The sequence below is a fragment of the Streptomyces sp. NPDC005706 genome (assembly GCF_040631045.1).
Lineage (GTDB): Bacteria > Actinomycetota > Actinomycetes > Streptomycetales > Streptomycetaceae > Streptomyces.
The window spans coordinates 1-113,499 of sequence record NZ_JBEXYS010000023.1; the positions used below are offsets into that span (position 1 = coordinate 1).

Sequence of the window (113,499 nt, forward strand, 5' to 3'; positions counted from 1 at the left end):
CCGGCACGCCCTCGTGGTCGGCCACCCGCGCGGCGCACTCCAGCCCCCCGCCCCACCGGCGGGCCGCGGCGCCCCCCCCCCACGCCCGCATCTCCAGGGCGTCCCGCGCCAGGTCCTCGACCGAGGGCCCGGCGTCGGCCGCCGCGATGCCCATGGCCAGGTCGAGACCCGCGGAGCGCCGCCAGTCCTGGACGAGTGTGCGCCCGCCGTGACTGACCCGGACGAGCCGCGCCTGCTGGAGCCGTTTGACGGCTTCGCGGACGGCGTGCCGGTTCACACCGAACTCGGCCGCCAGCTCCCGTTCGGCCATGAGCGCCGAGCCGGGCGCCTGTTCCCCGTCGAGGATCCTGTCGCGCAGGACCGCGAAGAGCTGGTCGGAGACCGCTTCACGCCGGATGCTGTGCCGTGTCATGGCGAGCAGCGTGGACCGGCCGCGGCCACTGGTCAACTGGTTGGACCAGCTTTTCCGGCGCGCCGGGCGGTTGACCGAAACCCAACCGGGCCGGGTGATTTCGGCGGGCCGTGCGGGAAGAGCACGCCCTGGGTCGCGTCGCGGGCGTGACCGCGCGGACACGACCCGGGACCAGTCCCGTGCTGCCGACCGAACGGAGATCAGGCGATGGCCACCATGCCAGGCACAGCCCCGTCGCTCACCGCGGAGCCCAGCAGTCTGCGGTTACCGGGGATCGTCCTCGGCGTGGGGCTGGGAGGGTTCCTCGACGGCATCCTGCTGCACCAGCTCCTGCGGTGGCACCACATGCTCACCAGCACCAACCACGACCGCATCGGGGTGAAGTACTACGACCCGCACACGGTTTCGGGCCTGCAGATGAACACGCTGTGGGACGGCATCTTCCACGCGGTGTGCTGGGTCGCCGTGCTCGTGGGCCTGGCCGCGCTGTACTCGCGGATCACGCACAACCGGCGGGCGGTGTGGACCTCACGGGTCCTGTGGGGCTGGATCCTCTTCGGCTGGGGCCTGTTCAACCTGGTCGAGGGCGTCCTGGACCACCAGGTCCTGGGGATCCACCACGTCCACGGAGGGCCCCACCAGGCGTGGTGGGACGCCGGCTTCCTCGTGCTGGGCGGCCTTCTCATGCTCGCCGGCCACCTTGTCCAGCGTGGCGGAACGCCTCTCGACCCCGAGGCACCGCGCGGCGCCGGGCGAGCCGGAGACCACGCCTGATGGACGGCATGCACCACCACGACGGTGGCGGCGGCGCGTCCGCCGTGGTACCGGCCGCGCTGATCCTGACGGTCCTGCTCGCCGCCGCCGGCTGCTATCTGCTCGCCGCGCACCGCGCACGGCGCCGCAACCCCGCGCGGAGCTGGAACGGTTGGCGGTCGGCATCGTTCCTGGGCGGGCTGTGCCTGCTCGCTCTCGCCCTTCTTCCGCCCCTGTCGTCCGCCGCGCACTCCGACTTCCGCGGGCACATGGCCCAGCACATGCTCATCGGGATGTACGCGCCGACGGCACTGGTGCTGGCCGCGCCGGTGACCCTCCTGCTGCGAGCGCTGCCGGCCGCCCGGGCCCGCACGCTCTCGGCGCTGCTCCACAGCACCCCGGCCCGGATACTGGCGCATCCGGCGGTGGCGCTCGCCCTGAGCACCGGCAGCCTCGGCTTGCTCTACTTCACGCCGTTGTACAACGCCGCCATGGGCCACCCCCTGGGGCACTGGCTCATGCAGGCGCACTTCCTGGCGTCGGGCTGCCTGTTCGCCCACGTCATCGCCGGCCCCGACCCCGCGCCGTACCGCCCCGGAGTCCGGACCCGCCTGGTGTACCTGGGCGTCGCCATCGCCGCGCACGCCCTGATCGCCCAGGCCGTGTACGGCGGGTTCTTCGTCGACATCCGTGCCCCCGTCGAACAGGTACGGCAGGGCGCGGAGATCATGTACTACGGCGGGGACATCGCCGAACTCGTGCTGGCCGGAGCGCTCATGGCGACCTGGCGGCCCGAGCGCCGCGCCAGGACCGCCCCGCGGCCGGAACGTCCTGGAGCGGCCGCGACGGCAGGACACTGAATCCCGGCCGGGTTTGACCCTCGACCTGGTCGAGGGCTCAGGGTTCCGGGTGTGGAGAGCGAGATGCGCAGTATCGGGGAGATGGCCCGCGCCAGCGGCCTGGGCGTGAGCGCCCTGCGGTTCTACGACCGGGCGGGCGTGCTCGTCCCGGTCCGGGTGGACCCGGTGAGCGGGTACCGCTGGTACGGCGAGGAGCAGTTGGATGAGGCCCGCGTGCTGGCGCGCCTGCGCCGGGCCGGCATGCCGCTGGCGGACATCCGTCTGGTGCTGGCCGCCTGGTCCGGTGCCGACACCGGCCTGGTCCGCACGCTGCTGATGGCCCATCTGCGCCGGCTGGAGGCGGGACTGACCGATGCCCGCGGCGAGTTCTCCACACTCCGAGCCCTACTCGACCAGAGGGAGAACCACATGACCCCGCTCCACACCGCCCCCGTGCACCTGTCCGTTCCGGCACCGGCACTGGCGGCGGCCCTGGACGCGGTGCGCTTCGCGGTCGGCACCGACCCCGAACTGCCCGTGCTCGGCGGCATCCTGTTCGACATCGACGGCGACGGACTGCACACCGTGGCCACCGACCGCTACCGGATGGCCGTCGCCCGGACAGCGGTCACCGGGCACGGCGGCCCGCGCGTCCAGGCCGTCGTGCCCACCCCGCTCGCCGACGCCATGCGCGCGCTGCTGAGCGGCGAGGAGCCCGTCCGGCTGGAACTGGACGGCGACCGGGTGACCCTGGAGGCCGGCGACCGCCAGGTGGCCGGACACCGTCTCGACCACGAGTTCCCCGACTACCGCCGCCTGGTCCACCTGCCGGCGGGCAGCCGCGCCCAGGTCGACGCGCCCGCCCTCCGCAAGGCGGTCGAGACGGGCCCGGTCCACCAACAGGACGGCTCCGGAGCCGAGTTGAGCGTGCTCGAGTTGACGGACGACGGCACGGTGACCGTCCGCGAGGACGCCGAGGCCGGCCAGGACCGCATCGCCGTCAACCGCGAGTACCTCCTCCAGGCCCTGAACGCCGGGGCCCGCGATCGCCTCGTCCTGGAGTCCACGTCCCCGACGGCCCCCCTCGCGATCCGCCGCCCCGACGACGAGCACACCTTCTCGCTGCTGATGCCGGTGCGCCTGGAGGACTGACGCGAGGGCGGCAACGGCCCCGGAGGGGCGGGGACGAGACCGCCGTCGTCCCCCGGGGTACGGTGACCTCCGCTACGAGCGGGGAGGAAGCCGGTGCATCGGCCGCGAGAGCTGTCACGCCGACGGGGTCGGTGCGAGCGTCCACGCGCAGACGTTCGTCCGCGCGGGAAGGCCGTGATCCGTCGTGCCGGCTGACGGCCGCGGGAGGACCGCCGGTTGGGCGAAGGCGCTGGCCGCCGTCGTCCTGCTGGGCCTTCTCCCCCTGGTCATCCTGGCGATGATCTCCTTTCGCGGGTCCGGCGCGTTCCCCTGGTGAGGTCGGCGGGCGCGCGCAACGCACCCGCCGCCGGACGTGTCCGTGAGGCAGTGCCCGGGGCCCCGTTCCGGCACCGGGCTCAGGTCCGCAGCCACACCGCCGTGTCCCGCGGCAGCCGGCCCGCGCCGTCGAGCGGACCGCTGGCGAGCAGCAGCTCGTCGTGCGGCGGGAGTCCGGCCGGTCGCCCGGAGAGGTTGACGACGCAGACCAGTCCGTGCTCCCGGGCGAAGGCCAGGACGCCGCCACCGGCCGGCAGCCAGGTGAGGGGTCCGTCCCCGAAGCCGGGCACGGACCGGCGCAGGAGCAGGGCAGCTCGGTACAGCGCGAGCATCGAGTCCGGGTCGGCCGCCTGCCGGTCGACGGCGTAGCGGTCCCAGCCCTCGGGCTGCGGGAGCCAGGGTTCGGCGCCCGTACCGAAACCGCACCAGGGGGCTCCGGCCTCCCAGGGCAGCGGGATGCGGCAGCCGTCCCGTCCCGGGTCGGTGCCTCCCGAGCGGAAGTGCATCGGGTCCTGGATGCTCGTCCGCGGGACCTCGGCCTCGGGCAGCCCCAACTCCTCCCCCTGGTACACGTAGACGGAACCGGGCAGGGCCAGGGTCAGCAGGGCGGCGGCTCGGGCCCGCCGGGTGCCCAGCCCCAGGTCGGTCGGGGTGCCGAAGGCCTTCGCGGCGAAGTCGAAGGAGGTGTCGGCGCGCCCGTAGCGGGTGACGGTACGCGTGACGTCGTGGTTGCACAGCACCCAGGTGGCGGGGGCTCCGACGGGGGCGTGCTCGGCGAGGGTGTCGTCGATGGCGCTGCGCAGCCGGTCCGGTTCCCAGGGGCAGGCGAGGAAGTTGAAGTTGAAGGCGGTGTGGAGTTCGTCGGGGCGGAGATAGCGGGCGAAGCGCTCGGCGTCCGGCAGCCAGACCTCGCCGACGAACACCGCCCCGTACTCGTCGGCGATCGACCGCCAGGAACGGTAGACGTCGTGCAGCTCGTCCTGGTCGATGTACGGGTGCGGGTCCACGCCCTCCTCGAAGTCGGCGAGCGCGGGGTCCTTGACGAGCAGGGCCGCGGAGTCGATGCGCATGCCGGCGACGCCGCGTTCGAACCAGAACCGCAGGATGTCCTCGTGTTCCCGGCGGACCGCGGGGTGGGCCCAGTTGAGGTCGGGCTGCTCCGGGGTGAAGAGGTGCAGGTACCACTCACCGTCGGGCACCCGGGTCCAGGTGGGTCCGGAGAACTGTGATGGCCAGTCGTTGGGCGGCTGGTCGCCGCTCTCACCGCGCCCGGGACGGAAGTGGAACAGCTCCCGCTCGGGGCTGCCGGGTCCGGCCTCCAGCGCGGCGCGGAACCAGGGGTGCTGGTCGGAGACGTGGTTGGGGACGATGTCGACGATGACGCGGATGCCCAGTTCGGCGGCCTCCGCTATGAGTTTCTCGGCCTCGGCGAGGGTGCCGAACGCCGGGTCGATGGTGCGGTAGTCGCAGACGTCGTAGCCGCCGTCCACCAGCGGGGAGGCGTACCAGGGGGTGAACCAGACGGCGGCGACGCCCAGTTGTGCGAGGTGGGGCAGTCTCGCCCGGACTCCCGCGAGGTCCCCGGTGCCGTCGCCGTCGCCGTCGGCGAAGCTGCGCGGGTACACCTGGTAAATGACGGCGTCGCGCCACCAGTCGTCGGTGCGGGGCGAGTGAGGGGCTGCCAACTGACGTTCCTTTCGGGCAGGGTGGATCTCCGCCGCCGGCCCGGATGCTGCGGGGCGTCGGACGGGCCGGCGGCGAAGGCTGGAGGGGAAGGGACGGCCGGGGATGGGCGCGCGGTGCGGTCAGCCCTTGAGGCCGCCGGCGGTCAGGCCGCTCATGATGTTCCGCTGGAAGACCAGGAAGATCAGCAGTGTCGGCAGCGAGGCGATGGTCAGGGCGGCGATCAGGATGTTCACGGGGACCCCGGTGGAGAGCGAGTAGATCCCCACGTTGAGGGTCTGCTTCGACGGGTCGGGCAGGGTGAGCATCGGCCAGAGGAAGTCCTTCCAGACGCCGACGATCGCGAAGATCGACACCACGCCGAGGATCGGCCGCGAGACCGGCAGCACGATCGACCACAGGATCCGCGTCGGGGAGGCGCCGTCCATGGCGGCCGCGTCGAGGAGTTCCTTGGGGATGGAGTCGAAGAACCGCTTCAGCAGGAAGACGTTGAAGGCGTTGGTGACGGAGGGGAGCCAGATCGCCCACGGCGTGTTCAGCAGGTTCCGGTGCACGACCGGCACGTCGAGGACGGTCAGGTACTGGGGTACGACCAGCACGGTGGCCGGGATCATGAGCGTGGCCAGCATCATGCCGAGGATCGCCTTGCCGAGGACCGGGCGGAGCCTGGACAGCGAGTAGGCGGCGGCCACGTCCAGGACGAGCTGGCAGGCCAGTGCGCCGAACGCGTAGAACGTGGTGTTGAGCAGCAGCCGGGAGAGGTCCATGACGTCCCAGGCGCGGGTGTAGTTGCCCGGGGTGAAGGACCTCGGCACCAGGGTCGGCGGGGTCCGGATCACCTCCTGCGCGTCCTTCACGCCGCTGGAGGCCAGCCAGTACAGCGGCCCGAGGAACACCACGGCGAAGGCCGCGACGACCACGGCGAATACTGTCCAGTACAGGAACTTCCCGCGTGGTCTGGCGAGTTGGGCCGGTGAGATGAGTGTGCGTGTCGACATGCCGGTCTCCCCCGTCTACTCGTCGCCGGCGCGGCTGAGCCGCACGTACGCCGCCGAGAAGCCGGCGAGGAGTACGAGCAGGAGCAGGCCGAGCGCCGCCGCGGCACCGTAGTTGTTGAAGTTGAAGGCGTACTGGTAGATCAGGTAGACGACCGTGGTGGTCGACCCCTCGGGTCCGGCGCCGCCGGTGAGCAGGAACGGCTCGACGAAGACCTGCATCGTCGCGATGACCTGCATCAGCAGCATCAGCGACAGGATCAGCCGGGTCTGCGGGATCGTGACGTGCCAGATCTTGCGCAGCAGACCGGCGCCGTCGAGTTCGGCCGCCTCGTACAGCTCGCCGGGAATGCCCTGGAGCGCGGCGAGGTAGATCAGGGTCGCGCCGCCCATGTTCATCCAGGTCGAGGCGATGACGACGGACAGCATCGACAGGCCGGGGTCCTGCAGCCACTGCTGCTCGGGCAGGTGCAGAAAGCCCAGCAGCTCGTTCAGCAGGCCGTATCCGGGGTCGTAGAGGTACTTGAAGAGCAGCACGGAGGCGACCGGCGGGAGCATCACGGGCAGGTAGACGAGGAGCCGGAGGAAGCCCTGGCCGTGCCGGAACTCGTTGATGACGATCGCGGTGACGAAGGGCACCGCGAAACCGAGGAGCAGTGCCAGCGCCGTGAACAGCAGGGTGTTGCGCCAGGCCTGCCAGAAGGCGGGGTCGTGGTAGACGGTTTCGAGGTTGTCCAGGCCGACCCAGGTGGTCCCGCCGTGGCCGGTCTTCTGGAACGCGAGGCCGAACTCCCTGATCATCGGGTACCAGGAGAACACCGCGAAGCAGATCACCGCGCCGATCAGGAAGCCGTGGGCGGTGAGGTTGCGCCGCAGGCTCCGGGCGAACCGGCCGCGGGGTGGTGGCGGGCCCGCCGTGCGCGGAAGCGCCGGGCGGGCGGGGTCCGCCGTGCTCGGGGTCAGACTGGGGGCCGCCATCGTCGCTCCTTGGTGCTCGGCTGCCGGGTTGCTGGGGCGCACGGGCCGCGAGGCCGGAGGACCGCGGCGCGGACACGGTGTTCCCGGCGGGGCCGGCCCGTGGGCCCGCCTCCGCCGGGGACCGGTCACTGGTTGGCGAGAACCTGGTTCACCTGGGACTCGGCGGTGGAGAGCAGCTTGTCGACATCGGCGTCCTTGTTGGTGAGGATGCCGGACATCACGTTGTCGAGGACCTTGTAGATCTCCTGCGCCTTGGGCGGTTCGGCCTTGCCGGGCACCGGGTTGTCCATGAACGTCCTGAAGTTGGCGACCGGCATGGTGGCGTTCGCCAGCCGTGCGGCGTCGTCCTTCTTCTTCGACACCCCCAGCCAGAAGTTGGGCTGCGGGACGCCGACCGGGAGCTTGTCGGCCTTGGTGCGGGCCCACTCGAACTGGCCCTTGCCGACGGTGAGGTTCTTGAAGTTCAGCCAGGCGACCGCGGCCTTGATCTTGTCGCCCGAGATACCGCTCTTGATCATGTAGTTGTTGCCGCCGGCCAGGGTGTTCCTCTCGCCCGGGATCGGGCCCATGCCGAAGTTCTCGTACTCGGCGCCGAGTTGCTGGACCATGTACGCGATGTCGTCGGGGGCGGCGAGGAACATGCCGAGCTTGTCGCTCGCTATCTGCTTCTGCAGGTCACCCCACTTGAGCAGCTGGGTCTTGCCCATGCTGTCGTCGTCCCAGCGCATGGCCCGCAGGTTGCGCGCCACCTGCCGTCCGACGTCGTTGTTGAACGCGGCCTTCTTGCCGCTCGCGTCCACGATGTCACCGCCGAGGCTGTACACCTGGGCGGTGAAGTGCCAGCCGCCGGTGTTGGCCGCGCTGTAGTCGCCGTAGCCGGCGATGCCATTGCCGAGAGCGGCGATCTTCCTGGCCGCGGCGCGGACCTCGTCCCAGGTGCGCGGCGGTGAGTCGGGGTTCAGGCCGGCCCGCTTGAAGAGCTTGCGGTTGATGAGCAGGCCCATGGTGTAGTTGCTGGTGGGCAGGCCGTAGAGCTTGCCGTCCTGCTTGAGCGAGCCGAGGACGTTCGGGTCGATGTCCTTCAGCAGCGGGACCGTCCGGTCGTTGACGTAGGCCGTGATGTCGGCGGCGCCGTCGTTGTCGAGCACCTGCGGCAGGTCGGTGAAGTACGTGTAGAAGACGTCGGGCTGGGACTTGGCCTTCAGCATCGCGGTGAAGCGGGGCGGCTCCAGGCACTGGCCGGGGGTGGAGCGGCCCTCGATGGTGACGTTCGGGTACTTCTGGTTGAACTCCGCGACGTCCTGCTTCCACTCCCTGAGTTCGGCCGCCTTGGCCGCGGGGGGCATGCAGTCGATGGTGATCGTCACCTTGGCCTCGGGGTCCAGTGGGGCGGCCGGGTCGGAGGAGCCGCCTCCTTCGGAACCACCGGCGCCGTTGTTGCTCGCGCTGGTGCCGCAGGCGGCGAGCGCGGTCAGGGTGAGCGCGGAGACGAGGGCGACCGCGCCGGAGCGGCGGGTACGGCGGAACCGGGCACTTCTCATGGGTGGTCCCCTTCGGGCATGAACGGTGAGGTCGCCCCACCGTCGGTGCGACTCGGTGCGTTGTGGGGCGCCGCACACTCAACCACCATCAACAAGAGGCCGCAAGATGTCGCGCTAATTTCGTAATTGTTTGACAGACGCCGTATCTACGTCGCACGCCCGGAGTCGGCGCCGCAGCCCTAACTACCGCCTGCCGAAGGCAAAGCAGCCTGCGGCCCGCCTCGAAAGGAACCCGAGGCGGGCCGCGGCACCCTCGCCACGAGGGCAGGAATCACACGCAAGTCTGCTGCAAAGTGCCGCAAACAGCTTGCGGCGATCTCAGGGGTTGATGTTGATCTTGAAGGTGGACGTGGTGTTGCGCACGTCCACCGCGTTGCCGCTCATCCGCAGCCCGTTGAACGTCACCTCGCCCACGGCGGGGCCCTGCCCCGCCTCGGGCATCTCGTTGGCCCACAGGCCGAAGCCCGACTTGGCGTCGTAGGCGTCCCCGCTCCTGCGGGCGCCGGTGACGGAGACGTCGGTGAAGACGGTGTCCTTGATGGGGTACTGCGGCTGTCCGCCGGAGTAGTTGGTCTGGAACATCACCCCGCTGTAGGTGGGATCGACGATGTCGACGTGGTTGACCCGGATGCCCTGGAACACCTTCGACGCGGAGAAGACCCAGATGCCCGGGAAGGTCTGCGCACCCCAGAAGTGGCCGCCGGCCCGCTCGATCGTCACGTTCTCGAAGGTCGTCGGGTCGGTCCCGAAGCCGTTCATCGGGTAGCCGAAGTCCAGGGAGGAGATGGTCATTCCGGAGTACACCAGCGTGTCCGCGATGCGGATGTTGCGGAAGGTGTTGTTGTAGCCGCCGTAGACGGCCACGCCCGCGGCGCGCCAGGTCAGGGTGCTGGTCAGGTTCTCGAAGACGTTGTTCTTCTCGTCAGCGCCGCCCGCGTCGATCGCCGAGAACAGCGCGAAGCTGTCGTCGCCGGTGGCGCGCGCGTCGTTGTTGGTCACGAGGTTGTCGGTGGATCCGTTGGTCATGTTGATGCCGTCGGCGAACATGTCGCGGATCCGGGAGTTCCTGATGGTGATCCGGTCGGTGTCGGCCCCCCAGTACAGGCAGACCATGTGCTCGTTCCAGATGTCGTCGATGACGATGTCCGAGACACTGGAGAAGTCGAACACCTTGCCCGGGCCGTCTATGCGCGAGGTGTAGTTCCCGAAGTAGGCGAAGCCCTTGAAGAGCGAGCCCTTGGCCGTCGCGTCGGCCCGGAAGCCGATGTCGGTGTTCTCCTGCGCCGCCGGCGCGTGGAACGTCGTGTACCAGGGTCCGGCGCCGACGACCCGTACGGCCTTGCCGTACACCTGGAACTTGTTCGACGTCTCGTAGTCGCCGGGCGGCAGGTAGACGCCGACGAGCTTGCCGGTGGTGTCCATGCGCACCTTGTCCAGGGCGTCCTGCACAGCCTGGTGGGTGAATCCGCCGGGCACGGCGTACGCGGCGGGGTCGGGGTTGGCGACCGGCGCGACCTGCTCCAGGTTGACGAAGTCGATCGCGTACGTGGAGGTGTTCGCGGCGTCCTTCTGCAGCCGGACGGTGCTGCCCTTCGGCACGGTCTCGCCGAGGAGGATGTGCGCCTCGTCGTAGATGTGCCGCGGGGCCCCCGAGCCCGGGGAGTTGCCGGGCGCGGTCTCCGCCCCGTACAGCCAGGCGTACTTCGACGTCAGGGGCAGCGCCTTCTTGAACACGCCGTCGACGTAGACGTCGATCGTCGTGTCGATGCCGCTGCCGCCCGGTGCGTCGGGGACGGAGAAGCGGGTCACCAGGGTGTTGGTCGAGGCACGGGTGGTGAACTCGACGTACTCCCCCGTCGCGTCCAGGGTGACGGCCTTGCGGCCGGAGGCCTCGCCCGCGACGTCGCCCACGGTGCGGTTGGGCCCGACCACCTTGGCGCCGCCGCCGACGGTGCCGTCCTCCGCCTCGTACATGTCGTACGGCATGTTCGCGCCGCGGCCGACGAACAGCGGCCGGGTGGAGGTGTTGTTGCCGCGCTTGACCGGCACCTCGTTGACGTCGTCGGCGACGACGGTCTTCACGGTGTACGAGCCGTTGGCGGCGGTCCACGGGCCCAGCCGCACGTCCTGTGCGGAGCCCGCGGCCAAGGTGCCGTCGTAGGAACCGGTCAGGGTCTTGACCGTGTCGCCCTTGGAGCCGGTCAGGGTGACGGTGACGCCGTGGGCGCCCGCGGCGCTGGCCCGGGTGCCCTGGTTCTTCAGGGTCACCTTGAAGGTGACGTCGTCGCCCGCCGTCGGGCTGGACGGCGAGGTGGTCACCGAGGAGGCGACGAGGTCGGAGGTGTCGACGGGCTTGACCACCAGCGGGGCCGGGCTGGTGTAGGTGTTGTTGGACTCGTTCTGCTCGATGACCGCGTCACCGTCGTCGGCGACCGCGCCGAGCTGATAGGTCCCCGCGTCGCGCTGCCCGAGGGAGGCGGTGACGGTGGTCCTCTCACCGGCCGCGAGGGCACCGACCTGGGCGGTGGCGGCCTTGGTCCCGCCGAGGGTCACGGCGACCTTGCTCGCGGGGGCGGCGGCAGGTCCGCTGTTGCGCACGGTGGCCGAGACGGCGACGGTGTCCGACTCGACCGGCGCGGCGGGCGACACGGTCAGGCCGGTGACCTCCAGGTCGGGATTGGGCGCCGGGACCCCGATCACCTGGAACTCGGCGAGCTGGCCGCCGGTGGCACCCGAGTTGGCCGTGAACCGCAGCCGGACGTCGGCCACCCGGGCGGAGACCGGGACGGTGACCGCGTTGCCGTCGGCCGGATCGAAGGTGTAACTCCTCGCCGCGACCAGGGAGGTGAAGTCCGTGGCGCTCTGCTCCCGGCCCAGCACCTCGATCGTCTGCGTCCGCTTGGCCCAGACCGAGTCCGGGTTCAGCTTCAGGACGAGTCGGTCCACGTCGGCGTTGGCCCCCAGCTTGACGGTGAGCGTGTTCGGGTAACTGCCGGCGGCGCCCTCCCAATAGGTCGTCGTGCTGTTGTCGACGGCGTTCGCGGCGGCGTAGGGGTCCACCGCGGAGGAGGCGGTGACGGGCTTGCCGACGGCGAGGTCGGAACCGGTGCCGCCGCTGCCGTTGCGGGTCACGCTGTTGCTGGGTGCGGACCGGTTGCCGGCCGCGTCCCGGGCGCGTACGTAGTAGGTCACCGTGCGCGTCGCGGGCTGGGTGTCGGTGAAGGTGGTGACGTCACCGGCGACGCTGTCGCGCAGGGTGTTGTCGGCGTAGACGTCGTACCCGGTGACCTTGGTGTCGTCCGAGGAGGCGGTCCAGGTGAGCTCGATCTTCCCGTCCGCGGGCTCGGTGTACGCCAGGTTCGACGGGGCGGTCGGGGCCTGGGTGTCTCCCTTGTCGCCGGTGCGGGTGACGGTGTTGCTGTTGCCCGACTGGTTGCCGGCCGCGTCCCGGGCCCGCACATAGTAGGAGACGGTCTCGCCGGCCGGCCGGATGTCGGTGTAGGTGGTGACGTCACCGGCGACGCCGGCCAGCAGCGAGCCGCCCGCGTAGATGTCGTAGCCCGTCACGCCGACGTCGTCGGTGGCCGCGTTCCAGCTCAGCCGGACCTGTCCGGTCGTGGGCTCGGTGTACGCCAGTCCCGCCGGGGCGCTGGGGGCCTGGGTGTCCCCGGTCTCCGGGCCGTACACCTCCAGTTCGGCTATCTGGGCGCCGGGCTGGACGGAGTTCGCCGTGACGAGCACCCGGACGTAGCGGGTGGTGGTGGCGTCGAGGGCGACGGTCGCCGAGTTGCCCGTCGCCGGGTCGAAGGAGTAGGCCCGGGAGGCGGTCAGATCGGTGAAGTCGGTGCCGTTGGCGCTGCCCTGGATCTTCAGCGTCTGGCTGCGCTTCTCCCAGCTCCCGGGCAGCCGCAGCACCACGCGGTCGACGCGGACGGAGGAGCCGAGGTCGGCGCGCAGCCACTGCGGGAAGGCGTTGTCGGCGCTCTCCCAGTAGGTGGCCCGGTTGCCGTCGCCCGCGTTCTCGGCGATGTAGGTCTGGGTGTGGCTGCCGGCGGTGAAGGTCCGGCCGGCGGCCAGGTTCACCGACGACTCACCGGCGGCGTGCACCTCCAGCTCGGAGAGCTGGGCCGCCGGCCAGCCGGTGTTCTCCGTGACGTCGATCCGTACGAACCGGGTCCGGGCCGCCGGGAACGCGACCGTGACGGTGTTGCCGGAGCCCGGGCTGAAGGTGTACGAGGCGGAGGTCTTCAGCGTGCTGAAGCTCGTGCCGTCGGCGCTGCCCTGGACGGAGAGGGTCTCGGCCCGGCTCTCCCACCCGGCGGGCAGCTTGAGGACGACCTCGTCCACGTTCCCGGCCGTGCCCAGGTCGGTCTGCACCCACTGGGGGAAGTCCGAGCCGGCGCTCTGCCAGTAGGTGCCCTGGTCGCCGTCGGTGATGTTCCCGGCGGCGTACTCGCTGTGGGCGCTGCTCGCGGACGCCTTGTCCCCGAGCGCGATGTTCGGTCCTCCGGCGGCGTGGGCGGTCATCACCGGACCGACCAGTGCCAGGAGGCTGGTCACGATCACGGCACTCAGGCACCGCGATCCCCTTCTGCGGATTCTCATCAGTCCCTCGAAAGTCCCTCGAATCTCGGCCTCACGAATGAAGCGCATGGATGTCTCTTCTTTGCGTTGAACGCTCAGAGAGTTCCAGAGGACTGTTGGGTCGTCTACGCTGTCGACGCGAAAACTTGTGGATCAGGGCATACGAAAACACCGGCACCGGGACCGCGGGGGCGGTGTCCCGGTGCCGGCCGGAGTGGGAGGGGAGGGGATCAGCCCGCGGGCGGGGGCGCGGTGGAGCCGCGCAGCACCAGTTCGGGCTCGAAGAGCAGCTCACCGGGGTGCGAACGGGTGCCCTGGAGCTGGGCGCACAGCAGCTCGACGGCCGCCCGGCCCATCGCCTCGATGGGCTGACGGACCGTCGACAGCGGCGGCTCGGTGCAGTTCATGAACGCGGAGTCGTCGTACCCGACGACCGAGACGTCCCCGGGGACGGCGAGTCCGCGCCTGCGCACGGCCCTGATGGCGCCGAGCGCCAGCGGGTCGCTCGCGCACACGATGCCGGTCACCCCGCGCTCCAGGAGCCGGGCGGCCGCGGCTTGCCCGCCCTCCAGCGAGAACATCGACCGCGCGACGAACTCGTCCGGCAGTTCCTCGCCCGTGCGGCGGGCCACCAGCCGGGCGGCCTCCAGCTTGCGGCGCGAGGGGACGTGGTCGCTCGGGCCGAGCACCAGCCCGATCCGCTCGTGCCCCAGCGAGGCGAGGTGACGCCAGGCCTGCTCCACGGCGACGGCGTCGTCGCAGGCGACACAGGGAAAGTCGAGGCCCGCGATGGAGGCGTTGACGAGGACCACCGGGATGTCCCGCTCGGCGAGCTGCCGGTAGTGGTCGTGCGGGGCGTCGGCCTGCGCGAACAGACCGCCGGCGAAGACCACGCCGGACACCTGCTGCTGGAGCAGGAGGTCCACGTAGTCGGCCTCGGAGACGCCGCCCTTGGTCTGCGTGCAGAGCACCGGGGTCAGCCCCTGCTGGGCCAGCGCGGCGCCGATGACCTCGGCGAACGCGGGGAAGATCGGGTTCTGCAGCTCCGGCAGGACGAGTCCGACGAGCCGGGCCCGCTCGCCGCGCAACTGGGTGGGCCGCTCGTAGCCGAGGACGTCGAGAGCGGTGAGCACGGACTGGCGGGTCGACTCCGAGACACCGGGCTTGCCATTGAGGACACGACTGACCGTCGCCTCGCTGACCCCCACTTTCTTAGCCACCTGAGCAAGTCGTCGCGTCATGTACGCAAGCCTAGCGCAATTTCCGCAAATGAATTGCGGAGATGGCCGTCCGTTCCGGACGCGACGACGTGAGCCTGGGCTCCGCGGCGCCCGGCGCGCGTCATCGGGCGGGCGTGGCGAGGACGGTGCGGCAGTCGAGCCAGGCGTCGGCGCTCAGCAGCGGCCGGAGCCGGGTGAAAAGCGCGAGCAGATCGGCGCCCCACCGGTCACGGAAGGCGGGGTCGAGGCGGGCGAGGTCGAGTTCGTTCGCGGCCGACAGTTCGGCGAAGTCCCGGCGCGCCCGCGGCCCGGGCACGTGGAGCTCGCCGGTGAAGCGGTCGTGGAAGGGGGCCTCGGGCCGCCCGAGGGCCGGATAGGTGGCCGCGCGGTCACAGGCGGCGTAGAGGTGGACGATCGACTCGGCCTCGTCGCCGATCACCGCCGTGAGTTCCGCCCGGCGGGTCACCGGGAGCAGGGCGCCGGGAAAGCCGTCGGTGCCGTAGAACGCGTGGCAGAGTCCGGCCAGCCGGAGCGCCGGACGGGCCTGCCACAGCGCGAGCCGGTCCTGTACCCGGCACAGGTGCGCGAGGAGGGTGCCGCCGGGGTGCGCCATGGTCTCCGCGCCGCACTCACGGAGCAGGGCCAGGGCCCGGTCGGCGGCGCCGGCCGGGGTGCCGGTGTTCGGTTCCATTCCTTCTTCCGTCCCTTCACTTCAACGGGCCGAGCCCGGGTGGAACTTGGGGAGCCGGACGGTGATCTTCGTGCCGGCGCCGACGCCGGTCTCGATGACGAGGCCGTGGCCGTCGCCGTAGACCTGGCGCAGCCGCATGTCCACGTTGCTCAGGCCGATGCCCGCGGACGGGTCGCCCCGGCCGCGCAGCAGGTCGCGCAGGCGCTGCGGGTCCATGCCGACGCCGTCGTCCTCGATGACGACCCGGGCCTCGGTGCCCTCGTCCTCGGCGGTGATGGTGATCCGGCCGCGGTCGACGGACTCCTCGAGACCGTGTTTGAGCGCGTTCTCCACGAGCGGCTGCAGACAGAGGAACGGCAGGGTGACGGGCAGTACCTCGGGGGCGATCCGCAGAGTCACCTCCAGCCGTCTGCCGAAGCGGGCGCGGGCGAGTTCGAGGTACTGCTCGATCGAGCGCAGTTCCTCGGCGAGCGTGGTGAAGTCGCCGCCCCGGCGGAACGAGTAGCGCGTGAAGTCCGCGAACTCCAGCAGCAGTTCCCGGGCCCGCTCGGGATCGGTGCGGACGAACGAGGCGATGGAGGCGAGCGAGTTGTAGACGAAGTGCGGGGAGATCTGGGCGCGCAGGGCGCGGATCTCGGCCTCGATCACACTGGACCGCGCCCGGTCCAGGTCGACGAGTTCGAGTTGTACGGAGACCCAGCGGGCCACTTCCTCGGCGGCCCGCACGACGACTGCGGACTCCTGGCCGGCGAAGGCGGCCAGGGCGCCGGCGGCCCGGCCGTCGACCGTCAGCGGGACCATCACCCCCCAGCGGACGGGGCAGCCGGCGTCCGGGCAGGTCAGCGGGAACGTCCGGGTGCGCGCGGCGTGGGCGAGGTGGGCCGCTGCCGCGGCCCGATGGTGGTCGCCGGCACCGTCCCAGGCGAGCACGGACTCCTCGTCGGCGAGGGCGAGGGCGACCGTGCCGAGCAGCGGCCGCAGCCGGCGGGCCGCCTTGCGTGCGGTGTCCGGGGTGAGACCTGCGCGCAGGGGCGGTGCGGCGAGCGAGGCGGTGTGCAGGGTGTGGAAGGTGGCCCGCTCCACGGGGGTGCCGACGTCGGCCGGGTTCTCCTGCTGCCTGCGGGCCCCGGCATGGCCGAGGGCGGCGCCCAGGGCGAACAGCCCGAGAGCGGCCACGGCGAGGACGACGGTGCCGAGCGCGGTCACGGACGCCGCCCCCGGGTCCGCTGCGGACCGGAGCCCGGGGCGGTGGCCGGGCCGCTCGGGGGCTCGGGCAGATGGAGCCGGGCCATCGTGGCGGCCGCGTTCGCCGGGACGCGGTGCCGGGTGGCCAGGGAGATCAGCACCATGGCCGCGAATCCCACGGGGACCGACCAGACGGCCGGCCAGGCCAGCAGCGTGTGCAGCGGTCCGGATCTCGCTCCGCCGGCGATGGTCACGGTCACCGCGGTGAGCGCGGACCCGCCGCCGAGGAGCAGTCCGGCGACCGCGCCGGGCGGGGTGAGGCCGCGCCACCAGATGCCGAGGAGCAGCAGCGGGCAGAACGAGGAGGCGGACACGGCGAAGGCGAGGCCGACCGCGTCGGCCACGGGGAGGTCGGTGACGACGGCGCTTGCGGCGGTGGGCACCGCGACGGCGGGCAGGGTCGCGAGCCGGAAGTGCCGGATGCCGAGGGTCGGCAGCACGTCCTGGGCGAGCACCCCGGCGACGGACATGGTGAGTCCCGAGACGGTGGACAGGAAGGCCGCGCAGGCGCCGCCCGCGACCAGGGCGCCGAGCAGGTCGCCGCCGAGCCCGCCGATCAGCCGCTGCGGCAGGACGAGTACCGCCGCGTCGGTGTCGCCGGTCAGCAGCAGGTCGGGCGCGTAGAGCCGGCCGAGCACGCCGTAGAGCGGGATGAGCAGGTAGAAGGCGCCGAGCAGGCCGAGGACGACGACGGTGGTGCGGCGGGCGGCGCGGCCGTCGGGGTTGGTGTAGAAGCGGACGACGACGTGCGGCAGTCCCATGGTGCCGAGGAAGGTGGCGAGGATCAGCCCGTAGGTGGCGTACAGGCCGTGCTGTTCACGGCCGTCCGACAGGGGCTGCGCCCCGCCGGAGGGGGCCGTGCCGGGCCCGCCGTCGTCGGGCAGCGGCACGGGGGCGCCGGGCGGGAAGCTCAGGGCGGTGCCGGGGCCGACGTGGTGGGTGCCGGTGCCGAGGGTGAGCGGGCCGCCGTCGAGGGGGCGCCCGTCGACGGTTCCGGTGCCGGTGACACGCACCGGTTCGTGGACGGTGAGGGTCAGCGGCCGGTCGGTGGTGACCCGGGTGGAGCGCTGGAAGACGGGCCGCTCGTCCCAGGCGGGGGCCGGGACCCGGTCGGCCCGCCAGGCGATGAGCAGGAACACGGCGGGCACCAGCAGCGCGGTGAGTTTCAGCCAGTACTGGAAGGCCTGGACGAAGGTGATGCTGCGCATGCCGCCCGCGGCCACCGCCACGGTGACGACGGCGGCCACGACCAGGCCGCCGAACCAGCCGGGGGCGCCGGTGAGCAGCCGCAGGATGAGCCCGGCGCCGCGCAGTTGGGGCAGCAGGTAGAGCCAGCCGACGCCGACGACGAGCACGCTCGCGATCCGCCGCACGGCGCGGGACTCCAGGCGTGCCTCGGCGAAGTCCGGCAGGGTGTAGGCGCCGGAGCGGCGCAGCGGGGCGGCGACGAAGGCGAGCAGCACCAGGAAGCCGGCGGTGTAGCCGATGGGGAACCAGAGCATGTCTGCGCCCTGGGCGAGGACGAGCCCGGCGACGCCGAGGAAGGAGGCGGCGGACAGGTACTCGCCGCTGACGGCGAAGGCGTTGAGTCGCGGCGGGACGCTGCGCGAGGCGACGTAGAAGTCGGAGGTGGTGCGCGAGACGCGCAGGCCCAGCGCGCCGACGAGCACCGTGGCGAGGACCACGGCCGACACTCCGGCGATTCCGTACGTCTGGTTCAACGCCCGGTCACGTCACCCTCGTTGCGCTCGGCACGGCGGACGTACCAGGCTCCCGTGCACAGCAGGACCGGATACGGTGCCACGCCCAGCAGCAGCCAGACGGCGAGCGGGACGTCGTGCCCGGCGCCGCCGGCCGAGAGGACCCGCAGGACCACGGGGAGCAGCCCCAGCGAGAGGGCGAGCAGGACCGTCGCGGTGAGGGCGGCACGGAGCTGCCGGCGCATCAGGACGCGTACGGGGGCGTCGTCGTCCGGGGCGGCGGGGCGGCCGCCGGCCGGGAGCGTGGCGCGGGGCGGGGGAAGGCCGGCGCGGTCGGTGCGGGGCCGTCCGGTGACCACCTCTCTGCGAGGGACGGATCCGGCACCCATCACGCACTCCCCGACGCCGCGGTGATCACCTTGTTGCGGCGAGTGTACGCAGCGCCGGGGCGGTCAGGTAGGCACCGGACGAGGATCGCCGCGGGGCCGCCACGCCCGCTTCGCGGGCGCCCCGGGCACCGGCTGCCGTCACCGTCGTCCGCGTATCGCGCCCTGGGCCCGCGCGGCGAGCAGGTCCCGCAGTTCGCGGGCGTTGCGGCGGCTCACGGCGAGGATCCGGTCGCCGATCCGGACGGTCAGGTTGCCGCCGTCCAGGCGGAGTTCCTCGATGCGGCCGAGGGCCACCAGGCGGCTGCGGTGGATGCGGACGAACCCGCGTGAGCGCCACTGCTCCTCCAGGGTGGTGAGCGGGACGCGCACCAGGTGGCTGCCGTGCGGGGTGTGCAGGCGAGCGTAGTCGCCCTGTGCCTCGACGTAGGTGATGTCGGCGACGGGGACGAACCGGGTCACCCCGCCGAGTTCGACGGGGACCTGGTCGCCGGGGGCGCCGGCCGGGGCGGGGCGGGGGGCGCCCGCCGGGAGCCGGGGCGGCCGGGGTCCCTGCCCGGCCCGGGTCAGTTCGGCGACGCGTCGGACGGCTTCCGCGAAGCGCTCCTTGCGCAGCGGCTTGAGCAGGTAGTCGACGGCCTTGAGGTCGAACGCCCGGAGCGCGAAGTCCTCGTGGGCGGTGACGAAGACGATCAGCGGCGGGTCCGGTCGGCCGCCGAGCAGACCGGCCAGGTCCAGGCCGCTCAGACCGGGCATGTTGATGTCGAGGAAGACGACGTCGAAGGCGTCCGGGCCGTCGGGTCCGGCCGCCGCGGCCCGCTCCAGCAGGCGCACCGCCCCGGCGGCGTCGAGGGCGGATGCGACGCTGCCGATCCGCTCGTCCTCGCCCAGGAGGTACAGCAGTTCCTCGAGCGCGGGCTCCTCGTCGTCCACCGCGAGGGCGCGCAGCGGTTCCTGCCCTGTGCCGGCTCGTGGCCCGGGCCGCCCGGCCGCGCTCATGTCCCGCATCTCCTCGTCCCCTGCCCTGTCGTCCCGTGCCGTTTCGCGCACCCCGGCTCCCGTCGAGGGCATCCTGGCCCCCCGGGACCGTGGCCGTCGAGAAGCCTGCGGGGGCGTGTGCCGTTCAGTCCGGCAGCCGCATGCGCACCCTCTCCCCCGGCCCGACCCGGACCACCCGGTCCTGCAGGCGGAAGTCGATGGGCGGGCGGCCGGAGGCGGACGGCACGACGGCCTCCAGGAGGCCCGCGCGCAGGCGCAGGCTGACCCCCCAGTGGCCCTGGTAGCGCAGGGAGAAGCCGTAGGAGGAGAGTTCCGGCAGCGGTACCGGGTCGAGCCAGAGGGCGCCGTCGCGGGTCTCCAGACCGGTGAGGCAGCGCTGCACGAGGTCGAGGGTGCCGGCCATGGCGCCCAGGTGGATGCCCTCGCCGGTGGTGCCGCCCTGGACGTCGGCGATGTCGCCGCGCAGCGCCTCCTGCACGAACCCCCAGGCGTCGGCGCGGCGGGCGCGGGCCAGGATCCAGCCGTGCACGAGGCCGCTGAGGGTGGAGCCGTGGGAGGTGCGGTGCAGATAGTGGTCGACCGTCGCCGACCAGATGTCCTCGTCCAGGCGGTGTCCCAACCGCCGGAACAAGGACTGGAGTTCGGTGGGCGAGAACAGGTAGCCCAGCATCAGCACGTCGGCCTGCTTGGACGCCTTGTAGCGGTTGACGGTGTCGCCCTCCGCCTCCAGGATCCGGTCGAGGCGCCGGATGTCGCCGTACCGGTCCCGGTAGGCCTGCCAGTCCAGCTCGACGAGGTCGCCGTAGCCCTCGAACTGGCTGATCACGCCGTCGTGGTAGGGCACGTGGAGGGTGCGGGAGACCTCCTCCCAGCGGGCGAGTTCGTCCTGTTCCAGGCCGATGCTCTCGGCGAGTTCGAGGCGGCGCGGCTCGGGCAGATCGCGCAGCAGGCCCAGCGCGCGCAGCAGCACCCAGGCCGCGGTGACGTTGGTGTACGCGTTGTCGTCCAGGCCGGGTTCGGGGGCGTCGGGGTAGGCGTCGTGGTACTCGTCGGGGCCGACCACGCCCAGGATGCGGTGCCGGCCGAGGTGTTCGTCGTAGGTGGCCGAGTCGGCCCAGAAGCGGGCGATCTGCAGCAGCATCTCGGCGCCCTCGGTGTGCAGGAAGTCGGTGTCGCCGGTGGCCTCGCAGTACTGCCACACGTTGTACGCGACCGCCGAGCCGACGTGCCGCTGCAGCCGGGAGTGGTCCGGCAGCCAGCGCCCGGAGCGCGGGTTGAGGTGCAGTTCCTGGGTCTCCTCCCGGCCGTCGCTGCCGCTCTGCCACGGGTACAGGGCGCCGCGCCGGCCGGCCTCGTGGGCCGCGTGGACGGCCGCGTCCAGACGGCGGTGGCGGTAGTGGAGCAACGCCCGGGACACCTCGGGCAGGTGGAGGTTGAGGTACGGCAGCACGAACAGCTCGTCCCAGAAGACGTGCCCCCGGTACGCCTCACCGTGCAGTCCGCGGGCGGGGACGCCGACGTCGAGGTCGGCGGTGTGCGGGGAGAGGCACTGCAGCACATGGAAGAGGTGCAGCCGCAGGATGCTGCCCGGCTCGCCCGGGACGTCGAGTTCGGCGCGCCGCCACAACTGCTCCCAGGCCGTGGCGTGCGAGGCGAGCAGCTCGTCGAAGGGGGGCGCGGTCTCGGCCCGGTCGACGGCGGCCCACAGCGGGTCGCTGATGGCGGGGTCGTGGGAGGTGTGCAGGGCGACGCACTTGTCGACGGTGACCGTGCGGCCGGGCGCCAGGGCGAGACGCAGGCGCCGCGCGGCCCGCAGCGGCTCGTGCGCGTCGGTCGCCGGGGCGTCGGCGGTCAGCCGGCAGGCGAGCCCTACGGCGATGTCCGAGGTACGGGTGCGGCAGCGCAGCCACATCGCGCCGGACTCGGCGCTGCCCGCCTCGACCTGGGTGAGGTGGTGGCCGTCGAGCTCGCGGTAGCGGGCCACCCCGGAGTTGGTGACACCGCCGTCGAGCGCTGCCTCGACGTCGAGTTCGCCGGTCCAGTCCTCGGCGGTGATGTCCGTGCGCAGGGCGGCGAGGTGCGGGTCGGCCATGTGGACCAGGCGGAGCTGCCGCACGAGGAGCGTGCCGCCGCCGTCGAGCCGGTAGCGGGTGCGGCGCTCCAGCACGCCCGGGTCCAGGTGGAGGATCTGCCGGTGCTCGGCGACCGGGGTGGTGTCGGGGCCGAGCCAGTCGTGTCCGTCCGGGCGGACGCGCAGCGGCAGCCAGTCGGGGAGGTTGACCATGTCCTCGTTGTCCACCCGGCGGCCGGCGACGTCGGAGGTGAGCCGGTTGTAGATGCCGGCCGCGTAGGTGCCGGGGTAGTGGACGGCGTCCGCGGCGCACTCGGGCAGCGCGCCCCGGGTGGCGAAGTAGCCGTTGCCCAGGGTGCACAGGGACTCCCGCAGGCGTTCCTCCGCGGGGTCGTAGCCGTCGTACTCCCACAGCAGGCCCGGCACCTGGGCGGTTCCCCTTCCCCTGTCCCTCGTCGTGGCGGTCACCGTTCGGACAGCAGGCCGGTGAGGATCCGGTCCGGGGTGAGGGGGAGTTCGCGGAACCGGATGCCGGTGGCGTGGTGGACGGCGTTGCCGAGGGCGGCGGCGGTGCCGACGATGCCGATCTCGCCGATGCCCTTGCTGCCCATGGGGTTGAGGTGGGGGTCGTCCTCCTCGATCCAGTCGGCCTCGATACGGGGGACGTCGGCGTGGGCGGGCACGTGGTAGGAGGCGAGGTCGGCCTCGGTGAAGTCGCCGAACGGGGCGTCCATGGTGCTGCCCTCGGTCAGGGCCATGCCCAGGCCCATGGTCATGCCGCCGACGAACTGGGAGCGCGCGGTGCGGGCGTTCAGGATCCGCCCGGCGGCGAAGAGGCCGAGCATCCTGCGGGCCCGTACCTCGCCGGTGACGGTGTCGACGGCGACCTCGGCGAAGTGGGCGCCGAAGGCGTGCCGGGCGTACGGGGAGTCGGCGTCCGCCCGGCCCGCGGTGTCGGAGCGGGCGACGAGTCCGTCGGCGGGCAGCGGGCCCCGGTGCTCGGCGAGCCGGGTCGCCAGGGCGGCGCACGCCTCGTGCACGGCCCAGCCCCACGACGCGGTGCCGGAGGAGTCGCCGGCCAGCGACGCCGGGGGGAGGTCGCTGCGGCCCACCTCCGTGCGCACCCGGTCCAGGGGCGCGCCGAGCGCGTCGGCGGCGACCTGGGCGAGGACCGTACGGGCGCCGGTGCCGATATCGGCCGCGTTCACCCTGACGACGAAGGTGCCGTCGGGCAGGGCCTGGGCGGTGGCGGTGGACGGGCGGATCAGGACCGGGTAGGTCGCCGCGGCCACTCCGGTGCCGATGAGCAGTGGGCCCTCGGTCCGGGAGCGCGGGCGCGGGTCGCGCCGGTCCCAGCCGAAGCGGCGGGCGCCCTCGCGCAGGCACTCGGCGAGGTGCCGGCTGCTGAACGGCTTGCCGCTGCCGGGCTCCGCTTCCGGCTCGTTGCGGATCCGCAGCTCGACGGGGTCCACGCCGAGGGCGTCGGCGAGTTCGTCGACCGCCGACTCCAGGGCGTACATGCCGGGGGCCTCGCCGGGGGCGCGCATCCAGGACGGGCTGGGTACGTCCAGCGGCACCACGCGGTGGGAGCTGAGCAGGTTCGGGGCGGTGTACATGACGCGGGACGGCACCGCGGCCTGCTCCACGTACTCCCTGACGTGCGAGGTGTGCGTGGTGACCTCGTGCAGCACCGCGGTGAGGTGTCCCTCAGCGGTGGCGCCGAGGCGCAGCCGGTGCAGGGTGGGGGCGCGGTGGCCGACGACGGTGGGCATGTACCGGCGGGGGTAGGCCACCGTGACCGGCCGGCCCGTGTGCCGTGCGGCCATCGCGGCGAGGACGACGTCGGGCCGCGGGGTGCCCTTGGAGCCGAAGCCGCCGCCGACGTGCTCGGCCACCACGGTGACGTGCTCCTCGGGCAGGTTGAAGAGACCGGCGAGCACGGACTGGACGGTCGTGCTGCCCTGGCTGGAGGTGTGGACGGTCAGCCGGTCGCCGTCCCATTGCGCGGTGGTCGTGTGCGGTTCCATGGGGTGGTTGTGCAGGGGCGGCACCCGGTACTCGATGTCCAGGCGGACGTCGGCGGCGGCGAAGGCGCCGTACGGGTCGCCGTGTTCGAGGCGGCCTTTGGCCCCTTCGGGCTCGTAGGCGTCCGGGTGGTCGGGGCGGAGTACGACGTCGTGGTGCTCGGTGGCGTAGCCGACGCGGACGGCCCGGGCGGCGGCGCGGGCCGCCTCCAGGGTCTCGGCGACGGCCAGGGCGACGCACCAGCCCCGGTGCGGCACGTGCCGGTTCTGCAGGACCGCGAGGGTGGCGTCGTCCGTCTCGCCGAGGCGCGGAGCGTCGCCGGGGGTCAGCACGGCGAGGACGCCGGGCAGCACGAGGGCGGCCGAGGTGTCCACGCCGGTGACCCGGCCCCGGGCCACGGCGGCGGGCACGGGCCAGGCGTGGACGCGGCCGGGCACCGGGTACTCGGCGGCGTAACGGGCGTTCCCGGTGACCTTCTCCCGCCCTTCGCGCCGCCCGGCGGGCGCCCCGAGGGCGGTGCCGGTGCGCGGGGTGGGGTGGGGGTCCTGCTCCAGGGCGCCGGTACGGGGCTGCCGCTCCTCGCCGGCCTCGGCCGAGGCGGCGGAGGCGGTGCGGGTGAGGGGGTCGTCGTGCGGCAGACCCGTTCCGGAGAGCGCGTCGTCCCGGGCTGCTCCGGTGGCGGCCATCGGGTCGTGGTGCGGCAGCCCGGTCCCGGACAGCGGGTCGTCCCGGGCTGCTCCGGTGGCGGCCATCGGGTCGTCGTGCGGCAGCCCGGTCCCCGGCAGCGGGCCGCCGTGCTCCAGTGGGTCGTTCGCCATCGGGTTCTCCTGGGGTCGGCCGGGTCCGGAAGGGGTCAGGCCGTCGCGGGTGCGGGGGCGAGGCGGTTCAGGACGTCCAGGGCGAGGTTGCGGGCGAGGGGCACCTTGTAGGCGTTGTCGCGCAGCGGCTCGGCGCGCTCCAACTCCAGGGCCACGGCGCCCTCGAAGGCCTCGGGGGTCGCCGCCGCGCCCAGCAGGGCCGTCTCCGCGTGGTGGGCCCGCCAGGGCCGGTGGGCGAGGCCGCCGAAGGCGATCCCCACCTGGTCCACGACACCGTCGGCGACCCGCAGGACGACGGCCACGGAGGCCAGGGCGAAGGCGTAAGAGGCCCGGTCGCGGGCCTTGCGGTAGGCGGAGGGCACCCCGGCCCGGACGGCCGGGAGCAGCACGCCGGTGATCAGCTCGCCGGGGCGGATCTCGGTGTCCCGCTCCGGACGCACCCCGGGCAGCCGGTGGAAGTCGGCCACCGGGATGCTGCGCCCGCCCTCGGCGCCGTACAGCTCGACCCGGGCGTCGAGCGCGGCCAGGGCGACGGCCATGTCGGAGGGGTGGGTGGCGATGCAGTGCGAGGAGTGGCCGAGCACGGCGTGGTCGCGGTGGACGCCGTCGCGGGCACCGCAGCCGCTGCCCGGCTCCCGCTTGTTGCAGGGCTTGTCCAGGTCCTGGAAGTAGGGGCAGCGGGTGCGCTGGAGCAGGTTGCCGCCAGTGGTGGCGGCGTTGCGGAGCTGGCCGGAGGCGCCCGCGAGGAGTGCCTGGGACAGCACCGGGTAACGGTCGCGGACCAGCGGGTGGGCGGCGAGATCGCTGTTGCGGACGGTGGCGCCGACGCGCAGCGCGCCGTCCGGCAGTTCCTCCACCGAGTCCAGCGGCAGCCGGCCGACGTCGATGAGGACGCCGGGGGTCTCCACGCCCAGTTTCATGAGGTCGACGAGGTTGGTGCCGCCGGCGAGGTAGCGGGCGCCGGGGTGGGCCGCGTAGGCCTCGACGGCCTCCTGGACGCCGGTGGGCCTGAGGTATCCGAAGCCTTTCACCCGATCACGTCCTCCACCGCTTCGACGATGCGCGGATAGGCGCCGCACCGGCACAGGTTGCCGCTGAGCCGCTCGCGGATCTCGGTCCCGTCCAGCGGCACGGGCCGGCCGGAGGGCTCCGCCGGGTCGGTGACGTGCGAGGGGTGGCCGGCCGCGGCCTCGGCGATCATGCCCACGGCGGAGCAGATCTGCCCGGGCGTGCAGTAGCCGCACTGGAAGGCGTCGCGTTCGAGGAAGGCCCGCTGGAGGGGGTGCGGTTCCTCGCCGTCGCCGCCGAGGCCCTCGATGGTGGTGACCTCGCTGCCGTCGAGGGTGACGGCGAGCAGCAGGCAGCCGTTGACACGGCGCCCGTCCACCAGGACGGTGCAGGCGCCGCACTGGCCGTGGTCGCAGCCCTTCTTGGACCCGGTGAGGCCCAGGTCCTCGCGGAGCAGGTCCAGCAGGACCCGCCGGTGGTCGACGAGCAGGGTATGGGGTTTGCCGTTGACCCGGAGGGTGATCTCCGAGTGCGGGTCGAGCGGTTTTTCGCTGGTCATGGCAGGGAGGGCCTTCCGGACGGGCCGTGGTGTCCGTGCACACCGCGTATCCAGGCTGCGACGCCTCACACGTCCCGGCCACTCCAGGGCCCCCGCGGCCCCCGTCACCGGGCCGGTCGGCCGGTCCGGCGACGGGGGCGGGAAGGGCTTGGTCAGGGGTAGCTGACCAGGTCGGCGACGTTGCCGGGCCGGTTCGAGGGTCCTCCCGTGTCGTTGATGACGTGGCTGATGGTGCCGGTGCCGCCCAGGGAGACGGTCACCATGCTGGTGAAGCGGACGCCGGGGGTGTTCGGTGCCTCGATGGCGTGGGCCGCCGTGACGGCCGGGTCGGCGCTGAAGTAGCAGTAGCTGCCGAGGCCGTAGGCCTGGTGGCTGGTGACGGAGCCGGCGACCTTGTAGGTGGCGTAGCCCTGGGTGGAGCCGTTCATCCAGGCGGACTGGTTCGGCGGGTCGTAGGGCATCTCGTTCTGGAAGAAGTAGGTGCGGCCGCCGTTGCCGTTCCAGATGGTCTGGTACTTCTGGAAGTGCTCGACGAACAGTCCGTACATCGTCACGTCGTCGCCGTTGACGACGAGCCCGGTGTCGGCGGTGTTGCTGGTCCAGCCGACGCCGCTGCCGTGGTCGGCGCGCCAGATCCACATGTGGTCGCGGTCAGCAGGGATGCTGCGGCCGCGGTGACCAGCGCGGCCGCGGTGACCGGCGCGGCCGCGGTGGTGCCGCGGCGGCGGGCAGGGCGAGGCACGGGATCTCCTGGTGGACGGGGTCAGCCGGTGTAGCCGGCGAAGACGCGGGTGTAGTCCCAGGCGGACTGGGAGACGCCGGAGCAGCTGTCGGCGGGGCCGCCGGTGCACGGGCGGTCGCGGTTGGCGGACCAGAAGGTGAGCCGGGCCAGGTGGTGTGCCTGCGCGTAGGCCAGGATGGTCCGGAAGTCGTTCACCGTGACGGTCTCGTTGTTGTCGGTGACGCCGTTCATGGACGAGATGCCCATGTCCCGGTAGGCCTGGTCGTCGCTGTAGTGGTAGGCGTTCTTCAACGCGTTCTTCAGGCCTTCGGCGGCCCGCGTGGTGAGGTTGCCCATGTTCTGTCCGGCGCCGCCGAAGTCGAACGGCATGATCGCCCAGGCGTCGACGGTCAGTCCGGAGGAGGCGGCCCGGTTGATGAGGCTGGTGTCGGGGCCGCTCTGCCCGGTCCCGATGGTGATGTAGACCTTCAGCCCCGGATTGTTGGCCTTCACGGTCTTCAGGGCGTCCACGGTCCGCTGCTGCACGGTGCCGTTGCTGTAGGCGTCGGCCTCGAGGTCGATGTCGATCGCCTTCAGGCCGTAGGCGCTGACGACCTTCTGGTAGGCGGCGGCGAGTTCGCCCGCGCTCGAACAGGAGCTCTCCAGCTTGTTCCCGCTGTATCCACCGAAGGACGGGATGATGTCACCGCCGTTGGCCCGCACGGTGTTGACGGTCTGCTGGTCGACGCCGCCGTTCAGCGGACGGCTGCCGTCCCACTGGGGGTTGCAGTAACCGTTGCTGAGCACGAAGGCGAGAGTGAACCACTTCACGCCGGTGGCCTGGGTGATGGTGGTCGGGTTCGGCGGGCTGCCCCAGCCGTTGTAGAGGTACGGCGCCACGGCCATCGGGGCGGAGGTGCCGCCGCCGCTGTCCGCCGCGGGGGTGCTCCACTTCTGGTTGGCGCCGCCGCCGCAGCTCCATATCTGGACCCGGGTGCCGTTGGCCGGGTTGTTGCCGGTGACGTCCAGGCACTTGTCCGCCTGGGGGTTGACGATGTCGTGGGCCGCGCTGACGGTCCACTTCTGGTTGGCGCCGCCGGTACAGGACCACAGCTGTGCCTTGGCGCCGTCGGCGGTCGAGTTCCCGGTGACGTCCAGGCACTTGCCGAGGGCGCGTACGGTGCCGTCGCCGCCGACGGTCCACTGCTGGGCGGCGGTGCCGTTGCAGTCGTAGAGCTGGACGGGAGTGCCGTCGGCGGAGTTGGCTCCGGCGACGTCGAGGCACTTTCCGGCGAGGCCGGTGATGGTGCCGGTCGCGGCGTGGGCCGGGGAGGCGGTGAGCAGTCCGGTGGCGAGGGACAGGGCGGCGAGCGAGACGAGCGTGCGGACAGGTCTGGCCATGTGCGGGACGGCCTTTCGCGTGGGGGGGTGTCCGGAAACAGGCACAACACCGAAGTGGAACCTGGGAGTTGACTGGATCCGGAGTCTTTGTTTAAGGCGTGAAGTTAAAGGTCCGGACCACTGGCGTCAAGGGGGCGGGCACTGCCGCCGAGTGGAGACCGGCGATCTCGTCACGCCGTCGGCACGAGGCGCCACACTGAGGGCCGCCCGGGTGATTGTCATGCCGGCCGGTCCACCGGAAAAAGCGTCGCCCCGGCGAATCGGCATACTGACCCAATGCGGACGCAGCAGAAGATTCCCGCCTTGATCCACCAAACCTGGAAAGACACCGACGTACCCCCGGAATGGGAGGCGTGGGCCGATTCCTGGCGCCGGCACCATCCCGGCTGGGGGTACCGTTTGTGGACCGACGCGGACAATCGCGCGTTCCTCCAGGAGCACTATCCGTGGTTCCTGCCCGTCTACGACGGCTATCCAGAAGCGATCATGCGGGCCGACGCGATCCGCTATTTCCTGCTCGACCATTTCGGCGGGCTCTACGTCGACCTGGACTTCGAGTGCCTCAGCCCTGTCGGCGACATCCTTGACGGGCGCGAACTCGTCCTCGGCCGCGAACCCGAGGCACACACAAGGCTGCTGCTGGCCCGCCAACGCGGATTCGGCCGCATCGTGGGCAACGCCTTCATCGCCTCACGGCCGGGCCATCCCTTCTGGGCACAGGTCCACCGACACCTGGTGGGCTCCCACAAGTCGTCCAGCGCGCTGGACGCCACCGGCCCCTTCTTTCTCACCAGAGCGGTCGACAGTGCCCCGGATCCCACCTCGATCACGGTCCTCGATCCGGAGGTCCTCTACCCCGAGGTGAGTCCGTACGCGGCAGAACTGTTCGGCCCTCAGAAGGCCGACCACGAACGTGCCTACGCCGTGCACCACTGGTCCGGAAGCTGGGTGGCGGACACCCCCGCCGGCCCCCGGGCCTCCGTCGGCAAACGGTTCCCGTTCTGGACGAGCCAGGAGATGCACCCCCTCGCCGACGGCATGCTCAACCTTGACGCGCAGCGCCACCGCTGGGCCTCGGGCGCGCCCGCGCCGACGGTGTCATGCCTGATGGTGACCAAGGATCGCTCGTCGACGGCCCGTCGCGCGATCAGGTGCTTCCGCGCGCAGACCTACCCGAACCTGGAACTGGTCGTCGTCGAGGACGGCACGGACGACGCGCTCGAACAGCACATCCGCGAGCAGGGCGACCCACGCATCCGCCATCATCGACTCCCCCCGGAGGGGCGGCCGTTGGGCGAGCTGCGCAACGAAGCGGTGGACCGGGCCACCGGGCCCTACGTATGCCAGTGGGACGACGACGACCTGTATGACCCGGAGCGGGTCGAGACACAGATGGCGGCGATCCTCGCGCTGGGAACCGACGCCTGCTTCCTCGCCCGTGAACGGCTGTGGTGGCCCGCCCGGCGCAAGCTCGCGATCTCCTGCGCGCGCGTCTGGGAGGGGTCGATGGTGTGCGCCAAGGACCGACTGCCGCGCTACCCCGCGCTGCGCCGGGGTGAGGACACGCCGGTGGCGGAAGGGGTGGTCCGCGGCTGCCGGGTGGTGTCGGTCGACGCGCCCGAGCTGTACACCTACGTGTGTCACGGCGGCAACACGTTCGACGAGTCCCATTTCGCCGAGCACTTCGACGTGGCGACCGAGATCTGGGCCGAACCCGGCGCCTACGCCGAGCGGTTGCAGGCCATGGCGGCACGGTTGCCGATCGAGCCGAAGGACATCGCCCACGCCGAGACGGGCCCCGCCGCCACCCCGGCCCGCGCCCCGGGACCGCGGACGGCCGTGGAGCCGGCCCCGGTCCCGGCGAGCGAGCGGCCACGGGTGCTGGTGCTCACCCCCGTCAAGGACGCGGCGGCATTCCTGCCCCGCTACTTGGAGAACCTTCGCGCCCTGGACTACCCGCGCGAGGCGATCTCCCTGGGTCTGCTGGAGGGGGACAGCAGGGACACGACGCGAGAACTGCTGCAACGGGCCCTGCCCGGCCTCGAGTCGGAGTACCGGCGGGTCACCCTGGCGCACCGCGACTTCGGCCTGCAGCTGGAGGGCCCCCGTTGGGAGACGGGCGTGCAGCGCCGACGCCGGTCGGTGCTGGCCAGGGCCCGCAACCATCTGCTCTCCCGGGCACTTGCCGACGAGGAGTGGGTGCTGTGGCTCGACGTCGACGTCACCGACTGCCCGGCCGATCTGATTCAGCGCCTCCTCGGAGCGCGCAAGGACATCGTCGTCCCGCACTGTGCCACCACGGCGGGCGGACCCACCTACGATCTCAACACGTTCGTCCTGCACCGCAGGGCCGGCACGCTCAACTGGGATCAATGGCTGCGCGACGGCATCCTGCAGCCCCCCAGAGGGTTCGGCCGGACCTACCTCGACGAGCTGCGCGGACAGGGGCTGGTCCGCGTCGACTCCGTGGGCGGCACGGCCCTGCTGGTTCGCGCCGATCTCCACCGTGACGGCCTGGCCTTCCCGTGCTTCCCGTACCAGCACCTCATCGAGACCGAGGGCCTGGCCGCGATGGCCCGGGACATGGGCACCGCCTGCTGGGCCCTGCCGGATCTCGAAGTGCTCCATCCGCACCAGGTCCCGGACCCGGCGGGCGTCGACCACACCCTCGTCATGACTGACTTGGAGTAATCATTTTGACGCGGAAAGTAAGCAAATCCTACGGTGGCGCCACTGCCCCGGTCGCGGAACGTACCGGCCTCGCAGGGCAGCTCCCCACCCTCGAAAGAGAGCCCCCACCATGAAAGCCCGAGTCATATCCTCACTGGCCCTTCCCGCCGCACTGGCGACCGCCGGACTGCTGAACGGCGCGGAGGCGGCCTACGCCACGGCCCTCGCTTCGGACTCGCTCGCCACGTCGGCGACACACGGGCAAGCGGAGCACGCGAAAGGCGACGCCGCCGTCCTCTCCGGCTCCGAGCACCCCTGCACGCCCATCGGCAACATGACCATCACCGACTACGTCCACTGCTGCACACCCATCGGCAACATGACCATCACCGGCTACCACCACTGCTGCGCGCCCGTCGCCAACCTCACATTCTGCGACTACGGGCACCACGGGCACCAGTACCCCTTCGACATCTACCACCTCCAGGGCTAGGGGCGACGACGGCGCTCCGCCGACAGCGGTGATCCGGCGGGTCCACAGCGACACCGGCCTTCCCACAGGGCCGGAGGGGGGGGCCGCCGGCCACCCGGCGACGCGCGATCCCGGCCACCCACCACCGATCGGGGCCTCTTCGGCCCGCTCCCGCCGCCCCGCCCTTCCCCCTTCCCGTTCTCGTCCCGAAGCGAAAGACGGCGCATGCCCGAGAGATCCGCTCCCGTGGTTTCGGTGGTCATCCCGTGCCACGACTACGCCCGCTATCTGCCCGACGCGGTGTCCAGCGTCCTTGCCCAGACGTTCGAGGACTGGGAACTGGTCGTCGTGGACGACGGCAGCACCGACGACACCGCCGAAGTGACCGAGGGCCTGATCGCCCGTAACCCCGACCGGCGCATCAGACTGCTCCGACAAGCCAATGCCGGGGTCTCCGCCGCGCGCAACACCGGAATCGAGGCCGCCGCCGGCCGCTACATCCTCCCCCTGGACGCCGACGACATGATCGCGCCCACGATGCTGGAGAAGACCGTCGCGGTGCTCGACGGCGACCGCGAGATCGCCATCGTTTCCACCGACGTGTTCACCTTCACCGACGACGATCTGCCCCCGCAGGTGATGCCTCTCCCCGCCTACAGCAGAGAACTGCTGCTCCAGCGACTGATCATGTTCTACTGCTCGCTCTACCGCCGTGAGGCGTGGCAGACCGTGGGCGGGTACGACGAGAACATGCGCGCCGGCGAGGACTGGGACTTCTGGATCGGCTGTGCCGAACACGGCTTCGACGCGCACCACATCCACGAGCCGCTGTTCGGGGCGCGCAACAAGGACACCGGACTGCACCTGGAAGCCGCCGAGAACGATCTGGCCATCCGGGCCCGGATCGTGGCCAACCACCCGGACCTGTTCAAGCCGATCACCCGCGGCTGGGCACACGCCGTGCTGAGCCAGGACGCGGGAGCCTGCCTGCGGGACGGGAACGTGCCCGACGACATCCTCACCCGGGCCGCCGAGATGGACCAGTTCCTCACCGCGGTCATGGCCCTGCAGCGGACCACGCGGGTGCAGTACTACCACATCCAGCGCCTGGAGAAGGCGCTGGCCGCTCACAGCGGAGCCGCCGGCCCGTCCACCGGGCGAAGGGAAGCGGCGCCGACGGCATCCGCCGTGTGACGAAGGTGCGGGGAAGCGGGGCTAGGCCGATGTGACCTCGGCCGGTCCCGGCATCCCCGTCACAGCGGCCGGGCCCGTCGCAGCCGTCGGCGTCGGCGCCTCGGTGTGTCCGTCCCGCCGGGCGAACTGGGTGCGGTGCAGCTCGGCGTACCGCCCGTCCGCCGCGAGCAGCTCCCCGTGCGTGCCCCGCTCCACGATCCGGCCGGCCTCCACGACCAGGATCTGGTCGGCGGCCCGCACGGTGGACAGCCGGTGGGCGATCACCACGGCGGTACGGCCCTCCAGGGCCTCGGTGAGGGCCTCCTGCACGGCCGCCTCCGAGGTGTTGTCCAGGTGGGCGGTGGCCTCGTCGAGGATGACCACGCGCTGGCGGGCCAGCAGCAGCCGGGCGATGGTCATGCGCTGGCGTTCGCCGCCGGAGAGCCGGTAGCCGCGCTCGCCGACGACCGTGTCGAGTCCGTCCGGCAGGGAGCGCACGACCTCGGCGAGGCGGGCGCGGCCCAGCGCGTCCCACAGTTCCCCGTCCGTGGCGGCCGGACGGGCGAGCAGCAGGTTGGCGCGGACGGTGTCGTGGAAGAGATGGCCGTCCTGGGTGACCATGCCCAGGGTGGCCCGCAGCGAGGCGGCGCTCAGGTCGCGTACCTCGGCCCCGCCGATCCGCACGGCACCGGAGTCCACGTCGTACAGGCGCGGCAGCAACTGCGCGATGGTGGACTTGCCGGCGCCGGAGGAGCCGACGAGGGCGACGGTCTGGCCGGGTTCGGCGCGGAAGGAGATGCCGTGCAGCACCTCGGTGCCGCCGCGGGTGTCCAGGGCGGCGACCTCCTCCAGGGAGGCGAGCGAGACCTGGTCGGCGGACGGGTAGGCGAAGCGGACGTCGTCGAACTCGACCGCGACCGGCCCCTCCGGCACCTCGGCGGCGTCCGGCTTCTCGTCGATGAGCGGCTTCAGGTCGAGCACCTCGAAGACCCGCTCGAAGCTGACCAGGGCGGACATCACCTCGACGCGTGCCCCGGCGAGCGCGGTGAGCGGGGCGTAGAGCCGGGTGAGCAGCAGGGCGAGGGAGACGACCGCGCCGGCCTCCAGGGTGCCGCGCAGCGCGAACCAGCCGCCGAGGCCGTAGACGAGGGCAAGGGCGAGGGCGGAGACCAGGGTGAGGCTGGTGATGAACACCGACTGGGCCGTGGCCGTGCGCACCCCGATGTCACGCACCCGGCGGGCGCGGGCCGCGAACTCCGCCGACTCCTCCTCCGGGCGGCCGAACAGCTTGACCAGGGTGGCGCCGGGCGCGGAGAAGCGCTCGGTCATCCGGGTGCCCATGGCCGCGTTGAGGGCCGCGGCCTCCCGCTGCATCCGGGCCATGCGGCTGCCCATGCGGTGGGCGGGCAGCACGAACACCGGCAGCAGCAGCAGCGCGAGCAGCGTGATCTGCCAGGACAGGGTGAGCATCACCGCGAGGGTGAGCAGCAGGGTGACGAGATTGGTCACCACGCCCGAGAGGGTGTTGGCGAACGCCCGCTGGGCACCGATCACGTCGTTGTTGAGACGACTGACGAGTGCTCCCGTACGGGTACGTGTGAAGAACGCGACGGGCATGCGCTGCACATGATCGAACACAGCCGTGCGCAGGTCGAGGATGAGGCCCTCCCCGAGCGTCGACGACAGGCGCCGGCCGACGACGCCCAGTCCCGCCTCCGCGAGCGCGACCAGCGCGATGAGCAGGGAGAGCCGTACGACGGTCCCGGAGTCGTGGCCCGCCACGATCGCGTCGACGACGTGGCCGGCCAGCACCGGGGTGGCCACGGCCAGCAGTGCCGTCACCACCCCGAGGAGTACGAAGCGGATGATGCCCGCGCGGTGCGGGCGGGCGAAGGCGGCGATACGGCGCAGCGTGGCGCGGGCGAAGGGGCGGCGCTCGGCCTGTGCGTTCATGACGCTGTGCAACTGCGTCCAGGCGGTGGTCTCCATGCTCATAAAAGAGAACGTAGGACCTCAAGCGTCGTTGAGGTCAATGTCCGCGCCTCCTCGTTTCCGCCGGCCTCTCCGCGTCCGGAGGATTCCGTGACTCCTTCCGCTCATCCGCTGCCCGTCCGTAAGCCGCCGTCCGCGCCCGCGCCATCCGCCGTTGGCGCGGCGCGGAGAACCTCTTCCGGTGTGACAGCGCTCCGATTCCCCGACGTCCCCCCGGGACGCCTCCCCCGGCGCTTCCCGGTCCGGCACGCCCTGTGCGCGGTGCCGCTCGTGCTGGTCTCCGTGGCCGTGGTGCGGCACCGCTCGGTGCTGGCCGAGGGCTTCGGCCAGTTGCGCACCGCCTCCTGGCCGTGGCTGCTTGCGGCGGCCGCCGCGACCTGCCTGACCTGGGTGGCGGCCGCGTTCACCCGGCAGGGCGCGGTGGTGCAGCCGCTGCCGAAGCGGCGGCTGCTGGCCACCCAGTTCGCGGCGGGCGCGGCCAACCATCTGCTGCCCACCGGGCTCGGCGCGAGCGCGGTGAACCTGCGCTTCATGACCGTGTGCGGGGTACCGCCGGCCCGCTCCTCGGCGGCGCTGGCCCTGTATCTGCTGGCGGAGAGCGTGGGCCGGCTCGGTCTGCTGGCCGCGCTGTTGATCGCCTTCCCCGGCGCGCTGCGGCCGGGCACGCTGCTGTCCGCCGGTTCCGCGCTGCCGCTGCTGTCCGGCGCGGGTGCGCTGGTGCTGCTGGCGGCGGCCGCGCTGGCCCTCGTACGGCGGCTGCGCACGGCCGTGTGCGCGTTCCTGCGGGAGGCCCTGGGCGAGGCGCGGTCGGTGCACACGCGTCCGGCCCGGGCGCTGGCCCTGTGGGGCGGCTCGCTGGCGTTCCCGGCCTGCCAGGCGGCCGGTCTCGCCGCGGTGGGCCGGGCGCTGGAGCTGCCGGTGCCGCCGGCGCACATGGCGCTCGCGTATCTCGCGGCGACGGTCGCGGTGGCACTGGTGCCGACACCGGGCGGGATCGGCTCGGTGGAGGCGGCGCTGATCGTGGCGCTGGTCGCGGCGGGCGGCCCGGCCGCGGTGGCCACCGCGGTGGTGCTGGCCTACCGGGTCATCACCGTGTGGGTGCCGCTGGTGCCGGGGGCGCTGACGCTGGGGGCGCTGGTGCGGCTGAAGGTCATCTGAGGCAGAGTGGCCCTTCGAGCCGCCGCCCCCCCGAAGAGGAGCACCGCCGTGCCGGTCCGCGTGGAGCGCAGGGAACACGTCACCACGGTCGTGCTGTCCCGGCCGGAGGCCCGCAACGCGGTCGACGGCCCGACGGCCGCCGAACTCGCCGACGCGTTCCGGGCGTTCGAGTCCGACGACGACGCGCGGGTGGCGGTTCTGTGGGGTGAGGGGGGCACGTTCTGCGCGGGCGCCGACCTCAAGGCGGTCGGCACGGAGCGGGGCAACCGGGTCGCGGAGGACGGCGACGGGCCGATGGGGCCGACCCGGATGCGGCTGACGAAGCCGGTGATCGCCGCCGTCGCGGGGCACGCCGTCGCGGGCGGCCTCGAACTGGCCCTGTGGTGCGATCTCCGGGTCGCCGAGGAGGACGCCGTCTTCGGGGTGTTCTGCCGCCGCTGGGGTGTTCCGCTGATCGACGGCGGCACGGTACGGCTCCCCCGGCTGATCGGCACCAGCAGGGCCATGGACATGATCCTGACCGGCCGCCCGGTCCCGGCCCCCGAGGCCTACGACATCGGCCTCGCCAACCGTGTGGTGCCGACCGGCCGCGCCCGCGCCGAGGCCGAGGAACTGGCGGCCACCATCGCCCGCTTCCCGCAGGCGTGCCTGCGCGGGGACCGGGCCTCGGTTCTGGACCAGGACGGCCTGTCCGAGGAGACGGCGATGCGCGGTGAACTCCGGTACGGCGTCGCCGTGCTGGCGGAGGGCCTCGAGGGCGCGGCGAGGTTCGCGGGAGGTGCGGGGCGGCACGGGTCCTTCACGGAGCTGTGAGGACATCCGGGTTCACGGACGGCGGGACCGGCCGGCCCCGTCAGGTGCCCGGCCAGGGCGCCCCCGCCAGCCAGTGCAGCACCGCGCCGGCCGTCGCCGTCCCGTCGCTCGTGGCGGCCGCGGCGCGCTGCCCCGGGTGGTGCAGGCCGCCGGCGGCGAAGACACCGGGGCGTGAGGTGTACGGGCTCGCGTGCAGCCGGATGCCGGCGGTCCGGGCGAGTTCGTTCTCGGCCACGAAGTCGCCGGTGAAGACGATCGTGTCGCAGGGCAGGACCGCCGTACGGCCGTCGCGGTGGCGCAGGCGGACACCGGACAGGCGTCCGTGGCCGAGGAGTTCGGTGACCGTGGTGCGGGTGAGGAGGGGGATGCGGCGGCCCAGGCGTGCGGACTGGGCACGTACGGGCGGTACCTGGGCACGGTCCTGTTCGGTGACCAGGGCGGCGACCGTGGCACCGGCCGCCCGCAGGGTGCCGGCCGCGGCGTACGAGACGTACTCGGCGCCGACCACCACCGCACGGGTGCCGATCGACTGCCCGAACAGGTGCACGGCCTGCTGGAGTTCGCCCGTCGTGTAGACACCGGCGGGCCGGGTGCCGGGGACCAGCCGGGCCGCGCGGGGGCGTTCCCGGGCGCCGGTGGCGAGGACTACGGCTCGTGCCCTCACCGTCTCCAGCCCGCCGGGGCCGACTGCCGTGAGGACCGGTCCGGGCCGGTCGCCGGAGCCGTCGGCCGCGCCCGTCCGGGCGGCACCGGCCGGACCCGGAACACCGGGCGCGCCCGCTGAAGCCGCGCTCCGGACCCCCGGGGCACCGGCTTCGCCGGCTGCCCTGGCGCCGTCGGCCACCGGGCCGTCGACGACGCCCGCCGATGCCGCGCCCCCGCCCGCCGGGCCGCCGGCCGGCCGCGCCGCCACCGCGCCGGCAGGCCCGCGGCCGTCCACCGCGCCCGTCCCGCCTGGTGTCGCCGGAAGCGGTGTCCCGGCGTCCGCCCACTCCAGAACCGTCACCCCCGTGCGCACCACGGCGCCCGCGCTCACGGCGGCCTCGGTGAGGAGCCGGGCGTATTCGGGGCCGGTCAGCGGACGTGTCCAGGTACCGAAGCCCGCGTGCGCGCAGTGACGGGTCGCTCCCCCGGGCCGTTGCTCCCGCTCGAACACCTCCACCCGGCCGGCGCCGGCGGCGGCCAGGCGGGCCGCGGCGGCGAGCCCGGCGGGACCGGCGCCGACGACGAGGACGTCGACGGAGCGCACCGGCGGGTTCGCGGTCACGGGCGCGCCTCCTCGAACAGTTCCCGTACCGCCGCCCCGCAGTGGAAGCCCTGGCAGCGGCCCGCCCGGGCCCGGGTACGGCGGCGCAGGCCCTCCAGGGTGCGCGGCGGGATCGTACTGGCGAGGGCATCGCGGATCTCGCCGCGGGAGACCCGTTCGCAGTGGCAGACGAGCATGCCGTACTCCGGGTCGGCCGCGATCAGTTCGGGCCGCAGGCAGGGGCGCGGGGAGGTCTCGCCGATGCCGGGCATCCGTACCGGCTCCGGTTCGCGCTCCGGGCCGAGGTCGAGCCCGGCGCCGGCCAGCAGGCCGACGACGTGGGCGGCGATGGCCATGGAGGCGGTGAGGCCGGTGGAGCGGATGCCGCCGACGGTGACGTACGCCTGCCCTGCATGGGCGGTGATCCGGTAGTCGTCGTGTTCGGTGGCGGCGCGGAGCCCGGCGTAGACGGCGGTGACCTCCTCGTCGAGCAGCGCGGGGAGGATGCGGCGGCCCTTCTCCCGCAGCAGGGCGAGGCCCTCCGCGGTGGACTGGGTGGCCCGCTTGTCGTCCAGGTCCTCGGCGGTGGGGCCGAGCAGGACGTTGCCGTGCACGGTCGGCGCGATCAGGACGCCCTTGCCGAGAGCGGTCGGGACGGGGAGGAGGATGTGCCGGACCAGGGGGCGGGCGAACCGGTTGTGGACGATGAGCTGGCCGCGGCGCGGGGTGACGGTGAAGTCGTCGTGACCGAGCGTCCGGTCGAGGGTGTCGGCGTGCAGTCCGGCCGCGTTGACCAGGTGCCTGGCGCGCAGGGTGCCCCGGGATGTGGTCAGCAGATGGATGCCGTCGCGCCGGTCGGACCGGGCGACCCGGGTGTTCAGGTGCAGGTGGACGCCGGCGCGGACCGCCTGGGTGGCGTAGGCGAGGGTCGTCGTCCAGGGGCAGATGATGCTCTCGCCGGGCACGTGCAGCGCGCCGAGCGCGCCGGGACCGAGGTGCGGTTCGCGGGCGTGGACCTCGTCGGCGCCGAGGAGCCGGGTGTCGGGGCAGCCGTTGCGCGCGGCCTTCTCGGCGAGCCGGGGCAGGGTGGCGAGCTGTTCCTCGTCCCAGGCGACGAGCAGGGCCCCGGTCCGTTCGACGGGGATGCCGGACTCGGCGGCGTAGGCGGCCAGCCGCCGGGAGCCCTCGCGGACCAGCGTGGCCTCCAGGGAGCCCGGGGTGGCGTCGAAACCGGTGTGCAGGATGGCGGTGTTGGCCTTGGAGGTGCCCTGGCCGACGTCGTCCTGGGCCTCGGCCAGGGCGACGCGCAGCCCGGGGTGGCGGGCGAGTTCGCGGGCGATGGCGCAGCCGACGACCCCGGCACCGACGACCGCGACGTCGTACGGCTGCCCGGGCAGCGGCCCCTCGGCGGTGACCGTCATGAGCGGAGCAGCGCGGCGACCGCGGTACGGAATCCGGCCAGGCGTTCGGCGGCCAGGTCGGCCGGGATGCGGGGCTCGTACACGGCGGCCGGCTTCCAGTCGGGAAGGACGTCGGTCACGCTCAGCGCGGGGTCCGCGCCGAGCCGGGCCAGGGCGGCGGCGCCGAGCGCGGTGGCGTCGGGCAGGGCGGAGACCTCGACGGGGAGCTGCAGCAGGTCGGCCTGGGTCTGCATGAGCAGGGCGGAGCGGGTCAGGCCGCCGTCGACGCGCAGTGTGTCCAAGGGGGTGCCGAGGTCGGTGGCGGCCGCCCGGGCCAGCTCGCTGACCTGGGCCGCCAGGCCCTCGCACAGGGCGCGCACCAGGTGTCCGGGGCCGGTGTCCAGGCCGAGCCCGGTCAGCGAGCCGCGCAGGTCGCCGCGCCACCAGGGAGCGGCGAGCCCGGCGAGGGCGGGGACGAAGGTGACGCCGCCGCTGTCGGGGACGGCGCCGCCGACCGGGTCGAGGTCGGCGGCCGAGGAGATGACGCCGAGGTCGGTGAGCCAGCGTACGGCGGAGGCGGCCGTGTACACCTGCCCGTCGAGGCAGTAGCCGGTGTCGCCGGCGAGCCGCCAGGCGACGCAGCTCACCAGGCCGGAGTCGCCGCGCCGGGGTGTGCCGCCGGTGTGCGCGAGCAGGAACGCGCCGGTGCCGTAGGTGCACTTGACGCCGCCGGGTCCGGTGACGCGCTGGGCGAGCAGGGCGGCCTGCTGGTCGACGATCAGACCGGTGACGGGGATCTCGGGCCCGAAGGCCCGTGTCGTGCCCACGGCTTGCGCGTTGTCGGTGATCTCCGGCAGCCGTTCGCCGAGCAGTCCGTACGCCTCCAGCGCCCGTGCCGACCAGTGGGCGCCGTCGAGGTCCAGGAGCTGGGTGCGGCCCGCGGTGGCCGCGTCGGTGACGAAGGCGCCGGTGAGCCGGTGCACCAGCCAGGCGTCGGAGGTGGTGACGACGCCCTCGCGGGTGAGGTGGCGGCGGATCCAGGCCATCTTGGGCGCCGCGAAGTACGGGTCGAGGGGCAGCCCGGTGAGCTGGCGCAACTCGTCCGCCTGGTGCGTCAGTTCGGCGCACACGGTCTCGGCGCGCCGGTCCTGCCAGACGAGGGCGCCGGTCAGCGGGCGGCCGGTCGCGGGGTCCCAGGCGAGCACGGTCTCGCCCTGGTTGGCCAGGCCCATCGCCACGACTTCCTCGCCCGCCTCGGCCAGCGCGGCCCGGCCGGCCTCCAGCACGGAGGCGTACAGCGCGCCGGGGTCCACCTCGACCCGTCCGCCGGGCAGATGGCGGGGCCGCACGGCGGCGAAACCTGTGCCCAGGACGCCGCGTTCGGGGCAGACCACCAGCGCCTTGGTGCCGGACGTGCCCTGGTCGACGGCGAGCACCGGCCCCGTCATCGCATCCTCCCGCGCGTTCGTCCGGCCCTTCGAAGATCGGCGCGAACAGCCTGCCGCCGGGCGGCATCCGGCGTCAAGCGCGTCCGGCCGGTGATCAACTACGCATTGGAGAAGTTGAGTTGACATCGATGGCACGGCGCAAACGACACCCCTATAGTGACCGCCGACCCCGTACGTGACCTCCAACCACCGCTCCGAGGAGGGCTGTTGTCAGCGCACCGCGTCACCCTGCCCGTCCGCCCGCGGACCGGAGCGGGTGGCTGATGGCCAGAGAGGGCGCCCGCCCCTCCTACGATCCCGCCGGTCACGACGGTGCCCTGCGCGGCGCCCTGCAGGATCTGCGCACCGGCCGCTGGATGGCGATGCGCACGCTGCTCGCGGACACCACGACCTGGTGGCAGTGGACGCAGCGCACCCAGATCCTCGCGGCCGCGGCGGCCGGCACCGACGTGGTGCGGGCCTGGCTCGCGGAGGAGCCGCGCAGCGTGCCGGCCGCGGTGATGCACGCCCGGGTCGGCGTGGAGCGGGCCCTGCGGGCGCACCGCGAACGGCACCTGCGGGCGCACGAGTTGTGGATCGAGGCCTGGGACGCCGCACAGTCCGCCGCCCAGGCCGCCCCGGAGGACCCCGTGCCCTGGGTGTGCCTGCTGGCACTGGCCCAGCTCGACCCGGAGCAGCGCTGGCCGGAGCACCGGACGCCGCCGCCGGAACCCCTGCTGCCGCCGGGCCCCTGGGGACTGCTCGACGAGGCCGGCAAGCGCGACCCGCACAACCGCGAGGCGCACCACCGCATGCTGCAGTTCCTGTACGCCACCGCCGCCTCCGGCCGGCTCGCCGAGGCCGCCCGGTACACCCGGTGGGCCGCCGCCCAGGCGCCGCCCGGCTCCGCCCCGCACGTGCTGCCGCTGTACGTCCGGGTCGAGCGCTACCGGCGGGCCGCCGGCCACGACGCCGCGCTCGACCTGCACTGGGTCGCCGAGGACGCCACCCGTGAGGCGACCCGGGCGCTGCGTTCCTGGTTCGAGCACGCGCCCCGGCCCGAACGCTCCCTGCTGGACCTCAACCACCTGGCCCACGCGCTGTGGGGCGCCCAGCGGTTCGCCGAGGCGGGCCGGGTGTTCGACGCGATCGGCCCGTACTTCACGCCGCCGCCCTGGATGTACCGCGCCCCGGACCGCGGCCCCGCGGTGGAGGTGTTCCTGCGGGCCAGGGACCGCTGCCGCGCGGCCGAGGAGGATCCCGGCTCCCGCCCCTGACGCTCCCCCCTCGTTTCCCCCCTCCCGGAGGTTCCCGCATGTCCCCCGCGCCCGATCCGTCGCCCTCCCCCGCCCGGCCGCAGCACGACGAGGAACAGCGGCTGCGTGAACTCGGCTACCGCCCCGTGCTGGCCCGCCGCATGGGCGGCTTCGGCAACTTCGCGATCAGCTTCTCGGTGATCTCGATCCTGTCCGGCTGCATGACCCTGTACGGCTTCGGCCTCGGCACCGGCGGGCCGGCCGTGATGCTGTGGGGCTGGGCGGGCGTCGGCCTGTTCGTGCTCTGCGTCGGCCTGGCGCTCGCCGAGGTCACCAGCGCCTACCCGACCTCCGGCGCCCTGTACTACATGGCCGACCGGCTCGGCGGCCGCCGCTGGGGGTGGTACACGGGCTGGCTGAACCTGCTGGGCCTGCTCGGCGCGATCGCCGGCATCGACTACGGGGCCGCCCTGTTCACCGGGGCGTTCGCCAGCCTCCAGTGGGGCTTCGAGCCGACGCCCGGCAAGACGATGCTGATCTTCTGCGCCATTCTGCTGCTGCACGCCGTGCTGAACCTGTTCGGCGTCCGCCTGGTGAGCCTGCTCAACTCGGTCAGCGTGTGGTGGCACCTGGCCGGTGTCGCGGTCATCGTCGGCGCGCTGGCGATCGTCCCGGACCACCACCAGTCGCCGTCCTTCGTGTTCACCACGTTCGTGAACGACACCGGGTGGTCGAGCCCGCTGTACGTGGCGGCGATCGGCCTGCTGCTCGCCCAGTACACGTTCTGCGGCTACGACGCCTCCGCGCACCTGTCGGAGGAGACCTCCAACGCCTCGGTGTCGGCGGCGAAGGGCATCGTACGGTCCATCTGGGTGTCGTGGATCGCGGGCTTCGTCCTCCTCGCCGGACTGACCTTCGCCATCCAGGACTACGACGCCACGCGTGCCACGGACACCGGGGTGCCGCCCGCGCAGATCCTGCTCGACGGCCTCGGCACCGGCGGGGCGAGCGTGCTGCTGCTCGTCGTCATCGTCGCCCAGTTGTTCTGCGGGAACGCCGAGGTGGCCGCGGCCAGCCGGATGGTGTTCGCGTTCAGCCGGGACGGCGCCCTGCCGGGCTCGCACCTGTGGCGCAAGGTCAGCAGCCGTACCCAGACGCCGGTCGCGGCGGTCTGGCTGTCGGTGATCGTCGCCGGTGTGCTTGCCCTGCCGTCCCTGTACTCGGCGACGGCGTACGGCGCGGTCACCGCCATCAACGTCATCGGCATCACCCCGGCCTACGCCATCCCCGTTCTGCTGCGGCTGCGCGCCGGCGACCGGTTCCGGCCGGGTCCGTGGCACCTGGGCCGGTGGAGCAGGCCGGTCGGCTGGATCGCGGTGGTCTGGGTGGCCTGTGTGACGGTGCTGTTCTGCCTGCCGCAGTCCTCGCCGGTGACCGTCGACACGATGAACTACGCGGCCGTGGCCCTGGTGGTCGTGCTGGTGCTGGCCAGCATCTGGTGGTACGTCGCCCGCCGTTCGTACGGCACGCCCACCACCGCGGCCTACGGTGACGACCGCGATCAGGCCGAACTCGCGGAGGGCATCGTCTGATCCGCGCCGTCCCGGTGCGAACCGGGCTGCCGGATACGGCAGGATGAACGATCGCGCCGCCCGCCGACGACGTCGGTGGCCGGCGCGATCGCACATGTACGGACATCGAGCAGGTGACAACGTGACGAGACTTCACTCCAGGCCCCGCGCCGCCCTTTCACGCCCCGGAGGTGACCGGTGAACCGTGCTCTGACCCTGCACGACCTGGTCCTCGCCGGCATCGCCGTGGCCGCGGGGCTGCTGCTGGCCTTCCTGTCCCGCACGGTGCTGCGCTGGCTGGGCAAGCACGCGAAGCGGACCCGCTGGAGCGGTGACGACGTCATCGTGGACGCGCTGCGCTCCGTCGTCCCCTGGGCGGCGATCGCGGGCGGCGCGGCGGCGGCCGCCGCGGTACTGCCACTGACCCGGACCGTCCAGCACCACACCGACCAGTTCCTCGAGGTGTGGCTGATCCTCGTGGTGACGGTGTCCGCGGCCCGGGTGATCGCGGGCCTGGTGCGGTCGGTGACGCAGTCCCGCTCGGGCGTGGCCGGTTCGGCCACCATCTTCGTGAACATCACCCGGGTGCTGGTGCTGGCGATCGGCTTCCTGGTGGTGCTGCAGACGCTCGGCGTGTCCATCGCGCCCCTGCTCACCGCCCTGGGCGTCGGCGGTCTGGCCGTCGCGCTGGCCCTGCAGGACACCCTCGCCAACCTCTTCGCGGGCGTCCACATCCTCGCCTCCAAGACCGTGCAGCCGGGCGACTACATCCGGCTCAGCAGCGGCGAGGAGGGCTACGTGGTGGACATCAACTGGCGCCAGACGACGGTCCGCCAGCTCTCCAACAACCTGGTTGTCATCCCCAACGGCCAGCTCGCCAAGACCAACATGACCAACTACACGCGCCCCGAGCAGCAGTTGACGATCCTGGTGCAGGTGGGCGTGAGCTACGACAGCGACCTGGACCACGTCGAGCGCGTCACCCACGAGGTCATCGCCGAGACGATGACCGGGATCACCGGCGCCGTCCCCGACCACGAGCCCGCGATCCGCTTCCACACCTTCGGCGACTCCCGCATCGGCTTCACGGTGATCCTCGGCGTGGGCGAGTTCAGCGACCAGTACCGCATCAAGCACGAGTTCATCAAGAGCCTGCACCGCCGCTACCGCGAGGAGGGCATCCGCATCCCGTCCCCGACCCGGACGGTTGCCCTGCAGCAGGGCGCGGTGGTGATACCGCAGCAGCGCGGCGCGGAGGAGCCGGCGACGATCCCGGCCGACTAGAACCCGAGGGTGGCGGTCGGCATACCCTCGAAGGGCCATGACCTCTCCGCCGCCGGACCCGGCCGCCCGCTCCCTCGACGAACGGCTCGACGCGATCGCGCGTCAGCCGTTCCGGGCCAGGTTCCGGCTGCGCGGGCGGGAGCTGGCCCTCGCCGGGCAGAAGGGGCCGGCGACGATCCGGTGGCATGCCTACGACCTGATCGCCCAGCGGCTGGCCCCGGCCCGGCCGCACAAGGACGGCAGGCAGACGCCGTACCGGGGGCATCCGGTGTTCGTGGCACAGCACGCCACCGCGACCTGCTGCCGGAGCTGTCTGCAGCGCTGGCACGGCATTCCCCGGGGACGGGAGCTGAGTCGCGCCGAGCACGTGTACGTCGTGGACGTGATCTGCCGGTGGATCGAGCGCGAGGTGGCGGGCGGCGCCGGGCCGGACGCCGCCCGCCACGGCTGATCAGAGCGTGGCCGAGTTCTCGTGCCAGTGGCCGCCGCGCTTGCTGTGCGGGGCCGCGAAGGAGGAGGCGACCGGGTTCACCGTCCAGTCCGGGTGGCCGGGCATCCGCGGGGTCTTCGTCCCGTAGAGCCAGTCGCGCAGGAAGCCGGACTGGTCCTGCCCGGAGACCTCGGAGGCGACGTCGATGTAGTCGGCGGTGGTCGCCGAGCGGTCGCGGTAGCGCTCCAGGAAGGTGCGCTCGACCGTGTTGAACACCTGCTCGCCGACGAGCTCGCGGAAGGCGTACAGGACCAGGACGCCGCCCAGGTAGCGCTGACTGTCGAAGAGGTTGGCCTCGTTCGGGGAGGCCACCGGGCCGGAGTCGTGGCGCCACTGGTCGCCGCGGGCGTAGGTGTCCTTCATCCGGGCTTCCATGGTGGTCAGGCCGAGGGAGTCGGCCCAGCCGCGCTCGTAGCGGTAGAGCAGCCCGTAGAAGTCCGCGTGGCCCTCGTTCAGCCACAGGTCGGCCCAGGTGGCGGGGCTGACCAGGTTGCCGAACCAGGAGTGGACCAGCTCGTGCATCATGTGCGAGCCGATGCTCTTCTCCGGCTGGAGCAGGAAGTTCGGCTTGTACAGGGTGAGGGTCTGCGTCTCCAGGCCGGTGAAGTCGAAGGCCTTCGGATCGTCGGAGTTGCACGGCAGCAGGCCGTACGTCTCGAACGGGTAGGCGCCCAGCCGGTCCTCCAGCCAGGTCACCAGACCGGGGGTGAGGGCGAGGGCCGGTTCCAGGGCGGCGGCACGGGCGGCGGGCACCACGTCGCGCAGCGGCAGGCCGTGCGGGCCCTGGCGGTCCTTGATCACGTAGTCGCCGACGGTGATCTGCACGAGTTCGGTGGCCATCGGGGAGGCCGAGCGGTACGAGTACGCCGTGCGGTCGCCGCTCAGCGTCTCGGTGCCGGTGAGCAGGCCGTTCGCCACCGCGCGCAGGCCGCTCGGGACCGTGAGGCGGAAGGTGAGGTCCGCCTTGTCCGAGGGGTGGTCGTTGCACGGGAAGACGGTGTGCGCGGAGTTCGGCTGCGGGCAGGTCGCGAAGCCGTCGGGGGTGGGCACCCAGGCGGTGTGGGCGAGGGCGCGGCGCGGGTCGGCGGAGTAGGCGACGGTCACGGTGGCCCGCGCGCCCGGCGGCAGGGCCTTGGCGGGCGTGATCCGCAGCTTCTCGTCCACCTGGGCGAAGGCGGCGGTGGCGCCGTTGACGCACACGGTGCGTATGTCGAGGCCGAGGGCGTCCAGCGAGAAGCGGCTGAGCGGGCGGTCGGCGCGTATCTTCAGCGTGGCGGTCGCGTCGACCGTCTTCGCCGTGGCGTCCCAGGCCAGGTCCAGGTGGTAGGACGAGACGCGGTAGCCCTGGTTGCCGAGGGCGGGGAAGACGGGGTCGCCGAGGGTCTCGGGGCCGGGGGCGGCCGCCGTGCGCGGCGCCCTGTGCGCTGCCGCGCCCGGGCCCGAGGGGCGCGCCTGGGCCGGGGAGCCCGTCGTCAGAGCCGCGGCCGTGCCGATCAGGGCGGCCGCCGGGGCCGTCACTCTGGTGCGATATCTCATGGTCCGCTTTCGGTCGGGCGGCCGGGTGGTCGGTCCGGGCGCCGGTCGTGAGCGATCACGCGTGGTCAGTGGTGATCGCTTGTCATGACCACAAGAAGGCGGGATCGGTTGCACCGGGGCGGCACGAATTTCCGGCCGGGACCCCTGTCGAGCCGGACCCGATCACGAGATATCTTGATGTCGAGCAATGTTGCAGACGTGGAGCGGAGCACCCGGTGACTGACTCGACCATCATCTACACCTACACAGACGAGGCCCCGGCCCTCGCGACGCACTCGTTCCTGCCGGTGATCCAGGCGTACGCCTCGCAGGCCGGTGTGGCCGTGGAGACCCGCGACATCTCGCTGGCCGGGCGCATCATCGCCGTCTTCCCGGAGTACCTGAACGAGGACCAGCGCATCCCCGACGCGCTGAGCGAGCTGGGCGCGCTGGCCAAGACGCCCGCCGCCAACATCATCAAGCTGCCGAACATCTCGGCGTCCATCCCGCAGCTCAAGGCCGCCGTCGCCGAGCTGCAGGGCAAGGGCTACGCCCTGCCGGACTACCCGGACGACCCGAAGTCCGACGAGGAGCGCGAGGTCCGCGCCCGGTACGACAAGATCAAGGGCTCGGCCGTGAACCCGGTCCTGCGCGAGGGCAACTCCGACCGCCGCGCCCCCGCCTCCGTGAAGAACTACGCCAAGACCCACCCGCACCGCATGGGCGCCTGGAGCTCGGACTCCAAGACCGACGTGGCGACGATGGGCGTGGACGACTTCCGTTCCACGGAGAAGTCCGCGGTGATCTCCGAGGCCGGTGCGCTGCGCATCGAGCTCAAGGGCGACGACGGCTCGACCACCGTCCTGCGCGAGTCGGTGCCCGTCCTCGAGGGCGAGGTCGTCGACGCCTCCGTGATGCGCGTCGGCGCGCTGCGCGAGTTCCTGACCGCGCAGGTCGCCCGTGCCAAGGAGGAGGGCGTCCTGTTCTCCGTGCACCTGAAGGCCACGATGATGAAGGTCTCCGACCCGATCGTCTTCGGCCACGTGGTGCGCGCCTTCTTCCCGAAGACGTTCGCGAAGTACGGCGAGACCTTCGCCGCCGCCGGCCTCACCCCGAACGACGGCCTGGGCGGCATCCTCAAGGGCATCGAGTCGCTGCCCGAGGGCGCCGAGATCAAGGCCTCCTTCGACGCCGAACTGGCCGAGGGCCCGGCGCTGGCCATGGTCGACTCCGACAAGGGCATCACCAACCTGCACGTGCCGTCCGACGTCATCGTCGACGCGTCGATGCCGGCCATGATCCGCACGTCGGGTCACATGTGGGGCCCGGACGGCCAGGAGGCCGACACCCTCGCGGTGCTGCCGGACTCCTCGTACGCCGGCGTCTACCAGGCCGTGATCGAGGACTGCCGCGCCAACGGCGCCTACGACCCCTCGACCATGGGCTCGGTACCGAACGTCGGTCTGATGGCGCAGAAGGCCGAGGAGTACGGCAGCCACGACAAGACCTTCGAGATCCCGGTCACCGGCACCGTCCGCCTGGTCGACCAGGCCGGCGACGTCGTGATCGAGCAGGCGGTCTCCGCCGGCGACATCTTCCGCGCCTGCCAGACCAAGGACGCGCCGATCAAGGACTGGGTGAAGCTCGCCGTCACCCGCGCCCGCGCCACCGGCGACCCGGCCGTCTTCTGGCTGGACGCCACCCGCGCCCACGACGCCAACCTGATCGCCAAGGTCGAGCAGTACCTGCCGGAGCACGACACCGAGGGCCTGGACATCCGGATCCTTTCGCCGGTCGAGGCCACCAAGCTGTCGGTGGAGCGCATCCGCCGCGGCGAGAACACCATCTCGGTCACCGGCAACGTGCTGCGCGACTACCTGACCGACCTGTTCCCGATCCTGGAGCTGGGCACCAGCGCCAAGATGCTGTCGGTCGTCCCGCTGATGGCGGGCGGCGGCCTGTTCGAGACCGGCGCCGGCGGCTCCGCGCCGAAGCACGTGCAGCAGCTCGTCAAGGAGAACTACCTGCGCTGGGACTCCCTCGGCGAGTTCTTCGCCCTGGTCCCGTCCCTCGAGCAGTACGCGGCGACCACCGGCAACACCCGCGCCAAGGTCCTCGCCGACACCCTCGACCGCGCCACGGCGACCTTCCTCAACGAGGACAAGTCCCCGACCCGTCGCCTCGGCGGCATCGACAACCGCGGCAGCCACTTCTACCTGTCCCTGTACTGGGCGCAGGAGCTGGCCGGCCAGAGCGACGACGCCGACCTGGCGAAGGCGTTCGCCCCGCTCGCCGAGACCCTCGCGGCCGACGAGCGGAAGATCGTCGACGAGCTGATCGCCGTGCAGGGCAGCCCGGCCGACATCGGCGGCTACTTCCAGCCGGAGAAGGCCAAGGCGGACGCGGTCATGCGCCCGTCGGCCACCTGGAACGCGGCCCTCGCGTCCCTGAGCTGAGGTACGCGGCGGTTCAGCCGCCGCGTGAGTGATCCTCCGCCCCGGCCGGTGCACCCGGCCGGGGCGGAGGCATGCCGGGGCCGGGGCGGGTCTCGCAGGGGGCGGGTCTTGTCGGGGGTCGGTGCGCCGCCGCGTCCGTGCCGGTTCCGCCGCCGGGCCGGAGGGCGTTGTCAGTGCTGTGTGGCACCTTGATCACGCACCGTCCGACCGACGCCCATGGAGCAGCCCGTGCCCCCGTACACGCCTTCGTTCGAACTCCTGCCCGGCGCCGCCGAGTCGCCCGTGCTGCTGCACGTGCCGCACTCGTCGCGGGCGATACCGGGTGACGTCCGCGAGGGCATCGTGCTGGACGACGCGGCGCTGGAGCGGGAACTGGACCACATCACTGACGCGCACACCGCGCGGATCGCGGAGCGGGCGGCGGCCCTGGCCGGGACCACCCCCTGGCGGTTCGTGAACCGGCTGTCCCGGCTGGTCGTGGACCCGGAGCGGTTCCCGGACGAGCGGGAGGAGATGCTCGCCGTGGGCATGGGAGCCGTGTACACCGGGACCACGCACCGCGGTGTGCTGCGGACCGCGGACACCGACCCCGAGCCGCTGGTCGAGCGGTACTTCCGGCCGTACGCGCGCGCGATGACCGAGGCGGTGGCCGGGCGGCTCGCCGCGACCGGGCGCGCGGTCGTGATCGACGTGCACTCCTACCCGCGCGAGGCCCTGCCGTACGAGCTGCACGGCGCCGGTCCGCGGCCGCCCGTGTGCCTGGGCACGGACGCCTTCCACACGCCGTCCCGGCTGCGCGAGGCCGCTCTGAAGGCGTTCGCCGAGTGCGGGGAGACCGGGCTGGACAGCCCGTTCAGCGGGACCTACGTGCCGCTGGAGTACTACGGGCGCGAGGCGCGGGTGAGCGCCCTGATGGTGGAGATCCGCCGGGACACCTACATGACCGAGCCCGGCGGCCCCGCCGGGCCGGGTCTCGAGGACCTCGCCGGGGCGCTGGCCGCGCTCGTGGACGCCGTGTAGCGGCGGGGCACCTCCGGCGCGGGCTCCGGGCCCTCCGCCTGGAGCACTCCCGCAGGACAGCGGGCGGGGCGCGTACGAAGGTGGTGGGCATGACGGAGGAGATCACGCTCACCGGCCGGGCCGGGGCGGCACCGCCCGAGCGGGGCTGGCCGCCGCCCGTGCGGGACTGGCTGCCGCTCGACCTGGACGGGACGGACTTCGACCCGGTCCTCGCCGGTCTGATGCGCGAGGGCCCGCTGACCCGGATCCGGCTGCCGTTCGGCGAGGGGTGGGCGTGGCTCGCCACCCGCTACGAGGACGTGAAGCTGGTCACCAACGATCCGCGCTTCGGCCGCGCCGAGGTCGCCCGCCGTCAGGTGACCCGGCTCGCCCCGGACTTCGCGCCCCGCCCGGGCTCGCTGGCCTGGGCCGACCAGCCCGAGCACAACCGGCTGCGCAAGCCGGTCGCCGGCGCCTTCACGGTGAGCGCCATGAAGCGGCTGCGGCCCCGCGCGCAGCGGATCCTGGACGAGCTGATGGACGGCGTCGTACGGAACGGACCGCCCGCGGACCTGGTCGAGCGGGTGCTGGAACCTTTCCCGATCACAGTCGTCAGCGAGGTGATGGGGGTGCCGTCCGCCGACCGGGAGCAGGTGCACGCCTGGACCCGGCAGATCATCTCCACCTCCGGTGGCGCCGAGGCCGCCCGGGCCGCGAAGACCGGCCTGTACGGCTGGATCACCACGGCCGTCCGGTCCCGGGCGCACAGCACGGACGAGGACGTCTACTCACTCCTCGGGGCCGCCGTGTCCCGGGGCGAGATCAGCGAGGAGGAGGCAGTCGGCCTCGCCGGACCGCTGCAGATCGGCGGCGAGGCGGTCACCCACAACTGCGGCCAGATGCTGTTTTTGATGCTGACCCGGCCGGAACTGATGGAGCGTGTACGCACCCGCCCCGAGGCGCGCGGCCCCGTGCTCGACGAACTCCTGCGCCACATCCCGCACCGCAGCACGGTCGGGCTCGCCCGGATCGCCCTGGAGGACGTCGAGGTCGGCGGTCACCGGATCACGGCGGGCGAACCGGTCTACGTCTCCTATCTCGCCGCCAACCGCGATCCGGCCGTCTTCCCCGACCCCGACCGCATCGACCCCGACCGGCACCCCAATCCGCACCTGGCCTTCGGCAACGGCCCGCACTACTGCACCGGCGCCGTCCTCGCCCGGCTGCAGACCGAACTGCTCGTCGGCACACTCCTGGACCGGCTGCCCGCCCTGCGCCTCGCCGTGCCACCGGACCAGGTCCCCTGGCGGCACAAGACGATGATCCGCGGACCACGCGCCCTGCCCGTCACCTGGTGACGGTGGCCGGGCAGGTCGGGGCGGGTACCTAGGCCCGCAGCCACTCCGTGACGACCACCTGGCCGCCGGTGCGGAGCCGCAGTGCGAACGGGCCGGCGGGCGGGGTGTCGCTGGTGAAGCGGCCGAGGGTGTCGACCGGAACGGGGCGGACCGTCCGGGGGCCGCCCAGGACCTCGAGGCGGGCCGGGCCGGGTGGCAGTACCTGGCCGATCAGGCCCTCCCCGGTGACCTCGATGTCGACGGTCAGGCCGCCCGCACGGAAGGTCAGCATCCGTGGCGCGTCCGGTACTCCCCTGACGGGCAGCGCGTCCACCAGCGAGTCGAAGGTCAGCTCGGCGATGTCGGCGTCCAGGTCGTGCAGCGCGTAGGCGCCCAGGGCGAGTTGGCGCAGTTCGGCCGGGACCGGGTCCAGCGCGGCGGCCGCCTGGCGCAGTTCCTCCTCCAGCAGGTCCCCGTCGAACCCGGTGTCGTCGAAGCCCTCTTCGGGGAGGGCGTCGTCGTCGTGGGTGTCGCTCATGCCGCCTCCCGTGCGTCCATCCGGGCCCGCAGCCGGCGCAGACAACGCTGGCGCAGCGGGCCGATGCTGCCGACCGCGATGCCGAGCGCGGCCGAGACCTCCAGATAACTCGGCGGTGGCGAGGCCATCAGCACCCGCAGCAACTGCCGGCACCGCTCGCCGAGCGCCTCGAACTCCTGCCAGAGCCGGCGGATCCGCTCGGCCTGCGCGGCCTCCTCCTCGGAGTCGATCAGCGACTGCTCCGGGGTCCGTTCCTCACTGGCCCGGTCCAGCACCTGCGGGTCGTCCGTCAGCGTCAGCCGGGTCAGCCCCTTGAGCACCTTCAGGCACTCGTGCCGGGCCGTACTGGCCAGCCAGGAGCCTGCCTTGTCGGGTTCCCGGAGGCGGTGGAGGTGCTGGGCGAAGCGGAACCACACGGTCTGGTAAACCTCGTGCGCGTCGGCGTCGGAGAGCCGGTGTGCGCGCACCACCGACCACACCAGCGGACTCAGTCCCTCCACCAGCGCCTTCCAGGCCGCCGCGTCGCCGTCGACCGCGGACCGGACCAGCGCGCCGACCTCTGTTCGGTCCACGGCTCCACCCCTCGTGTACGGCACGTCATCGTACGCCGTGGAAGGGAGCGTTCCGGACCTCATACCGGCCGGACCGGGATCGCGACAGGGGTCGGGCGCCAGGTGGACGGCCGGAGCACCGGCACGTGCGCCCCGCGCACCTCGGCGGACTCGGTGACGGAGCCGAGCAGTTGGGCCCGGGCCGCGCGCGGGTCGCGCTCCTTGTGCGCCGTCATGTGGGCGGCGACGAGCCCGGCGACGACCGGGGTGGCGAAGGAGGTTCCGCTCCACTGCGCGAGGCCGTCGAACATCACCTGGTCGGGTTTGCCCGCGGTGCTCTCCCGCGCCTCGCTCAGCACGCCCGTGTGCCGCGGGTACTGGCAGGTGCAGACGTACCCGGAGCCGTACCGGCAGGCGTCGTAGGTGGAGTGCTGGTAGACGTACGGCACGGGCGTGCGAAATCCGGTGAGGGCGCTGGTGAGGCGCTCGCCGGGGGCGTAGACCCGCACCCAGGGGCCGTGGTTGCTGAAGCAGGCGCCGGACTCGCCGTCCCCGCGCAGCGCGCCGACCGACAGCACGCAGTCCTCGTACCCGGGCAGGGTGGCGTAGGCGGCCGGCCAGAACGGGTTGTCACTGGCGTTGTTGCCGGCGGCGGCGATCAGCAGGGTTCCCTGCTCGCGCAGTTCCCGCATGAAGGAGTCGAGGCCGAGCAGGCCGTCGGTGCGGCCGTTGGACGTGCCGGCCGAGAGGCTGATGATGTCGGGCCAGCCGCCCTGGTCGACGGCGTCGAAGAGTCTGGCGCCGAACTCCGACTCCAGGACGGCGCCCGCGTCGGCGAGCGTGCCGCGCACGCTGACGTCGGTGTTGGGGGCGACGGCGGCGATGATCCCGGCGATGAACGTGCCGTGCCCGACGTACTGCCGCAGCACACCGTCGGGGCCGGTCTCGCCGGTCTGCGGATCGCCGGTGGTGTGCGCGAGCAGCGGGTAGGAGCCGTGGTCGTGCACCAGCCCGGTGTCGACGACGAGGACGCCGACGGCGGTGTCCGGGTCGTACGGGGCGTCCGCCGGGGCCGGGTTGGGCGGCTCGCTGCGCGGCGCGGGGACGGGCTCGTCACCGGGGCAGGCGTTGACCGCGATGTGCACGACGTGGTTGCGGCTGACCAGACGGCGGCCCTGGCGGCCCTCGGCCGCGCGCAGCGCGCCCAGGGCGTGCGGGACGACGTCCTCGCCGAGGGTGGGGTCGCCGACCCGGATCCGGGTGATCCCGGTGCGGTTGGTCTCCGGGCCGGCCCGGCGCACGTGGTCCGGGACCAGCCCCCGGGTGGCGGTGAAGTGGCCGCGCACGGTGTCCTCGACCAGCCGGGCCTCCTCCCCGTCGCGGGCGAGGACGACGCCCTTCTCGTAGAGGAACTCCGCGGCGTCGTCCGGCCCCATGGCCAGCGCGGTGCCGGGCATCGCGCGCTGGATGTGGTCGAACTGCTCGTGGAAGCGCTGAGGTGCCATGGTGTGTCCTCCCCCTGAGGCGGTCTCCGACAGTCAGAGTCGGCCGACCGACGATTGATACAGCTTGGTACGGCCTACGGGTGCGGCGGGTACGGCGGCAAGTGACCACGGCGAACCCGTGGGGCGGGTTTGCGCAGGCCACTACCATGCGAGGCGTGACAGCGGGAACGGAGTCGGTCCTCGAACTGCTGCCCCTGGTGTTCGCCGACCCGGGCGAGGCCCGGGCGCGCGCGGAACACGTGCTGCACACCGGCCCGCCGCCGCTGCACGCCAGTGTCGCGCACCAGGTGCTCGGCATCTGGCAGCGGGACTTCGGCGATCTCAGGATCGCCCTCAGGCATCTGCGCCGGGCCCGTGACCTCGCCGCGCGTGCCGAGTCGGCGGAACGGGAGGCGGACGTGCTCGCCACCCTGGGGGTCGCACTGGTGCACGCGGGGCGCACCCGGCAGGGGCTCGCGTCGTTCGAGCAGGGGGTCGCGCGGGGCAGCGGACACACCAGGGCACGGGTGCGGTACCGGCGGGCCTATGTGTGGTGGGTGCTGGGGCATCACCGGGAGGCGCTGGAGGACGTGCGCAGGGCGCTTCCGGCCCTGCGGCAGGCCGGTGACGGGATCTGGACCGCGCGGGCGCTGACCCTGCGGGCCACGGTGCATCTGGCGCTGGGCGCGGTGGACCGGGCGGTCGCGGACTTCACGGCGGCGGAGCGGCTGTGGGACACCACCGGCCAGGAGCACGACAAGGCGGACGCGGTGGAGAGCCGGGGCCTCGCCGCGTTCCGCTCCGGGGACATCCCGGCCGCGCTGCGGCTGCTGGACGAGGCGGAGGAGCGGTACGCCAAGCTCGGCACGCCCACGTTCATGCTGTCCGTGCGGCGCTGCGAGGTGCTGATGGCCGCCGGGCTCGCCCCCGAGGCGCTCGCCGAGGCGGACACCGCGATCGCCCTGCTGGACCGGATCGGCGGGCAGTCCACGCGTAAGGCGGAGCTGCTGCTGGCCGCCGCGCGCGCCGCCCGCTCGGCAGGGAAGGCGGACATCGCGACCGACCGTGCCGCCCACGCCGTACGGCTGTTCGCCAGGCAGCGGCGGACCTGGTGGGAGACGCACGCCCGGCTGGTGCTGACCGAGGCGCGGGCGGCCGCGGGGCCCGGGTCGGGCCGGCTGGTCGCGGACGCGGCGCGGGTCGCCGGGCGGCTGGCCTCGTTCGGCTCGCCGGCCGCGCCGGAGGCCTCCCTGCTCGCCGGACGGATCGCGTTGACGCTGGGCCGGACGGCGGACGCGGAGCGGCATCTGGCGGCCGCCGCGCGCAGCCGGTACTCCGGTCCGCCGCCGGCCAGGGTGACGGGCTGGGTGGCGCAGGCGCTGCGCGCCCGGGCGGCCGGTTCCGGACGCGGTGTGCTGCGGGCCTGCCGGCGGGGTCTGGCCGTGCTCGACGACCACCGGATGACGCTCGGCGCCTCCGAGCTGCGGGCCCGCGCCACCGCGCAGGGGGCGGAACTGGCCGCGCTGGCCCAGGAGGTGAGTCTGGCGCACGGCGGCCCGCGGCGGCTGCTGGAGTGGAGCGAGCGCTGGCGGGCGACCGTGCTGGCCGCGCCGCCCGCCCGGCCGCCCGCCGATCCGGCGCTGCTCGGCAGCATCACCGCCTACCGGGAGATAGCGGCCCGCGCGGAGGAGGCGCGGATGGAGGGCCGCCCGGTACCCGCTCTGGAGCGCGAACAGCGGCGGCTGGAACGGGAGATCCGCTCCCGTACCCACCACACGCACGGCGACTCGCCCGGCGACGGCGACCGCTTCGACGCGGCCCGGCTGCTGGACCGTCTCGGGGGCGCGCGCCTGGTCGAACTCGCCGTGGTGGACGGCCGGGTGCACATCCTGCTCTGCGGTCAGGGCCGGGTCCGGCGGTTTACGGGCGGGGTGCTGGCGGAGGCGGTGGCCGAGGCGGAGCATGTGCAGGCCGGGCTGCGCCGGCTCGCGCATCCGGGTGGCGAGGCGCGGCTGCCGCTGGTGGAGGCGGCGGGCCGGCGCCTGGAGGAGCTGCTGCTGGGCGGTGCCGCGGCGCGTCTCGGGGCCGGTCCGGTGGTGATCGTGCCGCCGGGTGCGCTGCACCGGGTGCCGTGGGCGCTGCTGCCCGCGCTGCGGGAGCGGGTGCTCAGTGTGTCGCCGTCGGCGGGCAGTTGGCTGCGGGCCCGGGAGACCGCGCCGCCGCGCGGCGGCCGGCATGTGCTGGTCCGCGGCCCGGGTCTGGCCACGGGCGGCGCGGAGGTGCCCGAGCTGGCCGGCCGGTACGGCGCGGCGACGGTGCTGGAGGGGCCGGCGGCGCAGGTGCCCCGGGTGCTGGAGCACCTGGACGGCGCGGCCCTCGCGCATCTCGCCTCCCACGGCACGTTCCGCGCGGACAGCCCACTGTTCTCCGCGCTGCGGATGGCCGACGGCCCGCTGATCGTGCACGACTTCGAGCGGCTGGCCCGCAGCCCCTACCGGATCATCCTCTCCAGCTGCGACACCGCCCGGCTCGCCTCGGTCGGCGCGGACGAACTGCTCGGTCTGGTCACCGCGTTGCTGCCGCTGGGCACGGCCGGGGTGGTGGCGAGCAGTGCGCCGGTCAACGACGCGGCCGTGGTGCCGCTGATGCTCGCCCTGCACAAGGGCCTGGACGCGGGCCTCTCCCTGGCCGAGGCCCTCCGCGACGCCCGCGCCGCCCAGCCGGGCGACGCGGTCCACCAGGCGACGGGGTGGGCGTTCGCGGCGTTCGGGGCGGCGTGAGGCGGATCGTCACGCCGGCTTGGCCACGTCCGCGATGACGAGGCGGGGCCCGCATGCCGCGCGGGCCCCGGTCACGCGGGCTCCGCCGTCGGCAGGTTCGTGAACCACGGCAGCGCGCCCCGGTCGCTCGCGCCGAGGCGGGAGTAGGCGCCGTACAGGTGGTTGCCGACGGTCCGGACGGAGAGCGTCAGCCGTTCGGCGATCTGCCGGTTGCTGAGGCCGGACGCGGCGAGGGAGACGATCTGCCGCTGGCGCGCGGTGAGTTCGCCGAGGACGAGTCCGGAGAGCGCCGGGGTGCGGGCACCCTGGCAGCGGCGGGCCAGCGCGAGCGCCCTGGTGCGGGAGAGGCGGGCGGCGCGGGGGTCGCGGTGGGCCGGTACGGCCTGCGCGTGCGCCTCGGCCGCGAACAGCAGGAAACCGCGCTCCGCCAGTGCCTCGGCGGCCCGGTCCAGGGCGGGGCCGTCGCCGCGGGCGAGCGCGTCGGCGTGCCGGGCGAACACACCGTCGCCCGGCAGCCGCCCCGCGACCCGCTCCGGCGCCCCCAGCCGAACCGCGTCGTAGAGCGCCGGCACATGGTCCCCGGCGATCCGGTCCAGGGCGCCCCCGAGGTCCCCTCGTGCCGCCGCGGCCCACACCCCCGCTCCCGTGATGTCGCCGAATTGACATGCCGCCAAGTCGAGTTCGGAACGGCAGCCGGTGTCCTCCGGTGCCGCGCTCAGGCCCTCACGCGCCCACGCGGCCGCCTCGCGCAGCTCTCCGCGCAACCGGGCGTACCGGGCTCGCACGGCGGCGTACCCGCCCGGGACCGGCAGCCCCTCGGACAGCAGCCAGTCGCCGACCGGTGTCGGCACAGCCCGTACGTCGTGTCGCTCCAACCGGCTTTCCAGCGTAGTCCGTTCGGCTGAGAGGGCGGGCCCGCACCGGTCCGGGGTGCGGGCCAGCCGGCGGGCCCGCAGCGGGCCCGCGGTGGCGCGCAGGGCCGGGCCGTGCAGGGGATGGGTGAGGGTGACCGAGTCGTGGTCGTCGACGTCGACCAGCCCTTGCTGCTCCAGGCGTTCCAGGACGTCCAGGTCGAGGCCGTCCAGGGCGAGCGGCAGGGGCTCGGCGAAGGCGAGCCGGTGCAGCGTCTCGCGCTCGTCGGCGTCGGTCCGGCCGAGGACGGCGGCCAGGCGCTCACGGACGGTCGCGGTGACCGGGACCGGTCCGCGCCACGCCCGTCCGCCGCCGCCCGGGCCGGCGCGCAGGGCGCCGGAGCGGTGCAGCGCGCCCAGCAGGTCGCGCAGCAGCCGCAGATCGCCATGGCACAGCCGGTGCAGCCGGCCCGTGGTGAGCGGTTCGAGTCCGGCCGTGGCGAGGAGCCGGTCGGTGTCCTCGCGGGGCAGCGGCGGCAGCGGCAGGCGCGGCAGCAGCTCCCCCGTCCACAGTCTGGAGACGGCGGCGGGCGCGGGCACGCCGTCGGTGGCGGTCACCGCCAGCCGGGTGCCTCCGTGCACGGCGAGCTGGTGGACGAGCGCGGCGGAGGCCTCGTCGAGCAGATGGGCGTCGTCGACGACGAGGAGGCGCACTCCGGACAGGAGCCGCACCGCGCGGTGCAGCGAGACGGTGTCGGGCAGCAGGTGCGCGAAGGCCGCGAAGCGCAGGCCCCGGGTCTCGGGGGTTCCGGTCACCCGGGCGTGGTCCAGGCCCCGGACCGCTTCCGTGACCAGCCGGGTCTTGCCACGGCCGGCCGGCCCGGTCACCACGATACCGGGCCGTCCGGCCGCCAGCGCCCGGCGGACCAGGTCCAGTTCGTCCTCCCGGCCGGTGAACGGCCAGGGCGGTGCCAGGGTCTTCGCGTCCTGTTCGTGAGTCGTCACACGAACAGGAGCGCGCCTGCTCAGTTCTGATACAGGGCGACTTGAGTACCCCCCGACTCAGGCGCCCGGCCGGCCGGGGAGGGCACTCTGGCGGTCCAGGCCACAGTCGGGCACAGGGGGAGCGGTCGGGGGACGTCACCTTCGGGGGAGGGAGACGTCCTCCGGCCTCGCCGTCGTGTCACCGGCGAGGGGCCTCGTGCCCGCTTCGAGCCCGGAAGTCCCTCTGTCGAAGCAGCGGTACGGCCCGGTCCGCCGAGAAATCGATGCCGTCGAGGTGCGCCGCGAAGGCCGGGTGGGCGGCCAGCCGCCGGACGTGACCCCACAGCGCCGGGTGGCCGGCGACGCGGTGCACGGCCGAGGCGTCCAGGCGGCGGCTGTGCACGGTGACCAACTGGACCATCGCCACCCACAGTTCGACATCGGCGGCGGTCAGCCGGCCGGCGACGAGGAACTCCTCCTCCGCCAGGTACCGCTCCAGCCGGCCCAGTGTGTCCAGCAGGTGTTCCAGCGCGGCGGCCCGGTCGGCCGGATCGGCGCCGGCCCGCCCGGCGCACCGCGCCGTCCGCTGGATGCCCTCGGCGCAGAGCCGCTCCACGGCCTCGATCTCGCTCTCGGCGCCGCTCGGATACAGCGAGGCACGGCCGTTCGGGCGGAAGCGGTCCAAATCTCGGAGGATTTCCGGGGCGTGTGTGCTGACGATGCGTCCGGACCAGTCGTCGCTGAGAACCGGCGCGAGGGCGGGCCCGGTGTAGTGGTGCGCGCTCGCCTCGTACAGCGGACGCAAGGCCGAGTGGCCGCCGTCGGGCTGGTCCGGTACGGCGGGCAGGAAGGTCAGCGGACAACTGCCGTCGAGCCCGAGCAGGCGGTGGCCGACGGCGAGCCGCAGCCCCTCGGGAGACGCGGTCGACAGATGGAGCCGGTAGCGGTGCGGCACGGCGTAGTGGCCGCTGCGCGCGTCCCGGCCGATCCGGCCGCGGAAAACGGGTGCGGGGCGGCGGAACGACGGGACGGCGGCGAACGGAGCGATGGACATGCGTCTCCCCTGGTGCGGGCGCGGCGGATGCGGCGTGGGTGCGACGAGGACACGGGCGGAGCGGCCCGGCGTGAAGCGGTCGGCGTCACTGCCGCCGACGGGTCGGCGGTCGGCGGACAGGGCTCGCAGGCGGGTCGTCGGCCGAGCCGTCGGCCGTCGGCTCTCAGCCGTCCGCTGTCAGTCGTGCGGACCGATCGCGCTGCAGACACGCAGCAGGTCGATGTGCAGGCGGGAGGTGAGAAGGGGTGCGCGGGGCGGCGTACGGCCCGCTCGGCCGGCCACCGTCTCGAGGCGCGCCATGATTCCCTACCCGTTCGCTGGGATTCCCTTTCCCTGGAGTGTCGATCGGGGGTGGCACGACGTCAAGGGGACGTCCACACGGCGGACCGGTGCGTGGGGTCACTCGAACGCCGCACTGCGCTCGTCGCCCGGCCGGGACGGTGCTGATGTGGAGGGACGTACCGCGCTCTGAGGAGGCCGCCGCGATGCACCGTCCGTCCCGCCCCGCACGTGTTCTCGCCTCGGCGCTGGCGACGGGGACCTTGCTGGTGACCGCAGCCTGCGCGGGCGGCACCGGATCCCCGCAGGCCGCGCCCGCCTCCCCGGCGGCCAAGCAGTCCCCGTCCTCCCCGTCACTGTCCTCCCTGTCCCCGTCCTCCCCCTCGCCGTCCTCCCCGTCCGCGTCGGCCTCGCGGGCGCTGACCACGAACGGGGCGAAGGCCGCCCTGATCACCGAGGCCGACATCGAGGACGCGTGGACGCAGGTGAACAACGCGTCGAGCTGGCGCGACAAGCTCCTGGCCGGCAAGGTCGACGTCGCCTCGTTCCTGAACGGCAAGACCGGCTCCCAGGACTGCCAGAAGCTGCTCGACAGCCTGTACTCGGACACCCTGTTGGGCCGGCCGGCGGGAGCGTCGGCGCTCACCGGCTTCACCCAGGGCGACGCCCGGCTGCTGTACCAGGTGGGCGACTACGGCAAGGGATCGCTGGAGAAGTCCCTGGACTGGATGAAGAGCCTCGCGGAGACCTGCGACCAGTTCACCGTGACCGGCTCGGACGGCGGCAAACGGACGGTGCAGGTCGTGAGCAGTTCGCTGCCCGCCGTGGGGGACGGCAGGCAGGGCCTCACCCTGACGGTGCAGGGCACCTCGAACGGAGAACCCGTCACACTCAAGCTGGACGTGGCCGCCGTCCGGGTCGGCTCCTCGGGGATCCTGGTCACCAACGGCGGCCCGTCCGGCGTCGATCACGACAGCACGGAGACGGCGGTCCAGCAGGGCACTCAGCGGTTGCAGCAGGTGCTCGCCGGCAAGACCCCTTCCCCGACCCCGACCACGCTGGACTGACGTCCCGTGACCGGTGCGCGTCCGCGCCGGGCCTGTCCCGACAGTGCGTCATGTGACATATTACTGGCGTGGCGATGCGACTGACCTGTGATGTCGTGGTCGTCGGGGCCGGTGCGGTGGGTGCGGCCTGCGCGTTGTACGCCGCGCGGGCGGGTCTCGACGTGAGCGTGGTCGACCGTGACCCGGTCGCCGGGGGCACCACCGGCGCCGGCGAGGGCAATCTGCTGGTCTCCGACAAGGACCCCGGTCCCGAACTCGAACTGGCCCTCTACTCCGCCGGATTGTGGGCGCGGCTCGCGGACGAGTTCGGTCCGGCGATCGAGTACGAGCCCAAGGGCGGCCTCGTCGTCGCCAAGACACCCGGTGAACTCTCCGCACTGCACGGCCTCGCCGAACGTCAACGGGCCGCCGGAGTCGACGCCGATCGGGCCGACGCCCGGGAACTGGGCGAACTGGAACCCCACTTGGCCCCCGGCCTCGCGGGCGGGGTGCTCTATCCCCAGGACGCCCAGGTCATGCCCGCCCTCGCCGCCGCCCACCTGATCCGCGCCTCGGGAGCCCGGCTGCACGCGGGCCGGACCGTGACCGGCGTGCTGCGCGGACGGGACGGCGCGGTACGCGGGGTCCGTACCGCGCAGGGCGACATCCACGCCCCCGCCGTGGTGAACGCGGCCGGCACCTGGGGCGGCGAACTCGCCGCCCTGGCGGGCGTCCACCTCCCGGTACTCCCCCGGCGCGGCTTCGTACTGGTCACCGAGCCGCTTCCGCGGATGGTCCGGCACAAGGTGTACGCCGCCGACTACGTGGCCGACGTGGCGAGCGATTCGGCCGCGCTCCGGGCCTCCCCGGTCGTCGAGGGCACCGCCGCGGGGCCGGTCCTGATCGGGGCGACCCGTGAACGGGTGGGCTTCGACCGCAGGTTGTCCCTGCCGGCCGTGCGTGCGCTCGCGGCCGGCGCGATCGGCCTGTTCCCCGTCCTGGAGCGGGTGCGCGCGCTGCGGACGTACGCGGGCTTCCGGCCCTACCTGCCCGACCACCTGCCGGCGATCGGCCCCGACCCGCGCGTGCCCGGTCTGCTGCACGCCTGCGGACACGAGGGCGCGGGCATCGGACTCGCCACCGGGACGGGGCAGCTGATCGCGCAGGCCCTGACCGGGAAGGCGACGGAACTGGATCTCGGCCCGTTCCGCCCGGACAGGTTCGGGACACCCGGGACTCCCTCGCCGACGAGTGGGGGCGAGACGCCATGACCGCTTCGCAGCCGGCCGGGGCGCGCCCGGCCGCCGCGTTCACCGTCACCTTCGACGGCCGGCCCGTGGAGGCCCTGCCGGGACAGACGGTCGCGGCCGTGCTGTGGGCGGCGGGCGTGACCTCCTGGCGCGGCACGCGTGTCGGGGGCCGGCCGCGCGGGGTCTTCTGCGGGATCGGGGTGTGCTTCGACTGCCTGGTGACCGTCAACGGGCGCCCCAATGAACGGGCTTGTCTGGTCCGGGTCGAGCCGGGCGATGTGATCCGCACACAGGAGGGGACGGGACACGAGGATGGCTGAGCGAGCGCATCTCGTCGTCGTCGGGGCGGGTCCGGCGGGACTGGCCGGTGCGCTGGCCGCCGCCGCGCGCGGGGTACGCGTGACCCTGGTCGACGCGGCCGAGCAGGCGGGCGGCCAGATCCACCGGCGGCCCGCCGCAGCCCTGTCCGCGGGCCGCCCGCCCGCACCGCGCCCCCGGGCACGCGCCTGGGAGCGGCTGCTGGGCGCGCTGGACCGGCAGCGCGCCACGGGGAACATCACCCACCTGACCGATCATCACGTCTGGTGCGTGGAGAAGCTTCCCGCCTCCGCGGGGTTCGCGGTGTACGCCCTGCGCGGGGCGGCGCGCGAGAAGGGGGTCACCGTACGTGCCGACGCGGTGCTGCTCGCCACCGGCGGTTACGAGCGGGTGCTGCCCTTCCCCGGCTGGACGCTCCCCGGAGTCGTCACGGCGGGCGGCGCGCAGGCCATGCTCAAGGGCCAACTGGTGCTGCCCGGCCGCACGGTCGTCGTCGCCGGCACCGGTCCGTTGCTGCTCCCCGTGGCCGCGGGGCTGGCGGAGGCGGGCGCCCGGGTGGCCGCGCTGGTGGAGTCCGCCGGCCCGAGGGCGCTGCTGCGGAAGGCTCCGGTACTGGCCGGGCACCCCGGGAAGCTCGCCGAAGGCGCCTGGTACGCGGCCCGGTTGCTGCGGCACGGGGTGCGGCCCCTGGCCCGGCACACCGTGGTCGAGGCGCACGGCGCGGACCGGCTGGAGGCGGTCACCGTCGCCGCGCTGGACCGGGACGGGCGGCTCGCGCCAGGCACCACCCGCCGCGTTCCGTGCGACGCCCTCGCGGTCGGACACGGGATGCTGCCCCACACCGACCTGGCCGAGACGCTCGGCTGCACCCTGTCCGGGACCGACGTCCGCGTCGACACCGAGCAGCGGACCGACGTGCCGGGCGTGTGGGCGGCCGGGGAGGCCACCGGCATCGGTGGCGCGGACCTCGCGCTCGCCGAGGGGCACATCGCCGGCCGTTCGATCGCCGCCCGCCTGCACGACGCCGCCCCGGACCCGCGCACATGGGCCGCGGCCGCCCGGTCCCGTACCCGGCTGCGGGCGTTCTCCGCCGCGCTGGACGCGGTGTACGCGCCGCCCGTGGACTGGGCCGAGCGGATGCCGGACGACACGACGGTGTGCCGATGCGAGGAGATCACCGCCGGGCAGGTCCGCGAGGCGGCGGGCACCCTCGGAGCCGGGGACGCGCGCACCGTGAAGCTGCTCACCCGTGCCGGGATGGGCTGGTGCCAGGGCCGGATGTGCGGCCCCGCGGTGGCCGGACTGACCGGTTGCCCGTTCACGCCGGGACGCCGGCCGTTCGCCCGGCCGGTGCCGCTCGGCGTGCTGGCCCAGCCCCTGGAGCCACCACCGGACTGACCGGCCCGTCACCCGCCACCACTCCCACCACCCCGGCGACCCGCACCGGCACCCGCACCCGCACCCGCACCCGCACCCGCACCCGCACCCGCACCCGCACCCAGGATGCGGCCACAGACCAAGAACCCGCCCCGCCCCCGCACCCCTCAGTAAAATGTCACACCCTATTGGATTGGGGACCATTCATGACCCTCCAGCAGAGCCGCCCCTGGCGCGGCATCCTCGTGGCCACCGCGCTCCCGCTCCGCGCGGACCTCTCGGTGGATTACGACCGGTACGCCGAACACTGCGCCTGGTTGGTGGAGAACGGCTGCGACGGTGTCGTACCGAACGGCTCCCTCGGCGAGTACCAGGTACTCACCCCCGAGGAGCGGGCCGAGGTCGTCAAGACGGCCGTGGCCGCGATCGGCGGCGCGCGGGTCATGCCGGGCGTCGCGGCGTACGGCTCGGCCGAGGCCCGGCGGTGGGCGGAGCAGGCGGCCGAGGCCGGCTGTGCGGCCGTGATGCTGCTGCCGCCCAACGCCTACCGCGCCGACGAGCGCTCCGTGCTGGCGCACTACGCCGAGGTCGCGCGGGCGGGCCTGCCCGTGGTGGCGTACAACAACCCGGTCGACACCAAGGTCGACCTCGTGCCCGAACTCCTCGCCCGGCTGCACGGCGAGGGCCACATCCACGGCGTCAAGGAGTTCTCCGGTGACGTCCGCCGCGCCTACCGTATCGCCGAACTCGCGCCGGATCTTGATCTGTTGATCGGCGCCGACGACGTCCTGCTGGAGCTCGCCGTGGCCGGCGCCAAGGGCTGGGTGGCCGGCTGTCCCAACGCGCTCCCCCGGGCCTCGGCCGAGCTGTACCGTGCCGCGACGGCCGGCGACCTCGCCACGGCGCTCCCGCTGTACCGGCAGTTGCACCCGCTGCTGCGCTGGGACTCACGGGTGGAGTTCGTGCAGGCGATCAAACTCTCGATGGACGTGGCCGGCCGGTACGGCGGACCGGTGCGCCCGCCGCGCGTCGCGCTGCCGCCCGAGCAGGAGGCGGCCGTCCGCGCCGCCACCGAGAAGGCCGTGGCCGCGGGCCTGACCTGAGGCACGCGGCGCGGCGCGAAGCCCGTTCAGACCGACGCCACGACAGAGAGGCCCGAGCATGCGCAGCAAGCTGGTCCTGCACGCCGTCGACTCGCACACCGAGGGCATGCCGACCCGCGTGATCACCGGCGGGATCGGCACCGTGCCCGGTGCGACGATGAACGAGCGGCGGCTGTACTTCCGGGAACACCGCGATCACATCAAGCGGCTGCTGATGAACGAGCCGCGCGGGCACTCCGCGATGAGCGGCGCGATCCTGCAGCCGCCGACCCGGCCCGACTGCGACTGGGGCGTCATCTACATCGAGGTCTCCGGCTATCTGCCGATGTGCGGGCACGGCACGATCGGGGTGGCGACCGTGCTGGTCGAGACCGGCATGGTGGAGGTGGTCGAGCCGGTGACCACCATCCGCCTCGACACCCCGGCGGGGGTCGTGGTCGCCGAGGTGGCGGTGGAGGACGGAGCGGCGCGCGACGTGACCCTCCGAAACGTGCCCTCCTTCGCGGCGGCCCTGGACCGCGAGGCCACGCTCCCCGACGGCCGCACCGTCACCTACGACCTCGCCTACGGCGGCAACTTCTACGCCATCCTCCCGCTCGACGCCTTCGGCCTGCCCTTCGACCGCGCCCGCAAGGACGACATCCTGGCGGCCGGCCTCGCGCTGATGCGGGCGATCAACGCGGAGTCGGAGCCGGTGCACCCCGAGGATCCGTCGATCCGCGGCTGCCACCACGTCCATCTGCACGCGCCGGACGCCACCGCCCGCCATTCCCGGCACGCGATGGTCATCCACCCGGGCTGGTTCGACCGCTCCCCCTGCGGGACGGGGACGAGCGCGCGCATGGCGCAGCTGCACGCTCGGGGCGAACTGCCGTTGCACACCGAGTTCGTGAACGAGTCCTTCATCGGCACCCGCTTCACGGGCCGGCTGCTCGGCACCACCCGGGTCGGTCAACTCCCCGCCGTGCTGCCGAGCTTCACCGGCCGGGCCTGGATCACCGGCACCGCCCAGTACCTGCTCGATCCTTCCGATCCCTTCCCGGATGGGTTCGTCCTCTAGACTTCGATGATGCGTGACATGGCACCGAGACCGCAGGACGCGGACGCACCCGCGCTCCCCCGCCTGGGCGGCAGGCGGAGCAGCTACCGCGAGCGGGTGGCCGACGCGCTGCGGGCCGCGCTGATCGCGGGCGAACTGCGGCCGGGGCAGGTCTACTCGGCGCCGTCGCTGGCGGCCCGCTTCGGGGTGTCGGCGACGCCGGTGCGCGAGGCCATGCTGGACCTGGCCAAGGAGGGCCTGGTCGACACGGTGCCGAACAAGGGCTTCCGGGTCACCGCGGTCTCCGAGCGTCAGCTCGACGAGTACACGCACATCCGCGCGCTGATCGAGACCCCCACCGTGGTGGACCTGGCCCGTACGGCCGACCGGGTCTCCCTGGAGGCGCTCCGCCCGGCGGCCCGGGAGATCGTCGCCGCGGCCGCGGCCGGGGATCTGATCGCCTACGTGGAGGCGGACAACCGTTTCCACCTCGGCCTGCTCGCCCTGGCCGGAAACGCCCACCTGGTGGAGGTGGTCGCCGGCCTGCGCGGCCGCTCCCGGCTCTACGGCCTGACGTCCCTGGTCGAGGCGGGCCGGCTGCTCGCCTCCGCCGAGGAACACCTCGAACTGCTGGACGCACTGCTGGAACGGGACGAGCAGACCGTGCGCGAGGTCATGACCCGGCACCTCGGCCATGTCCGCGGCCTGTGGGCGGCGGCCGGGGACTGATTGCGCCGGGACGCGAGGGAGAGGCCGAGGGGATCGGCAGGGGCGACGCGTCGGTGCGTGACCCGGCCGTCGACACCGCGACGCCTGCCGTCCAGAGCCGCAAGGCCCGAAAAATGATCAAGGGGCCGTATCGGATCCCTCCGACACGGCCCCTGACCTGCGTGCTCACAAGTCGGGACGACAGGATTTGAACCTGCGACCCCTTGACCCCCAGTCAAGTGCGCTACCAAGCTGCGCCACGTCCCGTTGCCTCCCACGCGGCCCTGCCGCGTGATCACGCAGGTCAACCCTACCGCACCCGGGCGGGTACCCTCACCGCCGTCAGCGCTCACGGGGCGGTGACGGCCGCGGACGGCGCGACGAAGTGTCCGTCCGCCGGGGCCGATGCCGCACACACTGTCGACGGTCGCGCGGCGGCCCCGCTGGTTAGGGTCGCCGCATGACGCACAGCTTCGCTCTCCACATCCCCGACGCCGAACTTGAACCCGAGCCGCTCGACCCGGAGCAGATCGTCTCCGGGAACCCGGAGGTGACGGGCAAGGTGGTGTGGGAGTCGGCGGACGGCCGGCAGATCCGCGGGGTCTGGCAGATCACGCCGGGCGTGGTCACCGACACCGAGGCGGACGAGTTGTTCGTGGTGATCAGCGGGTCCGCGACCATCGACGTCGAGGGCGGCGCCACGCTGCGGGTGGGACCCGGCGACCTGGCCGTGCTGCGCGCGGGCGACCGTACGACGTGGACGGTGCACGAGACGCTGCGCAAGGCCTACGCGATCAATCTGTGAGGGACGCCGTGCGGGGGCCGGCCGGCCGCGTCCGGATTGACACGCCCGCCATGTCCGCACAAAGGTGACCTGGACAGGGGTTGAACCGGTCCAGGCATGAGCAGAGGTGCTGTCATGGTGGATGCGCTCGGTGTCGCCGTCGTCGGTTTCGGCTGGATGGGCCGGGTGCACACCCGGGCGTACGCCCGTGTCGGGCACCACTATCCGCAACTGCCGCTGCGCCCAGAGCTGTCGACGGTCGCCGAGGAGGTGCCGGGCCGGGCCGAGGAGGCCGCCGAGCGGTTCGGGTTCGCCCGCGCCACCCGCGACTGGCGTGAGGTGGCCGCCGACCCGCGGGTGCGGGCCGTGAGCGTCACCGTGCCGAACTTCCTGCACCGGGAGATCGGGGTGGCGATGGCCGAGGCGGGCAAGCATCTGTGGATCGAGAAGCCGGTGGGGCTGACCGGTGCGGACGCCCATGCCGTCGCCGACGCGGTCGCGGCGGCCGGAGTCCAGGGAACGGTCGGCTTCAACTACCGCAACGCGCCCGCCGTCGAGGCCGCCCGCGACCTGATCGCCGGCGGGGAGATCGGCACGGTCACCCATGCCCGCATCCGACTGTTCAGTGACTACGCGGCCCATCCCGACGGAGCCCTGACCTGGCGCTACGAACGTGCTCGCGGCGGCAGCGGGGTGCTCGGCGACCTGGCCTCGCACGGCGCGGACCTGGCCCGCTTCCTGCTCGGCGACATCACCTCTCTCATCGCCGACACGGCCGTGTTCGTGCCCGAGCGGGCGCGTCCGGCGGGCGCCACCGCCGGACACGCGCGGGCCCTCGGCGGTGAGCCCGGGCCGGTCGAGAACGAGGACTACGTCGGCTGTCTGCTGCGGTTCGCCTCCGGCGCCCGCGCGGTGCTGGAGGCCTGCCGGGTCTCGGTCGGCGAGCAGAACAACTACGGCTTCGAGGTGCACGGCACGCGGGGCGCGGTCCTGTGGGACTTCCGCAGGATGAACGAGCTGGCGGTGAGCCGCGGCACGACGTACCAGGACCAGCCGGTGAGCACGGTGTACGTCGGCCCGGACGCGGGCGAGTTCGCCGCGTTCCAGCCGGGCGCCGCCAACGCGATGGGCTACGACGACCTGAAGGTCATCGAGGCGTACCGCTTCCTGCGCTCCATCGTCGAGGGCCGGCCGTACGGCACCACCCTGACGGACGCGGCGCGCGCTGCCGCGGTGCTGGACGCCATGGTGCGGTCCGCGGCGAGCCGGACGTGGGTCGACCTGCCGCCCGGGCCGGTGATCGGCTGAGACAGGGACCGGAACTCACCGGGGCGGCCCCGACCGGCACGTCCCCCTCGCACCACCGCACCCAAGGAGCTGCCCCCTCATGCGCATCGGAATCCTCGGCCTCGGCCGCATCGGCGCCTTCCACGCCGAGACCCTCGCGGGGCTGGACGCCGTCGAATCGCTCGTCGTCGCCGACCCGTTCGCCGACGCGGCGAAGGCCGCCGCCGAGCGGTTCGGCGCCCGGATCGCGCACTCGCCGGAGGCGCTGCTCGCGGCCGGGGTGGACGGTCTGGTCGTCGCGGCGGCGACGGACGCCCATCCGGCGCTGATCCGGGCCGGGGTGGAGGCCGGCGTACCGGTCTTCTGCGAGAAGCCGGTCGCCCGCACCATGGCGGAGGGCCTGGAGGTGCTCAAGGCCGTCCGGGGTGGCCAGGTGCCGGTGCAGATCGGCTTCAACCGCCGGTTCGACGCGGGTTTCACGGCCGCACGGGCCGCGGTGCGCGGCGGTGAGCTGGGCAAGCTGCACTCGGTCCGCTGCACGACCCTGGACCCCGCGCCGCCGCCCGCCGCGTACATCGCCGCCTCCGGTGGCATCTTCCGGGACTGCTCCGTCCACGACTTCGACGTCATCCGCTGGGTCACCGGCCGCGAGATCACCGAGGTGTACGCGGCCGGCGGCAACCGGGGCGCCGGTCACATCAGGGAGGCGGGCGACGCGGACACCGCCGCCGCCATCCTCACCCTGGACGACGGCACACTGGCGGTGATCTCCAACTCCCGTCACAACGCTCGCGGTTACGACGTCCGTATGGAGCTGCTCGGCTTCGAGGACTCCCTCGCGGTCGGCCTGGAGGAGAAGCTGCCGCTGCGCTCGGCCGAACCCGGAGCGACCTTCCCGTCCGGCGTCCCGCACGACTTCTTCATGGACCGCTTCGCCGCCGCCTACCGCGCCGAACTCGCCGCGTTCACCGAGGTGGTGGCCGGGGCCCGCCCCTCCCCCTGCACGGTCGAGGACGCCCTGGAGGCGGGGTGGATCGCCGAGGCGTGCACCCTGTCCCTGCGCGAGCACCGCCCGGTGACGGTCGCGGAGGTGCGGGCCGGCTGACGGCGCCGTGTCCGCTCGCGCTCGCCGGCGATCCGCCCGCGGCTCAGAGGCAGTAGCGGACCAGCCATTCGTCGGGGTCGTAGGCGTCGCGAGCCGGGTCCCTCGGCAGGGCGGGCCGGGTCTCCACCGTGTCCTCGGGCCGGACCCGTTCCGGGAGCGTGCCGAACCGGGCACGGCGCGCGGTCACGGCCGTGTCCGGCGCCGGCTCCCGTTCCACCGTCCGCCGCTCGTCGCCCTCGTTCGGCTCATACGCCTCGATCGACGTGTTCGGTTCGTGCGCCTCGTTCGTCAACTCGGTCTCCCCGTGCGCTCGTACGGACCGGTACACCCCTGGGAACGTACGGGACCGTTCTCCGGTTCCGTGTGCCGGTGCCGTCAGCCGGTCTCCTCCTCCGGGGAGCCGGCCGTCGGGGCGGTGAGGTCCTCCGCCTCCGGCAGCCCCTCGACGTCCACGCCGCGCACCTGGGCCAGTTCGTGCTTGAGTGCGGCGAGTTCGGCACCGCCCGCCATGTGGTTGGTCAGCTCTTCGAGGGTGATCCCGGCGCGTCCGGCGCTGAGTTCGAGGGTGCCGAGGCGCAGCACGCTGAAGTGGTCGCCGACCATGTAGGCGTGGTGCGGGTTGTGCGTGATGAAGATGACGCCGAGGCCGCGGTCGCGGGCGGCGGCGATGTACTTCAGGACCACACCCGACTGTTTGACGCCGAGGGCCGCCGTGGGCTCGTCCAAGATCAGCACGCGGGCGCCGAAGTGGACGGCCCGGGCGATGGCCACGCACTGGCGCTGGCCGCCGGACAGGGTGCCGATGGGCTGCTCCAGGTCGTCAAGGACGATGCCCATGTTGCGCAGTTCCCGGTCGCAGGTCGCCTTCATGCGGGCGATGTCCAGACGCCGGACCGGCCAGGGCCCCCGGGTCAGCTCGGAGCCGAGGAAGAAGTTCCGCCACACCGGCATGAGGGGGACGGTGGCGAGGTCCTGGTAGACGGCGGCGATGCCGAGGTGGAGGGCTTCGCGCGGGGTGCCGAGGCGCACCGGCCGGCCGTCCACCAGGAACTCGCCCTCGGTGTGCCGGTGCAACCCGGAGATGATCTTGATGAGGGTGGACTTTCCGGCGCCGTTGTCACCGAGGACGCAGGTCACCCGGCCCGCGCGCACCTCGAGGTCGACGCCGTGCAGGGCGCGGACGTTGCCGTAGGACTTTCCCGCGCCGCGCAGCTCGACGACCGGGCCGTCCGCGGCGGTCGCGGTGCCCTTCCGGGCCGTGCCGTGGGTTCCGGTTCCGTTCGTGGTCATAGAGGGTGTCACCTCCGGGTTGCCGTGCGCTGGACCCACAGATTGATCAGCACGGCGCCGAGCAGCATCGCGCCGAGGAAGGCCTTGAACCAGTCGGGGTTCCAGCCGGCGAAGACGATGCCCTGGTTCACCATGCCGAACATGAAGGCGCCGAAGACGGGGCCGATCGCCGAACCGTGGCCGCCGGTGAGCAGACAGCCGCCGATGACCGCGGCGGAGATGTAGATCAGCTCCTGGCCGACGCCCTCGCCGGACTGCACGGTGTTGAAGGAGAACAGGTTGTGCATGCCGGTGAACCAGGCGCCGAGGCCGACCAGCATGAACAGGGTGATCTTGGTGAAGGTGACCGGGACGCCGACGGCGCGGGCGCTCTCCCGGCTGCCGCCGACGGCGAAGACCCAGTTGCCGTACTTGGTGCGCAGCAGCATCCAGGTGGCGAGGGCGGCGAAGGCGAGCCAGTAGAAGACGGTGATCTTCACCTGGACGCCGCCGATGCCGACGGACGAGGCGAAGATCCGCTTGGCCTGGCCGAAGCCGTCCATGTCGCTGATGTCGTCGGTGGCGACGTTGTCGGTGACCAGTTTGGTGACGGCGAGGTTGACGCCCTGGAGGATCAGGAAGGTGCCGAGGGTGACCAGGAAGCTCGGCAGCCCCGTTCTGATCACCATCCAGCCGTTGAAGGCCCCGACGCCCAGGGACAGGGCGAGGGCGACGACGATTCCGGTCCACACGTTCATCGTCAGCTGGTAGCTGAGCATGCTCGCGGTGAGCGCGGAGGTGATCACGGCGACGCCCGAGGACAGGTCGAACTCGCCGCCGATCATCAGCAGGGCCACCGGGAGCGCCATGATGCCGATCGTCGAGGACTGGTAGAGGACCGTGGCCATCGAGCCGCCCTGGCGGACCGAGGGCGCCGCGATCAGGAAGAAGACCAGTACGGCCAGGGCGCCGAGGAGGACGCCCACCTCCGGGCGGGCCAGCACCCGCAGCGGCAGCGGACGCCGTGCGGTGCGGCCGTCGGCGGCCCCGGGGCCGGGTGCCGGCGGTGTGCCCGCCGCCGGCCCGGCGGGCCGGGTCACGCTCATCAGCGGGTGCCCTTGGCGGCGAACTCGGCGACCTTGTCGACGTTGGACCTGTCGACGAAGGCGGGTCCGGTCAGCACCGGCTGCTCGCCACCGCCGCTGTAGTTGCCGTTGTTCTTGTACAGCCACAGGGAGTCGATCGCCAAGTAACCCTGGAGATAGGGCTGCTGGTCCACGGCGAACTGGATGGTGCCCTTCTTGACGGCGCCGGTCAGGGCCTTGTTCAGGTCGAAGGTGGCGATCCGGGCCTTGCTGCCCGCGTCGTCCACCGACTGCACGGCGGTCAGCGCGAAGGGGGCGCCCAGCGTGACCACGTAGTCGATCGCCTTGTCCTGCTTCAGCTTGGCCGTGATCGTCGACTTCACGGACGGCATGTCGGCGCCGTTCACGTACAGCGTCTCGGTCGTGCCGGTGAAGGTCTTCTTGACGCCGTCGCAGCGCTGGGTGAGGCCGATGTTGCCCTGCTCCTGGATGACGCACACGGCCTTCTTGGCCCCGACCTCGTTCAGCTTCTTGCCGAACGCCTCGCCGGCGACCGTCTCGTCCTGTCCGAAGAACTGCAGCAGGCCGAGCCTCTTCCAGTCGCTGAGCCCCGAGTTCAGGCCCACGACGGGTATGCCGGCCGCCTTGGCCTTGCCGACGACGTCCTTCATCGCGTCCGGCTTCGCCAGGGTGACGGCGATGCCGTCGACCTTCTGGTCGACGGCGTTCTGGACGAGCCCGGCCTGCTGCCCGGCGTTGGGCTCGTTGGAGTAGACCAGCTTGATGTTGTCCTTGGCGGCGGCCGCCTCGGCGCCCTTGCGGACGATGTCCCAGAAGGTGTCGCCCGCCGACTGGTGGGTGACCAGGGCGACGGTCATCCGGGGGGTGTTCGCCTTGCCCGCGGAGGCGTTCGCATCGCCCTCCTCGGCTTTCTTCCCGCCGGACCCGCTGGAACAGCCGGCCAGGGTGAGGGCTGTCGCGGCGGCCACGGCCACGGCCGCGACGAGGGCCGGCCGACGGGAGCGGAAGTGAGCAGAGCGGTCCATTGTTCGTGCACCTCACTGTGCTACGGGGTAAGGACGCTGTTGCGTTGGCACGCGATCCAACCCGCCGCCGAGCCCGCTGTCAATCCTTTGTCAAGACATCATTTCAAAAAGCCGTGCCACGGCGATTACGTTTCGGGCAAGAGACCGGCCGACGTGAGCGGGACCTATTGACGCTCGGCGCACCTGGGGCTGTTATTACGCCCACGCTGTTCGGTCGAGTTGGTTTCTGATCGGTTTCGAGGACCTTTCGGTGATCGACTCATCCCCTTGGCCGGACCCCGCAATCCTCAGGAGCCGCCATGCGCCTCTCCCCCTCCGGTCTTTCCCTCCCCGGGACCAGCCGTCGAACGCTGCTCCGCGGAGCGGGCGGTGCCGCGCTCCTCGCCGGTGCGGGCATACCTCTGCTGTCCGCGTGCGGCGGCAGCGGTTCCGCCGCCGACCCGAAGACCGTCACCCTCGGCTCCAACGCCTCCGACGCCGTGCCGAAGAAGGCGTTCGCGGAGATCTACGCGACGTTCAAGAAGCGGTCGGGCATCACGGTCGACGTGAACACCAAGGACCACAACACCTTCCAGGAGCAGATCAACTCCTACCTCCAGGGCACCCCGGACGACGTGTTCAACTGGTTCGCCGGCTACCGCATGCAGTTCTTCGCGGCGAAGAAGCTGGCGACGCCGATCGACGACGTGTGGGCGAAGATCGAGGGCAACTTCCCCGAGGCCATGAAGAAGCTCAGCAAGGGCGAGGACGGCAAGTACTACTTCGTGCCGCTGTACACGTACCCGTGGGCGCTCTTCTACCGCAGAAGCGTCTTCCAGCAGCACGGCTACGAAGTCCCCACCACCTGGGACCAGTTGATCGCCCTGTGCAAGCGGATGAAGAAGGACGGTCTGGTCCCGATCGCCTTCGGCGACAAGGACGCCTGGCCGGCGATGGGCACCTTCGACCAGATCAACTTCCGGCTCAACGGCTACGACTTCCATGTCGAGCTGATGGCCGGCAAGGCCTCCTGGACCGACTCGAAGGTGAAGTCGGTCTTCGACCACTGGAGCGAGCTGCTCCCCTACCACCAGGACGGCGCCATGGGCCGTACCTGGCAGGACGCCGCGCAGACCCTGGTGGCCAAGAAGGCGGGCATGTACCTCCTGGGCTCGTTCGTGGGACAGCAGTTCACGGACAAGGCCGACCTCGACGACCTCGACTTCTTCGCCTTCCCGGAGATGAACCCCGCCTACGGCCAGGACACCGTCGAGGCGCCCACCGACGGCTTCATGGTCAGCAAGGCCCCGAAGAACCACGCTGGCGTGGTGAAGCTGCTGGAGTACCTCGGCACCCCGGAGGCCGAGGCGGTCTACCTCAAGGCCGACTCCAGCGTGGTGGCCGCCTCCAGCAAGGCGGACACCTCCTCGTACACCGCGCTGCAGAAGAAGGCGTACACGATGATCAGCGGCGCCAAGAGTCTCACCCAGTTCATGGACCGCGACAGCCGGCCGGACTTCACCTCCACGGTGATGCAGCCCGCGCTGCAGAAGTTCATCCAGAACCCCAAGGGCGTGGACGCACTGCTGTCGTCGATCGAGCGCCAGAAGAAGACCATCTTCACGTCCTCGTGAGCGCCCCGATGACGACCGACACGACGACCAAGACTCCGGAGGCGGCCGCCGTGCCGCCTCCGGGCGCCGCGTCCGGTACGACACGGGCCGCACGGGGTCACCGGCGCCTGCTGACCCGCCGCGACCGGATCACGCTCGCCCTCATGGCGGGCGTCCCCACGGTCCTGCACGTGGCCCTGGTCTGGGTCACCGCCCTCGCCTCGATCCTCCTCGCCTTCACCACCTGGGACGGCATCGGGTTCGATTCCATCCAGTGGGTGGGGCTGGAGAACTTCAAGCAACTCTTCGACGACAACCCGCAGTTCTGGCCCGCCGTCCAGCACAACGTCATCTGGTTCGCGGCCCTGATCCTCGTCCCGACGCCGTTCGGGCTGTTCCTCGCCGTGCAGCTGGACAAGCGGATCCGGTTCAGCCGGGTCTACCAGACCGCGTTCTTCCTGCCGGTCGTCATCTCGATGGCCTGCATCGGGTTCGTCTGGCAGCTCGTCTACAACCCGGACACCGGCCTGATCAACAGCATCGTCGGGGCCAACGAGCCCGGCCACTACATCGACTGGATCGGGGACCCCGATCTCAACCTGTGGGCGGTGCTCGTCGCCGCGTCCTGGCGGCACACCGGCTACATGATGATCCTTTACCTGGCCGGCCTGAAGAGCGTCGACCCGTCCCTGCGGGAGGCGTCCGCGCTGGACGGGGCCAATGAATGGCAGTCGTTCCGGCACGTGGTCTTCCCGACCCTGCGCCCGACCAACACGGTCGTCCTCGTCGTCACCATCATCGAGGCACTGCGCGCCTTCGACCTGGTCTTCGTCTTCAACAAGGGCGCACAGGGCACCGAGCTGCTGTCCATCCTGGTGACCAACAACATCATCGGCGAGTCCAGCCGTATCGGTTACGGCTCCGCCATCGCGGTGGTCCTCCTGGTGATCTCCCTCGCGGTGATCGTCCCGTACCTGGTGGCCACCTTCCGGAAGGAGCGGCGATCGTGAGCGCCCCCACCGCCGCACTCAGGCGGCGCGCCCCCGTGCGCCCGGCCCGGGTCCTGCTGCACGTCTTCCTCGCGGCCACGGCCCTGGCGTGGCTCGCGCCCCTGCTGTGGGCGGTCTTCTCGGCCCTGCGCCCCTACAGCGAGACCAGCGCCAAGGGGTACGTGTCCTGGCCGGACAAGCTCGGCCTGGACAACTTCACCCACGCGTACCAGCAGTCGGACATGACGCACTACTTCGTCAACACGCTGGTCATCGCCGTACCGGCCGTGCTGCTGACGCTGTTCCTGTCCTCGTGCGTCGCCTTCTATGTCAGCCGTTTCGACTTCCGGGTCAACCTGGCGCTGCTGCTGGTCTTCACGGCGGGCAACCTGCTCCCGCAGCAGGTCATCATCACGCCGCTGTACCGGATGTACCTGCTGACGGATCTGCCCGGCATCACCGCGAGCGGCAAACTGTACGACTCCGCGCTCGGCCTCGTCCTCATCCACGTGGCGTTCCAGTCCGGCTTCTGCGCGTTCGTGCTGAGCAACTACATGCGCTCGCTGCCGCACGAGCTGACCGAGGCCGCGCTGGTCGACGGCGCCTCGGTGTGGCGGCTGTACTGGCAGATCACGCTGCCGCTGTGCAAGCCGGCGATGGCGGCCCTGGCGACCCTGCTGTCGATCTGGATCTACAACGACTTCTTCTGGGCCCTGGTACTGATCTCCACAGGTGAGAACATGCCGATCACCTCGGCCCTGAACAACCTGTCCGGCCAGTACTTCACCGACCCCAACCTGGTCGCCGCCGGCGCCCTGCTCACCGCGATCCCGACCCTGATCGTCTACTTCGCGCTGCAGCGCCAGTTCGTCAGCGGCCTGACCCTGGGCTCCAGCAAGGGCTGACGGACGTCTCGCGGCACGAAGGCCTCATCCGAGCAGTTTTTTCGTCATCGAACGGGTCCAACGGGAGAATAACCGGCGATTTTGCGCCAGGTCGGGGCATCCCCGACCATGGCCAGGTCCCGGCGATCCCGGGAACACCCGTTCGATGAGAGGTACACCCACCCATGCACGTCACCGGGACCGCCGAGCGGCCGGCTCCGGCGCCCTCGGGAACCCACCCCGTTCCCGCCGAGGACCCGAACGGCGACACCGGACGGCACGCCCGCCGCTTCGGACTGCCCGTAGCCACCGCCCTGGTCATGGGCAACATCATCGGCGGGGGCATCTTCCTGCTCCCCGCCTCCGTCGCCCCCTACGGCACCGTCAGCCTGGTCGCCTTCGCCGTCCTGACGGTGGGCGCCATCGCGCTCGCCCTGGTCTTCGGCCGGCTCGCCCGGCGCGACCCGCGCACCGGCGGCCCCTACGTCTACGCCCGCGAGGCATTCGGCGACTTCGCCGGCTTCCTCGCCGCCTGGGCGTACTGGATCACCACCTGGGTGTCGAACGCGGCGCTCGCCGTGGCCGCCGTCGGCTACCTCGACGTGCTGGTCCCGGTGGCCGGCCATCGCTGGAGCGCCTGCCTGGCCGCCCTGGTGCTGCAGTGGCTGCCCGCGCTCGCCAACTTCGCCGGCACCCGCTACGTGGGCGCCGTACAGCTCGTCTCCACGGTGCTGAAGTTCGTCCCGCTGCTGCTCGTCGCGGTCGGCGGGCTGTTCTTCTTCGACCCGGCGAAGCTCGGGCCGTTCAACGCCACCGGCGGCGGCGCCATCGGCGCGGTGTCCGCGTGCGCCGCCCTGCTGCTCTTCTCCTACCTCGGGGTCGAGTCCGCCGCCGTCAGCGCGGGCGAGGTCAGGGACGCCCGCCGCAACGTGGGGCGCGCCACCGTCATCGGCACCGCCGGCGCCGCCGTGGTGTACCTGCTGGGCACCCTGTCGGTCTTCGGCACGGTCGGGCACGGCCGTCTGGTGACGTCCACCGCGCCGTTCTCGGACGCCGTGAACGCCATGTTCGGCGGAAGCTGGGGCGGCTGGGCCGTGGCCCTCGCCGCCCTGGTCTCGATGACCGGCTGCCTCAACGGCTGGACGCTGCTGAGCGCCCAGACCCCGTACGCCGCGGCCCGGGACGGCCTGTTCCCGGCCGCCTTCGCGCGCCGCCGCCGGGGCGTACCGACCGTCGGCGTCGGTGTCACCGTGGTCCTCGCCTCGCTGCTCACCGTGTACAACTACACGGCGGGCTCGGCGAAGGTCTTCGACATGCTGGTGCTCGTCACCACCTTCACCGCGACCGTGCCCTACCTGCTGGCCACCGCCGCCCAGGTGTTCCACCTGGTGTCCGGCCAGCGCGAGTCGGTCGACCGGGCGCGGCTGGTCCGGGACGCCGTGGTCACCGCGGTGGCGGCCGCCTTCTCGATCTGGCTCGTCGCGGGCGCCGGCTACGCGGCGGTGTACCAGGGCGTGCTGTTCCTGTTCGCGGGAATCATCGTGTACGCGGTGATGGCGGCCCGGCGGCAGCGGACTGCCTGACCGGGGCTCCGGCGTCCGCGGCCGTCCGGGGCGCCCCGCTGCCGCGCGCGGCCCGCTAACGAGGTTCGTGGGCCGCCGCCCGGCAGGCGCCGTTCGCGGCGCCGCCCGCCACTCCGGCCTCGGTCAGCCCGGCCACACAGCTCTGCAGGTCTCCGACCACGCCGCGGCCGCAGGCCGCTGTCACGGAGTCGGAGGCGGTGGCACCGGCCTGTGCGGCCATCTGCGCGCAGGCGGGGATGTCCGCCCGGGCCGCGGGTGCGGTGAGGACCGCACCGCCGAGGGTGAGGGCCAGTGCGGTGAGGACACCGGCCGCACGGGTCGGACTGCGCATGGGAACCACCTGCTCTCCGGGACGTTCACGCGGGACGGAAGGAACTCGGCCCGACCGGCAGCCGGTTGAGGGCCGCCCGGCAGGCTCGCGAGCCCCTCACTCCAGCGTCGCATCCCCGCCCCCGCCCGTCCTGTGCAGCCGGGGGCCCACCCGCCGGACGCACGGAAGGCCGCCCTCCCACCAGTGAGAGAACGGCCTCCGACCTGCGTAAAGCATGGTCGGGACGACAGGATTTGAACCTGCGACCCCTTGACCCCCAGTCAAGTGCGCTACCAAGCTGCGCCACGTCCCGATGCGCTCACTCGCGGTGACCCGCGTGATCGCGCGAACAGCACTTTACCCCACGTGCGGGGGTGCGCCGAAGACGCCCCGGAACGGGACCGGGACAATGGGCCGTATGACAGACGCGGACACGGCAGCGGGAGGTCCGGCGGGCGGCCGGGACCGGGACCCGGACGGGCGGGCGCGCAACGCCCGGCCCCGGGACGGCCTGGGGCGGCCGCTGCCGTACGGGGCCGACGGGGTCGAACGCCAGCCGGAGGGGGTCGTACGGACCGCCCGGGAGACGGTCGCCGAGGCGCAGGCGCTGCTGGACGCGGGCCGGCCCTTCCACGCCCACGAGGTGTTCGAGGACGCCTGGAAGTCGGGGCCCGAGGACGAGCGCACGCTGTGGCGCGGTCTCGCCCAGCTCGCCGTGGGGCTCACGCACGCGGCCCGGGGCAACGTCACCGGCGGGGCGCGGCTGCTGCGGCGCGGTGCGGGCGCGGTCGAGGAGTGGGAGGTCGCGCGGGGCGAGGACCGGCCCTACGGGATCGACCTGGCCGGGCTCGCCGTGTGGGCACGGGAGCTGGCCGGGCGGGTGGAGCGGGGGCCGGGGCCCGTGGAGGCGGCGGCCGAGGCGCCGCGGCTGGTCTCCTGACCGCCTCCCCCCGGGGCCGCCGCGGAGGCGGTGGGATCACTGTCGGTGGCATACGGCAGACTCTGGGCGTGCGAAAGATTCATGTCATCGGTATCGGTGCGGGCGACCCCGACCAGCTGACCCTTCAGGCGGTCAAGGCGCTGCGGGGCACGGACGTGTTCTTCCTGCTCGACAAGGGCGAGGTGAAGAGCGACCTCACCCGGCTCCGCCGGGACATGCTCGACGCGCATCTGCCCGAGGGCGGGTTCCGGGTGGTGACGGCGCGTGACCCGGAGCGGGACCGTACGGCGGGCGGGACCGCGTACTCCCCGGCCGTGGAGGACTGGCGCGTAGCGCGCGCGGGCATCTACGAGCGGCTGATCACCGAGGAGCTGGGCGAGGACGGCACCGGCGCGTTCCTGGTGTGGGGGGACCCGTCGCTGTACGACAGCACACTCGGCATCCTCCAGGAGGTGCTGGAGCGGGGCGCGGTGGAGTTCGAGTACGACGTGGTGCCCGGCATCAGCAGCGTCTCCTCCCTGGTGGCCCGGCACCGCACGGGGCTGAACCGGGTGGCCCGGCCCGTGCAGATCACCACCGGGCGGCGGCTGGCCGAGGGTTTCCCGGACGGGGTGGACGACGTCGTGGTGATGCTGGACGCGCACCAGGCCTTCCGGCGGTACGCGGAGCAGGACATCGACATCTACTGGGGCGCGTACATAGGCACCCCGGACGAGATCCTCGTCTCCGGCCCGCTCGCCGAGGCAGGACCCCGCATCGAACGGGTGCGTGCCGAGGCCCGGGAGCGCAAGGGCTGGATCATGGACACGTATCTGCTGCGCCGGAATCCCGGGGAGAGCTGAGGCCCAGCCGCTCCAGTACTCCGGCCACGTCGGACACCACCGTGGCGCCGGCCGGGGGTTCGGGACGGCGTACGACGATCACGGGCAGTCCCAGGTCCCGTGCGGCCGTCAGTTTCGCGGCCGTGGCCTCGCCTCCGCTGTCCTTGGTGACCAGGACGTCGATCCGGTGGGTGCGCAGCAGGCGGGTCTCGTCGGTCACCGTGAACGGCCCGCGGGCGAGGACCACCCGGGTGTCCGGGGGCAGCGGCGGCTCGGGCGGATCCACCGACCGGACGACGAAGGTCAGGTCCGTCAGGTGCCGGAAGGCGGCGAGCCCCAGGCGGCCGGTGCTGAGGAACACCCGTCGGCCCAGACGGGGCAGCGCCTCGGCGGCCGCGTCCAGCGAGCGGACGAAGTGCCAGTCGTCACCGGGCCGCGACCGCCAGCCGGGGCGGCGCAGCACCAGGGCATGGACCCCGGTGGCCGCGGCCGCGCGGGCCGCGTTGGCCGTGATCGTATCGGCGAAGGGGTGGGTGGCGTCGACCAGGACGTCCACCCGGTGCGCCCGCAGCCATTCGGCGAGGCCCTCCGGCCCGCCGAAACCACCGATCCGCACCTCGCCCGGCACCGGCGCCGGACGGGCGACCCGGCCGGCCAGCGAGGTGGTGACCCGGACACCGGGGCGTGCGGCGAGTTCCGCGGCGAGACGGCGGGCCTCGGTGGTGCCGCCGAGGATCAGGACGTGCGGGGACATGGGGGTGAGCGTACCGAGACCGCTCGGACCGGACCGCGGCGCGGACGGCCACGGTCCGCGCGGGCGGCTACCGTCGGGCCATGGAATCCGTGCGTGCCGTCCTGATCGACATCGACGGTGTCCTCACCGTCTCCTGGAAGCCGCTGCCGGGTGCGGTGGAGGCGCTGGCGCGGATCCGCGGGGCCGGTCTCGGTGTGGTCCTGGTGACCAACACGACGTCGCGTTCGCGGGCGTCGATCGCCCGGACGCTGTCGGGGGCCGGCTTCGAGGTGGACGTGGAGGACGTGCTGACCGCGCCCGCCGCCACGGCCGTCCATCTCGCCGAGCACTACCCGGGCGCCCGCTGCGCCCTCCTCAACAGCGGGGACGTGGGGGCGGACCTGGGGGACATCACCGTGGTGGACGACGGTGCGGACGTGGTCGTGCTGGGGGGTGCGGGGCCGGAGTTCGACTACGCGGCGCTGAACCGGGCCTTCGGGCAGTTGCAGCGCGGGGCGCGACTGGTCGCCATGCACCGCAATCTGTACTGGCGGACCGACTCCGGGCTGCAACTGGACTCCGGTGCCTTCCTGCTCGGTCTCGAGCGGGCGGCGCGTGTGGAGGCGGAGGTCACGGGCAAGCCGTCCCGGGCGTTCTTCGAGGCCGCGCTGTCCCGGCTCGGCGCGGGTGCGGACCAGGCGCTGATGGTGGGGGACGACATCGAGTCGGACGTCCTCGCGGCGCAGCGGGCCGGGCTCACCGGTGTCCTGGTGCGGACGGGGAAGTACCGGCCGGAGACGCATGAGAACGCGAGCGGCACTCCCGACCACGTCGTGGACTCCTTCGCGGACGTCCCGGCGCTGCTCGGCCTAGCGCAGCAGTAGCTGCACACCGCCGACGATCGTCGCGGCGATCACCAGTTGTTCGAAGAGCCGTTGGTTGATCCTGTTCACAGCCCACTTGCCGATCAACGCGCCGGGCACGACGAACGCCACGAGCGCGGCGTCGAGGAGCAGGGAACGGCCGTCGATCAGGCCGAGTCCGGCGCTGAAGGGCACCTTGGACACGTTCACGATGAGGAAGAAGAAGGCCGACGTGCCGAGGAAGCCGAGCTTGCGGAAGCCCGCGGAAAGGAGATACATCGACATCACCGGGCCGCCCGCGTTCGCGACCATCGTGGTGAATCCGCCGAGAACGCCGTACGAGCGCGCCTTGATCCGGCCGGCCCGGGTGGTGACCTCGTCCGGCTCGGCCTCCGCCCCGGCCCGGCGCCGCCGCCACAGTGTGACGCCGGCCATCAGGAGCAGGATCGCGCCGATCGAGGTCCGTACCACCGCGTCGTCGGCCCACAGCAGGAACACGGTGCCGGCCACCACGCCGGCCGCGACGGCCGGGAACAGCCGCCACAGCGTGGGCCAGTGGGCGTGCCGCCGGTAGGTGAGCACGGCGAGCACGTCACCGGCGATCAGGACGGGCAGCAGCACTCCGGTGGAGGCGCGGGCGGGCAGGACCGCGGCGAAGACCGCGAGGCTGACCGTGTTGGCCCCGCTGACGGCGGTCTTGGAGAAGCCCACCAGCAGGGCCGCGAGGGCGAGGGCGGCGAACCCCCAGCCGGATATGTGCCAGAGCGTCATCGTGTTCATACGGCGACTGATGCTACGTGCACGCGTCCGGCGCGTCGGACCGTTTTCCACGCGGCGCGGGTACGTGGACCGGCCGAGGTGCTCCTTGGACCGGGCCCCTCGGTCCGATCCCCTTGCCGGGGAGCGCCGTTTCCCCGCCGAAGCCCTGCTAGCCCCTCTCGACCAGCACGGCGCTGCCCTGTCCCACGCCCACGCACATGGTCGCGAGCCCCCGCCCGGCGCCCGTGCGCCGCATCCGGTGCAGCAGGGTGGTGAGGATACGGGCGCCGGAGCAGCCGAGTGGGTGGCCGAGGGCGATCGCGCCGCCGGTGGGGTTCACCAGGTCGGGGTCGATGCCCAGTTCGTCGACGCAGGCGAGGGCCTGGGCGGCGAACGCCTCGTTGAACTCGGCCTCCCCCAGGTCGCCGATGGTCCAGCCGGCCCGGGCCAGCGCCTTGCGGGTGGCGGGGACCGGGCCGATGCCCATCACGTCGGGATGGACGCCCGCGGAGGCACCGGCGACGTACCGGCCGAGGGACTCCAGGCCCAGCTCGTTCAGTGCCTCCTCGCTGACCAGCAGCAGTCCGGCGGCGCCGTCGTTCATCGGGGAGGCGTTGCCCGCCGTGACCGTGCCGCCCGCGCGGAACACCGGCTTCAGGCGGGACAGCTTCTCCAGCGAGGTGTCCTCTCGGACGCACTCGTCCTGGCCGACGGTGATGCCGTCGGGGCGCTCCACGGGCAGGAGTTCGTCGTCGAAGTGGCCGTTCTTCCGGGCGGCTGCGGCCAGTTGGTGGCTGCGCAGGGCGAACTCGTCCTGGCGGGCGCGGGAGACGCCGTACCGCTCGGCGACCTCCTCGGCCGTCTCGCCCATGGCCAGCAGGCCGTGCAGGTCCTTCATGGCGGGATTGACCAGGCGCCAGCCCAGCCGGGTGTCGTGGGTCTCGATGCGGTGCGGCAGGGCCTCGTCGGGGCGGGGCAGCACGAAGGGGGCGCGGCTCATGGACTCGGAGCCGCCCGCGAGCACGATGTCGGCCTCGCCGGCGGCGATGGTGCGGGCGGCGGCGGTGACGGCCTCGAGGCCGGAGGCGCACAGCCGGTTGACGGTGGCGCCGGGCACGGACTCGGGCAGGCCCGCGAGCAGCGCGGCCATCCGGGCGACGTTGCGGTTGTCCTCGCCCGCCTGGTTGGCGGCGCCCCAGTAGACGTCGTCGATACGGGCCGGGTCCAGCGCGGGCAGGTCGGCCACCAGACGGCGGATCACGGTGGCCGCGAGGTCGTCGGGCCGCACCGTGGAGAGGGCACCGCGCAGCTTGCCGATGGGGGTGCGGCGGGCGGCCGCGAAGTGGACGGGACGCACGGCTGGGGCTCCTGACCGACGACGTTGTGGATCAGCACGGACCGGGGTCCGTTCGGCAGCACCCTTAATTAGCACTGCTAGTTTTGGACTATAGCCCGACCGCCCGCCCCCTGGGAAGATCCTCCCCTGACCCGCGCCGAACCGGCTGGAGGAGACATGACCGACGTCCGCGAGCACGACCTCGGTGGCATCACCGTGACCGAGTGGCCGCACCCGGAGCCGCGGTACCTGGCCGTCGTGGTGCACGGGTACGGCGAGCACGTCCGCCGGTACGACGAACTGGCCGACGCGCTGACGGGAGACGGGGCGGCGGTGTACGGCCCAGATCACGTCGGGCACGGGCGGTCGACGGGTGAGCGGGTGGTGATCGAGGACTTCGAGGACGTGGTCACGGACGTGCACCGGGTGGCCGGACTGGCCCGCGCCGCGCATCCCGGGCTGCCGCTGGTCATGGTCGGCCACTCCATGGGCGGCCTGATCGCCGCCCGGTACGCCCAGCGGTACGGGTCCGAGCTGAGCGCACTGGTGCTGTCCGGGCCGGTGATCGGCGCCTGGGAGCTGCCCGGGCGGCTGCTCGCCCTGGACGAGATCCCGGACACCCCGATCAGCCCCGCCGCGCTCTCCCGCGACCCCGCGGTGGGCGCCGCGTACGCCGCCGACCCGCTGGTCTGGCACGGCCCGATGAAGCGGCCGACGCTGGAGGCGTTCGTCCGCACCCTCGACGCCGTCGACGAGGGCGGGGACGTCGGGGCGCTGCCGGTGCTGTGGCTGCACGGGGACGACGACCGGCTGGTGCCGCTGCCGGGCAGCCGGGTCGGCGTGGAGCGGCTCAGCGGCGGACGGCTGACCGAACGGACCTTCGCCGGAGCACGGCACGAGGTCTTCAACGAGACGAACCGGGCGGAGGTCCTCGCCGAGCTCATCCGCTTCCTGGACCGGGTACTCCCCCGCTGATCAGGCACGTTTGCCCCGGCACCCGCCGGGCACCCGCATCGTCGGACGTGACGCCACGAAGCCGGATGTCACGGCATCAAGCCGTACGGAACGCCATGAACCGGCACGTCACGAATGAAGACGACAGAAGGGGAGAACAGCGCCATGACCGTGGTGAAGAGCACGCTGTCCGACGAGGCGCTCAAGATCACCGGTACCGCCTTGCAGGACACCCTCGTGGACCTGCTGGGTCTGTCGCTGATCGGCAAGCAGGCCCACTGGAACATCGTCGGCCCGCGGTTCCGCTCGATCCACCTCCAGCTCGACGAGGTGGTCGACACGGCCCGCGCCCACTCCGACACGGTCGCGGAGCGCGCCGCCGCCCTCGGCGTGGCGCCGGACGGGCGGCCCGAGACCGTCGCCGCGGCCCTCGCCCTGCCCAGGACCAAGGAGGGCTGGCTGCGTGACACCGAGGTGGTGGAGCTGATGGTGTCGGCCCTCGAGTCGGTGATCGGCCGGCTGCGGGAGCGCATCGCCGCCACCGACGAGCCGGACCCGGTCAGCCAGGACCTGCTGATCGCCATCACGGCCGACCTGGAGAAGCAGCGCTGGATGTTCGAGGCCGAGAACTGGCCCCGCGACGAGAAGTGAGCCGGCACCGGCCCGACGCACGACGGCCGGCCCGAAGCGGGTGGGCCGGCCCCCGCAACGGAAGGGGAAGTCCATGGCGGACGCACTCGAGATCGACGCGCTGTGGGAGGACTTCCACCGCGTGGTGAACATGACCTCGGCGGAACTCGCCTCCTGGCTCAGGGTCCGGGACGCCGACGAGGATGTGGAGCCGCTGCCCGACCAGGCGGGCTCGCCGACAGGGCAGCACGTCCTCGCCATCCTGCAGAAGCGGCGCACCGACCTGACCGATGACGACGTCCAGGTGATGCACCGGGTCGTCGACACCGTCGGTGACCTGGTGGACATGGAGAACGAGCCCGAGCCGGAGCGCACTCCGGAGGACACCCGCCGCCGGCACCGGCTGATGACGCTGGGGCACGACCCGCTCAAGCCGTAGGACGCGACGTGAACCGCGACGAACGGATGGTGCGAGAGCTGGTGGCCGGGTACGGGCGGACGTACGCCGAAGAAGCGGACATCCGGCTGAAGGACACCCCGCAGCCGCTGTACCGGCTGCTCGTCCTCTCCCTCCTGCTGAGCGCGCGGATCAGGGCCTCGGTCGCGGTCGCCGCGGCCCGCGCGCTGCACGAGGACCGCCTCGACAGCCCCAAGCGCATGGCCGGGGCGGACTGGCAGCAGCGCGTGGACGCGCTGGGCCGCGGCGGCTACCGGCGCTACGACGAGCGCACGGCCACGCAACTCGGGGACGGCGCGGAGCTGCTGACCGACCGCTGGGGCGGCGATCTGCGCCGGCTCCACGAGGAGGCGGGCGACGACACCGGCGAACTCAGGCGGCTCCTTCAGGAGGAGCCGGGCATCGGGCCGGCCGGCGCCGACATCTTCCTGCGTGAGGCCCAGCGGGTGTGGCCGGATGTCGCGCCGTACTTCGACGCCAAGGCGCTGTCCGGCGCCGGCCGGCTGGGCCTGCCGGAGGACTCCGGCCGCCTGGCGCGGCTCGCCGGGGACACCGAACCGGCCGTACTGGCCGCGGCGTTGGTGAGGGCGGCGCTGGACGGACAGGTGGCCGAAGACTGTCTGCGCCGCGCCTCATGATCGTGTCACACTGCTCCAGGTCCCCCGGCTGACCGAGGGGGTCCGGTCGAGCGGAGGAGCAGCACGTGACGGGGACCGAGCCGGCCGCCCAGGCGATCGACACCACCCGGCCGCATCCGGCCAGGGTCTACGACTGGTTCCTCGGCGGGAAGGACAACTACCCCGTCGACGAACAGCTCGGCCGGCAGATCGCGGCGATCGACGGCGGCGCCCCGCGCGCGGCACTCGCCAACCGGGCCTTCATGCGCCGCGCCACCCGAGCGCTGGCCGGGGACTCGGGCATCCGCCAGTTCCTGGACATCGGCACCGGCATACCCACCGAACCCAATCTGCACCAGATCGCCCAGTCCGTCGCGCCGGACGCCCGCGTCGTCTACGTGGACAACGACCCCATCGTGCTGGCCCACGCGCACGCGCTGCTGCGCGGCACCCCGCAGGGCGTGACCGAGTACCTCCAGGCCGACGCCCGCGATCCGGGCGCCATTCTCGAACAGGCCTCCCGCGTACTGGACCTCGGCCGCCCCGTCGCCCTCTCCCTGATCGCGCTGCTGCACTTCGTCGCCGACGAGGACGGCGCCCACGAGCTGGTCCGCACGCTGGTCGACGCGCTGGCCCCGGGCAGTTGCCTGGTGCTGTCGATGATGACGGCCGACTTCGAGCCGGAGAACGTCCGGCGGGGCATCGCCGCGTACGCGGCGGGCGGAGTCACCCTGGTGGCCCGCTCGCGGGCCGAGGTCGGAGTGTTCTTCGAGGGACTCGAACTGCTGCCGCCCGGGATCGAGTCGGTCGCCCGGTGGCGCTCGGAGGACGGGCCCGACGGCGCCGCACCGGTCTCGCTGTACGGCGCGGTCGGGCTGAAGCGCTGACTCAGGCCCGCTGCAGCGGTATCCCTATCACCTCGGCGATGGTCCGCAGCACCCCGTTGTCGTTGTTGGCCGGGGCGAGCCGGCGTGCCCTGCGGACGACCTCCGGGTGGGCGTTGGCCATGGCGAAGGACCACTCGGCGGCGTCCAGCATCTCCAGGTCGTTGAGATAGTCGCCGAACACCATCGTCTGCGCCGGTGTGATGCCCAGTTCGCGCTGGAGGCCGCGCAGGGCGGCGCCCTTGTTGGCGGTGCGGTTCATGACGTCGACCCAGTGCTCCCCGGACACGACGACCTGGTGGGTGGCGGCGAACGCCTCGAGGGCCGGGGCGGTGCTGCGCTCGGCCGAGCCGAAGTCGAACAGCGCCACCTTGATCACCTCGTCCTCGACGGCGGTGACGTCCTCGACGACGCGGTGCTCGACGTAGTACTTGCGCACCTCCGCGAGGAACGCCTCGTCGGACCGCTCGACGTACGCCGACCGCTTGCCGCAGACGACGGCGCCCACGTCGACGCCGTCCGCGGCGAGCCGCCGTACCGTACGGGCGACGTCCGCCGCGACGGCCGGCTCCAACGGGTCGGAGCTGAGTTCCACGCCGTCGCGGACGACGTAGGTGCCGTTCTCCGCGATGAACACCATCCCCTCGGCGACGTCCGCGAACTCCCGGGCCAGCGTGGCGTACTGGCGGCCGCTGGCCGGGCTGAACAGCACGCCGCGGCGGCGCAGTTCGGCGAGCATCGGCCACAGGCCGTCGGGGACGCGCTTGGCGTCGTCCAGCAGTGTGCCGTCCATGTCGGTGACGACGAGCCGGATGCCGGCGGAGCCGGTGACGGGTGCGGGGACGTCGGCGAGGGGCGCGGGCGTGGCGTGCATGTCCTGCTTCCGGATCGGGGAGGGGTACCTGATCCAGTGTTCCTCATGCGCCGCGGGACACCGGAGGGTGCCCGGCCCGTCACGCTCCGGGTTTCCCGGGACAGCGCGATCAAGGAGCGGCACAATGACGGCGGGCAACCGCACGTGAGAGGGGCGGATACGTGAGCGAGGGGCATTCCCCGGCCGCCGGACCGGCGAGGCTGAACACCTCCGTGGCGCACAACGCGCGGGTCTGGAACTACTGGATCGGCGGCAAGGACAACTACGAGGTCGACCAGCGGGTCGGCGAGCACGTCGCCGGGATGTTCCCGGTCATCCGGGCGGTGGCCCGGGCGGACCGGGACTTCCTCGGCCGGGCGGTGCGCCACCTGGCCGCCGAGCGCGGGGTGCGCCAGTTCCTCGACGTGGGCACGGGCCTGCCGACGGTGGACAACACCCACGAGATCGCGCAGCGTGTCGCGCCCGACTCCCGGATCGTGTACGTCGACAACGACCCGATCGTCCTGGTGCACGCCCGCTCGCTGCTCACCAGCTCCCCCGAGGGCGTCACCGACTACATCGACGCCGATGTGCACGACGCCGAGGCCATCGTGCGCGGCGCGGCCGGGACCCTGGACCTGGACCGGCCGGTCGCGGTGATGATGCTGGGCATCCTCAACTTCGTCCTGGACGTGGACGAGGCGCGGGACATCGTGCGGCGGATCATGGCGGCGGTGCCCTCCGGCAGCTTCCTGGTGCTCACCCACCCCACCTTCGACGCCGAGGTCGGCGGCGAGGGCAACATCGCCGCGATGGAGTTCTGGAACGCCAACGCCACCCCGCCGATCGTCGCGCGCGGCCGCGCGGATATCGCCGGGTTCCTCGACGGTCTGGAGCCGGTGGAACCGGGCCTGGTGCCGTGCTCGCAGTGGCGCGCCGAACCCGACGCCGCCGCGGTACCGCAGTTCGGCGCGGTGGCCGTGAAACCCTGAGCGGACCCGCGGACCGGAGCCGGGCCCGGCCCCGCCGCCCCCGGCCGGGGCCGAGCCCGTCGAGGAGGACGTATGACCACCCTTGCCGACCCGGTGCCCGGCGGGCGGCCCGGCGACCCGGAGCGGGTCGCAGCGCTGACCGCCGAGCTGACCGCGCGGGGCGTGCACGGCATCGTCCTCGCGTACGTGGACACCGCGGGCGTCGGCCGGGTGAAGACGATCCCGACGGCCCGGCTGGAGGCGGCCGCGGCCTGGGGGGTCGGCATGTCGCCGGTCTTCGACACGTTCCTGGCCGACGACTCGATCGTCACCACCGACGTACTCGGCTCCCCGGACGGCGACCTCAGGCTCTACCCCGACCTCGACCGGCTGGTGGTGCTGGCCGGGCAGCCCGGCTGGGCCTGGGCGCCCGTGGACCGGATCACGCAGGAGGGCGAGCCCCACCCCGGCTGTTCCCGCACCTTCCTGCGCCGGATCGTCGCACGGGCCGCCGAGGAGCACGGCCTCGCCTTCCGGGCGGCCATCGAGGTCGAGTGGGCCTTCGGACTCGATGACACGCCCGACGGGGAGTTCGTCCCGGCGGTGACCGGTCCGGCGTACGGCGCCGCCCGGCAGATCGGGCTGAGCGACTGCACGGCCGACCTGTACGCGGCGTTCGCGGCCCAGGGCGTGGACGTCGACCAGATCCACCCCGAGTACGCGGCCGGGCAGTTCGAGGTCTCGGTGGGCGCGCTGGACCCGGTGGCCGCCGCCGACCGCAGCGTCCTGGTGCGCCAGACGATCCGGGCGGTGGCGGAGCGGCACGGCCTGCGGGTGTCCTTCTCCCCCGCGGTCCTCGCCGAGGGCGTCGGCAACGGCGGCCATCTGCACCTGTCGTGCTGGCGCGAGGGGACGAACCTGCACGCCGGCGGCGACGGCCGGTACGGCATGACGGCCGAGGCGGAGTCGTTCGCGGCCGGGGTGCTCGCGCACCTGCCCGCGCTGACGGCGGTGACCGCGCCCAGCCCGGCCAGCTATCTGCGGCTCAGGCCCTCCCAGTGGGCGGGGGTGTTCGCCGCGTGGGGCCGGGAGACCCGCGAGGCCGCGCTGCGGATGGTCACCGGCACGACGGGCCGCCGGGCCCAGGAGGCGAACATGGAGGTCAAGCCGGTCGACCTGGCCGCCAACCCGTATCTCGCGTTCGGCTGTGTGATCGCCGCCGGGCTGGACGGCCTGGCGGCGTCCCGGACGCTGCCGGAGGAGATCACCGGGGATCCGGCCCGGTACGGCCCTGACGAGGCCGCGGCTCTCGGCGTACGCCGCCTGCCGGGGTCGCTGTCGGGGGCCGTCGGGGAGTTCCGCGCCGACGAAGTGCTGCGAGCCGCGCTGGGCCCGGTCCTGGCGGACGCGGTGACCGCCGTACGGCTCGGTGAGGCGGCGGCGGTGGACGGCCTGGACGACGCGCGGGTCGCGGCGGCGTACCGCTGGACGTACTGACATGGCCGTCCCCGGGCCGGTCCACGAGGCGCTGGCCGCGCTGCCGCTGGTGGACCACCACTGCCACGGCGCCGTCACGGCCGACCTCACGCCCGCCGGGTTCGAGTCGCTGATCACCGAGGGAGAGGTCTGGCCCGGCGTGTCCGCCTTCGACAGCCCGGTCGGCGTGGCGGTGCGCCGCCACTGCGCGCCCCTGCTGGACCTGCCCCGGCACACGCCCCCCGCCGAGTACCTGGCCCGGCGCCGCGAGCTGAGCTGGCGCGAGGTCAACCGGCGCTTCCTGACCGCCGCCGGAGCCGAGGCGTTCTGCGTCGACACCGGCTACGCACCGCATCCCGTCACCTCCCCCGCCGAGCTGGCCGAGGCCTCGGGCGCCGCCGCTTACGAGGTGGTGCGGCTCGAACGGGTGGCCGAGGAGGTGGCGGCCCGGGGTGTCACGGCAGGCGGTTACGCCGACGCGTTGAGGTCGGCCGCCGAGGAGGCCGTACGACGGCCCGGCGTCATCGCGGTGAAGTCGGTGGCCGCCTACCGCACCGGCTTCGCCCTCTCCCCGGAGCGGCCCGCGGACGGCGAGGTGACCCGGGCGGCCGGGCGGTGGCTCGCGCGCGGCGGGCGCCTCGACGACCCGGTCCTCGTACGGCATCTGCTGTGGACCGCGGTCGGCCTGGGTCTGCCGCTGCAACTGCACACCGGTTTCGGCGACGCCGATCTGCGGCTGCACCACGCCGACCCCGCGCTGCTCACCGACTGGCTGCGGCTGACCGCCGGGACGGTCCCGGTCCTGCTGCTGCACTGCTGGCCGTACCACCGCCAGGCCGCCTATCTGTCGGCGGTGTTCGAGCAGGTGTACCTGGACGTCGGCCTGGCCCTGCACTACACCGGCCCGGCCCGCTGCCGGGCGGTACTTGAGGAGGCCCTGGAGATCACCCCGTTCCGCAAACTGCTGTACAGCTCCGACGCCTACGGTGTGGCCGAGTTCCACCACCTCGGCGCGCTCTCCTTCCGGCGCGCCCTGGGCGCACTGCTCCAGGACCGGGTGGACGCGGACGAGCTGAGCCTGCCCGACGCCCTGCGCATCGCGGCCTGGACGGGCCGCGACAACGCCCGCCGACTGTACGCACCGACCATGGACGAACCGGCCCGCGACCGCAGCGAGCGCCCCACCCGGAAAGTATGATCAAGCAATGTCTGACATCACCGAAACCACGCCCGGCTGGCTGACCTCGGACGAGCTGGAGATGGCCAGGGCCCGGATGCCGATCCTCTACGTCGAGGCCGTGCCCGTGCGCGTGGACGACAGCGGCGAAGTCACGAGCATCGGACTGCTGCTGCGCATCGGCCCGGACGGAACGGTGAGCCGGACCCTGGTGTCCGGCCGGGTCCTGCACCACGAGCGGGTACGGGACGCCCTGCTGCGCCATCTGGAGAAGGACCTCGGCCCGGTCGCCCTGCCTCGGGTACCGGCCTCCCTGCAGCCGTTCACGGTCGCGGAGTACTTCCCGACGGCCGGCGTCACGCCGTACCACGACCCGCGTCAGCACGCCGTGTCGCTGGCGTACGTCGTGCCGGTGACCGGCGACTGCCGCCCCCGGCAGGACGCCCTCGACCTGGTCTGGTTCAGCCCGCAGGAGGCCGCCTCGGAGGCTCTGCAGAGCGAGATGCCGGGCGGGCACGGCGTGCTGCTGAAGCAGGCCCTCGCCCATGTGGGGCTGGTGTCCTGACGCGGTGGCGGGTGCCCGCCTCCGGCCGCGGCCCCCGGCCCGCTCCCGCTGAGGCCCGGGGCCGCCGATGCCACAATCGAAGAACGACACAGCCGCCACGGGGGATCGTGTCAGGAGGCCGGCATGCACCGCTCGATCCAGGGGCTGTCCGAGCCGGTCCGCCGTGACCGGCGGGCGGGCGCCGGGACCGGACCACGGGCCCCCGGGCGCGCGTGATGGCCGGGAACCGGGAGGGCCGGCACCCGCGCCACCCGACCCTGCCCGACCTGCACTCGCGCCTGCGTTCCGAGCTGGGCCGGATCGACGAGCAACTGCGCGGCCTGCTGTCCACCATGGACCGGCTGCAGGGCCTGCTGGACGCGGTGGTGGCCATCAGCCGCGAGGTGGAACTGCCCGCGGTGCTGCACCGCATCGTGACCACCGCCATGGAGCTGGTCGGCGCCCGCTACGGCGCCCTCGGTGTGCTCAACAGGACCGGGCAGGGCCTGGAGCAGTTCATCGCGGAGGGCCTGACCGAACCGGAACGCCGTGCGCTGGACGAGTCCGGCCTGCCGCGTGGCCTGGGCGTCCTCGGGCATCTGATCCGCTACCCGGAGCCGTTGCGGGTCGACGAGATCACCGCCCACCCGTCCTCGGTCGGCTTTCCGGCCGGCCATCCGGCCATGCGCACGCTGCTGGGTGTCGCCATCAGCGTCCGCGGCGAGATCTACGGCGACCTCTACCTCTCCGAGCGGCTCGACGGACAGCCCTTCGACAGGCACGACGAGGACGTCGTCGTCGCCCTGGCCAGCGCCGCCGGCATCGCGATCGAGAACGTCCGGCTGTTCGAACGGATCCGGATCGATGCCGAGCAGTTCCAGCGGCTGCTGCTGCCCACCCTGCCCGACCTGCGGCCCTTCACCGCCGCCGCCATCTACCGGCCCGCAGCGGAGCCCAGCCAGCTCGGCGGGGACTGGTACGACGCCATCCAGCTCCCCGACGACGTCGTGGCCGTCGTCATCGGTGACGTGGTCGGACACGATCTGCAGGCGGCGGCCGCCATGGCCTCCACCCGCAACATGATGCGCGCCCTGCTGTTCGACCACCGCAATCCGCCCGGCGCGGTCCTCACCCAGCTCGACCGGACCCTGGAGGCGATCACCAACAACCCGGTCACGACGACCACCCTGGCCCGCATCGAACCGGAGGGGGCGGGCTGGCGGCTGCGCTGGAGCACCGCCGGTCACGTCCCGCCGCTGCTGATCGCCCCGCGGCACGAGGCGGAACTGCTGTTCTCCGAACCCGGGCTGCCGCTCGGCGTGGACACCGGGCAGCCCCGCCCCGAGCACTCCCGTCTGCTGCCCCCGGCCGCCACGGTGGTCTTCTTCACGGACGGTCTCGTCGAGCATCCCGACCACGCGATCGACGAGAGCCTGCGCGAACTCGCCGAACTCGCCGCCGCGCACGCCGCCCTGCCGCTGCCGGAGTTCGTCCGGGCACTGGCGGACCACCACCCCAGCGACGGCCACGACGACATGGCCATCCTCGCCCTGCGCACCCCGCCCGCCTGACCAGCGGATCCACGGCTCACCACGCTGCCGGGCGGAACTCCCGGATCGGACGGATGATGGCTTCGAGGCGATGGCGAGCGGAGGTCGCCCGATGACTGTGACGCGGCGCGAACGGCTCCGGCGCGGTGGCTTGACCGCCCTGGAGGTCTGCGTCGTCGCCGCGCTCTATTACGGCTCGGCCAGGCTCGGCCTGCTCCAGCAACTGGTGCGCGGCCAGGTCACCCCCGTGTGGCCGCCGAGCGGGATCGCGGTGGCGGCGCTGCTGATGCGCGGCCCGCGGGTCTGGCCCGGCATCGCACTGGGCGCGTTCCTGGTCAACATCACGCTGGGGCCGTCGGTCCCGGCCGTGCTCGCCATCGTGGTCGGCAACACCCTCGCTCCCCTGTGCTCCTACGCGCTGTTGCGCCGCACGGGGTTCCGCGAGGAGCTGGACCGGCTGCGGGACGCGCTGGCGCTGATCTTCCTGGGCGCGTTCACCGGAATGTTGATCAGCTCGACGACGGGCAGCGCGTCGCTGGTGCTCTCCGGTGCGCTGAGTCCTGACCGGTTCTGGCCGACCTGGACGGTGTGGTGGACCGGTGACGCGATGGGCGTCCTGGTGGTCACCCCGGTCCTGCTGATCCTGTGCGGGGGCCGCCTGCCGAGGGGTGTGCCGCCGGTCCGATGGGCGGAGGGGCTGCTGCTGGCGGTGGCCGCCATCAGCGTCGGTTTCGCGGAGACCGGTCGCGTGCCGCTGCTGTTCCTCGGTTTCCCGCTGCTGTTCTGGGCGGCCTTCCGCTTCGGGCTGATGGGGGCCGCACCCTGCGCGCTGGTCATGTCGACCTTCGCGATCCTGGCCGCCGCACGGAGGTCGGGTCCGTTCGCCGGGCACGACCTCGTCACCAGCATGATCACTCTGCAGGCGTTCAACGGCTCCGCCGCCCTGACCGCGCTGCTGCTCACGGCGATCCTCGGTGAGCGGGCCCAGTCCCAGCGGGAGATCGAGCTGGCCTGCCGGCAACTGGCCGACATGGTCTCCAAGATCGCCACCGGCGACCACCATCCCCTGCTCGCCCGGGGGCCGACCTTGACCGGTGTGGACGCCGGGAGGGCCGACGGGGAGGCCGCGACGGGCGGCGGAGAAGCCGGGACGGGCGACGGCGGGGCGGCGACGGGCGATGGAGAAGCCGCACCGGGCGACGGCAGAGCGGCGGCCGGGGACGGGGAGGCCGCGACGGGGGACGGGGAGGCCGGCGAGGGGGCCGGGGCGGGCGGGTCGCGGGCGGAAGAGCACCGGACACGACAAAGGTCGTCTCCTCATCCCTGAGAAGACGACCTCCGACCATCGCAAGAAGCTGGTCGGGACGACAGGATTTGAACCTGCGACCCCTTGACCCCCAGTCAAGTGCGCTACCAAGCTGCGCCACGTCCCGGTGCCGTTTGACCTGGGGTTTCCCTGGTCGAAACGCGCAGGGAAACAATACCGCACTCGGGTCGGTGGTCGCGCATCCATTACCGGTGGCCGAGGGTCGCGCGCCTCGCGGAACGGGTGCCGGGGCGCGGGTGCGACCGTCGGGGCGGCTCAGTGCGCCGGGGTCCGGGCGTCGGCCCGGGTGAGGTCCCGTACCGCCGGGACCGAGAGCAGCGCCGTGGCCACCAGCAGGCTCACCCCGCCGGCGATCAGCAGGACGTGGCCGGCGCCCAGGGCGGCGGCCGCCGGCCCTGCGAGGGCCTGGCCGACGGGCATCATCGCTAGGGAGCCGGCCACGTCGTAGGCGTGGATGCGGTTGAGGACGTCGCCGGGCACCTGGGTCTGCACGGTGGTCGCCCACATCACGCCCCAGAAGGACAGGCCGGCCCCGGCCACCGCCGCGCCCGCCGCCATGGCCGGTACGCCGAGACCGGCGCCGACGGCGGCCGGGAAGCCGAAGAAGGCGAACAGCGCGAGCGCCCCGGCGCGCAGCATGCGGCGTGGCCGCAGCCGGAGGGCGCACAGTCCGCCGACGACCGTGCCCGCGCCGAGGGCCGAGTTGATCAGGCCGTAGGCGCGCGGGCCGTGGTGCTGGACGACCTCGGCGGCCACCAGCGGAACGGTCGGCCCCCAGGTGGCGATCATGTACACGCCCCAGACGACGATCACGCCCCACAGCCAGGTCCGGGACCGGAACTCCCGCCAGCCCTCGACCAGGTCGGCCCGGAAGGAGCGCAGGCCGGGCCCGGTGGGGCGGGCTCCGGCGGGCAGCGGGGGCAGCCGCAGCAGCAGGAGGCACAGGGCGCTGATCGCGTAGGTGGCGGCGTGCGCGACGAACACGCCACCGGGCGAGGCGAAGCCGACCAGGAGGCCGGCGGCGGCCGGTCCCGCGAGCTGGGCCACCGACTCGGCGACGCGGATCGCGCCGTTCGCCCCCTGGACGTCGGGGGCGAGGCGGGGCACGGTGCTGGCCACGCCCGGCTGGAACACGGCCGCGGCCACGCCGCCCACGATCCCGATGGCGCAGATCTGCCACAGGACCACACGCCCCGAGAAGAACAGGACCGCGGCCAGGGACTGGGTGACGAGCCGGACCAGGTCGGCGCCGATCATCAGCCTGCGGGTGCTGAACCGGTCGGCGATCACTCCGCCGAAGACGACGAGACCCGCGAAGGCGGCGGACGCGGAGGCCATGGCGAGGCCGACCGCACCGGCGCCGTACCCGTGCCGCAGCAGGCCGGCGGCGAGCGCCACGGGCAGCATGGTGTCGCCGAGCCGGGCGACGGCCCGGGCCACGAAGAACAGCGCGAAGTCCCGCGACCAGACCGCGGGGCCCTCGGCACCGGCCCGGCGCCCCCGCCCCGTCCCCGCGACCTTGTCGCGCCGTGCCCGCGTACCGGTCATCCCGCGTACTCCCCTCCCGGCCCCGCCCTCACTCCGTGCGCCGCGCGGGATCATGTCATGCCCCGCCGGTGCCCGCCGAGCCGTTTTCCGGTGCCGCTCTCAGCGGGCGCCGGGCGCATCCGACTCGGGGTGGGTCTCCAGGAGTCGCGGCGGGGCGGCCTGGCGCCAGGAGTCGGCGAGGATGTCGCGCAGCTCCGCCTCGTCGTCCAGCGCCGCGAGTCTCGCTCTCACCCAGGCGAACTGGGCCTCGTGGCCGGCGATCCAGAACTTCTCCGGTTCGGCCAGCACCAGTTCGTCGCGCTCCTCCTTCGGGCAGCGCACGGCGATGGACGTCTCGTCCTCGGGGAGGGTCGCGAACATCTTCCCGGCCACCCGGAACGTGGGCATGTTCCAGGCGGTCTTCTCCGTGGTGTCCGGCAGGGACAGGGCGATACGGCGTACGTCTTCTGCGTCCGGCATGCCACGCACGCTAGCTCCCGCCACTGACAGTCACCCGGCGGGCGGGCCGACCCGCTTGTAGTAGAGCGTGGTCGGGCGCAGTTCACCGGACGGGCTCGCCGCGTAGTCGGGGATGGTGCCGGCCGGGGTCCAGCCGGCCGAGCGGTACAGGTGCTCGGCGCGGCTGCCGGTCTCGGTGTCGAGGTGGAGCAGGGTGACGCCGGCGCGGACGGCCGCTTGCTCGGCGGTGGCGAGGAGGCGGCGGCCGAGGCCCTGTCCGCGCGCGGAGCGGTGCACCATCAGCTTGACGAGTTCGGCGCGGTGGCGGCTGTTGGGCTTGTCGGGCAGGGCCAGGCCGACGGTGCCCGCCACCCGGTCGGCGCCGTCCACGGCCACCCACACCGCCAGCCGTCCGGCGGCCACGGCGCCGGCCCGCTCCCGCCACCACCCGGCGGCCTCGTCCGGCCCGAGCGGCGCGAGGAATCCGACCGAGGCTCCCCCGGCCACGGTGTCGGCCAGCAGCGCGGCCAACTCATGGCATCGCTCGCGCACTTGGGCGTCGTTCCAGCGCAGTACGGTCATGGCCGCACCACCGCGAGCGCGTAGCGCGCCGCGCCGGGTCCGGGGCAGCGAAACCGTGTCGGGCCGAAGACCCGCATCCGCAGGCAGTCCCCGGTGCCGAGGGTGTGGCTCGCCTCCTCGACGGTCACCTCCAGCGTGCCGTCGAGGACCCACAGGTGCTGTTCGAGGCCGGGCACGGGCGGGCGGTCGTACGCGATGTCGGCGCCCGGGGTGAGTCTGCCCTCGACGAGTTCGCCGCGCAGCCCGCCGTGCGGCGGGGAGACGGACCGCCGTACGAAGCCGGCCGCGGGGTCCCGCCAGACCTGCTGGTCGGCCGCCCGGACCACGGGGGCCGGCGCCGCCTCGACCTCGCTGAGCAGCTGGGACATGGTGCGTCCGTAGACATGGCAGAGACGGTTGAGGAGGGAGGCGGTGGCGCTGATCTCGGCGCGTTCGGCACGCGACAGGGTGGACCTGCTCACTCCGCTGCGGTCGGCCAGCTCACCCAGGGACCAGCCCTGCCCGGCACGGAGTTCGGCCAGCCGGGCGCCGATCCGGGCGTCCACGGGGTCAGGGGCTTCGGTTCTCATATCCGGGACGCTATCCCGGATATGAGACGACCGTGTTACGGGAGGCTCACGCCCGCCGCCCGCCCCAGGGCCTGGAGCACCGGGCGGATCAGCGGGTGTCCCTCGGCGCCCCGGCGGACCGCCGCGAAGACCCGGCGGGTGGGGGCCACCCCGTCCACCGGGCGGACGACCACGCCCGCCAGGTCCATGCCGCGCAGGGCGGAGCGGGGTACGAGGGCCACGCCCGCGTCGGCCGAGGCGAGGGCGACCACGGCGCGGAAGTCGTCGGAGGAGTGTTCCAGCCGGGGCTGGAACCCGGCGCTCTCGCAGGCCAGGACGACCACGTCGTGGCAGGGGTTGCCGGGGTACGGCCCGATCCACGCGTCCTTGGCCAGTTCGGCGAGGGGGACCTCGTCGGCGTCGGCGAGGCGGTGGCCGACGGGGACGACGGCGTCGAAGGGCTCGGCGTACAGCGCCACATGGGTCAGCCGGGGGTCGTCGGCGGCCGGGGCGCCCCGGTACTCCACGGCGACGGCGACGTCCACCTGCCGGTCCAGCACCATCGGCAGACTGGCGTCACCCTCGGCGTCCTGGACCCGGATCCGTATGCCGGGCGCCGATGAGGCCAGCCGGGCCAGGGCGGGCGCCACCACCTCGGCGATGCCGGTGGCGAAGGCGGCCACGGTGACCGTGCCGGCCTCCCCCGAGCCGTAGGCGGCCAGCTCGGCCTCGGCGCGCTCGAGCTGGGCGAGGACGGCGTTGGTGTGGCTGAGCAGGATCTCGCCGGCCGGGGTGAGCCGCACGCCCTTGGCGCCCCGCTCGACCAGCCGGTGGCCGGTCTCCTGCTCCAGCGCGGTCAGTTGCTGGGAGACGGCGGAGGGGGTGAGGTACAGCGCGGCGGCCGCCGCCGTCACCGTGCGGTGGTCGGCCACCGCACGGAGGATGTGGAGCCGCCGCGCTTCGATCATGGGGTCAATTATCGCCCCATGTCCACGCTGGTCAGACCGCCAGCTCGGCGCGGGCCGCGACGAACGCGTCGACCGCCCGGTCCACGTCCTCGGTGGAGTGCCCGGCGGACAGCTGGACGCGGATACGGGCCTGGCCCTGCGGGACGACCGGGTAGGAGAAGCCGATCACGTACACGCCCCGCTCCAGCAGCAGTTCGGCCATCCGGGCCGCCTCGGCGGCGTCGCCGATCATGACGGGCGCGATGGCGTGGTCGCCGGGGAGGATGTCGAAGCCCTCCTCGGTCATCCGGCGGCGGAACAGGGCGGTGTTCTCGGCGAGCCGGACGCGCAGGTCGTCGGCGGACTCCAGCAGGTCGAGGACCTTCAGGGAGGCTGCGGCGATCACCGGGGCGAGGGTGTTGGAGAACAGGTACGGGCGCGAGCGCTGGCGCAGCAGGGCGACGATCTCGGCGCGGGCGGCGACGTAGCCGCCGGAGGCGCCGCCGAGCGCCTTGCCGAGGGTGCCGGTGATGATGTCCACGCGGTCCATCACGCCGTGCAGTTCGGGGGTGCCGCGGCCGGAGGGGCCGACGAAGCCGACGGCGTGCGAGTCGTCGACCATGACCATCGCGTCGTAGCGGTCGGCGAGGTCGCAGATCTCCGCGAGGGGCGCGAGGTAGCCGTCCATGGAGAAGACGCCGTCGGTGACGATCAGCTTGCGCCGGGCATCGCCGGCGGCCTTGAGCTGCGTCTCCAGATCGGCCAGGTCTCGGTTGGTGTAGCGGAACCGCTTGGCCTTGCTCAGCCGGATGCCGTCGATGATGGACGCGTGGTTGAGGGCGTCGGAGATCACCGCGTCCTGCTCGCCGAGCAGGGTCTCGAAGACACCGCCGTTGGCGTCGAAGCAGGAGGAGTACAGGATGGTGTCCTCCTGGCCGAGGAAGGCCGAGAGGCGGGCCTCCAGCTCCTTGTGCACCTCCTGGGTGCCGCAGATGAAGCGGACCGAGGCCATGCCGTAGCCCCAGCGGTCGAGCGCCTCGTGGGCGGCGGCGACCACCTCGGGGTGGTCGGCGAGGCCCAGGTAGTTGTTGGCGCAGAAGTTGAGGACCTCGCCGGGGCGGCCGCCGGCGCTGACGTTGACGGTCGCGGACTGCGGGGTGTCGATGACCCGCTCGGGCTTGTGCAGACCGGCGGCGCGGATCTCGTCGAGGGTGGCGCGCAGGTCGTCGCGCACGGAGTCGAACATGGGAAAGCTCCTGAAGGTGCTTGCGGGAGAAGGGTTCTACACGGTCCAGTCGAGGATGACCTTGCCGCCGGTGCCGCCGGCCGCGTCGGCGAAGGCGGCCTCGTAGTCGCGGTAGCCGTAGCGGCCGGTGATCACGGGGGCGAGGTCCAGGCCGCCCTCCAGCAGGACCGACATCGCGTACCAGGTCTCGAACATCTCGCGGCCGTAGATGCCCTTGATGGTGATCATCGAGGTGACGACGCGGGCCCAGTCGACGGGGAACTCCTCGGCGGGCAGGCCGAGCATGGCGATCCGGCCGCCGTGCGTCATGTTGGCGATCATCTCGCGCATGGCCTCGGGGCGGCCGGACATCTCCAGGCCGATGTCGAAGCCCTCCCGCAGACCGAGTTCCCGCTGCCCGTCCGCGATGGTGGTCCCGGCGACGTTCAGGGCGAGGCTCACGCCGATCTTGCGGGCCAGCTCCAGGCGCTCCTCGCTGACGTCGGTGATGACGACGTTGCGGGCGCCGGCGTGCCGGGCCACCGCGGCGGCCATCAGGCCGATCGGGCCGGCGCCGGTGATCAGGACGTCCTCGCCGACCAGCGGGAACGACAGCGCGGTGTGCACGGCGTTGCCGAACGGGTCGAAGATCGCGGCGACGTCGAGGTCGACGGGGACGCGGTGCACCCAGACGTTGGACGCCGGCAGCGCGACGTACTCCGCGAACGCGCCGTCCCGGCCGACACCGAGGCCGACGGTGGCTCGGCACAGATGGCGCCGCCCGGCGAGGCAGTTGCGGCACTTGCCGCACACCAGGTGGCCCTCGCCGCTGACCCGGTCACCGACCCGGATGTCGCTGACGTCGCGCCCGGTCTCCACGACCTGCCCGACGAACTCGTGCCCCAGCACGAGCGGCGTGCTGATCGCCTGCTGCGCCCAGCCGTCCCAGGCCCGGATGTGCAGGTCGGTGCCGCAGATACCGGTCCGCATGACCTTGATCAGCACATCGCCGGGACCGATGGCGGGCTCCGGGACGTCCGTCAGCCAGAGCCCGGGCTCCGCCTTCTCCTTGACCAGCGCCTTCAACGCTACGGCTCCTGTGGGTGAGGTCCCGGCCCGCGGGCATGCCGAAGAAGCCCGCACCGGGTCAGAGGGGTGGAATCACCCTGCAATCTGCCGTACGCGCGCGCCGGGGTCCATCGAGCTTTTCTTAACCGCCGCCTCAGCTTTCCTTCACGCCCCCGGGCACGGCCTCGGCCGCGCGCCCGGGTCCGGCGGGAGCCCGCTCACAGCGGCAGCCCGTCGCGCGCCGATCCCTCCATGTGCGCGGCGAGTTCGGCGGCCAGCGACTTGATCGTCTCCAGCCCGGTCCTGCCCCAGGCCCGCGGGGCGACGTCGGCGGCGCACACGGTGCCGAGCGCCATTCCGGAGCTGTCGATGAGCGGGGCGCCGAGGTAGGAGCGGATGCCGTACTCGTCGACCACGGGATTCCCCGCGAAGCGCGGGTAGTCGCGGACGTCCTCCAGGACCAGGGCCTTGCGCCGGACCACCACATGGGGGCAGAAGCCGTGGTCGCGCGGCAGTACGCGGCCGACCTCGGGCCTGCTGCCGTCCTCGCGGACCAGCGGCGCGGCCGCCGGGGCGCGCAGACCCGCGAAGAACTGGCGGTCCTCGCCGACGAAGTTGACCATGGCGTACGGGGCGCCGGTGAGCCGGGCCAGATGGTCCGCGAAGGCGTCGAGAGCGGGTTCGGGCCGCTCCCCCAGACCGAGCCCGCGGAGTCTGGAGGTACGGGCGGGGGCCTCCTTGTCCTCGGGGGTGAGCAGCAGACCCCGGACCGGACGGGGCGGCTCGTAGCTCATGACCGGTCTCCGGCGCTGTGGACGTACCTCATGGGGCGGCTCCGTGGGCGGTGTGGCTGGGTCACATGTGGGCGCCGTGGCTCGGCGCGGGCGCCGGGGCGTGGGCGATGAGGTGGCGTACGAGGGTGAGCAGGGTCTGCACGCCGGAGCTGGAGATGCGGGCGTCGCAGGGGACGACGGGGATACCGGGACCGAGGTCGAGGGCGGCGCGCACCTCCGCCGGGTCGTAGCGGTAGCCGCCGTCGAACTCGTTGACGGCGACGACGAAGGCGAGGCCGCGCTCCTCGAAGAAGTCCACCGCCGCGAAGCACTCCTGCAGGCGGCGGGTGTCGGCGAGGATGACCGCGCCGAGCGCCCCTTCCGACAGCTCGTCCCACATGAACCAGAACCGCTCCTGCCCCGGCGTGCCGAACAGGTAGAGCACGTGCCGCGGATCGAGGGTGATCCGGCCGAAGTCCATGGCGACCGTCGTCTCGACCTTGTTCTCGATGCCGTCGAGGTTGTCGGTGGCGGCGCTGACGGTGGTGAGCAGCTCCTCGGTGCTGAGCGGGGCGATCTCGCTGACCGCTCCCACGAAGGTCGTCTTGCCGACCCCGAACCCGCCCGCCACCAGGACCTTGAGCGCGGTGGGGAACGGATCAGAGCTGTCGTCGTAGTCCATCGAGCACTGCCTCCAGCAGAGACCGGTCTGTGGGTGTGTGGTGGAAGACGGGGGGCTTGGTGGTCAGCGCCCCGCAGTCGACGAGGTCGGAGAGCAGCACCTTGGTGACCACCGCGGGCAGTCGCAGGTGCGCGGCGACCTCGGCCACCGGGACGGGCGCGCGGCACACCTCGAGCGCCTGGGCGTGCTCGGGGCCGAGGTAGCCGAGGGGGGTGACGCCGGTGGACATCACCTGCGACATGAGGTCGAGGGCGATGCTGGGTTCGGTGCGGCCGTTGCTGACCGTGAACGGGCGCACCAGCCGTCCGGCGGCGTCGTCGAGCCAGGGCCCGTCGCCGGCTGCGGCCACCCTCAAGGCCTCGTCCCCGTGGGTTCGGCGGCGTGCCGGCGGGGCGCGGTCACCAGGTAGGGACGCACGCTCTTGACCAGCATCGCCATCTCGTAGCCCAGTACGGCGGCGTCGGCCTCGCGGCCGGCGAGCACGGCGAGGCAGGTGCCGGAGCCGGCCGTGGTGACGAACAGCAGCGTCGAGTCGAGTTCGACGACGACCTGACGGACGTCGCCGCCGTCGCCGAACCGGATGCCCGCGCTGCGGCCGAGCGAGTACAGGCCGGAGGCCAGGGCCGCCATGTGGTCGGCGCTGTCGGGATCGAGGCCGTGCATGGACTTCACCAGTCCGTCGCAGGACAGGAGCACCGCGCTGGACGTGTGCGGTACGCGCTGCACGAGGCCGCTCAGCAGCCAGTCGAGGTCGGATGCCTGGGCGGTCGGCGCATCGCTCGCCATGGTGGATCGACTCCTTGGGGTACGAAGACCAGCGGGAGCGCTGGATGTGGGGGTGCTGGGGGTGGGGAGGGCGGGGTCCGTGCGGCCGGAGAGGGGGGTCATCGGGCCGGCGTGCTCGCTTCGGGGCTGCCGCCGCTGCCTTCGCCGGCGGGCGAGTACACGTGCTGCCGGGCCGCGGGCCGCGGATCCGGTTCCGTGGGCTCCTGTGCCTCGGCCAGTCCTATGCCGCGCTGGAAGGCGGCCATCAGCCCGGGATCGTGGCCCGCGACGACGTCGGCGTCCTGACGCGGGGCGGGGCCACCGCGCAGCTGCGGGACGATGTGCTCCTGGGCGCGGCGGCGCGGCAGCCGGGGCTTGCCCATGGTGCCGCGTACGGCCGTGCCGTCGCGCGGGACGGGCAGGACGCCCGCGTGGGCCTCCACCACCGGCCGGTGCCCGGAGCCGACGCCGGGTTCGGCCTCGGCGGGGTCGGCCCGCCTCTCGCGTGCGGCCCGCACGGGCAGCGGGGCAGGTGCTCCGTCGCCCGGCGCGGGTTCGCTCCGCTCTGTTTCGCTCCGCGCGGTCGCGCGGCGCTCTCCCTCCTCGTGCGTACTCCCGTTGCGGGCGGCCGCGTTCGGCATGTCATCGCCGTACCCGGACCCGCGCTGCGCGTGCCGGCGCCTGCCGTTGGCCGGGACCGGCGCGGAAGCGGACTCCCCGTGGCCCGGACCGGCCTCGTCGGTCCTTTCCGCGTGGGCCGTTCCCCAGCCGGTCCCCTGCGCCGTCACGGCGTACGGGACGTGGGCCGACGGCACCGCCGGCGGGCCGTGTGCCGCGGGGTTCTCCTGCTGGTGCGTCGCCGCCCCGGCCGCCCCTTGTACGCCCGGCGCCGTGCCCAGCAGCGCCTGGGGTACGACGAGTACGGCCTGCACACCGCCGTAGATGTTGCTCTGTAGGCGCACCGAGATGCCGTGCCGCCGGGCGAGCTGGGAGACGACGTAGAGGCCGATGCGGCCGTCGGCCAGCAGGCTGGCCACGTTGACCTGGTCGGGGTCGGCGAGCAGGGCGTTCATCCTGTCCTGCTCGCCGACCGGCATGCCGAGCCCGCGGTCCTCGACCTCCACGGCGAGCCCGGAGGTGACGAGGTTGGCGCGCAGCAGCACCTGGGTGTGCGGGGCGGAGAACAGCGTGGCGTTCTCCACGAGTTCGGCGAGCAGATGGATGACGTCGGCCACGGCGTGGCCGCGCAGCTCGCCGTCGATGGGCGGGACCAGCTTGACCCGGGAGTACTGCTCGACCTCGGCGATGGCCGAGCGCAGCACCTCGGTCATGTCCACCGGGTTGCTCCACTGCCGCCGGGACACCGCGCCGCCGAGCACGGCGAGGTTCTCGGCGTGCCGCCGGATCCGGGTGGCGAGGTGGTCGACGTGGAACAGGCCCTTGAGCAGATCGGGGTCCTCGATCTCGTTCTCGAGGTCGTCGAGGATCGAGATCTCCCGGTGCACCAGGGACTGAAGCCTGCGTGCCAGGTTGACGAAGACCTCGAGCTTCTGTTCGCTGCCCGCCTGGCTGGAGAGCTGGGCGGCCTGCACGACGGCGGTGACGGCGCCGTCGTGCGCCCGGGCCAGGTCGGCGGCGAGCAGGTCGAAGTCGTCGGCGTCCGCGGGCGGCCGGCGGCCCGGTCCGCGCCGGGCCGGGGCCTCGCCCTGCCGCAACGCCTCGACGAGGGCGTGCAGTTCGGCCTCGCCGCGGGCGGCGCCGCGGCGCAGGGCGTCGACGCGGTCGGTGACCGAGCGAGCGGCGCGGTCGGCGGCCACGGCGGCGATCAGGACGCCCGCGACGGTCACCGCTAACGCTCCGGCGAGTACGGCCCACAGGGTGGGGCCGGGCCGCGTGCCGGTGGAGCGGATGCTGAACAGGACGGCCGCGGTGGCGCCGAGGGCGACGGCGACGGGCGGAAGCACGGCGAGCCGCATGAGTTGGGGCCGTATGTGTGTCTCGGGCAGTGCGGGAGCGGGTCGGGCGACCGGTCTCCCGTGGCGGCCGCCCTCACGGCGGTCGGCACGGGCGGCCGGTGCACGGAGATGAGACATCTGCGTCCTCGTACTGGTCCGTCGGCCTGGTTCGCCCCAGGCCCTGCGTCGTGCGACGGACACTCACAGTAGTCGCCCGCGCATCACGTGCGGCGGGCAGTTGCCAAACTCCCCCGGGCAGCGTCCCGCTCTGGTATGAGGCGTCGTACGACAGACCGATAACCGCGCCGGACTGTGGAGACAGATCCGTAAGGACTCGATCCATCCTGGTCAGAAGCGGTCGAAAACAAGCAGCGAGGGCCGGTACGCACTGGTGTGCGTACCGGCCCTCGGCGCGTCCGGAGACCCGGTCCGGCGTCATGCCGCCCGGGTGCCGACGGCTCGGAGGTGTCGGCCTCGGGCCGGAAGATCCGTCACCTTCCGTCACCCGCGGCAGGCCCGGTCACCTTCGGCGCGAGCCGCTTGACCAGGCGCCGCGCCTTGGTGGGCAGACGGCTCTTGGCCTGGGCCTCGAGCGCCCGGAGCCGCATCTCGCTGGACTCCCGCTGCGCGGTGAGCGCCGCCTCGAGCTTCTTGATCTGGGTGGCCTGAGCGGAGGCCCTCTTCTCGGCCCTGGCGGCCTGACGCGCGATCGCCTTGTTCTGCTCCCGGAGCAGGGTGATGCGGAAGAGCAGGTCGTCCGGGCTCTCGGCCTCGGAACGGCGGAACGGCCGGGGGAACCGAGCCGCCCGGACGTTCCGGTCGTACTCCTCGCCGCCGTCCCCGTGCTCGTAGGCGTTCCGCAGTCCGTTCCTCGTCATGAAGTCCAGCAGCCGCTGGAACCCCTCGGCGTAATGCGCGTCGAACGCCGTGTAGTCGGTCTCCGCGTAGAGGGCCGCGACGTCGGTGTCGGCCTCCAGGTCGGTGATGACCCGGTGCGGGATGTGGTGGTACCGGGACAGCTCGAGCGTTCGCGAGTCATGGGCGAACACGAACGCCGGGGTGCCGGCGACCAGAGCGGCGATGTTGCCGTGAATACGCGTTCCGACGGCGAAGTCGTACCGGCTGAGGGCGTCCATCCAGCTGTGCGGCTCCAGCGGCACACACACATCGGCCGTGCGTATCAGCGGGTGGGAGCTGAGATCGGGCATCGGCGTGGACTGCCGGGCGGCGACGGCCGTGTCACCCCAGTAGAGCGTCTGGAGGTCGCGTCCCTCCTGCGCGAAGTAGGTGAGGCCGGGGTGCTGCTTCAGGATGGAGTCGTTGATGGCCGAGGCGAGTTCGGCGTTCGCGAGCCGCAGCGCGGTGGACAGCGCGATCCGGGCTCCCTCGGGCAGCGTCTGCCCGCCCGGGTGTCCCATCCGGAAGCCGGGGCCGCGGAAGTAGACCGAGGGACATCCGATGACGTCGACATCGCGGAAACCGAGTTCGCCGAGATAGCGCTGGGTGAACTCACCCCGGACGCCGATGGACGCCGAACGGTCCAGTACCGCCCCGACGAACCGCTTGACGGCCTCGTCGACGGGCTTCAGGAACGCGGTGTCGTAATCGAGTTTCGCCTGCGCGCCGACCCCGAACACGACCACGGGGACCCGCAGTTTGCCGATGAGGTCCGCCAGGATGTGCATGTGCGGGATGAACTTCGATTTGAAGGCATTGGCCATCGGCAGTACGAAGACATCGCATTCGCCGTTGATCCGGTCCGCGTCCGCGACCTTCAGTTCGGCGAAGTGTGTCGTGTCGACCCGGATCTCCGCGTCCGGCACGGACATGTGCCGGTAGGCGGAATTGGTGTACATGAGATTGCCGACGTTGCCCCGAATGCTGTTGCGCACCAAGGTGCTCTCGATCGTGGGCACGCTGAATGGGTCGTTCCCCGCCTGCATGAGAATGCGCTTCACAGGCCGGGAGCGTAACGTCGCACCACGCCTTTACGGAATCCTTGCGCGTCCTTTTCTTCGTCGTGACGGGCGTTCCCGGGTCAGCGCTCGCCGGCCAGGTCGACCTCGACGCGGCTGATCTCGGCGGCGGTCGAGGGCTGTCGGGGCCGGCGCCGGAGGTGGGCGACGGGTGCCGACGCGGATCGCCACCAGGCGTCGGCGGGGAGCTTTCCGGCGGGTTCGAAGGGCTCGCCCGGCCGGGGCAGGGCCACCGCCTGACCGGCCTCCTCGGCGGCCTCCTTGGTCCACTCGCCGGGCTCGGCCCAGGGGTGCGGGGCGAGGTTGAAGGTGCCCCAGTGGATCGGGAGCAGTACGCCGTGCGGGGTGCCGCCCTGCAGGTCGAGGTGGGCGCGCAGACCCTCCTCGGGCGTCATGTGGATGTCGGGCCAGAACTCGCTGTACGCGCCGATCTGGATCATCGTGGCGTCGAACGGGCCGTGAGCGGCGCCGATTTCGCGGAAGCCGTCGAAGTAGCCGGTGTCACCGCTGTGGTAGACCCGGTGCTCCTCGCCGGCGACGGCCCAGGAGGCCCACAGGGTGTGCTGGGTGTTGCGCAGACCGCGGCCGCAGAAGTGGCGGGCCGGGGTGGCGGTCAGGGTGAGGCCGCCGACCTCGGTGGACTCGTGCCAGTCGAGTTCGCGCAGCCGGTCCGCCGAGACGCCCCAGTGCTCCAGGTGCGCGCCGACGCCCAGCGGCACGGCGAACACGGTGTCCGTACCGGCCAGCGCCTTGATCGTGGGCATGTCCAGGTGGTCGTAGTGGTCGTGTGAGATCACCACCACGTCGACCGGACCGAGCGCGGCCAGCGGCAGCGGCACCGGGTGCAGCCGCCTGGGCCCGACGAAGGGGAAGGGAGAGCAGCGCTCCCCCCAGACGGGGTCGAACAGGACGCGGTGACCGTCGATCTCCACGAGCACGCTGGAGTGGCCCATCCAGGTCACCCGCAGCCCCGTCGTGGGCGGCTTGGCCAGGTCGGCGAGGGTGGTGGAGTGCACCGGGACGGTGCCGTCCGGGGAGCGCAGCGGCCGGGTGTCCTTGTCCAGGAACACCTTGGCGAGGTCGAGCGTGGAGCCGGAGGGCCGGGTGCGGGCGGTGCCGCCCGGGTTCTGGAAGACGCCGTCCCTGAAGTGCGGGGAACGGCGGATCCGGGCGAGGCGCTCACCGCGCGGCTGCGCGCCGAAGGCCTCGGGCTGCAGCGCGCTGAGCCCGGAGCTCTTGGAACGCCATCCGGTCACGGTTACCTCCAGTGAAGTCGCTGAGGTCCTCCATTATGGTCGGCCCGTACGACAGGGGTGCCGCCCGCTGCGGGGTCCCGCTCCCCCGGTCGGCCGATACGTCCCGCACGGCGCTTTGACAGCGGCCCGACGGCTGCGGATACTGACCCGCTGTTCAGTAACCGCCCTCCCGGGAGCCCCCATGACCGCCGCCCCCCTGATGTCGCTCGTGTGGACCGACCACGTCACCGGACGGCAGGGCTTCCTGGTCGTCGACCGGCTGGTGCGCGGCGTGGCCAGCGGCGGGCTGCGCATGCGCGCCGGCTGCACGCTGGAGGAGGTCACCGGGCTCGCGCGCGGTATGACGATGAAGGAGGCCCTGCACTACAACCCGGAGGCCCGGTACGTCCCCCTCGGCGGCGCCAAGGGCGGCATCGACTGCGATCCGCGGGACCCGGCGGCCTACGGGCTCCTCGTGCGCTATCTGCGCGCCATGCGGCCGTACATCGAGAGCTGCTGGACCACCGGCGAGGATCTGGGCCTCAGCCAGGACCTGGTGGACCGGGCCGCCGCCGAGGCGGGCCTGGTCTCCACCGTCCAGGCCGTGTTCCCGCTGCTGGACGACGAGCCGACGGCCCGCGCGCGGCTCGCGGACGCCTTCGCGGTGCGGGTGGACGGCGTCGGCCTGGACGAACTGGCGGGCGGCTGCGGGGTGGCCGAGTCGGTGCTGACGGCCCTGGACCGGGCCTCGGTGCCGTACCGGGGCACCCGGGTGGCCGTGCAGGGGCTGGGCACCATGGGCGGGGCCACGGCGCGTTTCCTCGCGCGCGCGGGCCTGACGGTGGTGGCGGTGGCCGACGTCAAGGGGACCGTCGCCAACCCGGACGGCCTCGACGTGGAGGCGCTGCTGGCGGCGCGGGACGCCTACGGCACACTCGACCGCTCCGCGCTGCGCCCGGCCGACCGTGAGCTGCCCGGCGACGCCTGGCTGTCGGCGGACGCGGAGGTGCTGGTGCCGGCGGCGGTCTCGTACGCGGTCGACACCGCCGGGCAGGAGCGGATCACCGCCCGCTGGATCGTCGAGGCCGCCAACATGCCCGTACTGCCGGAGGCGGAGCGGCTGCTGGCCGCGCGCGGGGTGACGGTACTGCCGGACGTGGTGGTCAACTCCGCCACCAACGCCTGGTGGTGGTGGACGCTGTTCGGCGACATCGGCCCGGACGCCGACGAGGCGTTCGCCCACATCCGCCGCTCGATGCGGGCTCTGACCGGGACGGTGCTGGACCGCGCGCGGGCCGACGGGACGACGCCGCGCGCCGCCGCCCACGCCCTGGTGTCGGACCGGCTGCCGGTGATCGCCGGGCGCTTCGGCTGGTACCGCTGACCCCGGCGGGCACGGCCGCCGTCGGTGCCCTGGGGGCGGCGTCCGGCGGACGGACTAGGGTGACCGCGTGGCGAGAGTGCGGTTGAGCGTGGCCGAGCGGCGTGAGGAGATGCTGCGGGCCGCCATCGGGCAGATCGAGGCGCGGGGCGTGGCGGCGGTCAGGATCGCCGACGTGGCCGCGGTGCTCGGGGTGAGCAACGCGCTGGTGCTGTACCACTTCTCGACGAAGGAGAAGCTGGTCGCCGCCGCCTTCGCCTACGCGGCCGAGGACGACCTCGCGCGGCTGCGCGCGCTGCTGGACCGGCGGACCTCCGCCCTGCGCCGGCTGCGCGCCGCCGTGCGCTGGTACGCGCCCACGGGCCAGGCCAAGGGCTGGCGGCTGTGGATCGAGGGCTGGGCGGTGTCGCTGCGCGAGCCGGCCCTGCGGGCGGTCACCCGGGACCTCGACCAGCGGTGGAAGGCGGCGATCGCCGCGGTCATCGCCGAGGGCGTGGCGGCGGGCGAGTTCACCTGCCCCGACCCCACGGGCACGGCCCTGCGGCTCACCGCCCTGCTCGACGGCCTGGCCGTGCAGCTCACGTCCTACCCGGGCGCGGTGCCACGCGCCCGCGCGCAGGAGTGGGTGAACGACGCCTTGGCCAGGGAACTGGGCCTGTAGCGCGCGGAGTCGACCGGCCGGAGCGCACCGGCATGGAACACGGGCCGGGTCCGGTGGGCGCGCGGGCGTGCCCCGCACCGCCGGGATCGCGGTACGGGGCACGGTCACGCCGCGCGCGGGGTCAGGCGACCGACGCGATGCGCAGCTTGATGTCGTCCGGCGAGAGCGCGCCCTTCGCCGTGACGTGGTCCCCGGAGGACTCGCCTCGCAGCCGGCGGCCGATCCACGGGACGAGGTACTCGCGGGCCCAGTGGACGTCGTCCCGGCGGATCTCCAGGGTGCCCCGGGGCGGCAGCGGCGGCCAGGCCTGCTCCGGGTCGGCCGGGATCTCCAGGCCGAGGGCCTGACCGGCGCGCAGCGCCACGCGCGTGTGCCCCTCGGGCGAGAGGTGCAGCCGGTCGTTGTCCCAGGCCCTGCGGTCCTGGACGGACCTCAGGGACCAAAGGTCGAGCACGGGGCAGCCGTACCGGTCGGCGATGGCGCGGACGTGCCCGTTGTAGGTGGCGATCTTGCCGCGCAGATGCTTGAGCACCGGCACGCCCCGGGTGTCGAAGCCGGTCGTCACCATCACCGTGCCCGCGGCCGCCGCGAGGGGGGCGAGGGCCCGCTCGAAGCGCTCGGCCACCTCGTCGGGGTCGGTGCCCGGCCGGATGATGTCGTTGCCGCCCGCACAGAAGGAGACGAGGTCCGGGGCCAGTTCGACGGCCCTGGGAAGCTGGTGCTCGACGATCTGGTCGAGCAGCTTCCCGCGGACCGCGAGGTTGGTGTACTTGAAGTCGCCCTCGGGCCGCCGGTCGGCGAGCAGGACCGCGAACCGGTCGGCCCAGCCGACGAACGCCCCGTCGGGCCCGGGGTCGCCGACGCCCTCGGTGAAGCTGTCCCCCACCGCCACGTACGACCCGATCACTGATGTGTTGTCACTCTTCGAATCGTCTGCCACGTCGGACCATGATTCACCTTTGGATGTGACTTACGCGACCGTAGGCAGGGGTTGACTAGCGGTGAGATGAGACACCCTTAAAGAAATTGCCAACCCAGGAATACGGCCGGTACGGGGACCGTCCGGACACACCGAAGGCCGGACCCGGGGATCGGGGGTCCGGCCTTCGGAGGCGTGTCAGGCAGGTGGTCGTGAGGAGCGCGTCCCTCGGCGCCGGTGGCTCAGAGGGCGACGCCGTGCGAGCGGAGGTAGGCGACCGGGTCCACGTCCGAGCCGTAGTTCGGCGTGGTGCGGATCTCGAAGTGCAGGTGCGGGCCGGTCACGTTGCCGGTGGCGCCGGACAGGCCGACCTGCTGCCCCGGGGTCACCGTCTGACCGGCCGACACCGAGAGCTGCGAGAGGTGGGCGTACTGGGCGTAGTAGCCGTCGTTCAGCTTGATGACGACCTGGTTGCCGTACGCGCCGCCCCAGCCGGCGGAGACGACGGTGCCGGCGCCGACGGCCTTGAGGGAGGTGCCGGTGGGGACGACGAAGTCGACGCCCGTGTGGTAGCCGCTGGACCACATGCTGCCCGCCACGTGGTACGCGGTGCCGACGGTGGGCGCGGCGACCGGGAGGTTGTAGCCGGTGGCGGGGGCCGCCTGGGTGGCCTGGGCCACCGGAGACGCCGGGGCGACCTTGGTGGCCTGGGCCACCGGAGACGCCGGGGCGACCTTGGTGGCCTGGGCCACCGGAGACGCTTGGACGGCGGGGGTCGCGGGGGTGTACCGGGCGGCCTTCGCCGGGGCCTCCGCGCGGGCCTTCGAAGGCTGCGCGGGGGCGGGGGACTCGGCGCGGGTCGGGGCGGCGGCCTTCTTGCCGAGCGACAGCCTCAGACCCGGGTGGATCAGGGCCGGATTCTCGCCGACGGTCTGCCGGTTGTCCGCGTAGAGCCGGTGCCAGCCCCCGCTCACGTGCTGCTCGCCGGCGATCTTCGCGAGGCAGTCGCCGGACTTCACCGTGTAGGTGCGAACGCCGGAGGCCTGCTGCGCGGCGGTCTTCCCGGCCGCCGTCTTCGCCACGGACTGCACGGTCTTTCCGGAGACGGGCTGCGCGGTGACGGCGTGCGCTCCGGTGGCACCCAGCAGGGGCAGGGCCAGTGCGGCACCGCCGGTTCCGGCGACGGCGACGGAACGGGTGAAACGCTGAGTCTTGGGACGGCGGTGCTTACCCTTCGCGGGCATGACGCATTC

The 113,499-nt window shown here is 72.9% G+C and carries 99 protein-coding genes, 3 tRNA genes, 2 pseudogenes and 1 riboswitch (1 of these 105 only partly in view); of the genes and pseudogenes, 46 read left to right on the forward strand and 58 right to left on the reverse strand.

The features are described 5' to 3' along the window. Window positions 1–412, reverse strand: a 412-nt coding sequence (locus tag ABZ478_RS28275) for a winged helix-turn-helix domain-containing protein (RefSeq protein WP_359553556.1), incomplete at its 3' end; no start/stop codon positions are given. Between the two features lie 207 nt (window positions 413–619). Here ABZ478_RS28275 and ABZ478_RS28280 point away from each other — a divergent pair. From ABZ478_RS28280 to ABZ478_RS28290, 3 genes are all read left to right on the forward strand, one after another. Then, entirely contained in the window at window positions 620–1,186 is a 567-nt protein-coding gene (locus ABZ478_RS28280) for a DUF2243 domain-containing protein (protein WP_359553558.1), read from the forward strand. After that, window positions 1,186–2,025 carry a cytochrome c oxidase assembly protein gene (locus ABZ478_RS28285; protein ID WP_359553559.1) on the forward strand — a complete coding sequence of 280 codons (840 nt, stop codon included), beginning with the start codon at window positions 1,186–1,188 and terminating at the stop codon, window positions 2,023–2,025. The genes ABZ478_RS28280 and ABZ478_RS28285 overlap by 1 nt, the downstream gene beginning before the upstream one ends. Before the next feature lie 63 nt (window positions 2,026–2,088). Next, complete coding sequence (locus tag ABZ478_RS28290) at window positions 2,089–3,156, forward strand: MerR family transcriptional regulator (protein ID WP_359553561.1); 1,068 nt, start codon at window positions 2,089–2,091, stop codon at window positions 3,154–3,156. 395 nt (window positions 3,157–3,551) lie between these two features. On the opposite strand, the gene ABZ478_RS28295 is transcribed toward ABZ478_RS28290, so the two are convergent. The 17 genes and pseudogenes from ABZ478_RS28295 to ABZ478_RS28375 form a co-directional block, all read right to left on the reverse strand. After that, entirely contained in the window at window positions 3,552–5,156 is a 1,605-nt protein-coding gene (locus ABZ478_RS28295; RefSeq protein WP_359553563.1) for an alpha-amylase family glycosyl hydrolase, read from the reverse strand. Between the two features lie 120 nt (window positions 5,157–5,276). Further along, complete coding sequence (locus ABZ478_RS28300; protein WP_359553565.1) at window positions 5,277–6,152, reverse strand: carbohydrate ABC transporter permease; 876 nt, start codon at window positions 6,150–6,152, stop codon at window positions 5,277–5,279. A gap of 15 nt (window positions 6,153–6,167) precedes the next feature. After that, the gene (locus tag ABZ478_RS28305; RefSeq protein WP_359553567.1) at window positions 6,168–7,127 is read right to left on the reverse strand and encodes a sugar ABC transporter permease; all 960 of its coding nucleotides are present in this window, start codon (window positions 7,125–7,127) and stop codon (window positions 6,168–6,170) included. Between the two features lie 125 nt (window positions 7,128–7,252). Further along, a complete protein-coding gene (locus tag ABZ478_RS28310) occupies window positions 7,253–8,668 on the reverse strand; it encodes an extracellular solute-binding protein (RefSeq protein ID WP_359553569.1) in 1,416 nt (471 codons plus the stop codon). 318 nt (window positions 8,669–8,986) lie between these two features. After that, window positions 8,987–13,273, reverse strand: coding sequence for a discoidin domain-containing protein (locus ABZ478_RS28315; protein WP_359553571.1), 4,287 nt, complete (start codon window positions 13,271–13,273; stop codon window positions 8,987–8,989). Between the two features lie 209 nt (window positions 13,274–13,482). After that, the gene (locus tag ABZ478_RS28320) at window positions 13,483–14,493 is read right to left on the reverse strand and encodes a LacI family DNA-binding transcriptional regulator (protein WP_359553573.1); all 1,011 of its coding nucleotides are present in this window, start codon (window positions 14,491–14,493) and stop codon (window positions 13,483–13,485) included. 100 nt (window positions 14,494–14,593) lie between these two features. Next, window positions 14,594–15,163: a DUF6817 domain-containing protein gene (locus ABZ478_RS28325; RefSeq protein WP_359553575.1), complete on the reverse strand. Its 570-nt coding sequence runs from the start codon at window positions 15,161–15,163 to the stop codon at window positions 14,594–14,596. A 21-nt stretch (window positions 15,164–15,184) separates the two neighbouring features. Beyond that, on the reverse strand, window positions 15,185–16,315 hold the full coding sequence (locus ABZ478_RS28330; RefSeq protein ID WP_359553713.1) for a histidine kinase: 1,131 nt from the start codon (window positions 16,313–16,315) through the stop codon (window positions 15,185–15,187). A gap of 50 nt (window positions 16,316–16,365) precedes the next feature. After that, the gene (locus tag ABZ478_RS28335; protein WP_359553577.1) at window positions 16,366–18,129 is read right to left on the reverse strand and encodes a cation acetate symporter; all 1,764 of its coding nucleotides are present in this window, start codon (window positions 18,127–18,129) and stop codon (window positions 16,366–16,368) included. After that, complete coding sequence (locus ABZ478_RS28340) at window positions 18,126–18,497, reverse strand: hypothetical protein (RefSeq protein WP_359553578.1); 372 nt, start codon at window positions 18,495–18,497, stop codon at window positions 18,126–18,128. The genes ABZ478_RS28335 and ABZ478_RS28340 overlap by 4 nt, the downstream gene beginning before the upstream one ends. Before the next feature lie 138 nt (window positions 18,498–18,635). After that, window positions 18,636–19,493, reverse strand: coding sequence for a LytTR family DNA-binding domain-containing protein (locus ABZ478_RS28345; protein ID WP_359553715.1), 858 nt, complete (start codon window positions 19,491–19,493; stop codon window positions 18,636–18,638). 124 nt (window positions 19,494–19,617) lie between these two features. Next, window positions 19,618–21,990 carry a glycosyl hydrolase family 65 protein gene (locus ABZ478_RS28350; RefSeq protein ID WP_359553717.1) on the reverse strand — a complete coding sequence of 791 codons (2,373 nt, stop codon included), beginning with the start codon at window positions 21,988–21,990 and terminating at the stop codon, window positions 19,618–19,620. A 38-nt stretch (window positions 21,991–22,028) separates the two neighbouring features. Then, complete coding sequence (locus tag ABZ478_RS28355; RefSeq protein ID WP_359553580.1) at window positions 22,029–24,407, reverse strand: xanthine dehydrogenase family protein molybdopterin-binding subunit; 2,379 nt, start codon at window positions 24,405–24,407, stop codon at window positions 22,029–22,031. A gap of 35 nt (window positions 24,408–24,442) precedes the next feature. Beyond that, entirely contained in the window at window positions 24,443–25,438 is a 996-nt protein-coding gene (locus ABZ478_RS28360; protein WP_359553582.1) for a xanthine dehydrogenase family protein subunit M, read from the reverse strand. Next, entirely contained in the window at window positions 25,435–25,974 is a 540-nt protein-coding gene (locus ABZ478_RS28365; protein WP_359553583.1) for a 2Fe-2S iron-sulfur cluster-binding protein, read from the reverse strand. Before ABZ478_RS28365 ends, ABZ478_RS28360 begins: the two co-directional genes overlap by 4 nt. Before the next feature lie 152 nt (window positions 25,975–26,126). Further along, window positions 26,127–26,621 (reverse strand): annotated as a pseudogene (locus tag ABZ478_RS28370) (coagulation factor 5/8 type domain-containing protein); the annotation flags it as partial. A gap of 116 nt (window positions 26,622–26,737) precedes the next feature. Further along, the gene (locus tag ABZ478_RS28375) at window positions 26,738–28,096 is read right to left on the reverse strand and encodes a lectin (protein WP_359553585.1); all 1,359 of its coding nucleotides are present in this window, start codon (window positions 28,094–28,096) and stop codon (window positions 26,738–26,740) included. A 276-nt stretch (window positions 28,097–28,372) separates the two neighbouring features. Between ABZ478_RS28375 and ABZ478_RS28380 the strand changes: the two genes are divergently transcribed. The 3 genes from ABZ478_RS28380 (at window position 28,373) to ABZ478_RS28390 (ending at window position 32,432) form a co-directional block, all read left to right on the forward strand. Further along, window positions 28,373–30,787, forward strand: coding sequence for a glycosyltransferase (locus ABZ478_RS28380; RefSeq protein WP_359553586.1), 2,415 nt, complete (start codon window positions 28,373–28,375; stop codon window positions 30,785–30,787). Window positions 30,788–30,896: 109 nt separating this feature from the next. Further along, window positions 30,897–31,259: a hypothetical protein gene (locus ABZ478_RS28385; RefSeq protein WP_359553587.1), complete on the forward strand. Its 363-nt coding sequence runs from the start codon at window positions 30,897–30,899 to the stop codon at window positions 31,257–31,259. Between the two features lie 204 nt (window positions 31,260–31,463). After that, a complete protein-coding gene (locus tag ABZ478_RS28390) occupies window positions 31,464–32,432 on the forward strand; it encodes a glycosyltransferase family A protein (protein WP_359553589.1) in 969 nt (322 codons plus the stop codon). A 21-nt stretch (window positions 32,433–32,453) separates the two neighbouring features. Here the strand turns inward: ABZ478_RS28390 and ABZ478_RS28395 are convergent, their stop codons facing one another. After that, the gene (locus tag ABZ478_RS28395) at window positions 32,454–34,400 is read right to left on the reverse strand and encodes an ABC transporter ATP-binding protein (protein WP_359553719.1); all 1,947 of its coding nucleotides are present in this window, start codon (window positions 34,398–34,400) and stop codon (window positions 32,454–32,456) included. Between the two features lie 186 nt (window positions 34,401–34,586). On the opposite strand from ABZ478_RS28395, the gene ABZ478_RS28400 reads away from it, so the two are divergent. Both ABZ478_RS28400 and ABZ478_RS28405 read left to right on the forward strand, forming a co-directional pair. Then, complete coding sequence (locus ABZ478_RS28400) at window positions 34,587–35,561, forward strand: lysylphosphatidylglycerol synthase domain-containing protein (RefSeq protein WP_359553591.1); 975 nt, start codon at window positions 34,587–34,589, stop codon at window positions 35,559–35,561. A 48-nt stretch (window positions 35,562–35,609) separates the two neighbouring features. Further along, window positions 35,610–36,374, forward strand: a complete 765-nt coding sequence (locus ABZ478_RS28405) for a crotonase/enoyl-CoA hydratase family protein (protein ID WP_359553592.1) — start codon at window positions 35,610–35,612, stop codon at window positions 36,372–36,374. Window positions 36,375–36,414: 40 nt separating this feature from the next. On the opposite strand, the gene ABZ478_RS28410 is transcribed toward ABZ478_RS28405, so the two are convergent. The 4 genes and pseudogenes from ABZ478_RS28410 to ABZ478_RS28425 all read right to left on the reverse strand — a co-directional run bounded on the left by ABZ478_RS28410 (window position 36,415) and on the right by ABZ478_RS28425 (window position 40,468). After that, the gene (locus ABZ478_RS28410; RefSeq protein WP_359553721.1) at window positions 36,415–37,314 is read right to left on the reverse strand and encodes an FAD-dependent oxidoreductase; all 900 of its coding nucleotides are present in this window, start codon (window positions 37,312–37,314) and stop codon (window positions 36,415–36,417) included. 147 nt (window positions 37,315–37,461) lie between these two features. Next, window positions 37,462–37,641 (reverse strand): annotated as a pseudogene (locus ABZ478_RS28415) (FAD-dependent oxidoreductase); the annotation flags it as partial. Beyond that, window positions 37,638–39,041, reverse strand: a complete 1,404-nt coding sequence (locus ABZ478_RS28420) for an FAD-dependent oxidoreductase (protein ID WP_359553593.1) — start codon at window positions 39,039–39,041, stop codon at window positions 37,638–37,640. The pseudogene ABZ478_RS28415 and the gene ABZ478_RS28420, both read right to left, overlap by 4 nt. Further along, window positions 39,038–40,468 (reverse strand): FGGY family carbohydrate kinase, encoded by a 1,431-nt coding sequence (locus ABZ478_RS28425; RefSeq protein WP_359553595.1) that lies wholly within the window; start codon window positions 40,466–40,468, stop codon window positions 39,038–39,040. Before ABZ478_RS28425 ends, ABZ478_RS28420 begins: the two co-directional genes overlap by 4 nt. A gap of 263 nt (window positions 40,469–40,731) precedes the next feature. Between ABZ478_RS28425 and ABZ478_RS28430 the strand changes: the two genes are divergently transcribed. The 4 genes from ABZ478_RS28430 to ABZ478_RS28445 all read left to right on the forward strand — a co-directional run bounded on the left by ABZ478_RS28430 (window position 40,732) and on the right by ABZ478_RS28445 (window position 45,009). Continuing rightward, a complete protein-coding gene (locus ABZ478_RS28430) occupies window positions 40,732–41,724 on the forward strand; it encodes a hypothetical protein (RefSeq protein WP_359553597.1) in 993 nt (330 codons plus the stop codon). Window positions 41,725–41,762: 38 nt separating this feature from the next. Beyond that, window positions 41,763–43,295, forward strand: coding sequence for an amino acid permease (locus tag ABZ478_RS28435; protein WP_359553599.1), 1,533 nt, complete (start codon window positions 41,763–41,765; stop codon window positions 43,293–43,295). Window positions 43,296–43,472: 177 nt separating this feature from the next. Further along, window positions 43,473–44,558 (forward strand): mechanosensitive ion channel family protein, encoded by a 1,086-nt coding sequence (locus ABZ478_RS28440; protein ID WP_359553601.1) that lies wholly within the window; start codon window positions 43,473–43,475, stop codon window positions 44,556–44,558. 37 nt (window positions 44,559–44,595) lie between these two features. Next, window positions 44,596–45,009, forward strand: a complete 414-nt coding sequence (locus tag ABZ478_RS28445) for a DUF4186 domain-containing protein (protein WP_359553603.1) — start codon at window positions 44,596–44,598, stop codon at window positions 45,007–45,009. Here the strand turns inward: ABZ478_RS28445 and ABZ478_RS28450 are convergent, their stop codons facing one another. Further along, window positions 45,010–46,584, reverse strand: coding sequence for a M1 family metallopeptidase (locus tag ABZ478_RS28450; RefSeq protein WP_359553604.1), 1,575 nt, complete (start codon window positions 46,582–46,584; stop codon window positions 45,010–45,012). It abuts the gene before it with no gap. 215 nt (window positions 46,585–46,799) lie between these two features. Here ABZ478_RS28450 and ABZ478_RS28455 point away from each other — a divergent pair, with 215 nt between their 5' ends. The 3 genes from ABZ478_RS28455 to ABZ478_RS28465 all read left to right on the forward strand — a co-directional run bounded on the left by ABZ478_RS28455 (window position 46,800) and on the right by ABZ478_RS28465 (window position 51,376). Next, window positions 46,800–49,019: an NADP-dependent isocitrate dehydrogenase gene (locus tag ABZ478_RS28455; protein WP_359553606.1), complete on the forward strand. Its 2,220-nt coding sequence runs from the start codon at window positions 46,800–46,802 to the stop codon at window positions 49,017–49,019. Between the two features lie 216 nt (window positions 49,020–49,235). Then, a complete protein-coding gene (locus ABZ478_RS28460) occupies window positions 49,236–50,039 on the forward strand; it encodes an N-formylglutamate amidohydrolase (protein WP_359553608.1) in 804 nt (267 codons plus the stop codon). Window positions 50,040–50,128: 89 nt separating this feature from the next. Further along, complete coding sequence (locus ABZ478_RS28465; RefSeq protein ID WP_359553609.1) at window positions 50,129–51,376, forward strand: cytochrome P450; 1,248 nt, start codon at window positions 50,129–50,131, stop codon at window positions 51,374–51,376. A 28-nt stretch (window positions 51,377–51,404) separates the two neighbouring features. Here the strand turns inward: ABZ478_RS28465 and ABZ478_RS28470 are convergent, their stop codons facing one another. Genes ABZ478_RS28470 through ABZ478_RS28480 form a run of 3 tightly spaced genes read right to left on the reverse strand, consistent with a single transcriptional unit; the run spans window position 51,405 to window position 53,949 of the window. Continuing rightward, window positions 51,405–51,893: a hypothetical protein gene (locus ABZ478_RS28470; RefSeq protein ID WP_359553611.1), complete on the reverse strand. Its 489-nt coding sequence runs from the start codon at window positions 51,891–51,893 to the stop codon at window positions 51,405–51,407. Continuing rightward, window positions 51,890–52,528: a sigma-70 family RNA polymerase sigma factor gene (locus tag ABZ478_RS28475; protein ID WP_359553613.1), complete on the reverse strand. Its 639-nt coding sequence runs from the start codon at window positions 52,526–52,528 to the stop codon at window positions 51,890–51,892. Before ABZ478_RS28475 ends, ABZ478_RS28470 begins: the two co-directional genes overlap by 4 nt. After that, window positions 52,525–53,949, reverse strand: a complete 1,425-nt coding sequence (locus tag ABZ478_RS28480; RefSeq protein WP_359553615.1) for a S8/S53 family peptidase — start codon at window positions 53,947–53,949, stop codon at window positions 52,525–52,527. The genes ABZ478_RS28475 and ABZ478_RS28480 overlap by 4 nt, the downstream gene beginning before the upstream one ends. A gap of 146 nt (window positions 53,950–54,095) precedes the next feature. Between ABZ478_RS28480 and ABZ478_RS28485 the strand changes: the two genes are divergently transcribed. Beyond that, window positions 54,096–56,708, forward strand: a complete 2,613-nt coding sequence (locus ABZ478_RS28485; RefSeq protein ID WP_359553617.1) for a CHAT domain-containing protein — start codon at window positions 54,096–54,098, stop codon at window positions 56,706–56,708. 71 nt (window positions 56,709–56,779) lie between these two features. On the opposite strand, the gene ABZ478_RS28490 is transcribed toward ABZ478_RS28485, so the two are convergent. The 3 genes from ABZ478_RS28490 to ABZ478_RS28500 form a co-directional block, all read right to left on the reverse strand. Continuing rightward, window positions 56,780–58,564, reverse strand: coding sequence for a LuxR C-terminal-related transcriptional regulator (locus tag ABZ478_RS28490; RefSeq protein WP_359553619.1), 1,785 nt, complete (start codon window positions 58,562–58,564; stop codon window positions 56,780–56,782). A 178-nt stretch (window positions 58,565–58,742) separates the two neighbouring features. Continuing rightward, on the reverse strand, window positions 58,743–59,597 hold the full coding sequence (locus ABZ478_RS28495; RefSeq protein WP_359553621.1) for a glutathione S-transferase C-terminal domain-containing protein: 855 nt from the start codon (window positions 59,595–59,597) through the stop codon (window positions 58,743–58,745). 177 nt (window positions 59,598–59,774) lie between these two features. Further along, complete coding sequence (locus ABZ478_RS28500) at window positions 59,775–59,897, reverse strand: putative leader peptide (protein WP_359553622.1); 123 nt, start codon at window positions 59,895–59,897, stop codon at window positions 59,775–59,777. Between the two features lie 185 nt (window positions 59,898–60,082). On the opposite strand from ABZ478_RS28500, the gene ABZ478_RS28505 reads away from it, so the two are divergent. The 7 genes from ABZ478_RS28505 to ABZ478_RS28535 all read left to right on the forward strand — a co-directional run bounded on the left by ABZ478_RS28505 (window position 60,083) and on the right by ABZ478_RS28535 (window position 66,738). Beyond that, window positions 60,083–60,943 carry a hypothetical protein gene (locus tag ABZ478_RS28505; protein ID WP_359553624.1) on the forward strand — a complete coding sequence of 287 codons (861 nt, stop codon included), beginning with the start codon at window positions 60,083–60,085 and terminating at the stop codon, window positions 60,941–60,943. A 68-nt stretch (window positions 60,944–61,011) separates the two neighbouring features. Then, window positions 61,012–62,193: an FAD-binding oxidoreductase gene (locus ABZ478_RS28510; RefSeq protein ID WP_359553625.1), complete on the forward strand. Its 1,182-nt coding sequence runs from the start codon at window positions 61,012–61,014 to the stop codon at window positions 62,191–62,193. Continuing rightward, entirely contained in the window at window positions 62,190–62,492 is a 303-nt protein-coding gene (locus tag ABZ478_RS28515; protein WP_358932556.1) for a (2Fe-2S)-binding protein, read from the forward strand. Before ABZ478_RS28510 ends, ABZ478_RS28515 begins: the two co-directional genes overlap by 4 nt. Continuing rightward, window positions 62,485–63,888, forward strand: a complete 1,404-nt coding sequence (locus tag ABZ478_RS28520; protein ID WP_359553627.1) for an NAD(P)/FAD-dependent oxidoreductase — start codon at window positions 62,485–62,487, stop codon at window positions 63,886–63,888. The genes ABZ478_RS28515 and ABZ478_RS28520 overlap by 8 nt, the downstream gene beginning before the upstream one ends. Before the next feature lie 185 nt (window positions 63,889–64,073). Beyond that, the gene (locus ABZ478_RS28525) at window positions 64,074–64,970 is read left to right on the forward strand and encodes a dihydrodipicolinate synthase family protein (RefSeq protein WP_359553629.1); all 897 of its coding nucleotides are present in this window, start codon (window positions 64,074–64,076) and stop codon (window positions 64,968–64,970) included. Window positions 64,971–65,028: 58 nt separating this feature from the next. Then, window positions 65,029–66,030, forward strand: a complete 1,002-nt coding sequence (locus ABZ478_RS28530; RefSeq protein ID WP_359553630.1) for a proline racemase family protein — start codon at window positions 65,029–65,031, stop codon at window positions 66,028–66,030. A gap of 18 nt (window positions 66,031–66,048) precedes the next feature. After that, window positions 66,049–66,738, forward strand: coding sequence for a GntR family transcriptional regulator (locus ABZ478_RS28535; protein ID WP_359553631.1), 690 nt, complete (start codon window positions 66,049–66,051; stop codon window positions 66,736–66,738). A 172-nt stretch (window positions 66,739–66,910) separates the two neighbouring features. On the opposite strand, the gene ABZ478_RS28540 is transcribed toward ABZ478_RS28535, so the two are convergent. Then, a tRNA-Pro gene (locus ABZ478_RS28540) sits at window positions 66,911–66,984 on the reverse strand. A 193-nt stretch (window positions 66,985–67,177) separates the two neighbouring features. On the opposite strand from ABZ478_RS28540, the gene ABZ478_RS28545 reads away from it, so the two are divergent. From ABZ478_RS28545 to ABZ478_RS28555, 3 genes are all read left to right on the forward strand, one after another. After that, the gene (locus ABZ478_RS28545; RefSeq protein ID WP_359553633.1) at window positions 67,178–67,522 is read left to right on the forward strand and encodes a cupin domain-containing protein; all 345 of its coding nucleotides are present in this window, start codon (window positions 67,178–67,180) and stop codon (window positions 67,520–67,522) included. 114 nt (window positions 67,523–67,636) lie between these two features. Continuing rightward, window positions 67,637–68,809, forward strand: a complete 1,173-nt coding sequence (locus tag ABZ478_RS28550; RefSeq protein ID WP_359553634.1) for a Gfo/Idh/MocA family oxidoreductase — start codon at window positions 67,637–67,639, stop codon at window positions 68,807–68,809. Window positions 68,810–68,888: 79 nt separating this feature from the next. Then, window positions 68,889–69,893 (forward strand): Gfo/Idh/MocA family oxidoreductase, encoded by a 1,005-nt coding sequence (locus ABZ478_RS28555; RefSeq protein WP_359553635.1) that lies wholly within the window; start codon window positions 68,889–68,891, stop codon window positions 69,891–69,893. A gap of 43 nt (window positions 69,894–69,936) precedes the next feature. Here the strand turns inward: ABZ478_RS28555 and ABZ478_RS28560 are convergent, their stop codons facing one another. The 4 genes from ABZ478_RS28560 to ABZ478_RS28575 form a co-directional block, all read right to left on the reverse strand. Then, window positions 69,937–70,185, reverse strand: a complete 249-nt coding sequence (locus ABZ478_RS28560; RefSeq protein WP_359553727.1) for a hypothetical protein — start codon at window positions 70,183–70,185, stop codon at window positions 69,937–69,939. An 83-nt stretch (window positions 70,186–70,268) separates the two neighbouring features. Further along, window positions 70,269–71,183, reverse strand: a complete 915-nt coding sequence (locus tag ABZ478_RS28565) for an ATP-binding cassette domain-containing protein (protein WP_359553637.1) — start codon at window positions 71,181–71,183, stop codon at window positions 70,269–70,271. A gap of 8 nt (window positions 71,184–71,191) precedes the next feature. Next, window positions 71,192–72,268: an ABC transporter permease gene (locus ABZ478_RS28570; protein WP_359553639.1), complete on the reverse strand. Its 1,077-nt coding sequence runs from the start codon at window positions 72,266–72,268 to the stop codon at window positions 71,192–71,194. Continuing rightward, window positions 72,268–73,293, reverse strand: a complete 1,026-nt coding sequence (locus tag ABZ478_RS28575) for a sugar ABC transporter substrate-binding protein (protein WP_359553641.1) — start codon at window positions 73,291–73,293, stop codon at window positions 72,268–72,270. Before ABZ478_RS28575 ends, ABZ478_RS28570 begins: the two co-directional genes overlap by 1 nt. 299 nt (window positions 73,294–73,592) lie before the next feature. Between ABZ478_RS28575 and ABZ478_RS28580 the strand changes: the two genes are divergently transcribed. The 4 genes from ABZ478_RS28580 to ABZ478_RS28595 all read left to right on the forward strand — a co-directional run bounded on the left by ABZ478_RS28580 (window position 73,593) and on the right by ABZ478_RS28595 (window position 78,341). Then, on the forward strand, window positions 73,593–74,906 hold the full coding sequence (locus ABZ478_RS28580; protein WP_359553643.1) for an ABC transporter substrate-binding protein: 1,314 nt from the start codon (window positions 73,593–73,595) through the stop codon (window positions 74,904–74,906). An 8-nt stretch (window positions 74,907–74,914) separates the two neighbouring features. Next, window positions 74,915–75,895: a sugar ABC transporter permease gene (locus tag ABZ478_RS28585; protein ID WP_359553645.1), complete on the forward strand. Its 981-nt coding sequence runs from the start codon at window positions 74,915–74,917 to the stop codon at window positions 75,893–75,895. Further along, the gene (locus tag ABZ478_RS28590) at window positions 75,892–76,779 is read left to right on the forward strand and encodes a carbohydrate ABC transporter permease (protein ID WP_359553646.1); all 888 of its coding nucleotides are present in this window, start codon (window positions 75,892–75,894) and stop codon (window positions 76,777–76,779) included. Before ABZ478_RS28585 ends, ABZ478_RS28590 begins: the two co-directional genes overlap by 4 nt. Before the next feature lie 164 nt (window positions 76,780–76,943). Beyond that, window positions 76,944–78,341, forward strand: coding sequence for an amino acid permease (locus ABZ478_RS28595; RefSeq protein WP_359553647.1), 1,398 nt, complete (start codon window positions 76,944–76,946; stop codon window positions 78,339–78,341). Window positions 78,342–78,396: 55 nt separating this feature from the next. Here ABZ478_RS28595 and ABZ478_RS28600 read toward each other — a convergent pair whose 3' ends face one another. Together ABZ478_RS28600 and ABZ478_RS28605 are read right to left on the reverse strand one after the other, a co-directional pair. After that, the gene (locus tag ABZ478_RS28600) at window positions 78,397–78,672 is read right to left on the reverse strand and encodes a hypothetical protein (protein ID WP_359553649.1); all 276 of its coding nucleotides are present in this window, start codon (window positions 78,670–78,672) and stop codon (window positions 78,397–78,399) included. A 215-nt stretch (window positions 78,673–78,887) separates the two neighbouring features. Continuing rightward, window positions 78,888–78,964, reverse strand: a tRNA-Pro gene (locus tag ABZ478_RS28605). Between the two features lie 105 nt (window positions 78,965–79,069). Between ABZ478_RS28605 and ABZ478_RS28610 the strand changes: the two genes are divergently transcribed. After that, entirely contained in the window at window positions 79,070–79,591 is a 522-nt protein-coding gene (locus tag ABZ478_RS28610; RefSeq protein ID WP_359553650.1) for a DUF309 domain-containing protein, read from the forward strand. 68 nt (window positions 79,592–79,659) lie between these two features. Further along, complete coding sequence (gene cobF / locus ABZ478_RS28615; RefSeq protein WP_359553652.1) at window positions 79,660–80,433, forward strand: precorrin-6A synthase (deacetylating); 774 nt, start codon at window positions 79,660–79,662, stop codon at window positions 80,431–80,433. Here the strand turns inward: cobF and ABZ478_RS28620 are convergent. Further along, entirely contained in the window at window positions 80,390–81,166 is a 777-nt protein-coding gene (locus ABZ478_RS28620) for a cobalt-precorrin-6A reductase (RefSeq protein WP_359553653.1), read from the reverse strand. The genes cobF and ABZ478_RS28620 overlap by 44 nt on opposite strands. An 80-nt stretch (window positions 81,167–81,246) precedes the next feature. Between ABZ478_RS28620 and ABZ478_RS28625 the strand changes: the two genes are divergently transcribed. After that, window positions 81,247–82,029: a TIGR01458 family HAD-type hydrolase gene (locus ABZ478_RS28625; RefSeq protein ID WP_359553654.1), complete on the forward strand. Its 783-nt coding sequence runs from the start codon at window positions 81,247–81,249 to the stop codon at window positions 82,027–82,029. Here the strand turns inward: ABZ478_RS28625 and ABZ478_RS28630 are convergent. Next, window positions 82,015–82,788: a sulfite exporter TauE/SafE family protein gene (locus tag ABZ478_RS28630; RefSeq protein WP_359553656.1), complete on the reverse strand. Its 774-nt coding sequence runs from the start codon at window positions 82,786–82,788 to the stop codon at window positions 82,015–82,017. The genes ABZ478_RS28625 and ABZ478_RS28630 overlap by 15 nt on opposite strands. Before the next feature lie 148 nt (window positions 82,789–82,936). Next, window positions 82,937–84,124, reverse strand: a complete 1,188-nt coding sequence (locus ABZ478_RS28635) for a thiolase family protein (protein ID WP_359553658.1) — start codon at window positions 84,122–84,124, stop codon at window positions 82,937–82,939. Between the two features lie 156 nt (window positions 84,125–84,280). On the opposite strand from ABZ478_RS28635, the gene ABZ478_RS28640 reads away from it, so the two are divergent. From ABZ478_RS28640 to ABZ478_RS28660, 5 genes are all read left to right on the forward strand, one after another. Next, window positions 84,281–85,078 carry a lysophospholipase gene (locus ABZ478_RS28640; RefSeq protein WP_359553660.1) on the forward strand — a complete coding sequence of 266 codons (798 nt, stop codon included), beginning with the start codon at window positions 84,281–84,283 and terminating at the stop codon, window positions 85,076–85,078. 144 nt (window positions 85,079–85,222) lie between these two features. Beyond that, complete coding sequence (locus tag ABZ478_RS28645) at window positions 85,223–85,708, forward strand: DNA starvation/stationary phase protection protein (protein WP_359553661.1); 486 nt, start codon at window positions 85,223–85,225, stop codon at window positions 85,706–85,708. Window positions 85,709–85,781: 73 nt separating this feature from the next. Next, window positions 85,782–86,126, forward strand: coding sequence for a DUF3140 domain-containing protein (locus tag ABZ478_RS28650; protein WP_359553663.1), 345 nt, complete (start codon window positions 85,782–85,784; stop codon window positions 86,124–86,126). 8 nt (window positions 86,127–86,134) lie between these two features. Further along, complete coding sequence (locus ABZ478_RS28655; RefSeq protein WP_359553665.1) at window positions 86,135–86,782, forward strand: endonuclease; 648 nt, start codon at window positions 86,135–86,137, stop codon at window positions 86,780–86,782. Between the two features lie 65 nt (window positions 86,783–86,847). After that, complete coding sequence (locus ABZ478_RS28660; protein WP_359553666.1) at window positions 86,848–87,648, forward strand: SAM-dependent methyltransferase; 801 nt, start codon at window positions 86,848–86,850, stop codon at window positions 87,646–87,648. Window position 87,649: 1 nt separating this feature from the next. Here ABZ478_RS28660 and ABZ478_RS28665 read toward each other — a convergent pair whose 3' ends face one another. Further along, on the reverse strand, window positions 87,650–88,519 hold the full coding sequence (locus ABZ478_RS28665) for a Cof-type HAD-IIB family hydrolase (RefSeq protein ID WP_359553668.1): 870 nt from the start codon (window positions 88,517–88,519) through the stop codon (window positions 87,650–87,652). A gap of 161 nt (window positions 88,520–88,680) precedes the next feature. Here ABZ478_RS28665 and ABZ478_RS28670 point away from each other — a divergent pair, with 161 nt between their 5' ends. From ABZ478_RS28670 to ABZ478_RS28695, 6 genes are all read left to right on the forward strand, one after another. Continuing rightward, complete coding sequence (locus ABZ478_RS28670) at window positions 88,681–89,490, forward strand: SAM-dependent methyltransferase (RefSeq protein ID WP_359553670.1); 810 nt, start codon at window positions 88,681–88,683, stop codon at window positions 89,488–89,490. Window positions 89,491–89,562: 72 nt separating this feature from the next. Then, window positions 89,563–90,966 (forward strand): glutamine synthetase family protein, encoded by a 1,404-nt coding sequence (locus tag ABZ478_RS28675; RefSeq protein ID WP_359553671.1) that lies wholly within the window; start codon window positions 89,563–89,565, stop codon window positions 90,964–90,966. 1 nt (window position 90,967) lies between these two features. After that, the gene (locus ABZ478_RS28680) at window positions 90,968–92,143 is read left to right on the forward strand and encodes an amidohydrolase family protein (RefSeq protein ID WP_359553673.1); all 1,176 of its coding nucleotides are present in this window, start codon (window positions 90,968–90,970) and stop codon (window positions 92,141–92,143) included. Between the two features lie 7 nt (window positions 92,144–92,150). Then, a complete protein-coding gene (locus ABZ478_RS28685) occupies window positions 92,151–92,687 on the forward strand; it encodes an NUDIX hydrolase family protein (RefSeq protein ID WP_359553674.1) in 537 nt (178 codons plus the stop codon). Window positions 92,688–92,902: 215 nt separating this feature from the next. After that, the gene (locus ABZ478_RS28690; RefSeq protein ID WP_359553676.1) at window positions 92,903–94,237 is read left to right on the forward strand and encodes a GAF domain-containing SpoIIE family protein phosphatase; all 1,335 of its coding nucleotides are present in this window, start codon (window positions 92,903–92,905) and stop codon (window positions 94,235–94,237) included. A gap of 91 nt (window positions 94,238–94,328) precedes the next feature. After that, the gene (locus ABZ478_RS28695) at window positions 94,329–95,543 is read left to right on the forward strand and encodes an MASE1 domain-containing protein (protein ID WP_359553678.1); all 1,215 of its coding nucleotides are present in this window, start codon (window positions 94,329–94,331) and stop codon (window positions 95,541–95,543) included. Window positions 95,544–95,572: 29 nt separating this feature from the next. Here ABZ478_RS28695 and ABZ478_RS28700 read toward each other — a convergent pair. From ABZ478_RS28700 to ABZ478_RS28770, 15 genes are all read right to left on the reverse strand, one after another. Next, window positions 95,573–95,649 (reverse strand) — tRNA-Pro (locus ABZ478_RS28700). Window positions 95,650–95,798: 149 nt separating this feature from the next. Continuing rightward, a complete protein-coding gene (locus ABZ478_RS28705; RefSeq protein WP_359553680.1) occupies window positions 95,799–97,091 on the reverse strand; it encodes an MFS transporter in 1,293 nt (430 codons plus the stop codon). Between the two features lie 99 nt (window positions 97,092–97,190). Next, window positions 97,191–97,550: an MmcQ/YjbR family DNA-binding protein gene (locus ABZ478_RS28710; protein WP_359553682.1), complete on the reverse strand. Its 360-nt coding sequence runs from the start codon at window positions 97,548–97,550 to the stop codon at window positions 97,191–97,193. Window positions 97,551–97,580: 30 nt separating this feature from the next. Then, window positions 97,581–98,111, reverse strand: a complete 531-nt coding sequence (locus ABZ478_RS28715) for a GNAT family N-acetyltransferase (RefSeq protein WP_359553684.1) — start codon at window positions 98,109–98,111, stop codon at window positions 97,581–97,583. Beyond that, complete coding sequence (locus ABZ478_RS28720) at window positions 98,108–98,680, reverse strand: XRE family transcriptional regulator (protein WP_359553685.1); 573 nt, start codon at window positions 98,678–98,680, stop codon at window positions 98,108–98,110. Before ABZ478_RS28720 ends, ABZ478_RS28715 begins: the two co-directional genes overlap by 4 nt. Before the next feature lie 35 nt (window positions 98,681–98,715). Continuing rightward, entirely contained in the window at window positions 98,716–99,627 is a 912-nt protein-coding gene (locus tag ABZ478_RS28725; RefSeq protein ID WP_359553687.1) for a LysR family transcriptional regulator, read from the reverse strand. 31 nt (window positions 99,628–99,658) lie between these two features. Continuing rightward, window positions 99,659–100,852, reverse strand: a complete 1,194-nt coding sequence (locus ABZ478_RS28730) for a glycine C-acetyltransferase (protein WP_359553689.1) — start codon at window positions 100,850–100,852, stop codon at window positions 99,659–99,661. Between the two features lie 36 nt (window positions 100,853–100,888). Beyond that, on the reverse strand, window positions 100,889–101,917 hold the full coding sequence (gene tdh / locus ABZ478_RS28735; RefSeq protein WP_359553691.1) for an L-threonine 3-dehydrogenase: 1,029 nt from the start codon (window positions 101,915–101,917) through the stop codon (window positions 100,889–100,891). 200 nt (window positions 101,918–102,117) lie between these two features. Beyond that, the gene (locus tag ABZ478_RS28740; RefSeq protein ID WP_359553693.1) at window positions 102,118–102,693 is read right to left on the reverse strand and encodes a GAF domain-containing protein; all 576 of its coding nucleotides are present in this window, start codon (window positions 102,691–102,693) and stop codon (window positions 102,118–102,120) included. A gap of 61 nt (window positions 102,694–102,754) precedes the next feature. Next, window positions 102,755–103,354: an ATP/GTP-binding protein gene (locus ABZ478_RS28745; protein ID WP_359553694.1), complete on the reverse strand. Its 600-nt coding sequence runs from the start codon at window positions 103,352–103,354 to the stop codon at window positions 102,755–102,757. Continuing rightward, complete coding sequence (locus tag ABZ478_RS28750; RefSeq protein ID WP_358932584.1) at window positions 103,332–103,703, reverse strand: DUF742 domain-containing protein; 372 nt, start codon at window positions 103,701–103,703, stop codon at window positions 103,332–103,334. Before ABZ478_RS28750 ends, ABZ478_RS28745 begins: the two co-directional genes overlap by 23 nt. A gap of 2 nt (window positions 103,704–103,705) precedes the next feature. After that, on the reverse strand, window positions 103,706–104,140 hold the full coding sequence (locus ABZ478_RS28755) for a roadblock/LC7 domain-containing protein (RefSeq protein ID WP_358932473.1): 435 nt from the start codon (window positions 104,138–104,140) through the stop codon (window positions 103,706–103,708). 98 nt (window positions 104,141–104,238) lie between these two features. Further along, the gene (locus ABZ478_RS28760; protein ID WP_359553695.1) at window positions 104,239–106,212 is read right to left on the reverse strand and encodes an ATP-binding protein; all 1,974 of its coding nucleotides are present in this window, start codon (window positions 106,210–106,212) and stop codon (window positions 104,239–104,241) included. A gap of 353 nt (window positions 106,213–106,565) precedes the next feature. Continuing rightward, window positions 106,566–107,990: a polysaccharide pyruvyl transferase family protein gene (locus ABZ478_RS28765; protein ID WP_359553696.1), complete on the reverse strand. Its 1,425-nt coding sequence runs from the start codon at window positions 107,988–107,990 to the stop codon at window positions 106,566–106,568. A gap of 122 nt (window positions 107,991–108,112) precedes the next feature. After that, window positions 108,113–109,306 (reverse strand): MBL fold metallo-hydrolase, encoded by a 1,194-nt coding sequence (locus ABZ478_RS28770; RefSeq protein ID WP_359553698.1) that lies wholly within the window; start codon window positions 109,304–109,306, stop codon window positions 108,113–108,115. Window positions 109,307–109,487: 181 nt separating this feature from the next. Here ABZ478_RS28770 and ABZ478_RS28775 point away from each other — a divergent pair, with 181 nt between their 5' ends. Beyond that, window positions 109,488–110,669, forward strand: coding sequence for a Glu/Leu/Phe/Val dehydrogenase dimerization domain-containing protein (locus tag ABZ478_RS28775; RefSeq protein WP_359553700.1), 1,182 nt, complete (start codon window positions 109,488–109,490; stop codon window positions 110,667–110,669). A gap of 109 nt (window positions 110,670–110,778) precedes the next feature. Continuing rightward, complete coding sequence (locus tag ABZ478_RS28780; RefSeq protein WP_359553723.1) at window positions 110,779–111,327, forward strand: TetR/AcrR family transcriptional regulator; 549 nt, start codon at window positions 110,779–110,781, stop codon at window positions 111,325–111,327. Between the two features lie 121 nt (window positions 111,328–111,448). On the opposite strand, the gene ABZ478_RS28785 is transcribed toward ABZ478_RS28780, so the two are convergent. Further along, window positions 111,449–112,234: an SGNH/GDSL hydrolase family protein gene (locus ABZ478_RS28785; protein ID WP_359553725.1), complete on the reverse strand. Its 786-nt coding sequence runs from the start codon at window positions 112,232–112,234 to the stop codon at window positions 111,449–111,451. 254 nt (window positions 112,235–112,488) lie between these two features. Beyond that, window positions 112,489–113,490: a peptidoglycan DD-metalloendopeptidase family protein gene (locus ABZ478_RS28790; protein WP_359553702.1), complete on the reverse strand. Its 1,002-nt coding sequence runs from the start codon at window positions 113,488–113,490 to the stop codon at window positions 112,489–112,491. 4 nt (window positions 113,491–113,494) lie between these two features. Next, window positions 113,495–113,499: riboswitch (cyclic di-AMP (ydaO/yuaA leader) on the reverse strand (it continues 191 nt past the right edge of the window).

Coding starts and splice junctions, on each gene's coding strand:
- ABZ478_RS28280 (WP_359553558.1), top strand. CDS start 620: ATGGCCACCATGCCAGGCACAGCCCCGTCGCTCACCGCGGAGCCCAGC.
- ABZ478_RS28285 (WP_359553559.1), top strand. CDS start 1,186: ATGGACGGCATGCACCACCACGACGGTGGCGGCGGCGCGTCCGCCGTG.
- ABZ478_RS28290 (WP_359553561.1), top strand. CDS start 2,089: ATGCGCAGTATCGGGGAGATGGCCCGCGCCAGCGGCCTGGGCGTGAGC.
- ABZ478_RS28300 (WP_359553565.1), bottom strand. CDS start 6,152: ATGTCGACACGCACACTCATCTCACCGGCCCAACTCGCCAGACCACGC.
- ABZ478_RS28305 (WP_359553567.1), bottom strand. CDS start 7,127: ATGGCGGCCCCCAGTCTGACCCCGAGCACGGCGGACCCCGCCCGCCCG.
- ABZ478_RS28310 (WP_359553569.1), bottom strand. CDS start 8,668: ATGAGAAGTGCCCGGTTCCGCCGTACCCGCCGCTCCGGCGCGGTCGCC.
- ABZ478_RS28315 (WP_359553571.1), bottom strand. CDS start 13,273: ATGAGAATCCGCAGAAGGGGATCGCGGTGCCTGAGTGCCGTGATCGTG.
- ABZ478_RS28320 (WP_359553573.1), bottom strand. CDS start 14,493: ATGACGCGACGACTTGCTCAGGTGGCTAAGAAAGTGGGGGTCAGCGAG.
- ABZ478_RS28325 (WP_359553575.1), bottom strand. CDS start 15,163: ATGGAACCGAACACCGGCACCCCGGCCGGCGCCGCCGACCGGGCCCTG.
- ABZ478_RS28340 (WP_359553578.1), bottom strand. CDS start 18,497: ATGGGTGCCGGATCCGTCCCTCGCAGAGAGGTGGTCACCGGACGGCCC.
- ABZ478_RS28345 (WP_359553715.1), bottom strand. CDS start 19,493: ATGAGCGCGGCCGGGCGGCCCGGGCCACGAGCCGGCACAGGGCAGGAA.
- ABZ478_RS28355 (WP_359553580.1), bottom strand. CDS start 24,407: ATGGCGAACGACCCACTGGAGCACGGCGGCCCGCTGCCGGGGACCGGG.
- ABZ478_RS28365 (WP_359553583.1), bottom strand. CDS start 25,974: ATGACCAGCGAAAAACCGCTCGACCCGCACTCGGAGATCACCCTCCGG.
- ABZ478_RS28375 (WP_359553585.1), bottom strand. CDS start 28,096: ATGGCCAGACCTGTCCGCACGCTCGTCTCGCTCGCCGCCCTGTCCCTC.
- ABZ478_RS28380 (WP_359553586.1), top strand. CDS start 28,373: ATGCGGACGCAGCAGAAGATTCCCGCCTTGATCCACCAAACCTGGAAA.
- ABZ478_RS28385 (WP_359553587.1), top strand. CDS start 30,897: ATGAAAGCCCGAGTCATATCCTCACTGGCCCTTCCCGCCGCACTGGCG.
- ABZ478_RS28390 (WP_359553589.1), top strand. CDS start 31,464: ATGCCCGAGAGATCCGCTCCCGTGGTTTCGGTGGTCATCCCGTGCCAC.
- ABZ478_RS28395 (WP_359553719.1), bottom strand. CDS start 34,400: ATGGAGACCACCGCCTGGACGCAGTTGCACAGCGTCATGAACGCACAG.
- ABZ478_RS28420 (WP_359553593.1), bottom strand. CDS start 39,041: ATGACGGTCACCGCCGAGGGGCCGCTGCCCGGGCAGCCGTACGACGTC.
- ABZ478_RS28425 (WP_359553595.1), bottom strand. CDS start 40,468: ATGACGGGGCCGGTGCTCGCCGTCGACCAGGGCACGTCCGGCACCAAG.
- ABZ478_RS28430 (WP_359553597.1), top strand. CDS start 40,732: ATGGCCAGAGAGGGCGCCCGCCCCTCCTACGATCCCGCCGGTCACGAC.
- ABZ478_RS28435 (WP_359553599.1), top strand. CDS start 41,763: ATGTCCCCCGCGCCCGATCCGTCGCCCTCCCCCGCCCGGCCGCAGCAC.
- ABZ478_RS28445 (WP_359553603.1), top strand. CDS start 44,596: ATGACCTCTCCGCCGCCGGACCCGGCCGCCCGCTCCCTCGACGAACGG.
- ABZ478_RS28450 (WP_359553604.1), bottom strand. CDS start 46,584: ATGAGATATCGCACCAGAGTGACGGCCCCGGCGGCCGCCCTGATCGGC.
- ABZ478_RS28460 (WP_359553608.1), top strand. CDS start 49,236: ATGGAGCAGCCCGTGCCCCCGTACACGCCTTCGTTCGAACTCCTGCCC.
- ABZ478_RS28465 (WP_359553609.1), top strand. CDS start 50,129: ATGACGGAGGAGATCACGCTCACCGGCCGGGCCGGGGCGGCACCGCCC.
- ABZ478_RS28470 (WP_359553611.1), bottom strand. CDS start 51,893: ATGAGCGACACCCACGACGACGACGCCCTCCCCGAAGAGGGCTTCGAC.
- ABZ478_RS28475 (WP_359553613.1), bottom strand. CDS start 52,528: ATGAGGTCCGGAACGCTCCCTTCCACGGCGTACGATGACGTGCCGTAC.
- ABZ478_RS28480 (WP_359553615.1), bottom strand. CDS start 53,949: ATGGCACCTCAGCGCTTCCACGAGCAGTTCGACCACATCCAGCGCGCG.
- ABZ478_RS28485 (WP_359553617.1), top strand. CDS start 54,096: ATGCGAGGCGTGACAGCGGGAACGGAGTCGGTCCTCGAACTGCTGCCC.
- ABZ478_RS28495 (WP_359553621.1), bottom strand. CDS start 59,597: ATGTCCATCGCTCCGTTCGCCGCCGTCCCGTCGTTCCGCCGCCCCGCA.
- ABZ478_RS28500 (WP_359553622.1), bottom strand. CDS start 59,897: ATGGCGCGCCTCGAGACGGTGGCCGGCCGAGCGGGCCGTACGCCGCCC.
- ABZ478_RS28505 (WP_359553624.1), top strand. CDS start 60,083: ATGCACCGTCCGTCCCGCCCCGCACGTGTTCTCGCCTCGGCGCTGGCG.
- ABZ478_RS28515 (WP_358932556.1), top strand. CDS start 62,190: ATGACCGCTTCGCAGCCGGCCGGGGCGCGCCCGGCCGCCGCGTTCACC.
- ABZ478_RS28520 (WP_359553627.1), top strand. CDS start 62,485: ATGGCTGAGCGAGCGCATCTCGTCGTCGTCGGGGCGGGTCCGGCGGGA.
- ABZ478_RS28525 (WP_359553629.1), top strand. CDS start 64,074: ATGACCCTCCAGCAGAGCCGCCCCTGGCGCGGCATCCTCGTGGCCACC.
- ABZ478_RS28530 (WP_359553630.1), top strand. CDS start 65,029: ATGCGCAGCAAGCTGGTCCTGCACGCCGTCGACTCGCACACCGAGGGC.
- ABZ478_RS28535 (WP_359553631.1), top strand. CDS start 66,049: ATGGCACCGAGACCGCAGGACGCGGACGCACCCGCGCTCCCCCGCCTG.
- ABZ478_RS28545 (WP_359553633.1), top strand. CDS start 67,178: ATGACGCACAGCTTCGCTCTCCACATCCCCGACGCCGAACTTGAACCC.
- ABZ478_RS28550 (WP_359553634.1), top strand. CDS start 67,637: ATGGTGGATGCGCTCGGTGTCGCCGTCGTCGGTTTCGGCTGGATGGGC.
- ABZ478_RS28555 (WP_359553635.1), top strand. CDS start 68,889: ATGCGCATCGGAATCCTCGGCCTCGGCCGCATCGGCGCCTTCCACGCC.
- ABZ478_RS28565 (WP_359553637.1), bottom strand. CDS start 71,183: ATGACCACGAACGGAACCGGAACCCACGGCACGGCCCGGAAGGGCACC.
- ABZ478_RS28570 (WP_359553639.1), bottom strand. CDS start 72,268: ATGAGCGTGACCCGGCCCGCCGGGCCGGCGGCGGGCACACCGCCGGCA.
- ABZ478_RS28575 (WP_359553641.1), bottom strand. CDS start 73,293: ATGGACCGCTCTGCTCACTTCCGCTCCCGTCGGCCGGCCCTCGTCGCG.
- ABZ478_RS28580 (WP_359553643.1), top strand. CDS start 73,593: ATGCGCCTCTCCCCCTCCGGTCTTTCCCTCCCCGGGACCAGCCGTCGA.
- ABZ478_RS28585 (WP_359553645.1), top strand. CDS start 74,915: ATGACGACCGACACGACGACCAAGACTCCGGAGGCGGCCGCCGTGCCG.
- ABZ478_RS28595 (WP_359553647.1), top strand. CDS start 76,944: ATGCACGTCACCGGGACCGCCGAGCGGCCGGCTCCGGCGCCCTCGGGA.
- ABZ478_RS28600 (WP_359553649.1), bottom strand. CDS start 78,672: ATGCGCAGTCCGACCCGTGCGGCCGGTGTCCTCACCGCACTGGCCCTC.
- ABZ478_RS28610 (WP_359553650.1), top strand. CDS start 79,070: ATGACAGACGCGGACACGGCAGCGGGAGGTCCGGCGGGCGGCCGGGAC.
- ABZ478_RS28620 (WP_359553653.1), bottom strand. CDS start 81,166: ATGTCCCCGCACGTCCTGATCCTCGGCGGCACCACCGAGGCCCGCCGT.
- ABZ478_RS28625 (WP_359553654.1), top strand. CDS start 81,247: ATGGAATCCGTGCGTGCCGTCCTGATCGACATCGACGGTGTCCTCACC.
- ABZ478_RS28630 (WP_359553656.1), bottom strand. CDS start 82,788: ATGAACACGATGACGCTCTGGCACATATCCGGCTGGGGGTTCGCCGCC.
- ABZ478_RS28640 (WP_359553660.1), top strand. CDS start 84,281: ATGACCGACGTCCGCGAGCACGACCTCGGTGGCATCACCGTGACCGAG.
- ABZ478_RS28645 (WP_359553661.1), top strand. CDS start 85,223: ATGACCGTGGTGAAGAGCACGCTGTCCGACGAGGCGCTCAAGATCACC.
- ABZ478_RS28650 (WP_359553663.1), top strand. CDS start 85,782: ATGGCGGACGCACTCGAGATCGACGCGCTGTGGGAGGACTTCCACCGC.
- ABZ478_RS28665 (WP_359553668.1), bottom strand. CDS start 88,519: ATGCACGCCACGCCCGCGCCCCTCGCCGACGTCCCCGCACCCGTCACC.
- ABZ478_RS28675 (WP_359553671.1), top strand. CDS start 89,563: ATGACCACCCTTGCCGACCCGGTGCCCGGCGGGCGGCCCGGCGACCCG.
- ABZ478_RS28680 (WP_359553673.1), top strand. CDS start 90,968: ATGGCCGTCCCCGGGCCGGTCCACGAGGCGCTGGCCGCGCTGCCGCTG.
- ABZ478_RS28685 (WP_359553674.1), top strand. CDS start 92,151: ATGTCTGACATCACCGAAACCACGCCCGGCTGGCTGACCTCGGACGAG.
- ABZ478_RS28690 (WP_359553676.1), top strand. CDS start 92,903: ATGGCCGGGAACCGGGAGGGCCGGCACCCGCGCCACCCGACCCTGCCC.
- ABZ478_RS28695 (WP_359553678.1), top strand. CDS start 94,329: ATGACTGTGACGCGGCGCGAACGGCTCCGGCGCGGTGGCTTGACCGCC.
- ABZ478_RS28705 (WP_359553680.1), bottom strand. CDS start 97,091: ATGACCGGTACGCGGGCACGGCGCGACAAGGTCGCGGGGACGGGGCGG.
- ABZ478_RS28710 (WP_359553682.1), bottom strand. CDS start 97,550: ATGCCGGACGCAGAAGACGTACGCCGTATCGCCCTGTCCCTGCCGGAC.
- ABZ478_RS28715 (WP_359553684.1), bottom strand. CDS start 98,111: ATGACCGTACTGCGCTGGAACGACGCCCAAGTGCGCGAGCGATGCCAT.
- ABZ478_RS28720 (WP_359553685.1), bottom strand. CDS start 98,680: ATGAGAACCGAAGCCCCTGACCCCGTGGACGCCCGGATCGGCGCCCGG.
- ABZ478_RS28725 (WP_359553687.1), bottom strand. CDS start 99,627: ATGATCGAAGCGCGGCGGCTCCACATCCTCCGTGCGGTGGCCGACCAC.
- ABZ478_RS28730 (WP_359553689.1), bottom strand. CDS start 100,852: ATGTTCGACTCCGTGCGCGACGACCTGCGCGCCACCCTCGACGAGATC.
- ABZ478_RS28740 (WP_359553693.1), bottom strand. CDS start 102,693: ATGAGCTACGAGCCGCCCCGTCCGGTCCGGGGTCTGCTGCTCACCCCC.
- ABZ478_RS28745 (WP_359553694.1), bottom strand. CDS start 103,354: ATGGACTACGACGACAGCTCTGATCCGTTCCCCACCGCGCTCAAGGTC.
- ABZ478_RS28755 (WP_358932473.1), bottom strand. CDS start 104,140: ATGGCGAGCGATGCGCCGACCGCCCAGGCATCCGACCTCGACTGGCTG.
- ABZ478_RS28760 (WP_359553695.1), bottom strand. CDS start 106,212: ATGTCTCATCTCCGTGCACCGGCCGCCCGTGCCGACCGCCGTGAGGGC.
- ABZ478_RS28775 (WP_359553700.1), top strand. CDS start 109,488: ATGACCGCCGCCCCCCTGATGTCGCTCGTGTGGACCGACCACGTCACC.
- ABZ478_RS28780 (WP_359553723.1), top strand. CDS start 110,779: ATGCTGCGGGCCGCCATCGGGCAGATCGAGGCGCGGGGCGTGGCGGCG.
- ABZ478_RS28790 (WP_359553702.1), bottom strand. CDS start 113,490: ATGCCCGCGAAGGGTAAGCACCGCCGTCCCAAGACTCAGCGTTTCACC.